A 115,343-nucleotide genomic window follows, 5' to 3' on the forward strand; every position below is an offset into this window, starting at 1 on the left:
ACCACCGGCATTTCTGGCGACCATGGAATGTCGTGACGACTATGTGCTGCAATGTCTGATTGTGGCGGGTGAAGCGTGTGAGCAGGAGCTGATGGATTTATGGTCTGCACGTTATGGTTTCTATAATGCGTATGGTCCGTCAGAGGCATCGGTCTGTGCCACGGTGTGCCAGCTGTTGCCGGGCAATGCGATCCGCATCGGTAAGGCGCTCGACAATGTGTCTTTGTTTGTCCTGGATGAATATCAAAAAATGTTGCCGATTGGCTCTATTGGTGAGTTGTACATCGGTGGTGCCGGGCTGGCACAGGGCTATCTGAACCGTCCTGAGTTGAGCCGGGATAAGTTTGTCGCCAACCCTTATTACCAACAAAACCCACAGACGGGAGCGCGTTTGTATCGCAGTGGCGATCTGGTGCGTTACTTACCAAATGGAGAGCTGGAGTTTGTTGGTCGCGCCGATGATCAGGTAAAGGTGCGAGGTTTCCGTGTCGAGCTGGGTGAGATTGAGCATGGCCTGAATAAATTGCCGGAGGTACATTCTTGTGTGGTTCTGGCGAAGCGTCAGGGCGGCACCAATCAGCTGCTGGCCTGTGTGATCCCGGAGCAGCCAGTGACAGATTCGGATGAGGCTGAGTTTGTTTTTGCCCTGCAACGAGCGCTTGAGCAGGAGTTGCCTGCACACATGGTGCCAGGGCATTTCACGTTACTGACCCAGTGGCCACTGACTCCGAACGGAAAAATTGATAAGAAAGCCCTGCTGGCCAGCACAACCATTGCTTTGCAGGGAGAATATCTCGCACCGCAAACCGACACGGAAGTTGCGCTGGCTGCTTTGTGGTCTGAGTTACTCAAAGTGGAAGAGGTGAGCGCGACTGCCAACTTCTTCCAGCTTGGGGGTCATTCACTGTTGCTGATGCAGCTGGCCAGTCAGCTTCAGGGCCTGGGCTGGCAGGCACGGGTACACGATTTGTTTGCCACTGTGTCGCTTCGGGAGATGGCGGAGCTGCTCGATAAGCAAGGCAAACAGTCACAAACCTTTAGTGTGCCTGTCAATGGTATCCCGGCAGGCTGTGCACGGGTGACACCTGAGATGCTCAATCTGGTCGAGTTGAGTCAGCAGGAAATTGACGAAATTGCGGCAAAGCTCCCGGGCGAGCATAACAATATTGCTGACATTTATCCTTTAGCGCCCCTGCAGGAAGGGGTGTTATTTGTGCATACCCTGAATACCAATGCAGACCCTTATGTTACGACTGCGGCGTTTGAGTTTCAGGGGGCCGCGCAGTTAGCGAATTTCCAGCAGGCATTGCAACATATGGTTGCGACTCACGATGTGCTGCGCACGGCGGTGATGTGGCGCGAGCGCGAAACGGCGCTGCAGGTGGTGCTGCGTGAGGCACAGTTAAGTGTGTCACATTTGGTGTTTGATACTGAGCAACCAGTTAAAGCGGCTTTTGAAGCCTACGTGACGGAGCATCCGCACACCTTGGATCTGGAAGCGGCGCCTTTGATCAAGCTGGCAATCACGGAGGCCGACGAGCAGGGCAAGCACTATGCATTGCTGATCTTCCACCATTTGACGACCGACCACGTATCGCTGGATATTTTAGTCTCCCAGTTACGGCAATTATGTGATGAGCCTGATAGTGCACTGCCTGCGCCTTTGCCTTATCGCGCCTTTATTGCCCACACCCTGGAGCACAACCGCAATCTGGACGTTGCCGGATTTTTCTCGGCGCAACTGGGTGATATTGAAACCCCCACGTTACCCTTTGATTTGAGTGAAGTGACGGGTAGTGGTGAGACTATCGTTGATCATCATGACACATTACCGGCTGAACTGAGTGAGGCCATTCGTGCCCTGGCGCGGCGTGAAAGGCTGAGCCCGGCAGCGCTGTTCCATCTGGCCTGGGCACAGGTGATAGCGGCCTGTTGTGGCGCGCAAGATGTGGTGTTTGGCAGTGTTATGTCAGGTCGAATGAATGGCATGGCGGGCATTGAGAGCATGATGGGGATGATGATCAACACCCTGCCATTGCGTGTTTCTCTGGATGATGCTCCGGTGCTGACGCAACTTAAGCGGGTTGATAAAAGCCTCAAAGCATTGTTGCCCTATGAGCAGGTATCGCTGGCCGAAGCACAAAAATACAGTGGTCTTGCCAGCGGCGCAACGCTGTTCAGCGCCATGCTGAACTACCGTCACTCTGCCACGCAGGATGATGTTACTGCGGTACTGCAGGACAATGCTGCGTGGACTTTGCTAAGTGCCAAAGAGCGCACTAACTATCCGTTCGGCTTGTCAGTAAACGACCTGGGACAAGGTTTCTCGCTTGAATATCAAATCGATCAGCAGGTCGATGTACAGCAGGTTGCAGCTTATCTGACTAACGCGCTGACGCAGCTGGTGACTGCATTAGCAGAAACACCGGATCAGCCAGTCTCTTACAGTGTGCTGCCTGAGCAAGCGCAACAACATCAGCTGGAGCAATGGCAGGCGAATGCGCCCTGGTATCGCAGCAACATGCAGATCCAACAGTTGTTTGAAGCACAAGCCGCAGCAACGCCGGACGCCATTGCGTTGCAACTCAACGAGCAGGCACTTAGCTATGGCGAGCTGAATGCACAGGCAAACCAGCTGGCACATTACTTACGAGAGCAATATAGTGTGACTGATGGCACTTTAGTGGGCTTGTGTATTGGTCGCTCAGTTCACATGGTTGTTGCGACTTTGGCTATTCTCAAAGCAGGTGGTGCTTACCTGCCTCTGGAGCCAAATTACCCGCAAAACCGTCTCGAATATATGCTGGCAGACAGTGGCGCTCAGATAGTAATGACTGAATCGGCACTCTGTGAGCGACTTGCTTTCAGCAATGCCCATTTGTTGGCCGTAGATAATGACAGTGCCCGGTTTGCGAACTATGGGACGGACAATCCTGTGGCTGCGGGTACTCAGTCACCTGAGTCGCTTGCTTATATTATTTATACCTCAGGCTCAACGGGTAACCCTAAAGGGGTTATGACGCCACACCGTGCGGTGGTGCGCTTGGTGGATAATCCTGACTTTATCCAGCTTGGTGATGAGACTGCTTTCTTACAGTGTGCCAACATCGCATTTGATGCAGCGACCATAGAAATATGGGGACCACTGCTCAATGGCGGTCGTTGTGTACTGTTCCCCGACGAGTTTTTAACTGTGTCTCGTTTGGACGAAGTGATCGGCGAGCAACAGATCACGGATATGTTCCTGACTACCGGGCTGTTTGATGAATGGAGTCGCTCGCAGGTTGAGCAACCATCGTTAAGATGCGTGATCTCTGGTGGTGAGGCGGCCCGACTGAATGGTCTTAAACGCGCCATGGCGACCAACCCTCATTGTACTTTTGTTAATGGCTATGGACCGACTGAAAACACCACGTTCACAGCCTGCCACTCGTTTACCAGAGAAGATCTGGCGAGTGGAGTATTACCGATAGGAACCGGCATCTGTGGCGATCAGTGCTTTATTCTCTCGCAGCAACAGCAGCTTTTGCCCGTTGGTGCCGTAGGTGAATTGTATGTCGGTGGTGCCGGGTTGGCATTGGGTTATCTGAATCGTCCAGATTTGACGACTGAGAAATTCATTCCTAACCCATTTTCCACTGAACCAGACCAGTCTTCGATGTTGTATCGAACTGGCGATTTGGTGCGATATGACGAACAAGGCCGGATTGTGTATGTCGGACGAGTGGATGACCAGATAAAGATCCGTGGTTTCCGGGTAGAGCTTGGTGAAATCGAGCACAAACTTAATGCGCTGGAACAGGTTGAGCAGGCGCTGGTCGTTGCCCGCAAAGACCTCAGTAATAATGCCATGATAGTGGCGTATGTTGAGTCTGCGGTTCAGGTGCCTGAAGGTCAGACGCTGAGCTACTGGTTAAGTGAAGCGCTGGGTGACAGTTTACCGCCGTACATGGTCCCCGGCGCATTTGTGGCAATGACGCAGTGGCCTTTGAATGCGAATGGTAAAATTGATAAGCGTGCGCTGCCTGAGCCTGATTTGGCCGCTGGACAGGGTCAGTACGAGGCGCCAAAGGGCGATATTGAATGCCTGCTGAGTGAGATTTGGTCACAGCTACTCGGTGTCGAAATGAGCAAAGTGAGCCGTACCGCGAATTTCTTTGAGCTGGGCGGCCACTCCTTGTTGGTGATGAAGATCCATGCCCGCCTTAAACAAGCCGGCTATACGGCAGAAGCGGCGGCTATCTTTAAAGCCCAGACGCTGGCCGAGATGGCCTCAACGGTGAGCAAGCTTGACGCACAGCACAGCTGGCAAGTGCCCGCAAATGGTATACCGGCTGAAACGACATCCATTACTCCAGAGATGTTACCTCTGATCAGCCTGAGCCAAAGCGATATCGATACCTTGTCTGAGCAGGTGCCGGGTGGCATGGCAAACATTCAGGATATGTATCCGCTGGCACCGTTACAGGAAGGCATTTTATTTGCGCACTCCTTGCAGCAGGAGTTTGACCCGTACGTGATTTCTGCGGCACTGACCTTTGCAGATGAGGTTAAGTTTGGGACTTTCGTTGCGGCCCTGGAGCAGGTCGTTGCCCGTCATGATATTTTGCGCAGCGTGATCCTCTGGCGCGGCCGTGAACAGGCGGTGCAGGTGGTTCAGCGCGAGGTGGGTAGCCTGGTTGAGTGGCTGGACTTTGGTGCTGAACAAGATGTGCTGGCTGCATTTAATGAGTTTGTTGAGCATGGTAATCACAAAATCGATGTAGAGCAGGCACCGCTGGTGCGCATGCAGGTTGTTCGGGATGAGACGAGTGGCAAAGTGCATGCTTTGTTTAAGCATCATCACCTGATCACTGACCATGTGTCGGTTGAATTGATCCTCGAAGAGCTGGCTATGTGTGTGGCGGGCGAGCAGGCTAGTTTGCCGCCTCAGGTACCGTATCGTGAGTTCGTTGCCAAATCACAACACATTGCCAACACCCTTGACAGCGCAGCATTTTTCTCGGCGCGTCTGGGAGATGTTGATACGCCAACTCTACCTTTTGGCCTGGCAGATACGCTGGGTGATGGGTCGAACTCGCAGGAGCTCAGCTATGCGCTGGCACCAGAGCAGGGTGAACGTATTCGTCAGCTGTCGCGGCAGTTACAAATGGGTCCGGCGGTGTTGTTCCATGCTGCCTGGGCGCAGGTATTGAGTCACTGTTGTAATATGCAGGATGTGGTATTTGGCACTGTATTGTCCGGGCGTATGAGCGGTGAAGCAGGTGTAGAACGCATGCTGGGTATGCTCATCAACACCTTGCCGGTGCGTGTCCAGCTGGCCAATCTAGATGCCAGGGCCTTGCTGACCCAGGTACATGATCAGCTGCAGGGTTTGATCCCTTACGAGCAGGTGGCTCTGGCCGAAGCGCAGCGTCATTCGCAGGTTGATGCCAGCTCGCCTTTGTTCAGCACCACGCTGAATTTCCGCCACTCTGAAAACCTTGATGAGCAGCAAAGCAGCCTTTATGACATTGCTGCGGTACGTGAACGCAGCAACTATCCGCTGGATCTGTCGGTCAATGACTTTGGTGACGAGTTCACCCTCGACTTCCAGGCTGATGCGCGCGTCCCCCTGGCGCTGGTGGCTGACTTGATGAATACTGCCATCGATAACTTATTGCACCACGCAATGCGCGATTCCGAGGAATCACCGGCGCAGTGGACTACCTACTCTGCCGAGCAGCGCCAGGCGTTACTGAGTGTACAACAGGGGTCGATTGTGGCCTTACCACAAGCTTCGGTACATCAGCTGTTTGAGCAACAGGCTGCTAAAACCATGGGTCGTGTTGCCGTCAGTTATGACGATGAATTCCTGACCTATCACCTGCTCAACGAACGCGCTAATCAGCTGGCACATTACTTACGCGCCGAGCATCAGGTGGGCCCGAATACCCTGGTGGGTCTGTGTGTGGGCCGCTCGCTGGAAATGATGGTGGCGGTGCTTGCTATCCTTAAAGCAGGCGGGGCCTATGTGCCGCTGGACCCGGATTATCCGCAGGAGCGTTTAGCGTATATGGTCGAAGACACCGGCTTGTCTGTGGTGCTGACTCAGCAAAAAGTCGCCGGGATCCTGAATGACTTTAACGTCACGGCTGTGCCGCTGGATAACGCCAGCCAGTTTGCAAACTATCCAGTCAGTAACCCGGATGTGGCGCTGACCCCGGATAATCTGGCCTATGTGATGTACACCTCGGGCTCAACCGGTAACCCTAAGGGCGTGATGATAAGCCATCATAACCTGATCAACTTTGCCGCTAACTGTGAGCAGCGTTACGAAATCACCGAAGCCGACAACGTGTTGCAGTTCTCAACTATGAACTTCGATATTTTCGTCGAGGAATGGCTGGCGACTTTGACGCAGGGCGCTACCCTGGTGCTGCGCGATGAAGAGGTGTCGCTGAGCCGCGAGGCCTTTATCGCCTTCTGCGACAGCCATGCCATCAGTGTGGCCAGCCTGCCAACGGCGTTCTGGCATATGCTGGCGCTGAGCGAAGCAGAGCTTGAATCTCTGGCATTGCGACTGGTGATTGTCGGCGGTGAAGCACTGGACAAACACTCGGTGGCTTCCCTTAAACCGGGCTTTGTGCTGCTCAATACCTATGGTCCGACTGAGACCACAGTCACCGCATCTGGCTATGCCATCAGCGGCGGTTACGATGACCCGCGTGCGGTGCCTATTGGCCGCGCCAACGTCAATACTGCGACTCTGGTGCTCAGCGAGCAGCTGACGTTATGTCCGCCGGGCGTGGTGGGCGAGCTGTATGTCAGTGGTCAGTGTCTGGCCAGTGGTTATCTGCATCAAAGCGAACTCACCGCCGAGCGCTTTATTGATAACCCGTATTTTGATCCGGCCAACCCGGCGCTGAGCGCTCGGTTGTATAAAACAGGTGATTTAGTGCGGAACGGCGCAGACGGTGAAATCGAGTTTGTCGGACGCAGCGATGATCAGGTCAAGATCCGTGGTTTCCGGGTCGAACTGGGTGAGATAGAAACCCAGCTGATGAGTCATGAACGGGTTGAATCAGCGGTGGTACTGGCCGAGGCCGCTACTCTTGATGGTACGAACAGGGGTGGTAAGGTGCTGCGTGCTTTCATTCAAAGTGAGCAGGACAGCAGCCTGATTGACGCACTGCAACAGCACCTGAGCGGCAACTTGCCGGATTACATGGTGCCGTCGGCTTACAGCTTTGTGGACCAGTGGCCACTGACAGCCAATGGCAAGCTGGACAAGCGAGCACTGCTGGCTCTGCCGGCTAAAACGGTGGAGCAGCCTTATCAGGCACCACAAACCGACGCTGAAAAAATGGTGGTCGACATCGTCGCGTCGTTGTTGTCGCTGGACGTCGATACGGTGGGTGTCCATGCTAATTTCTTTGCGCTGGGGGGCCACTCATTGTTGATTATGCAGCTGGTCAGTCAGCTGCGCGCACGTCAGTATCAGGCTGACGTGCAGGCCTTGTTCAGGGCACACACGCTACAGGACATGGCACGCCAGGTTCGGGCACTTGGGAGTGAGGAATCAAGTCGTGTGCCCGCCAATTTAATTCCGGCGGACTGTAGCAAAATCACCCCGCAGATGGTGACACTCACTGAGCTGGATGAGCAACAGCTTACTGATATTGCACAGACTATCCCCGGTGGCATGGCCAACATTCAGGACATCTACCCGCTGGCACCGCTGCAAGAAGGTGTGTTGTTTGTGCACACCATGAGTGAAGGGCAGGACCCGTATGTTACCAGCACCACGTTTGAGTTCGACAGCCGCGAGTCCCTTGAGCGCTTTAAGTGGGCATTGAATACGCTGATTGCCCGCCACGATGTGCTGCGCACCGCCATCTTATGGCGCAACCGCACCACGGCACTTCAGGTGGTACAGCGTGAGGTAGAGCTGCCCGTAACTGAGCTGGACTTTAGCGGGGAAGGCGATGTCCGGGCCGCGTTCAGTGCGCATGTGGCTGAGCAGCCGCTGTGGATTGAGCTGGAAAATGCGCCGCTGCTGCAACTGAGCGTGTGTGAAGACGCCGCGCAGGGCAAGCATTATGCGCTGTTATGTGAGCACCACCTGATCTCAGATCACGTGTCGCTGGAAATTCTGGTGCACGAGCTGACGGCACTGCTGCGGGGCAATGAAGCGAGCCTGGCAGAGCCGGTGCCCTATCGGGAGTTTGTCGGTCGCACACTGGCACGCACCGCGAGTCTGGATACTGAGGCCTTTTTCACTCAGATGCTTGGGGATGTCAGCGAACCCACCCTGCCTTATGGTCTGACAGACGTATTAAACGACGGCTCGGGTATTGAGACGGTGCATGTCACGCTGGATGACGCACAGGCGCAGCGCATTCGCCGTCTGACTCGTCAGTACCACAGCAGTCCGGCGGCGCTGTTCCATCTGGTCTGGGCCAAAGTGCTGGGGGTGTGTAGCGGTCAGTCGGAGGTGGTGTTCGGTACTGTCTTATCCGGTCGTATGAGCGATGATGGCCTGAGCAGCCAGCTGATGGGGATGATGATCAACACCCTGCCATTGCGGGTGTCGCTGAGTGAGCAGGATGCGATGAGCCTGCTGGCACACATTAATGATGACCTGCGTGCATTGATGCCGTACGAGCAGGTGTCGCTGGCCGAGGCGCAGCGTTGCAGCGGCGTGAGTGGTCAGCTGCCCCTGTTCAGCGCGATGCTGAACTATCGTCACTCGGCGGTAGCGGAGTCACAGCTGGAGCAGGATGCCGGGTTCAAAGTGCTGGCTACCGAGGAGCGAACCAACTATCCGTTTAACCTGTCAGTGGATGATTTCGGCGATGGCTTTGGGTTTGAGCTTCAGGTAGATAAACGCGCCCCGGCGGCGCGCATTGCACAGTACCTGCAAGTGACCCTGACTCAGGTGCTGGATTTACTGGACAGCCAGAGCAGCACTGCGGTACAGAGTTTGTGTGTGCTGGATGAGACGGAGCGCACACAACAACTGCATAACTGGAACGACACCGCGCTGGATTATCCGCGAGAGCTGTGTATTCACGAATTATTTGAGCAGCAGGCAGCTGCCACGCCGGAGCAGGTTGCGCTGCGCTTTGGTGAGCAGACTCTGAGTTATGGCGAGCTGAACGCCAGAGCGAACCAGTTGGCCCATTATCTGCGCGCCGAGCACAATATCGGACCGGATTCGTTAGTGGGCTTATGTGTTGAGCGCTCGCTGGACATGGTGATCGGGATTTGGGGTATCCTCAAAGCCGGTGGTGCCTATGTCCCGCTGGATCCCAACTACCCGCAATCGCGCCTGGCTTACCTGGTTGAGGATGCACGTTTAGATGTGGTGTTAAGTCAACAGAATGTTGCAGAAGGGATAACACTGGGGTATGCTAACGTCGTTTTACTGGACACACCAGAGTCACATAATCACGACATATTTTCAGCTTATCCTGCGCACAATTTAACGCGGGCAGAAACCGGCGTGTCGGCCCAGAGTCTGGCTTACCTGATTTACACCTCAGGGTCGACCGGCAAGCCGAAGGGCGTGATGATTGAACATGGCAATACCGTGGCAATGTTGCAGTGGGCGAAACAAGCCTATAGCGACGCTGAACTGAGCAAAGTGCTGGCCTCGACGTCACTGAACTTTGACTTGTCGATTTACGAGTTGTTCTTGCCGCTGTGTTTTGGCCATCAGAGTGTGATTGTACAAAATGCCATGGCGCTCGCAGAGCAGCAGTTAGATATCAGCATGATCAATACCGTGCCATCGGCGATGAAGGCATTGCTGGAAGTGGGCGCGGTACCTGACGGGGTGAAAGTCATTAACCTCGCAGGTGAGCCGCTGACTGCACAGCAGGTGAATCAGATTTTAGAGGCCTGTCCGGGTGTGGCGGTATGTAACTTATATGGTCCGTCGGAAGACACCACTTATTCAACTGCGGCACGTTTTACTACCGCATTGAATCAGGTGCCGGATATTGGCCGGGTCATCGCCAACAGCCAGGCATATGTACTGGGGAGTGCTCAGGAGTTGTTACCGACCGGCAGTGTGGGTGAGCTTTATCTGGGTGGTGCAGGTGTTGCACGGGGTTATTTAAATCGCCCTGAGCTGACGGCCGAACGTTTTATTGATAACCCTTACTATGAAGCTGATGGGGTCAATAACAGCAAGCGTTTGTATCGCACCGGCGATTTAGTGCGTTATCGCGAAGATGGTCATTTTGAATTTATTGGACGAATAGATGACCAGGTTAAGATCCGGGGCTTCAGGATTGAGCTGGGTGAAATTGAGCATCGCCTCAATACCCACCCGGATGTTGCGACATCTCTAGTGATGGCACGCGAACACAGCGATGGGGGGCACTATCTGGTGGCCTACCTACAGCCTTGTCTCACATGTGAGACAAGAGAGGAAATCGATAATGTGACACGGCAACAAGCCTGGTTAAGCGACGTGAAAAGCGCGCTGGAAGGCGATTTGCCGGCGCACATGATCCCTGGCCAGTTCGTGTTGATAGACGAGTGGCCGCTGACGCCAAACGGAAAAATAGATAAAAAAGCCCTGCCAGCACCGCAAGGTATGTTGGCAGGTCAGGAATACATTGCACCGCAAAGTGAGACAGAACATGCCCTGGTGGCAATTTGGGCGGAACTACTCGACCTCAACAGCGAGCAGATCAGTACCAGTGCCAACTTCTTCGAGTTGGGCGGTCATTCGCTTTATCTGATCAAACTGGCGGGCGCAATTAAAACCCAGTTCGAAATCGAGCTGACATTACGGGAAATTTACGACGCTGCAGAATTAGCGGTCCTTTCGAAGGTAATTGAGAGCAAGCAGGCACAAAAATATCTCGAAGACAAAAAAGCCAATGAATCGGTAATGATGAGTGGAACACTATAATGATTGCACAATTAGTTAAATCGGCAGCAGATCAAGGGGTTTATCTGTATGCCAAAGAGGGCGCGCTACATTTTGACCTGACGGTGAGCGAGTTTCCGGCCACACTGAAGCAGGACATCATCGCAAATAAGGCAGAGATCATTGCATTTCTGTCACATGCAGAAGGGACGTCTGGTAATGCGCAGGGGCCGCGACCCGGACAGTATCCGGATGGCTGTGTGCTCTCTTATACTCAGCAGCGTTTCTGGTTGCTGGAGCAAATGCAATCCGGGCAGAGTCAGTACAACATGCCGGTTGCGCTGAATGTAGAAGGCGCACTGGAACTGACTTTGGTTGAAAAGGTGCTGAGCACCATAGTGTCGCGTCATCAGATTTTGCGTACTGTCTATCGCGAACAGAACGATGAAGTACGCCAGCATGTTTTGCCTGAGTACGACTTTTCACTGGGTTTTGTCGACCTTAGTGACAGTGAGGGTGAACAGCAGCAGGCGCAATTGTCTCAGTGCCTGCTTGAAGAAGCACAACGCCCATTTGATCTGACTCAGCAGCTGTCCATCCGAGGACAGTACCTGAAGCTGCAAGGAACCGGTCATGATCAGCGCGGCGTACTATTGCTGACGCTGCATCACATTGCTTCTGATGGATGGTCAATGGACGTGCTGGTCAATGAGTTTGTGACCTTGTACCGGGCTTTTGCTGCCGATCAGGTCAACCCGTTGCCTGAGCTGGAGCTACAGTACGCTGACTTTGCTGTCTGGCAGAAAGACAGAATGCAGGGCGGCGAGTTTGAGAAACAGCTGACATTCTGGCAGCAGACACTGGAGGATGCACCGCTGACACACAGCCTGCCAACCCAACATCATCGCCCGGAAGTAAAACAGACCCAGGGGGCACATGTCACGGCAACGTTGCCTGCGTACGTGGCCCGGCAATTAGGCGAGGTGGCCAGACAGGCCCAGCTAAGCCCGTTTATGTTGATGCACGCTGTCCTGGGTGTGGTACTTAGCCGTCATAGTAACCAGTCAGATATTGTCATTGGCACGCCGGTGGCAAACCGTGCCGATGAGGGGCTCAGCCCGCTCATTGGATGTTTCGTCAATACGCTGGCTTTGCGCCTGAATACCCGCCATGGCACATGGGAGGGCTATCTTAATCATGTTCGTCAGGTGCATATGAACGCGCAGGTGAATCAGGATGTGCCTTTTGAGCAGTTAATTGATGCACTGAACTTGCCACGCACTTCATCATACACACCATTGGTGCAGATCATGCTGACCACCAATGATAAGTTTACTGACGGCAACGATGAGTCGGCCCTGATGGCACTACCTGACCTGAGCCTGTCGCCGCTGGAAGGCAGCCATCCGGCGATTAAATTTGATCTGGAAATTGCGCTGAATATCAGTGACAACCAGATTGAGACTATCTGGAACTATGATGTGGCTCTGTTCGATGCTGAGTTTGTTGAGCAGCTCAGTGAGCACTTTAATAACGCTTTGATCGCGCTGGCGGATATGTCGCCGCAGGCGCGTCGTACTTTACCATTAAATCGACTGTCTATTCTGGGTGACAAGCTGGAATCCTATTTGATCAACGGCCTGAATAACAATACGGCTGATTATCCGGTCGATAAATGCATTCATCAGGTGTTTGAAGAACAGGCGCTGCAAACTCCAGATCAGCTTGCCATTAAATTCGGTAACAAACAGCTGACTTATCGCGAACTGAATGAGCGTGCCAACCAGCTGGCACATTTCCTGATCCGTGAATATCAGGTAACGCCGGATACCTTTATTGGCTTATGTGTTGAGCGCTCGCTGGAAATGATCATCGGTACACTGGCCATTCTTAAAGCCGGTGCAGCCTATGTGCCGTTGGATCCGGCTTACCCGCGTCAGCGCGTAACCTACATGATGGAAAACTCCGGCGTTAAAATTATCCTCTCTACACATTTTATTATTGAGCAGCTGGACTTAACCGATTACCACAGTATCTGCATTGATGGCCTGGGTAATGAGCAAGTGGTGCAGACATTTGTCGATTATGCTACCCACAATCCAGGTGAGCTGGTAGCAGGCCTGACATCTTCGAACCTGGCCTATGCTATTTACACCTCGGGATCAACCGGCAAGCCAAAGGGCGTGCTGCTTGAACACAAAGGGATAGTGAATATCGCGTTTAACCACCGCCATTACCTGAAAGTGGACGGACAAAGCAAAGTACTGCACTTTGCATCTATGAGTTTTGATGCTGGCACCTGGGAGTACGTAATGGCACTGCTGAGCGGCGCTACGTTGGTGATAGCCGACAGTGTTCAGCGTCTGTCTCCGGAGAGCATAGGTCAGCTGTTGCACAGCGAAGCCATTACCCATGTGTTATTGCCACCGGCTTTTCTGGCCATGATGGAGTTTCGTAACGATTTGGCGCTTAAAGCGCTGGCAGTAGGAGGAGAGGCCTGCGATCAGGAAGTGGTTGAACAGTGGGGCGGCGCGTATCGGATGGTCAACGCCTACGGCCCGACTGAGATCTCTATCTGTGCTACCTGGGCAGAGTTACGCCCCGGACAGAAAGTCACCATAGGTAAACCGTTGAAAAACACCAGTGCCTTTGTGCTGGATAGTAACCTTGCCCTGTTATCACCGGGCGTAGTAGGTGAGCTCTACATCAGTGGTGTGGGGCTGGCACGTGGTTATCACCAGTTAGCGGAGCAAACCGCAGAGCGATTTGTCTCTAACCCTTATTTCGATGGGCACAATAAATGTGTAACCGAAACCTTGTATAAAACAGGTGACCTGGTTCGCTATCTGCCGGATGGCGAGCTGGAATATCTGGGTCGGATCGACCAACAAGTGAAGATCCGCGGCTTCAGGATTGAGATCAGTGAAATTGAAGGCTTGCTGAGTGAGTGTCTTGATGTCGATGCGGCAGTGGTGACTGTTGCGACCAGTGCAACGGGTGCCAAACACTTAGTGGCGTATGTTCAGTTGAACAACAAAAATGCCAAAAATAGTGTCTCTGGTCATGAAAATATTAATGATGATAAAGCGGTTATCCAGCGGATCAAGACGGAACTGGCCGATAAACTGCCGGATTATATGGTACCCGGAATGTTTGTTCCGGTATCTCAATGGCCACTGACCAGTAACGGTAAAATTGATAAGCGTGCACTGCCGGAGCCAGATTTAGCCGCCGTTGAAGGTGAATATATTGCGCCTGAAACACACAGCGAACAACGCTTGGTTAACATCTGGGCGCAATTACTGCATTTGCAGGAAAGCGAAATAAGCACCTCAGCCAACTTTTTTGCGCTGGGTGGTCACTCTCTGCTGGTCAGTAAACTGGTCAGAGCGATCACATCGGACCCGGAATTACAGCTACAACAGATAGACATGCAGGACATTTTTACGGCGCAGTCACTGGCCCAGCTGGCCCAGCACATCGATCTGCTGCGAATGCAACAGCTCAATGCACAGGCGGCAGACAGTATCTGCGATCAGGATTTAGTTGAGGATGGTGAGATTTAATGAATGTACATCAGGCTTTCGAGTTAGCGATATCACAGGGCGTTCATCTGTATGTCGAGCAGGGCAAACTCAAGTTTAAAGCAGCAAAAGGCAGTATGACTGATGAGCTGAGAAGCGCACTCAAGGAAAACAAAACTCAGCTTATTGAGCTGTTGAGCCAGCAGGCGATAAAAGCAGATGCGTTAACCCAATCGACAGGCAGTATTCCTGCCCTGGGGTTAACACAAAGCGTTTTATCTTTCTCACAGACGCGATTGTGGTTTTTAGAGCAACTACGAGGGCCTTCGGCCGAGTACAATATCCCGCTTGCACTGGATGTGCAGGGTCGTTTGGATTTGGCGGCCGTAGAAGATGCATTCAACGATATTTTGGTGCGCCATACTATTTTGCGCTCCGGATACTATGATTCTGAGGATGGACCAAGACAGACTATCCGAGATGATGCGGCGCTTAATATTCGCCGCATCGACCTGTGTGACAGTGACGATCTGGCGGCAGACGTGGCTGCACACATTGAGCGCGATACTCTGACACCGTTTGATCTGACGGCTGATGTGTTGTTCAGAGTGACCTATTTGTGTACGCATAAACACAGTGATGGCACACAGCAGGGCGTATTACTACTGAATATGCATCACATAGTGTCAGATGGCTGGTCTATGGAAATTATGACCCGCGAGTTTGTTCAGGCCTATCAGGCAAGAGTCACCGGACAGGTTGCGAACCTGGCGCCATTGCCATTGCAATATAACGATTATGCACACTGGCAGCGTGAGCACCTGACTAAAGAGGCGCTTGCCGAGCAGCTCACCTACTGGCAAAAAACGCTGGCTGATGCGCCGGCTGTCCACGGTATTACTCCGGACTTTGAGCGTCCTGCGACTAAGCAGTTGTATGGTGCACTGGTACGCAGCGAGTTATCAGCGAGTCAGGCGCAGGCTTTACAAAACTTAGCCCGCCAGCAGCAATTGACTCCCTTTATGCTGATCCACAGCGCACTGGCTTATGTGCTATCACGTCATAGCAACAGCTATGACATTGTGATTGGTACGCCCATCGCCAACCGGGGCCACGCAGAATTAGAAGGCTTGATTGGCTATTTCGCCAATACGCTGGTGCTGCGGCTGAATACAGAGCAGCCCAGCCTGACAGACTACTTTGCCCATGTAAAATCCGTACACCTGGGCGCTCAGGCCAATCAGGATGTGCCCTTTGAGCAGCTGGTCGAAAAGCTCAATGTACCTCGCAGCAGTGCTCATGCACCGCTGTTTCAGATCATGCTGACCACTAACACGGATTATGGTGTCAGGGAGCAACAACTGGCGCTGGATGGTCTGCAAATCGCGCAGCGTCCGGCCAGCAGTGTTACCACTAAGTTTGATTTAGAAATTGAAGTGGCATTGAACGAGCAGGGCGTGGCGATAGAGATCACTTACGATACCGCTTTGTTCAGTGCGCAGCGTGTCAGCGCCATTGCTAACCACTTAAATACCGTACTTTCGCAACTGGCAGCATTGACCCCAGCTGAATTGTCAGCCAAACCCAATACGTTGAAACTGCTGTCCGACACTGAGCGTCAACAACAACTGCTGGATTGGAACGACACAGCGTTGGATTACTCACGCGAGCGCTGTGTGCACGAACTGTTTGAGCAGCAAGCCAAAGCCACGCCAGATGCCATTGCGTTGCGCTTTGACGGGCGTATCATGAATTATGACACGCTCAACACTAAGGCCAACCAATTGGCCCACTATCTGCGCACTGAGCATGCGATTGGCCCGGACGCATTAGTTGGCTTATGCACAGAGCGATCATTTGAAATGGTGATTGGTATCTGGGGCATTCTCAAGGCCGGCGGCGCTTATGTGCCACTGGATCCGGAATTGCCATCAGGTCGGTTGAACTATTTGGTGGAGGATGCCAGCGCCAGAGTGGTGCTGAGCACACAAGGGATCATTGAACAAGTATCGCTGGGCGATGCGGCGGTCATTGCACTGGACAACTTCGACTTCGACGCCTATTCGGGCTCGAATATTCCGGTTAACGACATTGGCCTGACGGCACAGCATTTGGCGTACACTATTTACACCTCGGGCTCGACGGGTAAACCCAAAGGCGTGTTACTCGAACATCAGGCGTTGCATAACCGCATCGACTGGATGGACAATGAGTACGGATGTAAGCCGCAGGATAAAATCTTACAAAAAACCCCCTACAGCTTTGATGTCTCGGTATGGGAGTTTGTCTGGCCCATGCTTAAAGGGGCCGAGCTGGTGATTGCCAAACCGGGCGGACACAAAGATCCGGCTTACCTTAATGAGCTGATTGTCGCAACCGGTGTGACCAAACTGCACTTTGTGCCTTCCATGCTGGGCGTGATGCTGGAACATGGCGACCTGGCCACATGCAGTTCAATTGAGCAGGTATTTTGTAGTGGTGAAGCCTTACAAATCAGTCATGTTGAGCAATTTAAGGCGCTATTACCTACCGCGCAGTTGCATAATCTCTATGGCCCGACAGAAGCGGCCATCGACGTTAGCTACTGGGATTGCGCGATGCCCCACGGCAGCAGCATCCCCATTGGCAAACCTATCCAGAATATTCAGTTATACATACTGGACGATACGCTTGATTTGTTGCCACAGGGCGCGTGCGGTGAGTTACACATTGGCGGTGAGGGCCTGGCAAGAGGTTACCACAATCGCACTGAGCTGACCGAAGAGCGCTTTATTGACAACCCGTTCTATCCGCAAAGCGCCAGTAAACGCCTGTATAAAACCGGTGATTTGGTGCGTTTTCGTGAAGACGGTAACATCGAATACATGGGTCGCCTGGACCATCAGGTCAAGATCCGGGGGCAGCGTATTGAGCTGGGTGAAATCGAATATCACATTGGTGAACACGAACAGGTTGATTCAGCGCTGGTGATGGCACTAAGTGATGACAAAGGCAATCAGCGACTGGTGGCCTATGTTAAGCCCAGCTGTGAGTTGACGGATGAAGCACAGCAAACCCTGATCGCCTCGGTGCAAAATCAGCTGAGTGAGTCGCTGGCCGATTACATGGTGCCATCGAGTTTCGTGGTACTTAACGAATGGCCACAAACGCCAAACGGCAAAATTGACCGTAAAGCACTGCCGGTACCGCAAAGTTTGGGCTATGAAGTTGAATACCTCGCCCCGGTTACTGAGCAGGAACACGCCCTGGCAGCGCTATGTGCTGAGCTGTTAAATCTTGAACCGACTGAAGTCAGCATGGCGGCCAACTTCTTCGAATTGGGCGGTCACTCTCTGATGGTGATGGAGCTGGTTAGCCGGTTGAAAAAGCAAGGACTGAGTACGTCGGTACAGGCACTGTTTAACGCTCGAGGGCTGGGTGAGATGGCTAAAACCATCACAGACGCCACCCATCATAGCGAGCCTGAGTTACCGCAAAATGGCATCCCTGCACAATGTACCCAGATCACGCCAGATATGGTGACGCTAACCGCTTTGACTCAGAGCGAGCTGGATACACTAAGTGAGCGTGTTCCGGGTGGGGCCGCTAATATTGCGGATATCTATCCGCTGGCACCTTTACAGGAAAGCATATTCCTGGTTCACAGTGCGACGGAAAAATCCGACCCCTATGTCACCACCATCACGCTGGAGTTTGACAGCGAAGCTCAGATCGACAGTTTCGTTGCGCGCTTTAATCAAATCATTGCACGTTACGACGTGCTGCGCACTATGGTGGCCTGGCGCGAGTGTCAAGCCCCTTTACAGGTGGTACTGCGTCATTGTGAGCTGTTACCAATCTGGTTGTCGTTCTCTGGTCAGACGGATGCCCGGGCAAAACTCGATGCCTATGTTGCCGAGGGCGTACATCGAATGGATCTGGAGCTGGCACCTTTGGTGCAGCTGGAATTGGCTCATGATCCGGCCACGGATACCTACTGTGGGGTGCTCAAAGAGCATCATATTTTGCTCGATCACATCTCCGTTGAAATGATTATGGGTGAGCTCACCATGGATGAGCAAACTTTCGCACAGCTGCCTGATGCCTTGCCTTATCGACAGTTTATTGCCCAGACGCTACATAATGCGGAGCAACTGGATAGTCGTAAATACTTTACCGAACAGCTGGGGGATATTGAGACACCGTGCCATCCGTTTGGGCTGGACAGCACCCGCGCTGATGATTTGCACTGCAATGAGTTACACCGTGAACTGAGCCAGCAACTATCTTCGCAGATCCGCACCCAGATGCAGCAACGTGGTATGAGTCCGGCGGCATTTTTCCATCTGGCCTGGGCCATGGTGGTGTCGGCCTGTAGTCAGAGCCGGGATGTGGTATTTGGTACTGTGTTGTCGGGCAGAATGAGTGGCCAGCAGGGCATAGAGCAGATGATGGGGATGATGATTAATACCCTGCCTCTGCGTGTAAATCTGGCAGATGAAGCGGCGGATACTTTATTACAGCAGGTCGATCAGGCCCTGCTCGGGTTGATGCCGTATGAGCAGGCGTCGCTAACCGAAGCGCAGGCATGCAGTGGTGTCAGTGCACAAACGCCTTTATTTAGCGCCATTTTCAATTATCGTCATTCCCGCCTGGCAGAAGCGCCAGCGCAAGGGGGCGCACAGGCCACCGCTGCTAAAGAGCGTACTAACTATCCATTTAATTTATGTGTGGATGACTGGGGCAAGGCGTTTTCCTTCAACCTGCAAGTTGACCGCTCAGTCGACATAAACGCAATAGGCGAGTATGTAACGTGCGCCATTGAACAGTTGCTGCGTGCGTTGCTTGATGAGTCTGACACTCCGGTGGCAAAACTCAGTGTCCTGAACGAAGCACAACAAGATGCGCTGATGCGCGCGAATGTATCACACGCCGTCGACACAGACCCAACAAGCAGCATTCAGGCTCGGTTTGAAAGTCAGGCAGCCAAATTTGGCGAGCGCACCGCGCTGGTGTATCAGCAAGAGTCGCTGACTTATCGCGAACTGAACGCGCGGGCCAATGCGCTGGCACACTATCTTATCGAAGCACACGATATCCGCCCGGATACACTGGTAGGTCTTTGCGTGGGGCGTGGGGTCAACATGATTGTGGGCATATTGGCTATTCTCAAAGCCGGTGGTGCGTACGTTCCGCTTGATCCTAACTATCCACAAGAACGCCTCGACTTTATCTGTCAGGATGCGGGCGTTGCGCTGGTGCTGAGCGAAGATCAGGTGGCTGATGCGCTGGCACTTCAAGACACGCCCATTATCGACCTGAATAAGCTGGTATTAGCGGGTTACAGCACGGATAACGTGCAGTTAACGACGCATACATCGGACAATCTGGCCTATGTGATTTACACCTCGGGCTCTACGGGTAGACCAAAGGGGGTGTTACAAACGCACCGCAATGTCGGTCGCCTGTTTGATGTGACTCAGCCCGATTTTAACTTTAGTGAAGACGACTGCTGGTGTGTGTTCCACTCCTTTGCCTTCGATTTCAGTGTCTGGGAGATCTGGGGCGCCCTGCTGTTTGGTGGCAAACTGCTGATGCCAAGCCTGGATGAAGTTAAGGACAGTCAATTGTTTGTGGCTTTGTGTCAGCGCAACGCCCTGACTATTCTCAACCAGACGCCGAGTGCCTTTAAACAACTCACCGAATATCTGGTGACGGCACAACAGGCCTTACCTTCGTTGCGCAGCATCGTATTTGGTGGTGAAGGACTCACGCCAAGTCATGTTAGCCAGTGGTGGACGCACTTTGCACAGCAGCCGACTGAGCTCATTAACATGTATGGGATCACAGAAACCACGGTGCATGTGACCTATAAACGTATAGAACCCAATGCGCCGATCAACATTGGCAGACCGCTGCGCGACCAGCACATCGTACTGCTCGATGATGCACTAAAGCTGGTACCTGATGGGTGTGCGGGCGAAATCTATGTCGGTGGTGCAGGTCTCGCCCTCGGCTATCTTAACCGCGAAGCACTCAGTGCTGAGCGATTTATTGACAATCCATTCGACACCCATCGTTACCCCTGGCTTGGGGAGCGTTTGTATCGTGCGGGCGATTTGGCCCGTTATGACGAAAACGGCGAGCTACATTATCTGGGTCGTCAGGACGATCAGGTTAAAATTCGCGGTCACCGTATTGAGCTGGGCGAAGTGGAAAATCGCATTGCTGAGCTGGCAATGGTTGACTCTGCTTTGGTACGGGCTATGCCACTGGCAGATGACACGCTGCAACTGGTCGCGTATGTGAAAGGTGCAGAAGCCAGTACAGATGAGACCTGGCTAAGCCAATTAAAAGCAGCGCTTGGTGAGCAATTACCTGCTTATATGTTGCCGGGCGCCATTGTTACCGTGACTCAGTGGCCACTGACTGCCAATGGTAAAGTCGACAGACGTGCGCTGCCTGCGCCGGACGCTGGACTGGGTGAGCAGACGTACGTTGCGCCGCGCAATGACACTGAATACACCCTGGTTGGGATCTGGGCGGACTTGCTTAAACTGGAGCATGGTCAGGTCAGTGTAGAGGCCAACTTCTTCGAGTTGGGCGGACATTCTCTGTTGCTGATGAAACTGCTGGCCGGGATCCGAACTCAGCTGGAATGCGAGCTGAGTGTTAAGGATATCTTTGCTGCAACGACAATCGCACAGCAGGCTGAACGTGTTGCACAGCAAACTGATGTTGTGGTGCAGCCACCCATTGTGGCGCAGCCGCGTGAAGACAATGCACACCTGCCACTGTCGTTTGCTCAGCAACGTTTGTGGTTTATCGACAAGCTCAATGGCAGAAGTGCTGAGTACAACATGCCGGTGGCCTTTGATGTGGATGGCGTATTAGATTTGGATGCCGCCCAGGCTGCGTTGAATAGCCTGGTGGCGCGCCATGAAGCGTTGCGCACGGTCTATCTGGAGCAGGACGCCGAGCCGGTTCAGCTGATCCGCAGCCATGGCGAGCTGACCCTGACTTTGCAGGATTTAAGTGAGCTGAGCGAACGCGCCAAAACAGATCGGCTTAACCAGCTGCTGAGCGAAGATGCGCTGACGCCGTTTAAACTGGACAGCGATTTGATGCTCCGCGCTCAGTATGTCTTGCTTAATTATGCCGAACATAACCAACCTCAGCGTGGCGTACTGGCATTTAATATGCACCACATTGCTTCGGATGGTTGGTCGGTGGAGTTGCTGTCTAACGAGTTTATGGCACTCTACGAAGCGGCCGTCTCTGGCACTGAGGCTGCATTACCACCGTTGGCTATCCAATATGCCGACTATGCAATCTGGCAGCGCGACTGGCTGAGTAACGCGCAAGGCGGTGCCAAAGCACTGGAAACGCAACTCAATTACTGGCGCGAAACTCTGAGCGATGCACCGGCCGTGCATGGTCTGCAACTGGATAAGCCGCGTCCGGAAGAAAAAGCATTCAGTGCCAAAGGTTTCACCAGCTTGTTACCAGGTACGCTGAGTCAGGGAATTAGGAGCTTTGCAGAAGCGGCCCGGATCACGCCATTTATGCTGGTGCACAGCGCGCTGGCTTATGTGTTGTCGCGCCACAGCAATCAGCACGATATTGTGATTGGTACACCAGTGGCGAATCGTGCGCAACCAGAAGTGGCTGGCCTCATCGGTTATTTTGCCAATACGCTGGTGCTGAGAGTCAATACTCGTCATCATAATTTGGGCGATTACCTTGAGCACGTCAAAGAGGCTCATATTGGTGCCCAGTCACATCAGGATGTGCCGTTTGAACAGTTGGTAGATGCCTTACAAATTCCACGCTCTACAGCCTATAGCCCGGTGTTTCAGATCATGCTGACTACCAATTCGGAATTTGCGCTGGCAGACAGGCCTGGGCATGAGCTGGCAGGGCTGGAGTTCACCCCCAGGCTGCCACAGGCCTGTACCACCAAGTTTGATATCGAAATTAACATAGACCTGGACGATGCCGGGCTGACCGTTAATTGGTTGTACGATACTGCTCTATTTAGCGAGCAGCACATTGTAGCGCTGGATAAACACCTCCAGGGCGTACTCAGGTATCTGGCGCGCCTTACTCAGGCGCAGCTGGCCAATCCGCTGGATACGCTGCCACTGCTGTCAGAGCAGGAGCGTTATGAGCAATTACAGCAGTGGAATGACACGGCCCGGGATTATACCCGTGAGGTGTGTGTTCATGAGCTGTTTGAGCAGCAAGTTGCTCGCGCACCTCAGGCGACGGCGCTGCGTTTTGGCACACAGACAATGAGCTATGAAACGCTCAACAGCAAAGCCAATCAGCTGGCCCACTATCTGCGCAGCGAACACGGCGTGGGTGCGGATTCACTGGTCGGGCTGTGTGTGGAACGCTCATTTGAAATGGTCATCGGGATCTGGGGTATTCTCAAAGCCGGCGGTGCGTATGTGCCACTGGATCCGGAGCTGCCCAGTGCCAGACTGGCATATCTGGTGGAAGATGCCCAAGCCAGCGTCGTGCTGAGTACCCAAGAGGTCGCTGCACGTGTCGCTTTGGGCGAAGCGCAGGTTGTTGAGCTTGATGGCTTTGACTACGGTGCCCACAGTGATACAAACATCGCGGTGAGCGATATGGGTCTCAGTGCAAGTAATCTGGCATATACCATTTATACCTCAGGCTCCACTGGCATGCCAAAAGGCGTATTGCTTGAACATCAGGCGCTGCATAACCGCATCGACTGGATGGACAAAGAGTACGGCTGTGGACCCCACGACAAGATATTACAAAAAACGCCTTACAGCTTTGATGTGTCGGTATGGGAATTTGTCTGGCCCATGCTCAAAGGGGCTGAATTGGTGATTGCCAAGCCAGGTGGCCACAAAGACCCGGATTACCTGAGTGACCTAATCGTCGAAACAGGGATCACTAAGCTGCACTTTGTACCCTCTATGCTGGGCGTGATGCTGGAGCATGGTGACCTGAGTCGTTGTACTTCAATTAAACAGGTATTCTGCAGTGGTGAAGCATTGCAGATAAGCCATGTCGAGCAGTTCCGGACCGTGTTACCTTCTGCGCAGCTGCACAATCTTTATGGTCCAACTGAAGCGGCCATCGACGTCAGCTACTGGGATTGTTCACAGCCTTATGGCAGCAGTGTGCCCATTGGCAAGCCAATTCAGAATATCCGGCTCTATGTGCTGGATGACGCACTCAACCTGTTACCACAGGGCGCATGCGGCGAATTACATATTGGCGGGGATGGTCTGGCGCGTGGCTATCACAATCGCGCAGATCTGACCGAAGAGCGCTTTATTGCTAACCCATTCTATGATGACAGCGAAGCGGGTAGCAGCCAGCGACTCTACAAAACAGGTGATCTGGTGCGTTATCGCAATGACGGCGTCATCGAGTATATGGGCCGTATAGACCATCAGGTGAAGATCCGCGGGTTGCGTATCGAACTGGGCGAAATTGAGTATCACATCGGTGAGCACAGTGAAGTGGACTCAGCCTTGGTGATGGCGCTCGATGACACGCAAGGCAATCAGCACCTGGTGGCCTATGTGAAGCCGCATACACTGGGCGATGAAGCGTCTCAGCAGGTACTGATCGACGCTATCAAGTCACAACTTGGTGACGCCCTGGTTGAGTATATGATCCCAACCAGCTTTGTATTGCTGGATGAATGGCCACAAACCCCGAACGGCAAAATTGATCGCAAAGCGTTACCTGCCCCGGAGCATGCCGGATTGGGCGGCGAGTACATTGCGCCACAAACCGATACGGAGTTGGCTTTGGTGGCTATCTGGTCTCAGGTGCTGGGTCTGGATGAAGGGCAAATCAGTACCCAGGCGAGCTTCTTCTCTCTGGGCGGTCAGTCTCTACTGGTGATTAAGTTGATGAAAGACATTGAAAGCCGGTTTGACTGCACACTGACTATCAAACAGTTATTTAAGTACACCTCGGTGGCTGAGCAAGCCGTGCAGCTCGATGAACTGCTGGCCGCTAAAGCACTAAAAGCTAAGTTAGAACAATCAGATAATGTAGAAAGGATTGTGTTTTAATGAAACCGCAACAGTTAGTAAGTCTGCTTCAGGACAAGTTGATTTTGGTGAGTGTCTCTGACGGGTCGCTCGTAGTCGAAGCTGAAAAGGGCGCAGTCACCGCAGAGATAGCGCAGCTGATCAGAGATAATAAAACACAATTGCTGGCTTATTTGAGTGACAGCGAAGCACAACCTAAGCGCGAGGCCGTTACGCCGCGCGCTGAACAATATCAGACCTTAGCACCGCTGTCGTTTTCACAGCGCCGCTTATGGTTTATCGACCAGCTGCAACAGGGCTCGGCACAATATAATATGCCAGCCCTGATGACAGTCACTGGGGAGCTGGATCTGGCCGTGGCTGAGCGTGCCTGTCAGGCCATTATCCGCCGTCATGAAATACTTCGCACTGTGGTGGTTGATGGTGAAAACGGAGCCCGGCAGCATATTCGTGATGAGGTGACGTTTGCTATCGCCCACAGTGATTTGACCACGCTAGAGGCAAGTGCTCGTGTGGCGCAGCTCGAAGCCCTGATTGATGAGGAGCTGAATACCCCGTTTGATCTGACTCAGGATGTGATGATGCGGGCACGTTATATTTTGCTTGCGGATCCGGGGAGCGCGCAGCAAGACGGGGTGTTGCTGTTCAATATGCATCATATTGCGTCTGATGGCTGGTCAATTGAATTGCTCAGTCAGGAGTTTCTGACTTTATACCGTGCGTTTGCACAAGGGGCAGAGGATCCTTTGCCTGAACTGGCGATTCAGTACGCTGATTATGCGCTGTGGCAGCAAACCTGGTTGCAGGAAAACGTACTGGAATCACAATTATCATACTGGCAGGAAACATTGGCCGATGCGCCCTCGGTCCATAGCCTGCCGCTGAAACAAGCGCGCCCGGAAGAAAAGCAAAGTGCTGCCGGGTGTCAGAGTTTCAGTCTTAACAGTACGCTAAGTCAGCAGCTCACAACCGTGGCACAGCGTAATGAGATGTCGCCCTTTATGCTGGTACACAGTGCGTTGAGCTGGGTGCTGGCACAACACAGTAATCAGCAGGATATTCTGATCGGCACACCGGTTGCCAACCGATTGCAAAGCGAACTGGAGCCGCTGATCGGCTTTTTCGTTAATAATCTGGTACTCAGAACTCAGACGCAACATGCTACGCTTGGTGACTATTTTGCTCATGTGCGTGAAGTGCATCGGGACGCGCAGGACAATCAGGATGTACCATTTGAGCAGTTAGTCGAGCGTTTGAATGTCGAGCGCAGCCTGTCGCACGATCCGCTGTTTCAGATCATGTTGTCCATGGACAGTGACTTTGGGGTGAGCGATCAGTCTGATGTTGGGCTGGACGGACTGCGCTTTGGGCAGTACGAGCGCGAGATTGTGTCGCTGAAGTACGACATAGATATCGACATTACCCCACAGGACGGAGGCTATGTACTGCGCTGGACTTATGATCTGGCGTTGTTTGATGCCGACTATATTGCAACTCTGAACCGTCATCTGATCCGGGCAATACATCTGTTCAGTAACAGCTTTGCCAGTACAGCCCTGGCTCAATTGAGTTTGATGGACACACAAGAGCAACAGGCCTATCTGGCAGATTTATGTGGGCCGAGCGTGGCATTGTCTGCGATGCCGGTGCACCAGCTCATTGAAACACGCGCCGTACAAAGCGACGCGCGTATTGTCGTCAAGAGCCATGAGGGCACACTGACTTATCAGCAGTTGAACGAACGCGCCAATCAGCTGGCACATTACTTACGCGCCGAGCATCAGGTGGGCCCGAATACCCTGGTGGGTCTGTGTGTGGGCCGCTCGCTGGAAATGATGGTGGCGGTGCTTGCTATCCTTAAAGCAGGCGGGGCCTATGTGCCGCTGGACCCGGATTATCCGCAGGAGCGTTTAGCGTATATGGTCGAAGACACCGGCTTGTCTGTGGTGCTGACTCAGCAAAAAGTCGCCGGGATCCTGAATGACTTTAACGTCACGGCTGTGCCGCTGGATAACGCCAGCCAGTTTGCAAACTATCCAGTCAGTAACCCGGATGTGGCGCTGACCCCGGATAATCTGGCCTATGTGATGTACACCTCGGGCTCAACCGGTAACCCCAAAGGCGTGATGATAAGCCATCATAACCTGATCAACTTTGCCGCTAACTGTGAGCAGCGCTACGAAATCACCGAAGCCGACAACGTGTTGCAGTTCTCAACTATGAACTTCGATATTTTCGTCGAGGAATGGCTGGCGACTTTGACGCAGGGCGCTACCCTGGTGCTGCGCGATGAAGAGGTGTCGCTGAGCCGCGAGGCCTTTATCGCCTTCTGTGACAACCATGCCATCAGTGTGGCCAGCCTGCCAACGGCGTTCTGGCATATGCTGGCGCTGAGCGAAGCAGAGCTTGAATCTCTGGCATTGCGACTGGTGATTGTCGGCGGTGAAGCACTGGACAAACACTCGGTGGCTTCCCTTAAACCGGGCTTTGTGCTGCTCAATACCTATGGTCCGACTGAGACCACAGTCACCACATCTGGCTATGCCATCAGCGGCGGTTACGATGACCCGCGTGCGGTGCCTATTGGCCGCGCCAACGTCAATACTGCGACTCTGGTGCTCAGCGAGCAGCTGACGTTATGTCCGCCGGGCGTGGTGGGCGAGCTGTATGTCAGTGGTCAGTGTCTGGCCAGTGGTTATCTGCATCAAAGCGAACTCACCGCCGAGCGCTTTATTGATAACCCGTATTTTGATCCGGCCAACCCCGCGCTGAGCGCTCGGTTGTATAAAACAGGTGATTTAGTGCGGATCGGCGCAGACGGTGAAATCGAGTTTGTCGGACGCAGCGATGATCAGGTCAAGATCCGTGGTTTCCGGGTCGAACTGGGTGAGATAGAAACCCAGCTGATGAGTCATGAACGGATTGAATCTGCGGTGGTACTAGCCGAGGCCGCTACTCTTGATGGTACGAACAGGGGTGGTAAGGTGCTGCGTGCTTTCATTCAAAGTGAGCAAGACAGCAGCCTGATTGACGCACTGCAACAGCACCTGAGCGGCAACCTGCCGGATTACATGGTGCCGTCGGCTTACAGCTTTGTCAGTCAGTGGCCGCTGACGGCCAATGGCAAGCTGGACAAGCGAGCACTGCTGGCTCTGCCGGCTAAAACGGTGGAGCAGCCTTATCAGGCACCACAAACCGACGCTGAAAAAATGGTGGTCGACATCGTCGCGTCGCTGTTGTCGCTGGACGTCGATACGGTGGGTGTCCATGCTAATTTCTTTGCGCTGGGGGGCCACTCATTGTTGATTATGCAGCTGGTCAGTCAGCTGCGCGCACGTCAGTATCAGGCTGACGTGCAGGCCTTGTTCAGGGCACACACGCTACAGGACATGGCACGCCAGGTTCGGGCACTTGGGAGTGAGGAATCAAGTCGTGTGCCCGCCAATTTAATTCCGGCGGACTGTAGCAAAATCACCCCGCAGATGGTGACGCTCGTTGAGCTGGATGAGCAACAGCTCACGGATATTGCACAGACTATCCCCGGTGGCATGGCCAACATTCAGGACATCTACCCGCTGGCACCGCTGCAAGAAGGTGTGCTGTTTGTGCACACCATGAGTGAAGGGCAGGACCCGTATGTTACCAGCACCACATTTGAGTTCGACAGCCGCGAGTCCCTTGAGCGCTTTAAGTGGGCATTGAATACGCTGATTGCCCGCCACGATGTGCTGCGCACCGCCATCTTATGGCGCAACCGCACCACGGCACTTCAGGTGGTACAGCGTGAGGTGGAGCTGCCCGTAACTGAGCTGGACTTTAGCGGGGAAAGCGATGTCCGGGCCGCGTTCAGTGCGCATGTGGCTGAGCAGCCGCTGTGGATTGAGCTGGAAAATGCGCCGTTGTTGCAACTGAGCGTGTGTGAAGACGCCGCGCAGGGCAAGCATTATGCGCTGTTATGTGAGCATCACCTGATCTCAGATCACGTGTCGCTGGAAATTCTGGTGCACGAGCTGACGGCACTGCTGCGGGGCAATGAAGCGAGCCTGGCAGAGCCGGTGCCCTATCGGGAGTTTGTCGGTCGCACGCTGGCACGCACCGCGAGTCTGGATACCGAGGCCTTTTTCACTCAGATGCTGGGAGATGTCAGCGAACCCACCCTGCCTTATGGTCTGACGGATGTGCTCAACGATGGCTCGGGCATTGAGACGGTGCATGTCACGCTGGATGACGCACAGGCGCAGCGCATTCGCCGCCTGACTCGTCAGTACCACAGCAGTCCGGCGGCGCTGTTCCACCTGGTCTGGGCTAAAGTGTTGGGTGTGTGTAGTGGTCAGTCAGAGGTGGTGTTCGGTACTGTCTTATCCGGTCGTATGAGCGATGATGGCCTGAGCAGCCAGCTGATGGGGATGATGATCAACACCCTGCCGCTGCGGGTGTCGCTGAGTGAGCAGGATGCAATGAGCCTGCTGGCACACATTAACGATGACCTGCGTGCATTGATGCCGTACGAGCAGGTGTCACTGGCCGAGGCGCAGCGTTGCAGTGGCGTGAGTGGTCAGCTGCCCCTGTTCAGCGCGATGCTGAACTACCGCCATTCGGCGACAGAGGAGTCGCAGCTGGAGCAGGATGCCGGATTTAGAGTCATCAGTAGTGAGGAGCGGACCAACTATCCGTTTAACCTGTCAGTGGATGATTTCGGCGATGGCTTTGGGTTTGAGCTTCAGGTAGACAAACGCGCCCCGGCGGCGCGCATTGCACAATATCTGCAAGTGACCCTGACTCAGGTGCTGGATTTACTGGACAGCCAGAGCAGCACTGCGGTGCAGAGTTTGTGTGTGCTGGATGGTGCAGAGCGCCAACAGCAGCTGCACAGCTGGAATGACACCGCGCTGGATTATCCGCGAGAGCTGTGTATTCACGAATTGTTTGAGCAACAGGCCGCAGCGACCCCGGAGCAGATTGCACTGCGCTTTGGTGAGCAGACTCTGAGTTATGGCGAGCTGAACGCCAGAGCGAACCAGTTGGCCCATTATCTGCGCGCGGAGCACAATATCGGACCGGATTCGTTAGTGGGCTTATGTGTTGAGCGCTCACTGGACATGGTGATCGGGATTTGGGGTATCCTCAAAGCCGGTGGTGCCTATGTCCCGCTGGACCCTGAGCTGCCTCCGGCACGCCTTAGCTATCTGGTTGAAGATGCTAATGCGGCTGTGGTACTTAGCACAGCAGTGGTTGCCGGGCGAGTGAATCTTGGCGAAGCTAGCGTTACGCGACTGGATGAGTTCGATTTTAGCGCTTATCCGGATATCAATATTGCAGTGAGTGATATTGGTCTGAACGCCCGCAATCTTGCCTATACCATTTACACGTCAGGTTCCACCGGGCTACCTAAAGGTGTGCTGGTTGAGCATCAGGCGCTGCACAACCGCATCGACTGGATGGATAACGAATACGGCTGTGGCCCGGACGACAGAATTTTGCAAAAGACCCCTTACAGTTTCGATGTATCTGTATGGGAATTCGTCTGGCCAATGCTCAAAGGCGCGCAGCTGGTGATTGCTAAACCGGGTGGCCATAAAGAGCCTGAATACCTCAGCGAGCTGATCGTGGCTGCGGGGATCACCAAACTACACTTTGTCCCCTCTATGCTGGGTGTGATGCTGGAGCATGGCGATCTGGCTCGTTGTACGTCCATTAATCAGGTGTTCTGTAGTGGTGAAGCGCTGCAGATCAGCCATGTTGAACAGTTCAGAGCGAGTTTACCTTCGGCACAACTGCACAACTTATATGGTCCGACTGAAGCGGCCATTGATGTCAGCTACTGGGATTGCAGCCAGCCGCACGGCAGCAGCGTGCCGATCGGGAAACCAATCCAGAATATTCAGCTGGTGATCCTGGATGAGGCCCTTAACCTGCTGCCACAAGGTGCCTGTGGTGAGCTGCACATCGGTGGTGAAGGTCTGGCGCGCGGCTATCATAACCGCCCTGAGCTGACAGCCGAACGGTTTATTGATAATCCGTTTGAGGATACATTGCCAAGCTCGCGACTCTATAAAACTGGCGATCTGGTGCGTTTTCGTGATGATGGCACCATAGAATATATGGGCCGGATGGACCATCAGGTAAAAATTCGCGGATTGCGCATTGAGCTGGGTGAAATTGAATATCATATCGGTGAGCATCACGAAGTTGATTCCGCACTGGTCATGGCGTTGTCAGATACGCAGGGTAACCAGCGCCTGGTGGCATACGTTAAACCGCTTGCAGAGCAGGTGCAAGCGGCGCAGCAGACGCTGATAGCGTCGATTGTTGAGACATTGGGTCAGTCATTAGCTGAGTACATGATCCCGGCCAGTTTCGTGTTGATTGACGAATGGCCACAAACTCCTAACGGTAAGATTGACCGCAAGGCGCTACCAGCGCCTGAACAGGCGGATTTAAGCAGTGATTATGTGGCACCACAGGGCGATACCGAGCGCACGTTGGCAGCAATCTGGGCTGATGTTCTGAATCTGCCGGTAGAGCAAATTAGCCGTGATGCTAACTTTTTTGCTCTGGGTGGCCATTCTTTATTGGTTATGCAGCTGCTGTCCCGGGTTAAACAGCTGGGCTATCAGTGCCAGGCGCAGGCCTTGTTTAAGGCGGGTAGCCTGAGTGTGATGGCTGCGCATCTGGACGCACAACCCCAGGTTGAATTTGAATTCAGCGTGCCTCAAAACCTGATCCCCGAGCAGGCGAGCACCATTACCCCGGATATGTTGCCTTTGATTGAACTGACACAGGACAGCATAGACAGCTTGATTGCGCAGGTGCCTGGTGGCGCTGCAAACGTGCAGGATATGTATCCACTGGCACCGTTGCAAGAAGGGGTGCTGTTTGTGCACACGCTGAACCAGCAGCACGACCCTTATGTCAGTACCATGGCGTTTGAACTGGCGGATGAGTCGCAACTGGCACAACTCAAAGCTGAGCTGAACTTTGTGATCCAGCGCCACGATGTGTTGCGTACCGCGATTTTCTGGCGTGGTCGTGCGCAGGCTGTGCAAGTTGTACTGCGCGAGGCACAACTGCCGGTCTCTGAGTTGCCGTTCGAGCGCGCGCAGATAAAAGCGCAGTTTGAAGACTATGTGGCCAATGCCGCGCATGGCTTTGAGCTGGAGTCAGCACCGCTGATCCAACTGATGGTGTCACCACAGGACGAGCAGGGCAGAATTTATGCATTGCTGAAGTTCCATCACCTGATCACCGATCATGTCTCTTTGGAAATTTTGCTCTCAGAGCTGGGTGCACAAAACAAGGCTGAATTACCCGCACCACTGCCTTATCGTGAGTTTATCGCCCGTTCAATGGCGCAAAGCACTAAGCTGGATACGGCGGCGTTTTTCACCGAGCAGCTCGGCGACATTGATACCCCGACTTTGCCATTTGGCTTGTCCCAGGTGACCGGAGACGGCAATGCCGTAGCGGAATATAGCACTACGCTTGATATGGCGTTGTCGCAGCAGATCCGGGCATTATCGAGACACCTGCAATGCAGCCCGGCTGCGCTATTCCACCTTGCCTGGGCACAGGTATTGAGCACCAGCACAGGCCGTGATGAGGTGATATTTGGCACAGTAATGTCAGGGCGCATGAATGGTATGCCTGGTATAGAAAACATGATGGGCATGTTGATCAATACTTTGCCGCTGCGCGTTTCGCTGGGACAGCAAAGTGCTCAGGTTGCTCTGAGAGAAGTTAACGACGCACTACAGGCATTGCTGCCTTACGAGCAGGTGTCGCTGGCTGAAGCGCAAAGCCACAGTGCCATCAGCGGTAATACGCCGCTGTTCAGCGCAATCCTCAACTACCGTCATACCGGGCATGATGCCGCGCAGGAGCAGGCTGCGTCTCACCGTGATGTGGGGGCCCCGAGTTTGCTGAGTACCCGTGAGCGTACCAATTACCCATTTGATCTGTCTGTTAACGATCTGGGCGAGCAAGCCAGCTTTACGCTGGACTTCCAGATTGAGCAAACGGTTGAGGCTGCGCGCATTGCTGACTGGATGGAAACAGCACTGCATGGGTTGGTGAATGCACTGCAAGATAATAGCAATCAGCCTGTGTCGACGCTGACGGTCTTACCGCCTGCTGAGATAGCGCTACAAGACACGTGGCAGAGTGAGCGAGCTAACTATCCGCGGCTGTCTTGTATTCATGAGTTGTTTGAGTTGCAGGCTGCGGCGACACCGAATGAGGTGGCGGTGCAGCTGGATGACCAGATGCTCAGTTATGGTGAGCTGAATGCGCGTGCCAACCAATTAGCATCGTATCTGCGAGAAACACATCAGATTGGTGCCGGTGCTTTAGTGGGCTTATGTCTGGGCCGCTCTGTAGAATTGCTGGTTGCAACCCTGGCGATTCTGAAAGCCGGTGGCGCTTATGTCCCGCTGGATCCCACTTATCCGGAATCTCGCCTGGCCTATATGCTTGAAGATACTCAGCTAACTGTGGTCCTGACTGAGCAAGCGCAGCATGAAGTGCTGGCCTTCAGCTCGGTGGCAAAAATCACGTTAGACACCTTAGATGCGCCCTGGTCTGCACTGAGTGTATTAGATCTGCCCAGGGCTGAAGGGCTAACGGCGCAGTCGATTGCTTATGTGATTTACACGTCAGGCTCTACGGGCACGCCCAAGGGCGTGATGACACCGCACCGGGCAGTCAATCGTCTGGTTTACGACCCTAACTTTATGGCCCTGAACAACCAGACCGTATTCCTGCAAAGCGCCAATATCGCCTTTGATGCAGCCACCCTGGAAATTTGGGGGCCACTGCTGAATGGCGGACGCTGTGTGTTGTACCCCGAGACTTATCTGTCACTGGATGGGATCAACAAGGTGTTGAGCTCGCAGGGGATTACTGCAATGTGGCTGACCTCGGGTTTGTTCACGGAATGGAGTAAGGTGTGTGGCGAATTAGAGTCACACACATTGGCATTACAAACTGTGCTGGCCGGGGGCGATGTGCTTAATCCACAAGCCGTCACCGCTGTGCAAACAGGGCTGCCCAAGGTCACCGTAATCAATGGATATGGCCCCACCGAAAATACCACCTTTACCTGTTGCTATCCGGTCCCGGCTGATCAGGATATCAGCGCCGGTGTACCCATTGGTCGAGGTGTGCAGGGGGATCATATTCTGGTTCTAAGCCCGCAAGGACGTCAATTGCCTCAAGGTGTAGTCGGTGAGCTGTGTGTCGGAGGAGACGGTCTGGCATTGGGTTATTTGAATCAGCCGCAGTTGAGTAAAGCGCGGTTTATTACAAACCCCTATTTTTCTGAGCCGGGACAAGCGGCTGAGTTGTATCGTACCGGTGATTTGGTGCGGTTTAAGCCCGATGGTTTAGTGGAATATGTGGGCCGTATTGACGACCAGATTAAGATCCGGGGTTTCCGGGTGGAACTGGGCGAGATAGAGGCTGCACTGAATGCGGATGAGCGGGTTGCGCAGTCTCTGGTTGTGGTAAATAAAGCGCGCGGCCTGATCGTTGCGTATGTTGAGCCAAACCCTCTGCAACAAACCGATGACCTAACCGAACAGCTCATGGCCAGTATGTCTGCCTGTTTACCACCTTATATGGTGCCTTCGGCCTGGCAATTAATTACATCCTGGCCATTGACCACCAATGGCAAAATAGACAGAAAGGCATTGCCGGACGTTGCGCTAACAGCCATGACTGAAGAATATGTTGCACCGCAAACCGCGCTGGAGCAGCAACTGGTTGATGTGGTGGCACGGCTGCTGGAGGTGGAGTCCGATACCATCAGTATGTCGGCGAATTTCTTTGACCTGGGCGGGCACTCGCTATTGATGATGCGATTACTCAGTGAGATTAAAGCGCACTGGCAAATTGAGTTGAGTGTGGCTGAGGTCTTTGAATGCCAGTACCTTGGCGAGGTTGCTGAGCTGATCCACAGCGAAGTGGCTTTAAGCTCGGCCTTTGATGATAGCGATATCGATGAGGACGAAGAGGTGCTGGAAATCTGAGCCCTGTAAAGCAGCCCGGGGGACAGCCCCTGGGTTGCTTTTATTTTGTTGTGAATTTTTTGTGTTTTAAGTTGTGGTTAACTTTCTGGTTCTAATTAAACATATCGGCTTGTTTGGACACCTGTGTCACGCACCTTTCATAAATTTAATTTATGTTCTCTCTCAAGGTTCTACTTATTTAATGCTTGATTAATATTGAATTTTTATCTCTTCTTGCGAGTGATAGAGTATTTGTGACAAGGCTGTCACCTAGCTTACAGAATTAAACAATTGTGCACATTTATCAACCTTGGAGAAAGTAATTAACATGTTAATATCTCCTCCATGAAAATGAGCAAACACAAATAAACAACACCGTTTGCTAGCGCTGTGGGTAATCAGCCTGGATGGTGTTTAAGACTTAACTCAGGCAAAGCATTGCCTGGCAGTATTATTCTTTATTGGATGGATTTACGGAGATGATTATGAACAACGTCAACAAAGGATTAGGGCTTGCAGTTTTGCTGGGTTTATCAGCAGCCCTGACTGGATGTGGTGAAGGTAGTGACGAGCTGGACGAGCAGCTGAGCCATGATGCGAAAATGTCTTTTGTTAACTCTCTGGACTATATGGCCGATTTTCACGCGAAAAGAAGGTCTATCAGTTCGGGTTATAGTGGTCTATTTGACAGCGGCAGTGTGGTGTCAGCGGATGTACCTGCAAAAGAAGTGGGCAAGACATACAGCTACAGCTACAAAGCCATCAATAACATGATCAACCTGGGTGTTAAAGACAGCAACAGTGGTGAAAAGCAAGAGCGTATGAATACTACGTTGAAAGATGGTGCCAACCTGTGGGTGATTGCCTGGGAATCAGACGGCGAACGCAGTTTGTCTGTGGTTGGCAAAAAGCAGGAAAATAAAGCGGATGTTTTTAACGTGCGTTTGTTTGCCAATGGCAGCTATGACGTGATGGTTGGAGGCGAAAAAGTCACCACCACCGAAAAAGGCCAGGTGACCGCTTATTATGAAGTCAGCAGTTGTGCTGACGGGCTTGAGGTTGCTGGTAACGCGATTGATTTGTGTAATGGTGATTTTGGTCAGTCATATCTGTTGGTGGTTGATGCCAATGGTAAGCGTGTTATGGCGTCAGAATAAATACAAACACGCGCGGTGTGCTGAGCCACCGCGCGTGTTCGTGATTTTTACTTCAGGTATTAAGCCAGTTTGCCAGTTACAATTGGCTGAGAGGCCAGTATTTTTTGGTCGATACTGAATTTACCTGCACCATAGGCGGCCAGCGCCAGGAAACCACCCGCCATCGCAACATTTTTGAAGAACATAATAAACTGCATTTGATCTGCCAGATCAAAGTGGAACAACAGTGCGCTAACCAGACTAAACCCAGCGAATGCAATGGCTGTCAGACGAGTGAGCAGGCCACCCAGTATCATCAGACCACCGATTAACTCAAAGGCAATAACCAGTGGCAGTAACTCGCCAGGCAGACCGCTTGATGCCATATACTGTGCGTTACCCTCAAAATACTGGATCTTGTTCATCGCTGCGAGAATAAAGATGGCCGACAAGCCAATGCGTGCAAGCAGTGCAGCAATATGAGACAGCGTTGTGTTTTGGTCGAATAGTTGAATTAATTTAGTCATTACCGTTTCCTCAAGTGCGTAATATTTAAGCCAGGGCTTGCGGGAAACGTGCTTCATTGTTTTCCCCTCAGCCGATATGAAACAGTATAAATTCGTTTTTAGTTTTTAAAATTTCTAAAAATCGCACTAATTGTTCTTTTAAATAGAATTTAAAGTTGAAACAGCGACTCCGAGAGTAAAAAGTCAATGACGGCCCGGGTACGTTGCGGCACCTGACGGCGAGACGGATAAACCAAAGAAAACACCAGCGGTTCGCTGTGCAACGACTCACAGAGTGTGACTAACTTGCCATCGCTGATCTCCTGTTGCACGGTAGAAGGCAGCAAGGTTGCTACACCAAGCCCGCTCACGACCATTTTCTGCAACAGGTAAGGCGAATTACAACTGTGATGCCGAAGGGGTTGGATCATCACAGGCTCGCCATTATCAAACAGCATTTGTGCGCCCTGCTCGGCGGTTTGTTTGAGCATTAGCCAGGGCATGGCCTCCAGCTCAGCCACTGTGTTGGGCATGCCATACTGTGCCAGCAATGTGGGGCTGGCAAACAGGGCAAAGCGCTCCTGATGGAGAATGCGTGCAACCAAGGATTCATCACGAATAAAGCCAATCCGAATAGCCAGGTCAATTTGCTGTTCAATCAGGTCAAGTGGGTCATCATCGACAATCAAATCCAGGCTGATCTGCGGATAACGTTGTGCCAGTTTGTCGAGTTTGGGCAGAATAAACTTATGCGCAATGTCGTGATTCATGGTCAGCGTGACCCGGCCACTGGGCTCAGTATCCGTCAGTTCCGCTTCTATATGTTGTAATATTCCGTCTAACTGGCGGGCGTGTTGCAGTATTTTTTCTCCTTCCTGGGTCAGCTTTAGCTGGCGTGTACTGCGTTGCAACAAGCGCACATTTAATTGCGATTCTAACTGAGACACTTGTTCACTTACTCGTGAGCGACTGGAGTGTAAACTTCGTGCGGCGGCCGCAAAACTGCCACTGTCGATCACCGTTGCAAAGATAGCCAGTAATTTCAGCGAGCCATGATTGATTGTAATCATTTTCAGAACACTTCATTTTGTAATGACCACCTTATGATAACAGCCATTTTGCCAGACAATAAGCCCATCAACATAAAACACAAACCGTGGAGAGATAATATGATTGCAGTAACAGGTGCAAATGGTCAGTTGGGTCGGCTGGTAATCGCGGCTTTACTAAAGCGTGCGCCAGCATCGCAGGTCGTGGCACTGGTACGCGACCCTGAGCAAGCTGAGGAGTTAAATCATCTTGGAATAGCACTCAGAACAGCAGATTACGATCAGCCACAAACCTTGACTAATGCCTTTAAAGGGATAAGTAAGTTGTTACTTATCTCGGGTAATATGATTGGCCAGCGGGTACGTCAGCACAGCGCGGTTATTCACGCAGCGAAACAAGCGGGTGTGACGCTGCTGGCTTATACGAGTATTTTGCATGCCGACAAGTCACCCATGCAACTCAGTGATGAGCATCGGGAAACTGAGCAGTTGATTAAGGCGTCGGATGTGCCTTATGTGTTGTTGCGCAACGGCTGGTATAACGAAAACTACAGCGCAGGGATTGCTGGCAGTATTGCAGCGGGTGCCATTGTTGGTGCAATGCATGAAGGGCGAATTGCCAGTGCTGCGAGGCGGGATTATGCTGAGGCAGCAGCGGTGGTACTGACCGAGCCGGACCATGCTGGCAAAACCTATGAGCTGGCGGGCGATCAGAGCTTTAACTTGCAGGCACTGGCTGACTTGGCCACTGAGCTCAGTGGCAAAACCGTGCTGACAAACTATGTGTCTGAACAACATTATGCAGATTTTTTGACTCAGCTCGGTTTACCGGCCGGATTTGCGGCATTGCTGGCCGATGCTGAAGTTCAGGCGAATGGGGGCTGGCTGTATGAGAATAGCGGTACATTGAGCCGCCTGATAGGTCGGCCAACGACACCTATGCTTGAAAGCCTGACCCATCAGCTGAGTGATTAACGGGAGATCAGGGCGTTTCTTCGAGCTGGCTTAGTGTCATGCTGGCCACCTTCACGCAGTTTCGCCCGGCATGTTTGGCATCGTACAGGGCGCTGTCTGCCTGGTTTTGGGTGGTCTCGAAGCCTTGTTGACTAATATCGCGGCTATTGGCAATACCAATACTGATGGTCAAAGGGGTATCACCTAACCCCAGTTGCAGACTTTGTTGCGCAAAGGCATTTTGTAGTGTGTTTGCACAGCTTGCTGCCATGTCGGATTGCATGTCAAACAGTACCAGACAAAATTCTTCTCCGCCCCAGCGTGCCAGTAGATCGGCACTACGAAAGTACGTTTTGAGTACCTCGGCAATGCAGACAATAGCCCGGTCACCGCTTTGGTGACCGTACAAATCATTGACGCGCTTAAAATGGTCGAGATCTATCATCATGACGGTGAGTGAGTCACACTTTCTTTTGCTTAGCGGCAGCAGTTCGGTGAGTTGTCTGGCCAGCCCGCGGCGATTGAGCAACCCGGTCAGCAGATCGTGGTTAGCGGCAAATTCCAGCGCTTTCACAAAGCGTCCGGCACTGAGTAGCAATAGAATCGGGGCACCGGCGAGGATCCCCAGCAAGGCGGCAACCCAGGTATAGCCAGCTACCCAGTTAAAGGCTTCTCCGATTTGTGGCAGGTTGCCCAGCGCGCCTTGCAGGGTATACATAATCGAGAAAAAGACCTCCAGACACACGATCCCGATAGTGATCCTGGCTGCCATAAATTCGTTTTTGTCCTGACGTGCATGTTTGTATAGCACCCAGGCATAATGGCAGCGTACTGCTATCAGCCAAATGCCGATCAGCGTGATACGCAGCTCCCGCTCGGGAAAGACGGTGGCTGTCAGCCAGGAGATGAACAATACAGGCACGATCAGCCAGGCGACTTTTTGTTTTGACGGGGTGCGTTCGACAAATTGCCAGGTGCCGATCAGCCAGGCTGAATGCCCCAGTATCAGGAAGGTATTAAAAGTTAAAACGCGCCACTGAACATCCAGACTTTGCATGCTCAGTTGTGATAAATAGGCAAAGGAAAGCAACAACATAGCCAGGGACCAAACACGGGTGCCGGTGATGGTCTGGGTCATTTTCGAGATCACAAACAGCAGAGTCGCACCAGTAAGAGATGCAATCCACAACGACAGCATCAGTGTAAGATCATGAACCTGCATTAAATCGACCTATGTGTGCTCCGGTTGCTGCCTGCACTCTGGTAAGTATGTTCAGGCGTATTATCAGACTTTCTTAAGCGTCAAGCATAGCAGCAGCGGGCTCAGATGCGCACCATCTGGGTAAAATTTAGCCCTTTTAGTAAAAAATTCAGTGTATTGGCAGTTTGGTCAATGTAAACAAAGGTAAATAGTGTTTCTCTTTTAACATATTGATATTAGTTTATTTATGTACAGAGGCGGCGCTGGCAGCCGGTACTGTTATTAATCTCACTTGATAAATACTGGCAGAGCAATTAATGTTCCCATTAGTACTTCATTTGTTAATTTATTGATATGTTGAAAGTGTTCACTTACATATTAATGGGCGTCATTGGGTTAGTGTCATGCGTTTTGTTGCTGTTTTATGGCAACGAGCAGACTTCCCCTGACGGTCTGGACACGTCGGGCGAGCAGGTGAGCGCGCCGCTGAACGTGACCGAATTGCAACTGGCCATCACGCATGAGCCAGCAGTGATGACGGCTGCCCAGCATAATAGTGGCGTGAGACTGCCACAACATGAATTACAAAGTACCTACTACACCATCAACAAAGAGTCACAGCACGCCAGAGCTTTCTTTAAATCGGGCACCACAGTCCCTTATGAGTTGTATGACGAAGCCTACGTGGAGCTGGACGTAAAGAGCATTCGTACTCTTGAGGTGGGTGACAGCTTTGAGTTTTTGATCCCGCAAACCCAGGAAAAAATCTGTTCTGAAATCATAGATATCACCGAAACAGGGCAGGAAAAGCGACTCACAGGTCAGGTGGGCAAACAGCCTGATGAGCGTTCTTATGTTTATCTGACCCTGACTGATGACGTGATCTATGGCCAGATCCAACTTCCGAGTGGTAACTACATTTTTGAATCTTATGGGCAGTATGCCTGGGTAGCCGAAAAACATAATATTCACTCCACCCCGTTAAAAAGCCTGTCTGCGCATAGTCAGACACCCAGAAAATCCCAGCCAGAGCGCACCGCAGAGCCAGCAAAGCCCAAAGTCATCTTTACCCGATGACAACGGAAATACGCCTTTTTGTTAAAATGTTTGTTAATGTGAAAAGTTTGCGTTAATAGAAATGTAATCTAGAGTATATATTCTTGCCTCGAATTAAACGACGGGAGTATGTATGAAGTTATCAAGGTTGACTCATATCACAGCTAAAGCGGTTGCTATTGCGGCCGTTGCATGCACATTTGGCGCACAAGCACTGCCAAAGTGTCCGGATCCGAGCTGGATTGAACAAAATTATGCTAAACCTGATGTGCCCAGCGCGGGCTATCGCAACGGTCTTAACCGTTTTATTACCTGGTTGCCCAGTTTTCATATGATCCACGATGAAGTGGTGGCCGAAGGCAACAGTGTTACCGTAACAGCAAAGTTCGATTATGGCGCGATTGCCCACAAAGATCTCGAGTTTGAAACTGTGCGTTTTTATTTGCGTGCTCAGCAGGACAGTGACTGGCGCTATCTGGGTGACGCTGTGACCAACAGTGACGGCAAAGCCAGTGTCACACTGCCAGCAATGAATGCCGGGCAGTATCGCATTTACGCTGCGGTGCCTGCGGATGGCAGTGGTACTGAAGGTTTTGTGACCGTCATTCAGCCAAATACGCAGGCGGTTTTGTTCGATATTGATGGTACTCTGACGGAATCCGACGCGGAGCAAATTGGCGACTATACAGGGATTGACCGGGCCGATGAAAAAGAAGGCGCGTATAGCCTGGTGCGCCGATACCTGGACCTGGGTTACCAGCCTGTTTACCTGACTGCCCGTGTATACTGGTATGCCAAAGGCACCCGTGACTGGTTGAACTGGATGGGCTTGCCGCGTGGTTTTTTACGTACGTCTTTGAGCAATGAAACCAGTTTGTTCAGAACGGCGGAGTATAAGATTGAGCAGATCCAACAATTACAATCGCAAGGCCTGAACATAGTGCGTGCGTATGGTAACGCAAAAACCGACGCTGAAGCCTTTATCCGCGCAGGGTTGGGGGCGCAAAATAGCTATACAATAGGTCCTGACGCGGGTCATTACGGCACCACTGCGATTACCAATAATAGTTACACTGCACACATTACCGATGAGGTTGATACCTTTCCTGCGGCGCAGTGTGAGTAATCATGAACACTAGGCCTGCATTGTAGCAGGCCCATATCCCGCCTGAAGAAGAGTAACTTTATTCCTTTTCTGACTACTTATCACGAGATTAATGCGTATACCCTGTACATTTTAGGTCAAATATTTATAATGCGCGCAACTATATTTGGACCAAAATAGGTCCGATAGGCGGTATGTTTTGAGATAGAGTAATAGGGAAACAATGAAGCAGTTAACTCTTGTGGCTGGATTAGCCACGCTTTTGGCAGGTGCGCCTGCGGCGGCTCACACGATTAATCTTGATAAAGTAGAAGTGGGCTACAAACGTTTTGAAATTGATGACAAAGATCTTGCGCCACTTGATGGTTTGATAGGTATCAATCTGGCAGTGAGCAAGCGCTTTGATAACCTGTATATAGAAGGTCGTTACTACAATGTGAGTGATGATCTTCGCGTAAGCCAAAGCGATCCGTTTTTGCGGTCTACAAATCCAAAGTTCTTGAACTTGGATACTGAATTTGAAATTCAACAATATACAGTGGGTGCGGGCTATATCCACACTCTCGACGAAACGTCTATTTTTGATGTGAGCCTGCATATTGGTCGAGTTGATCTGTCGCTGGATAGTACGCTGACGGTTGCTTACCAGGACGGAAGCGTGTCGGTCAGACCATCGGGCGCGTCTGCTGAGGACGATGCCACTATCTATCGTTTGCGTGGTCAATATCAGACACGAGTGCTGGAAAATATTGAATTAAAAGCAGGGGTAGGCTACGAAAAAACAACAGGTGAAGATGGCGATAGCAGTCCACTTTTCTTTGTGGGTGCAGGCTATCACTTTAACAGCATGTTCTCGGTAAATACAGAATATCGCAACGTTGACGACTACAATACGCTGGACGTTAATTTTAGATACAGCTTCTAATTGCATACTCGAGTGTAAGTAAAAGGCCAGCCATGTGACTGGCCTTTTTCGATTCGAAACAATGAAGGAGTTGTGCATTGTTTTGTTTGCACCCCTTTCCTTATTCCACTAATATTGGAGGAAATCCGGAAACTTTTTGGAGTAAATATGGCAGATAGTAAAAAAACTGAAGTACGCTTTTCCGTCGACGCAGACTATTTGGCGCAGCTACAACAACGCTTAGGATTAAAAAAATCCAGCGATCTGACCAAAGTTGCACTCACGCTGCTGGACTGGGCATCTGACGAAGTGGTGCATGACAGAGCCATTTTATCGGCAGACAAACAAGGCAAAGACGTACATCGTTTGGTCATGCCTGAACTCAATAACATCAACAAATCAAAGCCGAGCGCACAACACTAGGTACACAGGATGACAGGGAACGCACAGGACAGCGACCAAAACCACACACCATCGCCATGGCAAAACCTGGATTTAAGCTCCGCCCAGGACTCGTCGCCCATGGAAGCCCCGGTATCCGATCCGGAGCCATTGACCGGCAAAGAAAAAGCCGGTGTGAACCTCACCTGGGGGATCATTGCAGTATTAATTGGCTTTCTGCTTATTATTCTCAGCATTTTTGTGTGGGGCGAAATCCGCTTTTTTAATGCCATCACCAGCAACCCAGACAACACACTCAGCGCCGAACAAATGCAGGCCAAACTAGAGCTACTCGCCAGCCAGCGCGCCACCTTCCGTGCATTCTGGTTCGACACGCTACAGCTGATCATACTCAATGTGCTCTTCCCAACCCTCACCGCATTACTGGGCTATGTGTTTGGCACCAGCAGGAATAATGGGGCGTAAAGAAGGTCTCTGTTTCTGGGTTAATATGTTTACCAAAGTCTATATTTAATCGTTTAAAAAACCTGAAACATGAAAAGAAGCGCTAACCCTTAGTTCTCATGAAAACCCCAGGAGGTTAGCGCTCTTATATGTTCTTCAAAAATAAGGATATTTTTTCAGCTGCTTAGATTTGATCTGGATTGGCTTGCTTGTTGTAGCGAGGTTAGCGCAAAACCTGCAATTTTGCTAAGCTGGCTGTGCCTTATAGCTAAGGCTGTCGCGTCCTGCACGGGCGCGTGGATTGAAACGTTGATAGAGCAGAATGTAGTTTACGTCACGTAGTCGCGTCCTGCACGGGCGCGTGGATTGAAACCGAGCAGTCGATGCGCAAACGCATGTCCTGAATTGTCGCGTCCTGCACGGGCGCGTGGATTGAAACCGCTTCCCAGGGCGACCCCTCAGCCTCTACTAACGTCGCGTCCTGCACGGGCGCGTGGATTGAAACTACGAACATCACGATTTATGGGCCAAAACAGGCGTCGCGTCCTGCACGGGCGCGTGGATTGAAACTCAAAAAGTAACTACCAAAAACTAAATCAAGGTAGTCGCGTCCTGCACGGGCGCGTGGATTGAAACGGCTCAGGGTATTGTCTGGCGATTACGACCTATGTCGCGTCCTGCACGGGCGCGTGGATTGAAACTTTTTGAATCGTTCATATTTACACACGAGCAGTGTCGCGTCCTGCACGGGCGCGTGGATTGAAACATGGTAGAGCCTAAACGTGGCTTGTATTCATTAGTCGCGTCCTGCACGGGCGCGTGGATTGAAACCAACCATCAGCTGATTGACCGATTTGACCGTGAGTCGCGTCCTGCACGGGCGCGTGGATTGAAACAGCATGACTTGTTGTTTGCTCGTTTCGCGCTAAGTCGCGTCCTGCACGGGCGCGTGGATTGAAACGTCGCATGTGTGGTAAGGCGCTGTCTGAAATTCGTCGCGTCCTGCACGGGCGCGTGGATTGAAACGACCTCAGTGTAATTAGTCAGGATGAGGCGCTAAGTCGCGTCCTGCACAGGCGCGTGGATTGAAACCGCATGATGAAGCATGAAGGCTGGGATGAAGTTGTCGCGTCCTGCACGGGCGCGTGGATTGAAACTTTTTGGACTCGACCAAACTGGATCACAACTACGTCGCGTCCTGCACGGGCGCGTGGATTGAAACCCTGCCACAGGGGCAGACCAAGCAGGTCCCCGATGTCGCGTCCTGCACGGGCGCGTGGATTGAAACGCCATTGATTGATAGTTCTCAATCATGAAATGAGTCGCGTCCTGCACGGGCGCGTGGATTGAAACTGCATCGCGATGGAGGGCGTCTAAAACCCTCAAGTCGCGTCCTGCACGGGCGCGTGGATTGAAACCACCGCAAAACTCATGAGGCGGCGCATGGTCTTATGTCGCGTCCTGCACGGGCGCGTGGATTGAAACAACCGTGAAAATATACATCGGCAGTACAGTGATGTCGCGTCCTGCACGGGCGCGTGGATTGAAACACCGGACAATCCAGTTGCAACATTGCCATTAACCGTCGCGTCCTGCACGGGCGCGTGGATTGAAACATTGTTCGGCTGCGGGGCATGCGCTTGCTCTCCAGTCGCGTCCTGCACGGGCGCGTGGATTGAAACAGCTCAGTCGTTCCGATTTAGGTACGGTGTGGAGGTCGCGTCCTGCACGGGCGCGTGGATTGAAACAATACCTACGATAAAAAGAAACAAAAAGTCACTAAGTCGCGTCCTGCACGGGCCCGTGGATTGAAACATATAGTTGAAAGAGAGCGGGGGATTTATTCACAAAGCCAGGCCTTTCGGTGAGCCTCGACCTTAGCTCAGCAAGTTACGAAGCGATGTTTCGACCTTGCCCTTTTAATTATGGTAATCGAGATTTCGCTATGGGTTTGTTTGGACATAGTAGCTGTTCAGCTAATGACCACACAGTGCCAAGTGTTATAAACATTAGGCCAGTAATAAGAATAGCAAAGCTTATTAGCAGAGTAAAAATAGCCGCTAAAACTGGGGCACCCAACATGGCACTGAGCCACTCATATTGTGCCGCCAGGTAAACCCAACAGAATAAAAGGCACCAAGGGAATAAAGTGCCGGGCTCCAACAAGCTTGTGACCCAGCTATCCAGTGTGTTTAGAAGCTTTTCAGGTGTTGCCGTCATTGTTTTAGATCACATTTTAATTTAAAAATTTATTCATTTAATTTACATTCTTAGCTGTATAGGCAAAATAAACAATAAATTAAGCGCTAAAAAGGAGTTTTATGCCATTTATTGCCCACCCCGCAGCAACAGGAAGCGAACATCAAAGTGTCCTTACTCATTTGCGCTCAGTAAAAGTACTGGCTGAAGCCCTTGCCGAAAAATTTGGTTATGCACAAGCCGGTGCCTTGATTGGCCTGTTACACGACTTTGGTAAGTATAGCGCTGCTTTTCAGGGTTATATGGACGATATTATTACCTTAAAGCAGGCTCATGCTAACCCCGATCTGGATGAGGATATTGAATCCCTGGCAAGAACAGTTAAGGGACAAAAAGGAACGATCAATCACTCCACCGCGGGTGCGCAATGGTTGGTTAACCACCTTATGCAGATTACCCCTGTGATTTTTAAAGAAGACAGCTCACTGAGCCAGTACTGCATGGTCGTTGTGCAGGGGCTGGCTTTATGTATTGTGTCTCACCACAGTGGGTTGATCAATTGCCTGGCCGAACCAAGTGGCGGTTTATTGAAAAGGCTGAAGCTAGGTGAAGAAGACTCACACCTTAACGAATGTATTCAAAATGCCGACCCTGAAGTACTGAACGAAGCCAGTAAGATGGCCGGTTATGACTTTTTAAAATCGGCCGCGCAGGCGCTTAAAACCAGTCTTAGTCCTTATCGCTCAAACAAAATAGAACATGACTTTTATCTGGGTATGTTCGTTAAACTCTGGTTTAGCTGCTTAATTGATGCTGACAGAGCAAACAGCGCCGACTTTGAAACACCCGGCAATGAACCCGCACGCAATACACAAGCAGACTGGCACATGGCTTGTGCACTTTTGGAGTCAAAAATTGCCGGGTTTGATACAGAGGGTATTAACCAGATCCGCGCGGCTATCTCAGCTAATTGCCAACAAAAGGCGTTAGGTCAGCAGGGCATATACAGCCTTACCGTGCCGACGGGGGGAGGAAAAAACCTCGCCAGTCTGAGATTTGCCTTACACCATGCTAAACAACACCAGCTCGACCGTATAATCTATGTGATCCCTTACACCTCAATTATTGAGCAAAATGCCCAAGCCGTCAGGGACGTTTTTGGTGATGAGCTGGGTGAGCAATGGGTGCTTGAACATCATTCAAATCTGGAGCCCGAAGTGCAAACCTGGCGCACCAAACTGGCCTGCGAGAACTGGGATAAACCCATTGTGTTTACCACTATGGTGCAGTTTCTTGAGAGCCTGTTTGGTGGTGGCACACGTGGTGTAAGACGTTTACATCAGCTGAGCAAGGCGGTGCTGATCTTCGATGAGATCCAAACCTTACCGATTAATTGTGTTCACCTGTTTAATAACGCCGTGAACTTTTTGACCCGGCATTGCCATACCACAGCCGTGATGTGCACCGCGACACAGCCACTACTGAACAATCTGCCCGAGCGGGTAAAGCCACGGGGTGAGCTGGCACTTACAGGTGGCAATGAGCTGACTCCGGATATTTCAAAGCTCTATCAGGCACTGGAGCGTGTTACGGTTCGCAATCTTGTGCGGCCTCGGGGCTGGGATGAAAGTGAACTCACAGCGCTTATCACACAGCAGCTTGAATCTAATACCAGTTGTCTGGTTATTGTGAATACCAAACACTGGGCTCAAGCCTTGTATCACGCACTCAATGAACACTTAGCCTGGCCTGATGGAATTTTTCATCTCAGCACAGATATGTGTGCGGCGCATCGCAAAGCAAAGTTAGACGAAATAAGGTCGCGCCTGGATGACGGCTTGCCTACCTTGTGCCTGTCAACGGCGTTAATTGAAGCAGGCGTTGATGTCGACTTTAATGCCGTAGTGCGATTTTTGGCGGGCCTGGATTCCATTGCACAGGCAGCCGGGCGTTGTAACCGCCATGGCAGACAACAAGGCATGGGCGAAGTTTTGGTGGTTAATCCGCACAAAGAAAATCTCAATATGCTGGCGGATATCAAACAGGGCGTTGCAGCAACTAAGTACATCCTGGATGCGGATGACTTTGATGAGGCCAAGCTGTTGTCGCCCGAATATACCACACGTTACTTCGATAAATACTTTTATGAGCGTTGCGATGAAATGGGTTACCCGACAGGCACGCATGGATTTACTAAAAGCCAAAACCAACTAGTTGACCTGCTCAGCAGCAACGAAAAGAACATTGACAAGTCGCCTATTGCGATCAGGCAGGCATTTATGGCTGCGAGTAAAGCGTTTAAGGCAATCAACGCGCCCACGCAGGGTGTGATAGTCCCGTATGACGATACAGCCAAAGCGCTGATCAGCGCGCTGCTGGCGCTCGATAAACGCTTTGATGCGGCGCGGTACCGCACACTTTTACAACAGGCACAAAAGTACAGCGTGAATGTGTTTACCCACAAGTTAAAGCAGTTGCTTGATAGTGAGGCGGCCTACCCGATAGCAGAGGGAGAGCCGGTGTACTACCTGCGAGATGAGCATTACAGCAGCGAGTTTGGATTGAGTTTAGAAATCTGTGGTGAGCAGGAAGGTTTAGTCCTCTAGCGCAACATGGAAAAACGGAACAAGGAGATAGAATGAAAAACAGTATCAGTTTTCGCTTATGGGGGCGGCACGCGTTGTTTTCCGATCCCATTACCCGGGTGGGTGGCGAAAAGTGTTCTTACCATATCCCCACCTACGAGGCCATTAAGGGCGTACTAAAGTCCATTTACTGGAAGCCCACGCTGGTCTGGCATGTTGATAAGGTGCGGGTAATTAAGCCCCTGAGAACACAAACCCGAGGCACCAAGCCACTGAACTGGGGTGGTGGTAACAGTCTGGCCTATTACACTTTTTTGCATGACGTTGAATACCAGGTTCAGGCGCACTTTGAATGGAATGAACACCGTCCTGAGCTGGCTCAGGATCGTGTTGATGGTAAGCACTTTGCCATTGCTAAGCGGATGCTGAACAAAGGCGGACGCCAAGATATCTTTCTGGGAACTCGTGACTGCCAGGGCTATGTGGAGCCTTGCGAGTTTGGCGAAGGGAAAGGCGCATTTGACGACACAGACGAACTGGGCTTTGGTCTGATGTTTCATGGCTTCGACTATCCGGATGAAACCGGCAAAGATGAATTACGAACCCGTTTTTGGCATGCAGTGATGAAAAACGGTGTGATCGATTACCCTACGCCCGCACAATGCCCGGTAAATCGTTACGTGCGTGACATGAAGGCTAAAGTGTTTGAGCTGGATAGCAATATGCAACCGGTGGCGAGTACGGAGGAAAGCCTATGAGCTGGCTTGCAAAACTATATGCCACCTACGAGCAGGCACAGCAAAGGTTTGCCGATGCACCGCTGGGTGAGCAGATCATGCCCATCAGTCATACACCCCAGACAGCACATATTCATGTGCGCCTGAACGGAGACGGAGTGTTTTTGGGAGCCGAAGTCCTGCCGGAAAAAACACAAATAGTGTTGCCTGCAACGGAGAAATCAGCGGGTAGAAGCAGTGGTTTATGTGCTCACCCGTTGGCAGATAAGATCCAATACACTGCCGGTGACTATGAAGAGTTTGGCGGTATTAAAAAACCCGGATTTGATTTATACCTGACCCAGCTTAAAGCCTGGGCAGACTCGGAATTTTGTAAACCCCCCTTACAAGCGATTTTGCGTTATGTAGAAAAAAAAACACTGGTTGCCGATTTAGTTGAGCAGGGTGTATTACACGCACAAGATGACGTGCTCCTGACTGAGTGGTCAGGAGAGGGCGACACTCCTGCATTGCTCAAACTGCTGCCAAAGCAGCAGGGTAAAATTGATCAGGGCGCTGCGCTGGTTTGCTGGAGTGTAGAGCAACTGGGCGAGCTGCAAAGTAAAACCTGGCTGGATCCTGAATTGCAACAAAGCTGGATTGCGTTTGATGCACAAAATGGGGGCAATGCAGCACTGTGTATGGTGACTGGCGAGGTGCTACCTGTGTCTGATAATCATCCCGCCAAGCTTAGGCACAGCGGCGACAAAGCTAAACTGATCTCTTCAAATGATGGTAGCGGCTATACCTACAGAGGACGCTTTAGCAGCGGACAGGAAGCCAGCTCGGTCAGTTTTGAAGCAACCCAAAAAGCGCACAATGCGCTGCGCTGGTTACTGGCAAGGCAGGGTCACAGAACTGGCGATCAGGTTTATCTTGCCTGGGCTATATCAGGTAAAGCTGTGCCGGACCCGGCTGAGCAGGACTGGCTGAACTGGATGACAGCCAAGCCTGAAGTAGATCACACCGTGGACCTGGGTGAGCGCTATGCCAACAATCTGAACCATTACTTTAATGGTTTGACAGGGCCAGAGCAGCTCGAGAAAAACGAGCAAATCGCCATGATAGGCATTGATTCAGCAACCCCTGGGCGCATGGGGATCTTGTACTATCGAGAAACGGTAGCGGAAGATTTTCTTATCCGGCTGAAACAATGGCAGCTGGACTTAGGCTGGTGGCAGCGGGTTAAGCTGGATGACAAAAACAGCGGCTGGCGGATCTGTGCCCCGTCGTTATACAGGACACTCGATGCCACTTATGGGGATGTGCTGAAATCCTCTGAAAGCCTGAAGAAAAACCTGGTGGCCCGACTCTACCCCTGCATCGTCGAAGGGAACCCAATCCCCAGAGACATTATGAACAATGCATTCCATCGCGCAGTTAATCGGGTGGCTTATAAGAGCGACCAAAACTGGCTGTGGTCGCAAAACCTGGGGGTCGCCTGTGCGCTGATCCGGGGTTACTACAAGCGTACAAAAATCAAATCTGAACAAAAGGATTACGAGATGGCACTTCAAGAAGACTATAAATCACGCGATTACTTATTTGGTCGCTTGCTGGCAGTGGCCAACAAGATTGAACAAATTGCATTGTCGATAGGCGACAGCAAGCGAATGACCACAGCAGAGCGCTATATGAACCGCTTTGTAAATAAACCCAGTTCAACTTGGCTGACCATAGTATCGGCTTTGGTGCCCTATCAGCAGCGTATTTTTGCTCATTATGGTGAATCGTTCGAACGGGCATACACACTAAAGCTGGCACAAATTACAGATTTATTTGCTGAGGTTGAGCAGTACAACTCGGACAAAAAGCTATCGCCGGAATTCTTGCTTGGTTTTCATAGTCAGATGATGTGGCTGGAGCAGCACTCGCCTGTGAAAGGTCAGTGGCAGCCCAAAGCAACCAACAAAACCGAACCATCCTCACCACAAACCGAATCAGTTTAATTTTAAAAGGAATGAACCATGAGCTTAACGAACAAAATTGACTTTGCCCTGATCTTTACCGTTAAAAATGCTAATCCCAACGGCGATCCGCTGAATGGCAACCGCCCAAGAACGGACTACGATGGTTTTGGTGAGATCACCGATGTGTGCCTTAAACGCAAAATTCGTGACCGTTTACAAGAAGCGGGTGAGAGTATCTTTGTTCAGTCGGACGAAAAGAAATCCGACGGCATGCCTAGCCTGAGAAGCCGCGCTGAATCAGACGAATTTGGCGTAGGCAAAGACACCTTCAACAGTAAAAAAACGCCCGTCGATACGGCGGCTAAAATTTGCTGCGAAAAGTGGCTGGACGTGCGCGCATTTGGGCAGGTTTTTGCTTACAAAGGCAGTGGCAGCGATGGTGTATCTATCCCGGTACGTGGTCCGGTGACTATACAAAGTGCATTCAGCCTGGAACCGGTGAGTATTTCCAGCACCCAGATCACCAAAAGTGTGAGCGGTGAAGGCGATGGTAAAAAGAAAAGCTCAGATACCATGGGCATGAAGCACCGGGTTGATAACGCAACGTATGTTACCTTTGGCGCTATGACGCCTCAGTTAGCTGAAAAAACCGGCTTCAGTGATGCCGATGCCGACAAGCTAAAGGCTGTGTTACCTAGCCTGTTTGAAGGCGATGCCTCTTCGGCACGCCCGGAAGGTTCTATGGCCGTTTCTCACCTTATCTGGTGGCAGCATAACAGTAAGTCTGGCCAGTATTCCTCTGCCAAAGTACACCAGACACTGCGCAGCCATATTGAAAATGGTGAATCGCTTGATACATCGGCACTGAACGACGCTTTGCTCAGTGCACTGGAAGGGTTAGAGCCGCAAGTGATCGAAGGGTTTTGATCATGCACTCGGACGTAGCTGATCGTCGCTCCGTGGCGATCTCTGCGTTGCAGCACTATCTATTTTGCCCCCGGCAATGTGCATTGATCCATCTGGAACAGGTATGGCAGGAAAACTTTTTGACGGCTCATGGTCGTCAGTTACATGAGCGAGTAGATAGTGGTGCGCCGGAGTCGCGCAAAGGTGTGCGTTTTGAGCGGGGTATTACTGTAAATGCGCCCAAGCTTGGCTTGCATGGTCAGCTCGACTTGTTGGAGTATCACACCACAAGTAGTACCTACTTGCCGGTTGAATACAAGCGGGGCAAACCCAAAGCTACCAATGTGGATAAAGTGCAGTTGTGTGCACAGGCACTTTGCCTGGAAGAAATGATGGCGACTCAGGTAGAAGTGGGCGCGTTGTGGTACTGGCAAACGCGTAAACGTTTAGAAGTTGAAATTGATGCCGCATTGCGTACTCAGACCCTGGCATTGCTCGAGCAAATCCAAAGCCTGTTCAGGCAAGGCCGAACACCCCAACCCGAGTATGGCAAACACTGCAAGGCCTGCTCTTTGTATGAGTTATGTCAGCCAAAGCTGATGCAAGGGGACAGATCGGGCGCTTATGTGTCGGCTATGTTCAACCTGGATGAAAAATGAAGAAACTCCATAACAGTCTTTATATCACCAAAGAGGGTGTTTATCTGCATAAACAGCGAGAAACCCTGCTGATTGAACAGCGCATCGAGGGAGTCAAAGAAAAGCTGATGCAGCTCCCCATTCATTCTATTGGCAGTATTTTTTGCTTTGGTAATATTATGGTTTCTCCCCAGCTGTTGGGATTTTGTGGTGAAAGCGGCACGCATCTGAGCTTTTTTGATATGCAGGGACGGTTTCTGGCAAATGTGGTGGGTAAACAAACCGGCAATGTGCTGCTGCGTCGTCAGCAATATCGGGCGGTTGATCAGGCATCGACCGAGGTTGCCTGGTTGATAGTCAGCGCGAAAGTGCGTTCAAGCAGAACTTTTTTACAGCGTCATCGTCGCAATCATGGTGACAGTGGCAAACTCAATAAGGCCATCAACCGGCTCAAACAAATCCTGGAACAGTTGGAGGTACAGCTCGATTATGAGCAAGTATTGGGCTTGGAAGGGGAAGCCGCTGCACATTACTTTGCTGCTTTTGCTGATGTGATTAAAGCGAATCAAAATCGCGATTTATTCAATGGCCGCAGCCGAAGGCCACCCAAAGATCCCGTTAATGCCGTGCTCTCGTTGCTTTATTCTGTGCTTGGGCAGGAAATAAGTGGCGCATTGCAAGGTGTTGGCCTAGACCCGCAAGTGGGGTTCTTACATAAGGAGCGGCCGGGGCGCAATAGTCTGGCACTTGATCTGCTTGAAGAATTTCGGGCACCGCTGATTGATACTCTGGTGGTGACCTTATTCAATCGTGGACAGCTTTCAGATTCTGACTTCACAACTGATAGCGTAGGCGGTGTAACGCTAAAAGATGAAGCCAGAAAGCGAGTTTTTCAGGCTTATCAGAGTAAAAAGCAAGAAGAGATCCGGCATGAATTTTTACAGGAAAAAATTCAGTTGGGTTTGTTGCCGCATGTGCAGGCGATGCTGCTTGCTCGACATATTCGGGGCGACCTTGAGTGCTACCCGCCTTTTTACCTGAAAAAGTAAGGATATACACTATGATGGTATTGGTGACTTATGATGTTTCTTTTGAGAGCGAAGACGGACAAAAACGCTTACGTAACCTTGCCAAGGTCTGCCTGGATCATGGAGTGCGCGTACAGTACTCAGTATTTGAGTGCGAAGTAGACCCGGCGCAGTGGGTGAGCTTTAAGGCCAAGCTGTTAAAAATTTATGATCCACAAGTCGACAGTTTGAGGTTCTATAAATTAGGCAAAAACTGGCACAATAAAGTGGAACATCACGGCGCTAAAGCGGCCATTGATATTTTTCGTGATCCACTCATTCTTTGATCCCCAATTTGAATCCCTCAGCGCTAACCCCTGGTTCTCATAAAAACCCCGGGAGGTTAGCGCTTATGTATGTTCTTTAAAAATAAGGCTATTTTAAGTTACCGCTGGCTTGGCAGTGTGTTTGACCATGATTTTTATTGAGGTTAGCGCAAACCAAGCATTTTTGCTAAGCTGGCTGGGCCTTGGCAACAAGGCTGTCGCGTCCTGCACGGGCGCGTGGATTGAAACAGTTTGGTCCTCGCACCAGTTAAATACCGTTTGAGGTCGCGTCCTGCACGGGCGCGTGGATTGAAACTGAAAATGATCACCATCATGCCAGTGGACCAAAGTCGCGTCCTGCACGGGCGCGTGGATTGAAACGTAAGTGGGAGTCTGATGTTGAATGGTACATACAGTCGCGTCCTGCACGGGCGCGTGGATTGAAACTAGGTACCTAGCAAATACAAACGCACAAATTAAGTCGCGTCCTGCACGGGCGCGTGGATTGAAACACAGGTAGGCTATTAAGCCAAGATTGGGAATGAAGTCGCGTCCTGCACGGGCGCGTGGATTGAAACGCCCTTATTCCACAAAATGTTGTTCGGCATATCGTCGCGTCCTGCACGGGCGCGTGGATTGAAACAATGCGTCTCCGGCGACTCAAGAAGGTCACAAGGTCGCGTCCTGCACGGGCGCGTGGATTGAAACAAAAACAGGGGGTTGCGTATGATGATAACAATCAGGTCGCGTCCTGCACGGGCGCGTGGATTGAAACCCCAGCCGAGCAAAACATAGTTATCATTGAAAGGTCGCGTCCTGCACGGGCGCGTGGATTGAAACCCTATCCCGACATTCAAAACCCGTGACTCTGAACGTCGCGTCCTGCACGGGCGCGTGGATTGAAACATGTATGTATGTCTGCCCAGTCATCGCATTTTAGTCGCGTCCTGCACGGGCGCGTGGATTGAAACCTCACCCTCCTGCGGGTTGTGTGTCGTAAATTTGTCGCGTCCTGCACGGGCGCGTGGATTGAAACAGTTAGCTCAAACCAGGGGCTTAACTGACGAAGACGTCGCGTCCTGCACGGGCGCGTGGATTGAAACTCATCAAACGCCGCTTTAAATTCAGGGTCGTCCAAGTCGCGTCCTGCACGGGCGCGTGGATTGAAACAACGAGCTGGCATTATTATGGCGAGAGATAGAGTGTCGCGTCCTGCACGGGCGCGTGGATTGAAACAAAAAGTCATTTATACAAGAGCTGCCTGTCTCAGTCGCGTCCTGCACGGGCGCGTGGATTGAAACCCACATACCAGGCATCGTATAAAACTCAATTACGTCGCGTCCTGCACGGGCGCGTGGATTGAAACCACTATACGGAACCGGCTTGCATTCCCATCATCAGGTTGGGTTCTCCAAGCTTATTGGTGCCTTCTCTACACGCCAGGCTGCATAGTGGTGTTACAGTATGGTTATCGGTTAGCCTTGTTCCCAAACACTACCCCTAAATCACTGATTGAAGTCGCTTTCCATTTCTTTTTTGTAACATTTTCTCTCCCTTTTTATTTCAACTATCTGATAATGTTATAAAAAAATATATAGGCGTACGAATGGGTACATGTAGTAACATCTTTAGTTTGTCTATTTTTTGAAGCTGGTGATACTTTCTGTGCACTAACACACAATAATAAGAGGGAAACGCATGAAAAAAACAGCATTGGTTATGGCCATTACAGCAGCGCTAGCCGTTCTGGGTGGTTGTTCATCACAAGGTGAGCGCGGTACTCAGGCTTCGGCATCACACATGACGCCGGCACTGAAGTCGGGTATTGAGCAAAGCCATTTTGATACGAGTGTCAGACCACAGGATGATTTTTTTCAGTACGTAAATGGCGGCTGGCTGGCGCACACGGATATTCCGGCGGATAAGGCGTCTTGGGGTAGTTTCGACCGTTTGCGTTATGAGTCGGATGAGGCGGTAAAAACGCTGATCCATGAAGCGCAGCAACAGTCGGGTAAAGTGGGCAGTAGCGAGCAGAAAATTGGTGACTTGTATGCAAGCTTTATGGATGAACAGGCGCTGGAGCAGCTTGGGCATAAACCGTTGCAGCCGTTGCTTGCAGAAATTGCTGCGATTGATTCGTACGATCAGTTAAGTACGCTGATGGGTAAACTGCAAAGGCACCAGGTGACCACGCCTTTGGGCGTATTTGTAGTGCCAGATGGCAAAGATGCACGATTCAATGCCTTGTATACAGCGCAGGATGGCATAGGCATGCCAGACAAAGACTATTACAGCAAAGATGATGAAAAATCAGTTCAGCTAAGGGCCGACTATCAGAACATGGTTGTGACTATGTTGCGTTTGATTGGAGAGCCAAACCCCGAAGCGCAGGCGAAGGCCGTGCTTGGTGTTGAAACCAAGTTGGCTGATATCATGTGGAGCCGCACCAAAAGCCGTGAAATAAGCCTGATCTATAACCCGCATGGCGCCGCTGAGTTTGATTCAAAACTGGGCAAGCTTAACTGGCACAATGTATCAGACGGGCTGGGTCTGCCAGCGCAAGACAAAATCATTGTTATGCAGCCAAGTTATTTCGAAGAACTAGGCACTTTATTTGACCAAATTTCTCTTGAGGATTGGCAAACCTATCTTAAGTTCCACACCGTCAACAGCTTTGCAGAGGTGCTGAGTGCGCCCTTTGCCGATGCCCGATTCGCCTTTTACAGCGAAGCATTGCGAGGCGTGACCGAGCAGCAACCAAGGTGGCAACGTGGTGTGGTTATGACTAACGAAATGTTGGGCGAAGAAGTCGGTAAGTTGTATGTGGCGAGGCACTTTTCTCCTGCGGCAAAGGCACGCATGGAAACTCTGGTACAAAATTTGATTGCTGCGTACCGAACGAGTATCGACAATCTGGGTTGGATGACTGACGCAACCAAAGCCGCAGCGCAGGAAAAGCTCACCAAAGTTAGCTATAAAATAGGCTACCCTGATCACTGGCGTTCCTATGATTTTGAGGTCAAAGCTGACGATCTGGTTGGCAATGTGATCCGCGCCAGACAACACGAGGTAGACTACCATCTGGGGCAGGTTGGTCAGCCTGTTGATCAGACTAAGTGGGAAATGACACCGCAAACAGTGAATGCCTATTATCATCCGCTGAAGAATGAGATTGTGTTTCCTGCCGCGATATTGCAGCCACCATTTTTTGATATGAGTGTGGATGATGCCGTTAATTACGGAGCCATCGGTGCAGTGATTGGGCATGAGCTGGGGCACGGGTTTGATGATCAGGGGGCGCAGTTTGATGGTGATGGCAATATTCGTAACTGGTGGCAAGACGCTGATCTGAGCCAGTTTAAACAACGTACAGACGCACTGGTAGCACAGTACGATAGCTATAAACCATTTAAAGATGCCGCAGTAAATGGCCGCATGACGCTGGGCGAGAACATTGGTGACTTAGGGGGCCTCACGGTGGCGTATAAAGCTTACCTGCTGTCACTATCGGGCAAAAATAAAGAAATTATTGACGGGTATACCCCTGAACAACGCTTTTTTATTGGCTTTGCGCAAAGCTGGAGAACCAAAAAGCGTGAAGCGGCGGCGCGTCAGCGTTTGATCACGGATGTGCATGCTCCGGCGCAGTATCGTGCCAATGGCCCTTTATCTAATTTCACGCCTTTCTACGAGGCATTTGCAGTGAAAGAAGGCGATAAGCTTTTCCGAGCACAAAGCGAACGCGTTAAAATCTGGTAGTCAAATAGTCTGGTTCAGGCTACTCCCTCAGGCGGTACAATCGAGACCGCCTGAGAAATATCACTTTCCTCACACCGGTTAACATCTTCGCCGGCAGAGTCGGGTTTTAATGAAACTAAGCGTGTATGCTTATTACCGTGTGATGGTTAATTGTAAAGAGCTCAGCTGTTCCATAATAAAGACCAAACAAATGGTCCAGGCAGTGAGAGTTACAAATAGCAGATTGAGTTGTTCTGCTATCTGTTGCTACGACGACAGGTACAATTAATCCTACTTTAATTGCCATCCACACATCGGCGTATTTGCAGTCATGCTTTTTGCTACACATCAGTTCAGTGTCCCGGCATGATCTACCCATGTCATAGGCCCCCGCCTTGAATAAAATAACTGGCTCTTTACCGAAAAATCAATACAATGTCGCGCTCATTTTTAGGTACATATTTAGGATTGATATGAAGCAGTTACCTTCTTTGGCCGGTTTGACTTTGTTGTTGTGCGGTACGAGTGCTATGGCGGAGCAAGTTCAGGCGGTAAATTATGATTATGTTGAAGTGGGTTATAAGCGTCACGGTGATCAATCCGACTTTTCTACTGGCGGTATGCAATTAACGGTCAGTAAACGTGTCGACGAGTTTTACTTTGAATTGAATGCTGAGCAGTTCGAGAGAAATGTCAACCAAGTTAATACTGTTGAAGGCTTTGATACTTTCCATACAAATCATGGTGTTGAACTGACCAGGTATCGTGTGGGTGGCGGTTTTATCTTTGATTTGGACAGCGCTTCATCGGTAGATGTTGGCTTACTGCACGGTAAAATGGAGATCGATTACCAAATTGAATATTTGGCTGTTCGCGATGATGGCGTGGGCTCGATAAAGCACCACTCCAGTGGCAGTTTAGATACAGATTTATGGGACCTGCGTGTTCAATATCAGAATGTCTTTTCAAATAATCTGGCCCTTAAAGCAGCAATTGGTTATGAGTATCTGTCAGGTTACGCGCCTAATAACCTTTACGGCTTAGTGGCAGTGGGTTATCACTTCAATAAAGCCTGGTCAGTGAATACGGAATATCGTTATGCAGATGAGTTTCGTAACTGGGGTGTAAACCTGCAGTACGCGTTTTAATCGCTTATCAAATGAGGTCAGCCAGACCAGGCTGGCCTGCTAGTCGTATTCGTTTACCTTATGATTCAGTGATTATCTGGCCGTTTTCATTCAGCTTTTCTTCTTTTAGCCCTGTTAACTTTTCCATATATTTTTGTCGCGTTCAAGAAAATGGGTCTGATGAATTTAAGCTCATGGTGATGACTTAGTTTGTGTTGAATGGCATATAGGCTCAGGTCCGATGTGGAGTACTAGGGTGTAAATTAAAATAAGATAGCAGGGTGATACCCCGCTATCTTATTATGACAATACTTGTGTTAAGCCATTGCGTTACTTCAGTTCTACCTGCACTTCAATCCATGCGTCGGGCGTGCCCACAGTCCCGCCTTTTCTGGTTGGTGTGATAGTAAATCCGCCCCAGTGATCGGTATAGCTCTGGCCTATGATCAACTCAGAGTCGGTTTGGTCATCGCCCCACCAGCCGGGTGTTTTGGAGCCTGGGGTCATATCCAGCAGATAGGAAGTGGTTTTCCAGAATCGCTCATCGGTTTCATTTTCAAAATAGCCTTGTAAGTTGATCAGCACACCGTTTTGCGTATCGGTATATCGGTCGTGCGAGGTGCGGTATTCCAGCCAATAAGTGTATTTGCCATTGCCAGACTTTAAGCGCAGGCCAATGTATCCCTGGTTATTAGCGGCCTGGTCAAAAGCATAAATACGGTAGGTACCCGAGGCATTAATCACCGGTACTTCACTGTCGGTTAGCCAGCCAAAAAAGTGTTTGTACAGCAAGTTGTAGGCCTGTAAAGAGTGAGCGCCCATGCCCATCATGCTGTAAACATTGCCATAGTTCAGGCTCTCTGTGTCGTAATCACCTACGCCGATGACTTTACCCGGGCCTGCTTCCAGTGCTTTGGCGTGGCGCAGCCCCAGTGCGTGTCCCAGCTCGTGTGCAATCACACCTGTGGTGTGGTGGTAAAGCGAAATACTCGGTGGTGCAGCGCTGGAGTTAAAGTTGCCTACCTGGGGTGCCACCATCATCACTACCTGGGCATTGCCCGGGGCATCCGGATCAACACCCAGTGCACTGATCTTGCTTTTCCACAGGGCGGTCCAGCCATGGAAGTCGTTGTCATAGGTGCTCTTAGGCTGATTGATGTGAATGACGGGCGTACTGGTGTCGTAAGTGACATTAAAGCGGCCATAAGACTGCTGATCGTAGTAGGTGGTGACACCCTGTAAGTCACTTTCCATGGTCGGCCATGTCAGTGGGGTGTCACTAAACTGAAAGCGATACACCTGAATATTGACATGATCGTATGGGTACCCGTCGTTGCCACCCGGGGGCTCTGTTGGTGGCTCTGTGGTATCTGTGGTTCGACAGGTCGTAGCACCCAGATCGACCACAATAGAGCTGCCGCTGTGGTTGCCATCCAGTGTGATATAGCCCCAATACGAAGCGGGGCGTTTCAGCACAATACATTCTTGATTGCCCGGTGTGGAAGAGCTGCGATCGCTGCCGTCCAGCCTGGGCCAGCCACCACTGCGGGCATACAGGCTGAGGTCGCCAGTGCCGTAAGCGGTACTGATGGCAACGTTGTCATAGTTGTCCAAATTCGCCACGCTCAGATAGGTACGCGAGCTGGCTGGCAGACAGACGGTTTCTCCATCTTGTAACGTCCTGCCGGTGAAGGGAGCAGAAGTGGCGCATTTATCTTCCAGTTGGGCTGCGCTAGCCGGGCCATTGAGTAAAACAAGCAGTGGTATGCACCACGTGTGTTTAACCAGATTCATCGTTCTTTCCTTTACAGTTGTTGTATTAACCGCATGTATGCGGTTTAGAGTGGCCCGGATATGCTGTGCTCGAATTTACTTTTAATCCTTAATAAACAATTGGATAAATAAATACTTTGACACGTGTGCGGATCCAAGCCTATGTCTTCTGTATGTAAAATAAACAGAAGCGAACTAAATATATTATATTTTATACAATATTCAAGTGCTCATTGATGTTTATCGGCACTGCCGTGGCCTGAGAAAAATAAAATCAAAAAAACGCTTTACCACAACTTAACTTGAGGTTTTATCTTGGCTGCACATCAATAAAGGAGTCAGGACATGAAACAGGTCACTATTAATCATTCATCGTTTAGCGCGCAGTTACTGCGTTTGTTCAATGGCACAATGCAAAATAAATAAGGAGGCATGCTATGTATCTGGAACATGTAAATTTAGTTGTTAACAACATTGGGCAGGCCCTTAACTTCTACCAGGCAGCTTTTCCGCACTGGCGTGTACGTAGCGAAGGAAGTGGAAGCTGGCACGGCAAACCCAGAAACTGGTTACATTTTGGAGATGACCACCACTATATTGCCTTTAGCGATCACGGCGAGGGCAGTAATCGTGAGCTGAGTGGTCATTCGGTGGGGCTGGCGCACTTTGCCTATGTGGTGCAGTCGGTTGACAGGGTTGTTGCACGCCTGACGCAGGCCGGATACCCCGTAGATAAACAGGGTGTACAGCATCCGCATCGCAAAAATGTGTACTTTATTGACCCGGCAGGATTTGAAGTGGAATTTGTTGAATATCTGAGTGATATACCCGCTGAGCGTAACAGTGATTAATATTTCGATAAATCGGTACGAGACTTTACAAAAAATTTACTTTATTATCGGTGGTCAGAAAGGGTTCTATCAGAGGCTGCCGGGATGGCGACGGTCAACATCATTCCAAAACCAGATTGGGTGCTCAACCACCAGCATCAGCAGTTGCATAGTGGTCAGCGTGTTATCTCGCTGGATGACAAGCAGTATGCGCTGCTGACATTGCTCATGACACATGCCAGTCAGGATGTGACGAAAGAGCAGATCTTTAACACTTTATGGCCGGGCCGGGTGGTGAGTGAAGACGCCATTTATGTCACTGTGAATGGCCTGCGTAAGTTATTGGGCGACAGCGTTAAACAGCCCATTTATATTAAAACGGTGTCAGGGGTTGGTTATCGCTGGGTGGGCCCAAAAATAGGCGAAGACAAACCCTTGTTCTCAGGGGCTATGATGATCCTTGTCGCCATTTTCTTGTTGGGTGTGGTGCTGTTGGGCAGTCAGTTTCGCGAATTGTCGGCACCTGAGCCCATGTCGCCCGAACAGGCTGAGCAATTTAAAAAAGCACGTTATTTACTTAATCACGACCCCGCTGCCATTGATCAGAGTATCGCTTTGTTACAGCAACTGACACTCAGGCGCACCGATCTGACAGAGCCGCAAGTGTGGCTGGCTGATGCCTATTTACGTCAGTTACTGGACGACCCGCAACGTCATGCCCGTAACCGCAATCGTGCCAAGGCTTTGCTCCAATCGGTGCTGGCCAAATCACCCGAGCATCTGAAAGCCAATTTGCTGATGGCCCAGCTGATCATGTTAATCGACTTTGATCCGCACGCTGCAAGGCGTTACTTCAGGGCTGCTTTACCCCATGCCGAAGGGCATCACTGGTACGGGCAATACCTGCTGGCGAGGGGGGATTTTCAGGGCGCGCTGGAACACATTGAGCAGTATCGGTTGCTGGAGCCCAACGGGTATTCCAGCGAAAGTGTGGCCTGGGTCTATACCATGAGCCAGCGTCATGAAGCCGCGCTGGATGCACTGCTGAAATTGCAGCCTTACAGCGACAGCAATCGCTTTTATCACACGTGTTTACGCACAGTGTACGAACAACTCGGAGAGCATGATAATGCTTTTGCGCAGATGAAATGGGTTATGCAGGACGCAGGTTACAGCCCACAGCTTATATCGCAGGTTGAGTCGGTATTCGGGGGGGAGGGCCTGCCCGGCGTGTATCGTTGGTTGTTAACCGAAGATCCCTTACGTGCAGAGATTGGTCATTACACCCCGCCTATTTCCCTAGCGCGTTACGCGGTTATGGCGGGTGAGCCCGACATTGCAGTAACGTACCTGAATCAGGCTTTTGAGGCGCGCCAGCACGCGGTGCTGTGGGCGGCAGTGGATCCGGTATTTACACCATTGCACGAGTACCCGCCGTATCAGCAGTTCGTTCAGCGACTGGGGATCATGGCCCATTAAGCACATAATACCAATTTCACTTAATACCTGGTCTATTTGAAGGAGCAAATAGGACGCTAACAGCGTTTAAAATTTCTCATTTAGAGCCTTATACCTTAGACATAGGTTCACAAATTTTTGCCTCGCCTACATGGACGTAGGTGCCTCAGCGATAGCAGGACGCGAGAGCGGTGTTATCGACCCTATTTTCTCGCCTCAAAATAGACCACTTAATTAAGCAAATTGGTATAAAAAAGGCGTCCGTTGGCGCCTTTTTTACTTAATCAGAGCGGTTCATCGCATTGTTCTGGAGCGGCTGCGAGCAGGCAATAGCAGGGCCATCGCCATCAGTAACCAGGCCATACTACCACCTGAGCTACCCTCGCTTTTTGCGGCACTGGCGGTGTTGCTTGTACTGCTGGAATTGCCCGTGTTTGACGTTGTATTTCCGTCGGTTTTTGTCTCCGTTTCTCCACCGTCACTGTCACCACTATCTTGTTCCCCATCGTCGGGATTTTTTTCAGCATCTGAGTCGTCGCCCTGATCAGCTCAACGTCATCAATATTTGAGATATCAGCGACAGTAAGGCCCCTGCCAGGCATCAGCAGTTTGTTGCCATCCGCGCTGATATCACGGATATCGTAGATCGCTGGATTGCACTCTAATTCTGTGGCGGTATAGGTATTGGTATCGCTCAAGTTTAACGTGTGTAAGCAGCCCAGAGTGTGAGCAATTAACTGATCTTCGGTTGGGTGCAAATCATGCACTGCGATGTTAAGTCCAAACAAAGACTCATGGGGGAGCGTTGTGACCGCTGTCACTTTATTGTTTGCGCCCAGCTCTAGCGTTATGGTTTCTTTCCAGTAATGTACCAGCAAGCGGTTATTGATGGTGTCCAGCTTGGTTACAATGCGGTTATGGCTTACAAACTCAAAGTCCTGTTCCAGCTTAAGTTCAAATCCTTGTGCACTTTCCTGATATAGATAGAGCTTTTCTGGAGAGATTGCGACCATCAGCCCCTGCTCTGGGTAGCTGTGAAATGTAATTTCGTGAGTTGGGGTTGGATTGTTGAGTGTTAAGCGGCTTTGTTGCGAAAAGCGGTCATTGGCTTGATCCCAGTAAAATATGGTGCGAACAAAGGTGTTTTCCTCTGTCTGACCATACAAAATATAATGGCCATTCTGAAAATCAAGTTCGACAAATGTCATTGCCTCGGGTGGCGTATTGAAATTGATCTCTGATACGAGCGTAAGTGAAAAGTCGGTGTTGATCTGCCAGATCTTTGCAATTTCGTTATGTTTGTCAATCGAGAGCAGTTTTTTACCATCGTCAGATAGCTCATAGTCAACAACAATGTTTGTCTGTTCAACGAAATGTGATTTGGGGTATTGGCGTTTAAAGGGAATGCCCTGGTTATCGACGTGGTACAGCGAAATGCCGTCAGTACCTTCATCAAACAGGGTTGTGCCTGCAAGCTTTGAGACACCATTAGAACCCTCATAAGTAACGTATTCATGTTCAGCTACTTTGTAGGCACTGAGCTGACTAATATCTACTTTTGCGTGGGTTGTTCCTATCATATCCAGCATGCTTAGCATGCCAACCGCAGAAATACTGCATTTTATTTCTCCATCAAAAATTCCACGCCATATTACAGTACGAAAAGACGACATCCAACGAAAAAGGTACAAAAAAAGATCGCCCGCGGACTGTCCGCTGTCCGTCCGGGATTGGAATGTTTTTTTTAAACTATTGATTTTATTGTTGTTAATTTTGGTATGTAAACTGCAATCAGTATCCATGACGACAAAACAACAAATACAATACAAAGGATACCGATATGTACACTAATACCGCGCCCGTTTCTACCCAGGCTACTGAACAGCACAGTAAGGGCGTAGCCGCCTGGTTCAGACGTAAGTTAAGTTCTTCACTGGTTAAAGCCGTGGTGCTGATGCTTGGTACCCAGGTAGTTCAGGCACAAGAGTCGCTGGGGCACTTCTCTGAGCGATACAGTGCAGAGCAAATTCAGGCGGATATTGATCAATGGACGCACTGGGTGCATGCCACGCACCCGAACCTGACGCACAGTATACGTGATATTGATGCATTTTATGCCCGGCTGGACGCATTGCGTGACACGCTGGACAAACCGATGACAGGTGAACAGGTATGGCGTGAGTTTGCCAGCCTTAACGGTATGATGGCGGATGGCCATCTGAGCATTGGAGATGGTACCAATGCGCAGTGGCGAAAGTGGGTCGCGCAGGGGATAACATTATTTCCGTTTGAGGTATTGGTGAGTGAGCACGGGCTGAGTATTGTCAGCGAGCTGGGTGGTGCCCCATCGGCTCATGATGGACAATACATCAGTGAAATTAATGGCGTACCGGCGGCTGAGGTGGTGGCAACATTGCTGGAGCGGATTGAGGGCGACAACCTGGCGTTTTGCAGAGCTTTACTGACTCGCCGGTTTGCTATGACCTATCGGCTGATGTACGGCGCCACAGACGCATTTACGGTGAAGCTAAGCACAGGCCAGGCAGTGCAGGTTACTGCACTGAATAAGGCACCCAAAAGTATCAAGCAACGCACTTTTGACGAAAACTTCAACCTCAAACTGCTCGACAACCAGCAGGCTGTTTTAACCATTAAGCAGTTTGGCTGGGACGATCCAGATGCCTATTTTCGCTTTATGGCGGATACGTTTGCTCAGCTGAACAAAGCGCAGATCCAGCATCTGATGATAGATATTTCTGACAATACCGGTGGAGATGACATTTTCTGGAAACGGGGCATACTGAAATATATCGCCACTCAACCATACCGCCATGGCTCGACCTATCAGGTGCGAATTCTGCAGAAGTATCGTGATCCGGGTGAGGTTGTCGGCTCCGTCGTGTCAGGGGAGTTGACTAAGATGACGCAGCCAGAAGCAGATAAAAGTGTGCGTTTTAACGGAAAGGTCAGTGTGTTGACCGGACCTTTGACCTACTCATCATCCGTACTGTTTGCAAATACCATTCAGGACTATGGATTGGCGACTTTGGTTGGCACCCCAACCGGTGGGCGCAGCTCGCAAAGTGGTGGGATCCAGTTTCTGACGCTTAAGCATACCGGGATACGTGCCGTTGCACCGCGCTTTATTCTGGACCGTCCGTCTGGCAAGCAACCAATGACGCCAGTACAGCCGGATACTGAGATAACTCAACAGGGCCTGAGTAAAGCCCAGTGGGTGGCCAAAGCGCTAAGTGCATCCCGTTCTCTTTAAGAGGGGTTACCCCGTCATTGAGGTGTCCTGTGACGCGGCCAAAACGGCCGCATTTTTGTTCTCAGACTCTGATAACAAGTGTTTTTATTATTGTTTGCACAATCTTGCGTGATGATATGATGAAAATAGTAAAAAAGACTAAATTGAGTTTGACCTAAACTTAACTTGAGGTATTAGTCTGGCCACAATAAAAATAACGATACTAGGAAAGAATATGGATATAAGTAGTTTACCAATGCAGTTGTCGCGATTTACGCCTCTGGTCTGGGTGATGTTGATTGGCAATTTCTTTGTTCGCGCAAGTTACTATATGGTGTGGCCGTTTCTCGCAGTGATGTTGTATGAAAGTTATGGTTTGAGTGCCACTGAGGTCGGGCTGTTGTTAACGGGTTCAGCCACGCTGGCTGTGTTTTTAGGATTTTATACTGGCAATCTGGCAGACCGTTTTGGCCGTACCAAAATGCTCTATGTGGCAGTGCTGGTTGGGGTGGGGTCTTTTGCCCTGTTGGCACTGGCCAATGCGTTGTGGCTGTTTGCCGTCGCGGTGTTTCTGGCTTGTATGCCTCGCACATTATGGGAGGCACCAAGCAAAGCCTTGCTGACGGAGGAGCTGGCCAACCCCAAAGATCGGGAGCTGGCGCTTCACTTACTGTACTTTCTGGTCAATGTGGGGGCTGCGCTGGGTCCGTTGTATGGCCTGTGGGCGGGCCTCAATGGTGAGCAATTCAGTTTTATTTATACAGCGGTGTCTTATCTGGGGTTGCTGGTGGCTTTGGTATACTTCCGGCCTAAGGGTGGAAGTTCCGCACAGACTATTCAGTCTGCACCTAAGTTCTCTCAATGGCTAAAAATACTCAATAAAGACAGCACCTTTTTGGTGGTATTAGTTGCAACGACGCTGGTGTACTTTGTGTATGCGCAGTGTGATACTAGCCTGGTGCAATACCTTACCCGTGCTGAAGTCCCCGAGCTTGCCTGGCTGATCTCGGCGGTGATCATTACCAACTCTACCGTGATCATTGTCTGCCAGTTTCCGCTGTTACATCTGATGCGCAACTGGCGCATCGAGCACCGGCTGTATCTGGGCGGCGCTATCTTAGTAGTCTCGCAAGTGATGATGGCCCTGAATGATGTGCACAATACCTGGGGCTGGATAACGGCGATGATTGTGCTGAGCCTGAGCGAAGCAATTATGTTCAGCAATATCAATGTGTACGTTGACAGGCTGGCGCCTGATAACCTTAAGGCGAGCTATTTTGGCGCGGCAGGGTTGTGTTCGTTAGGGTATGCCTTTGCGCCCATTTTAGGCGGCCTGGTGCTGGATTTATCGAGCGGGGTAATGTTATTTGTGCTGACAACGCTTACCTCTTTCGCGGCCCTGGCGTTTTACAAAGTGGCCGAGCTTAAACTAAAAGCTACCCCTCGCACCGTGTCTGAAGTGTAAATAGCCAGAGCGGCTGCAATGTGCAGTCGCTCTGTTAATACCAATTTCACTTAATGCCTGTTCTATATTGAAGGAGCAAATATGGCGCTAACGGCGTTAAAAATTTCCCATTTATATAGACATAGGTTCACAAATTTTTGCCTTGCCTATAGTGATGTAGGTGCCTCAGCGATAGCAGGACGCGGGAGCGGTGTTATCGGCCCTATCTCCTCGCCTCAAAATAGAACACTTAATTAAGTAAGCTGGTATAAGTCTAATGGGATGGGGGATACCGAGTTGGAGAAAATGAGTTAATGCCGGTTTAATAATTAAAAGTAATTAAATCATTTGCTTGCTGTTTTATACGAAGAGTTGTGTGATGAGGGATTAAGGATCTTTAAGAAGGTTTCAGAGTGTTTTCAGGATCTATGAGTGCGAATTGCGCCACTGTGATGACAAATCACATAAGGAGAACACCATGAACTCAACTAAAACACTCAAACAGTTTGGACTGATCAGCATGTTGGCAGTCGGGCTCAGCTATGATGCCGCTCAGACAGCCTTAGCTGCCAGTGGGGATTATCTGTTTAGTTATCAGGTTAAAGGAGAAAACTGGGGAGGCATAACACTGCGCGATCATATCGCGTATTTTGGCAGTGATGATGGCCACCTGTATGCGCTGAATGTGGATCAGCCTAAGCTGGCCTGGTCGTATAAAACCGACGGTTTGGTCCGATCTAAACCCACAATAAAGCATCATCAAATCTTTGTTAGCAGCGATGATGGCTATCTGTACGCGCTTAACCGTTGGCAGGGTAAATTATTATGGCGTACCAGTCTGAATGATGCGGATGTACAGCGTATTCTGCCTGCTAATCATGCACCGTGGGAGTTTGACTACAGTAAATCCAGTGCTTTGGTTCAGGGTAACAAAGTCTTTATTGGCAGTGGTGATGGCCACCTCTATGCCATCGCCAGGTCCTCCGGTAAGGTGCTGTGGCGCTTTAAAACGGAAGGTAAAATTCGTGCCACACCTGCGCATTACCAGGGCCTTGTATTTATCAGCAGCTGGGATGGATCTGTGTATGCGCTGGATGCGAAGACAGGTCAACGGGTCTGGCAATATGATACGCAGGGGGCATTGACATCCAGCCCAACTATTGTTGATGACGTACTGGTGATTGGCTCCCGTGACACCCATTTATATGGGCTTGATCCGCTCAGCGGTGAATTACTGTGGAAACAGGCTTATCCGGGTGGCTCCTGGGTGGAGTCTTCGGCAACAGCGGCTGCCGATGGTGAACATTTTTATATCGGCAGTTCAGATTCCAATTTACTCAATAAATATCACGCCCAGAGCGGTGAGCTGATCTGGCAATTCGAAACTGGGGGCTGGAGCTGGGGCCAACCAGTTGCCAAAAATGGCACAGTGTACATCGGCGCAACAGGTCATGATGAACCCGGCTGGTTTGCAACCCAAAGAGGCTTTTTTGCGGTTGATAGCCGCACTGGTGAACAGCAATGGCAGTATCAGCCTAAGATGATTGATGGCTTTGTTCATGGTGGTGTTTACGGTGCGCCGGCGGTTGGATATGGCAAAGTGATCGTGCCGGATTTGGATGGCTACATTCATATTTTTGAAGAGTAAAAAGTCGTTATGAGAATCAATTTAGGGCTCTGAGTATTTGTCTCAGGGCCCTTTTTAATACACTTAAAATGAGCGCCAGGCAGGCCAGACGCTCTGTTGCACTGAGGCGCATAGCAGACAACGTATTGTGAGCCAGCTCTATCTACCTTTGACAGCAGTTGTTCCACATTGCTGCACTTGTGTACTACTAATGTCTATTTTCGAGAAAAGTAACTTTAAGTGTAATGAATTTTCATTTCATTTTACTTTCAATTGCTTGTGTTGAATTTGGCGCGATTTTCAGTGTTTCTATAGTGGTACTCCAGCTCATACTTTAGTAAGATTTTTGATATTTTGTTATTCAATATATTGCATACAATATACATAAAGAATAGCGTATGTATGGTACTGGGGACAATTTATAGAACAGATAATGGCTCCATCAGGAAAAATAATAATTGAAACACGTAGGAGTACAGTGATGTGTCACAATGGGAATGCTAGTCGAATTTTTGTCATGAATATGATTGCTTTGGCGGTCGCGTCTGCCAGTGGGCAAGCGTTCGCCGCAGCAAATGATGACAGTGGAGCGAATGAACCAGAGCGGATAGAGGTTACGGGTTCGCGGATCCAAAGAACAGATATGGAAACGGCAAAGCCCGTTTCTGTCATAACAAAAGCCGACATAGAGGCAACGGGGTTGAACGATGTAGCCAGTGTTCTTGCTGAAAGTATTTTTAACTCAGCAGGTACTTCTATTGCTCACTCAAACAACTCGGCGGGCAACTTTGCCTCCTCTAACCTGAGAGGGTTGGGTTCCAATCGTACCTTGACGCTGGTAAATGGCCGCCGTGTTGCGACATCTGCTTCAAACTATGGTTCGAGTACAAATGTTAACCTAATACCTATTGAAGTGGTTGAACGTATTGAGATCCTGCGAGACGGCGCATCATCAATCTATGGCTCTGATGCAATGGGTGGTGTAATCAATATTATCACTAAGAAAGACTATGATGGTATGCAGCTTTCAGTGAATGCATCGCATGCAACCCGTGGCGGAGCAGGGCAACAAGGTGGAGCCCTGACATATGGCACCAGCAGTGATAAAAGCTCAATACTTGTGGTTCTGGAGCACCAGACAAACGACAGTCTGCGCGGCGGCGACCGTCCTCATTTGGATGCTGAGCACAATGAAAGACGTTGGAGCTCACGTTACTCTCCGTGGGGGTCTTATAGCTATGAAAATGAAGACGGTGAGCGGATTTATAGTCCGGGACCTGATTGCCCGGCAGAAAATATTCGCGACCGTGACGGGAATATGGGTAAGCAATGTGGGTACGATGTCTTCGATGGAAAGTACTACCTGCCCAAGGTCGAGAAGACATCAATTTTCACTAACTTTACCTATGCTATCAACGACGATGTAGAATTTTACAATACTATTTTGCACACACGCGATAAGAACTTTACATCGGCTACACCTATGTGGGCAAGTGGTACGCTCGCAGCAGATCATGTAAATAACCCGACAGCTGGCACTGCAGACGCACGTGATATTACATATTATCACTACATGGAAGGCGCATTACCCAGAGAATTCACTTTCAAAACGGATTTACTAGATATCAACACCGGTATTAACTGGGACATTGATGAAGGCCGCTTGTCCATTAACCTGGCACACAGTAAAGATAGCTTTGTGCAGGAGTCAAACTACTACTATTTCGTAGATAAGTTTGATGAAGCGGTTGAAGAGGGCCTTTATAACCCCCTTGCGTATGGCGGGGGTGATAAAGCGACAGAAGAGGTGCTGGACAGTTTCCGTCATAGTCAACACAGACTGGGTAAAAGCACAACCAAGGCTGTGACGGTAGACTGGTCAAGTACGCTGCCGTTTGAACTCGATGGTGGTGCGATTGGTTATGCCATTGGGGCCGAATACCGTTCTCTGGAATTGTCCGATGAGCAAGATGCGCAGTCGAACTCTGGAAACGTCAAAGGGGCCTACGGTGGTGATGTTGTGGGCAGCCGAAACTATCGGGCGGCTTATCTTGAAGTTGAAGCGCCGATCCTCGATACATTGACGGTCTCAGCTGCAACGCGTTACGACTCATATAGCTTGCCTGATCAGGGGCAGTTGTCGAGTAGCCTGTCTGCCAGATATGAGGTGACAGAAGACTTGGTTGTTCGAGGCTCTTTTAGTCAGGGCTTTCGTGTGGCAGACCTGAATGAAGCCATTGGTGAGGAAAGCATTGGTTACTATGGGTTATGGGATCCTAAGTATTGCAACCCAGTTCCCAAAGCGCAACGCGCTACGTCAGAGTTATGTGACAATCAAAGCGTGCCAGTCCGTTCGTTTTCAAACCCTGATCTGGAGCCAGAAGAATCAGAGCAAGTGTCTTTTGGTTTTGCCTATAATCTAACAGAAGATTTTGATATGACATTAGATTATTGGAATATTGAGATCACCAATGAAATCAAAGACATTAGCGGACGTACAGTACTTGATGAAGAGTATTTAGGTAACTTAGGCAATTACAGTGGCCTGTATGTAAAGCGTGACACATCATTGCCTCGTGAAGATGAAATGGTCGAGATTGGTTCTACCGTGACCAACTATCTGGGCCTGGATACATCGGGCATAGATGCGTCATTCGCCGCCCGAGTTGATCTTGAAGACATGGGGGATTTGAAATTTAACCTAGAGCTGAGCAAAGTACTTAAGTATGAGTTTCAGAAGACTAATTCAGACCCTGTTTATGAGCATGTTGGCTTCATTAACCGACCTGAGTATAGAGCAAGCTTTAAAACCAATTATCGCTATGGGGATTTCGAAGGTTTCGCAACCGTTCGATACATAGGTTCGTTCGATGGTGAATCGCCGGAAGACATTGAAATTGGTAAAGAATGGCAGGACTTCCCTTCAATGACCACAGTGAATCTGGGTGCGGGTTACAACTTTGATGAGTATGGCCTGGTGAAGCTGATTGTAACCAATGCGTTTGACAAGCTGCCGCCGGTCAATGACGAATACTATCGAGGATACACTACGCGCGTTCACAATATTATTGGTAGAACTATCCAGCTTAAATACACCTATTCGTTCTAAATGAAAGCTACGCTGGGCATGTGCTGATGTATATGCCCAGTTGTAAAAGCCGGTTATTTCATATAACAGGCAAATGCCGCCTCTTCAGGCCGGTATCTAAGTATTTCTCCCGCCTGCCCGAATCACTTTAGTACGGTGGGCTTTTTTGGTTTAGGAGACCGTTTTATGTTGCAGCGCACACTGGCACTATTAGTTAGCTCAAGCCTGATATTGACAGCCTGTCAGGGCCTTCCCGTCAGGGAATCACAGGCAGAGCAACCAAGAGATAGTCAGAAGCTCTATTTACGGGCTGAACAATTTTTGCCGCAAAATCTCGCCCCTTTAGTCAAAAACGATAAATTGACTGCAAACTGGCTGGATGAGGGGAGTCGTTTTTGGTTTGTTCAGCAGCACGGCCATGGTCACCGCTTTGTGCTGGTTGACCCGAGCAAGAACACACAGTCTGCGGCGTTTGATCATCAGAAAATTGCGAATGTGTTGCGCGCAGAGGGTCTGACCGAGGCGTCAGCAGCGCGATTACCGTTCAAGCAAATTACGCTCAGTGGATCCCGGTTGGCGTTTACGATTGAACAGACGCAATGGTCCTGTACCCTGCCTGCATATACCTGTGACCATCAGGTGCAAGCACAGGCCGATGAACCACAACAAGGCACCTCTGATGATGGGCGGTGGCAAGTGGTGGTTGAAAACCATAATCTGATATTGGTCAATAAGCATTCGGGGGAGCGCACTGCACTCACCGGGGACGGCACTGAGATGCGCCCTTATGCTGCAACGCACCCGAATCCGGCGCGCAGCTTCAATGCAGATACAGACTATCAGCGTGAAGGCGTCTCACTGACGTGGTCCAAAGACAGCCGCTATCTGATCACTTATCAGCTGGATCGCAGTGGCACTGATTTATACACTCTGGTTCAGTCTGATCATGAGGCGAGCCAGAGACCGAAAGCGGTTCGTTATTACTATCCTTCAGCTGGGCAGGAAACATTACCACAAGCCAGTCTGGTGCTGGTGGACACCGATAAGAAAAAGGCCATTAAGCTGGATGCTCCGCCTGTAATGCAGACTTACTATGGCAGCGCACTGTGGGGCTGGTGGCAGGACAATGGTCGTTATGTATATCATGATCGTCGACGGGGCAATCGTCAGTACTTTATGCGCGAAGTGGATCCGCACACGGCTCAGGTGCGGGCTTTGGTTGAAGAGCGTGACGACAAATATATCGACCCCTGGGTACAAACGTATTGGGCATTGCCGGAGCTGGATGCTTTTATCTGGAGCTCGCAACGCAGTGGTTATCAGCACCTGTACTTGTACCAGGCCAGCAATGGCGCATTACTGAATCCGATCACGCAAGGTGAGATGACGATAAGGGTGATCCGGGGCGTAGATACTGAGCGCAAGCAGCTGTATTTTGAGGCGTCCGGAAGAGAGCCTGACAGGGATCCCTATTTCCGACATTTATACCGGGTTAACCTGGATGGCAGCGATCTGACTCTGCTCACGCCAGAGCCTGCTGAACATGATACGCGATTATCTCCCGATTTTAAGTATGTGATAGACACCTATTCGACGGCGTCACTGGCACCTGTGACTGTGCTGCGAGATAGCCGCACGGGAAAAGTGGTGAGAGAAATTCAACGGGCTGATATCAGTGCTTTACAGGCGACTGGCTGGCGTCCTCCGCAATCATTTGAGGTGCTGGCTGCGGATGGCAAAACGTCGCTGTATGGCTTGATGTACTTGCCATCCAACTTTGATCCCAACAAGCGCTATCCAGTCATTGATGACATTTATACCGGGCCGCATAACTTCTTTACGCCTAAGTCTTTTAACACCTATTCACGCCAGGCCAATGCGCTGGCTGAGCTGGGGTTTGTGGTGATCAAAATGGATGGGAGGGGCACCAATAAACGCGGCCGGACATTCCATGAGTATTCATTTAAGAACCTCGGTGGGGGCGCGGACGATCATGTGGCGGCCATTCGTCAGCTGGCGCAGCGACATGCTTTCATAGACAGTGAGCGGGTCGGGATTTTTGGTTTCAGCGCCGGTGGTTATGATACTGCGCATGCGTTGTTTAAATATCCGGATTTCTTTAAGGTCGGAGTAGCTGCTTCGGGAAATCATGACTTTCGGGTTGATAAAGCGGGCTGGAACGAAATCTGGATGGGTTATCCAGTGACGCCGGAGTGGGATGAGCAGTCTAACCTGACCTGGGCAAAGCACCTGAAAGGGAAGCTGTTATTGGCTCACGGCGAGTTGGACACCAATGTGCATCCTGCTGCGACCATGCAGCTGGTCTCTGCGCTGATCAAAGCGGATAAGCAGTTTGACCTGATGATTTATCCCAATATGGGTCATGTACTCGACGAGCATCCGCATTTTGTGCGTCTGCGTTGGGATTATTTCCTGCGTCATCTGAAGTAATTGAGACCAGGTTGCAGCCGGGCAGTGTTCAATACTTGATTCTCTGCGTGCCCGGCGAATCAAATTGTTGATTAAATCCACACTGGACCTGTTTTGGGTTTTCTTTATAATTTACTTCATTGTAGAAAATAGAATACGCAGAGGATGCAATATGAGTGTGAGTTTTTTCAGGACGATAGTACTAATGAGTTGGTTGACCTTGGTTATTACCCTCCTTCACGCAATTTTGAGTCCGCCAGATTTACCTCCATTGCTAGCCGAATATGAGGCGCAAACGCAGCAAACAGCATTGACTGCACTGGACTGGGTTATCGGTTTTCTATCCATTGCAGGATTAGCTGCTAGTGTGTCTTTACTTACCTTTTCTAATATTGGACGTTGGGTCTATGCTGTCAGTATGCCCACAGTCTACTTACTCGGGTTCTTTGGTACAGATTTTTTTGTGTCCTCCAGTGCTCAGGATGCACTATTTGCGGTTGAAGGCATGCTGACAGGCATTATCCTGAGTCTATGTTTTTTCTCTGATGTAAGTCAAAATTTTACCCGCAGTGCTTAAACTATGTTAATAAGTAAACGGGTGAGGTGAGTACAGAAGGCAGCAATATGGATATTTTAATTGCACAGGAAATAGCATTACACCAGTATGAAACAAGGCAAAACCGCACTGCCATAGAACGCCTGCTACATGTCGATTTTTCTGAGGTGGGTATGTCGGGCACCTGCTACAACTTTGATTCTATTGTTGCCATGATGGGCAGTGAAGCGCCGTCAAAGTTGAGCGTGTATTCGCAAAATTATCACTGCAATGAATTGGCTCCGGGCGTACATTTATTACACTACCAATCTGCACTGGTCGATAAAGAGGGTAAGGCGTCTGAGTTTGCGCAGCGTTGCTCGGTCTGGGTATTAGAGGGTGATAAATGGCAACTGAAATATCATCAGGGCACGGCCTGCGCGCCCTTTGAATTGACGTAACTGAATCTTGGTAAAATGCCGCCTGTTAGCTCACAGGCAGCACTATTCGACTATCTACCTTCACTGATCCAGCCTTTGACCCAGGTGCCGGCCTCCTTGAGCTGGCTGTCGACAAAGTTCTGAGTGTTACAGGTACCGCGTTGCCAGACTGCTCCGCTGCGGAAGTCGTCGGAATAATTCCAGTTGGTCCAGCTGATCTTTTTGCGTTTCATCAGGTCGATATACTTCTGAGAACTGACTGGATCATTTGGGCCATCGCCATCGTAGTTTTGCGTGCCCCACTCACTGACAAACACGGGCAGTACATCAGAGGCCTGATCGAGTACTGAGCGGTGATAGTCTTTGTGTGATGCCGCGTAAAAGTGGAAGGTGTACATGATGTTGTCGAACGGTACCGGATCGTTCAGCACCTCCTGTACGCTGCCACCAGTCGATGCGCCAAACGTAGACCAGCCATGGGTGCCGATCAGGATCAATGCGTCAGGCTGGATAGCCCGGATAACCGGAATGATTTGCTCGCTGTAGTGGCGCACTTCAGGCCAGCTGACATTATTTGGTTCATTGGCAATGTCGTAAATCACGTTGTTACGGTTTTTGTTGGCAGTGACTACGTCGGTAAAAAACTGCTTAGCCAGGTCCAGGTTATAGTTTGGGTCGCCCGGGTTAAGCTGATGCCAGTCCACCAGGACATATAATCCACGCTGACTGGCCATGTCGATCAGGGTGTTCATCTGTTGGGTAAACCCGGCTGGATCGGTTTCATAACCGCCTTCTTGCACGTACAGGCTGAGGCGGACAATATCGGCTTGCCAGTCCTGAGCCAGCACATCCAGTGATGCACCGGTTAAGCATTTGTTCAGTCCATACCATTGCAGACCATGGCTGCTCATGCCACGTAGCTGGATTTGCTGTTGTTGCTCATTACACAGCCCGGTGCCGCATACGCTGAGTTTACCATAACGTTCAACCGGTGTGATTTGATTGCCGGTATCGCAGCGGCCAAGGTACTGCCAGGCTGAACTGCTACCAGGCTCTGAGCGGGTCCACCAGTTTGCGCGATAAAGTTTGCCCTGATGCTGCATTTTGTCATTGGTATTGGCGTGGCTGGGATTGCCCTGCCAGTCTGTTTGTGTCCAGTCGGGGTAAGTATTAACTCCCTGACAGCTTGCTGCATAAGCCTGGCTGACTCCCAGTCCGGCGGTGAGTGAAATAGCGACTAAGTGCTTAAAGTTCATAATATTGCTCCTTTACATGTGTTGGCTCTGTTGGCGTTCTTTTTGAGAAATAATCCGTAAAGTTGTCAACAGGCTCTATCCAACATAATGGAAAAACGGGAGGAGCAGCTTAGACTTTAGTCTAACTTTGATCGTTAAGTATTGTAATTGGATGGAATGGTGTCATGCCTGCTGTGCAGCAGGCATAAATCATTTTATAAACCTGCTCAAATCACTTGGGGGGCTCTGTGCCCTCTATGTCAACAGGGGTGCTGCGATGCAAGAATACGCCACTTTCCAGCTGGTCGCCCTCGACGATGTAGACATACGCTTCAGCAACCGATATTTGCACCACGCCGCCCCGGTTAAACTGGCGCGCAATGGCAATATCTCGAGTATATTCAACCCAGGGAGTAAACTTAGTTATATCAATGGCTTTGTCTTTGGGGATGGGCGCGCATTCACCCGATGTGCCTTTTTGATGCTCTACTTGCTCTGAGGTAGGCAGTGAGTTGCTGCTTGTACCGGCTGGCCAGCCGCCTGCTGTTTGTTGTGCTGTAATGGCATCAAACTCAGCCGTGCAGTTTGTGCCCCGGTAAAGTATGATTTCTTTCTTTGCTGTACTGCTGTGTGAACTACCCATATTAAAGACCTCTAAAAGTTAGAATGGAAGGGAATGAGTCAGTACTGCGATTATTGGGCAAAACGAATAGACAGACGCGGGTAAACCAAGACAAAAACCGGTCAAAATAATGTACTGCCATGTTAGGTAAGCAAGCGATGATATTGCGCTCGTTTTTGATGAATATAGACCAATCCTCTTGATACCAATTAGAATGGATAAGTTAAAGGTAAGTTTTATGTCGACTCTCAGGCGCAGTATTTTTCGATATTCAGGCCTGGCTATCATTACGATGCTCTTGGGCTTGCTCAGCCGTTCTTCGTTTATTGAACTACCAGAGATACTGGCGCTTTATGCCGGTGATACCCTTTGGGCGATGGTGGTATTCTGGTTGTTTTGCTGTGTGCAGCGTGGAATGCCCACCGCTGGTATCGCTTTGCTGGCCTTAGGGTTTACTTTTGCGATTGAATTTTCGCAGTTGTATCAGGCTCAGTGGCTCAATGATATACGACATACCCGTCTGGGTGCGCTGGTACTGGGCTTTGGTTTTAAAGGCAGTGATCTGGTGTGTTATACCTTTGGTATCCTGGTGGCTGCGGGTTTAGACAAGCTGATAGCAGGTTGTCAAAAACCAGGTCCACAGCCGGTAAACTAAGTCGGTTTTGTATTCTTGTAACCCTTATACGCAGGCTTGCTCTGTATTGAGGCACCCTGTTTTTGGTCGAATGGCGTACGTTTATTCGGCAATTCAATAACAAAATTTTACGTGTTTTGTCTTGCTAATTCGAAGGAGTTTTGAAGGTGAAAAAATTCCTGCTAATTTAGGGACTATTTTGTCTTTTCCTCAGCGATGAATAATCATTTCTTCACTTTTTCTGATATAGTTTTGCGCTTACGATAGAGCCATGAACGATTCACAAAGGCAAATTTCAATGAATGAAGCTCAATACGATTATCTGATTGTCGGTGCAGGCCTGTTTGGTGCTGTATTCGCCAGAGAAGCAACCGATCAGGGTAAGAAAGTCCTGGTGATAGATAAGCGCGACCATACTGGTGGTAACATCTACTGTGAACAGGTTGAAGGGATTAACGTACATAAGTACGGCGCACATATTTTTCATACCAGCAACCAGCAGGTGTGGGATTACGTAAATCGTTACGTGACATTCAATCACTATGTCAACTCGCCGGTTGCCAGACACGAAGACAAGCTTTATAACCTGCCTTTTAATATGAATACCTTTTATCAGCTGTGGGGCGTGACCACACCAAAAGAGGCAAAAGAGAAAATCGCTGAAGCGCGTGCGCCGTATGCTGACCTGACACCGCAAAACCTCGAAGAACAGGCATTGTACTTGGGTGGTCGCGATCTCTACGAAAAGCTCATCAAAGGGTATACCGAAAAGCAATGGGGTCGACCGGCCACTGAAATCCCAGCATTTATTATCAAACGTCTGCCATTTAGGTTTACCTTCGACAACAACTACTTTAACGACCGTTATCAGGGGATCCCGATCGGCGGTTACAATGCCCTGACTGATGCCCTGTTTGAAGGTGTGGAAGTCAGAACGGGTGTGAACTACTTTGAAGATGCTGAAAACCTCAACAAGTTGGCAGATAAAGTACTGTACACAGGTAAAATTGATGAGTTCTTTGACTGTCAGTTTGGCAAGCTAGAATATCGCAGCCTGCATTTTGAAACGCAAGTGCTGGATGAGGAAAACTATCAGGGTAATGCGGTGGTGAACTACACCGAGCGCGATGTGCCGTATACGCGTATTCTGGAGCATAAGCATTTTGAATTTGGTACGCAGGAAAAAACCGTTGTCACCAAAGAATATCCTCATGAGTTTAGTAAAGACAACGAGCCTTACTACCCGATTAACGACGAAACCAATAATGCGCTGTTAGCACGTTATCAGGAGCTGGCAAAAACAGCCCCTTATGCTGATAAGTTTATTTTTGGTGGCCGTCTTGCCGACTATAAATACTATGATATGGACGACACCATAGAAGCGGCACTGGCATTAACCAGCAAGGAATTGGCATAACATCATGAGTCGTAAAGTTTATATCGCAAGAAATTACCGCTCTAAGTTTGATGCAGCCGGTAAGGCAAAGATGGACTGTGAGACCATTTTGCAGAACAACGGCTGGCAAAATATCGGCTTTAAGCAGACCTGGATAGCAAACTCTATACTGGGTACGCTGATCAGTGCGTTGGGCGTAAGCTGGGCGCTGTTGAGACTGAAGTCGGGCAGTACGGTGTGTTTGCAGTATCCGTTTAACAAGTTTTACGGTTACTGTTTGTGGGGCGCAAAACTGAAAAACAGTAAAGTGCTGACACTGGTGCACGACGTGCGCAGCCTCAAAGGTAAGTACGGTCACTCAGAAAAAGAAATCAACATGCTGAATAAATCAGATCAGTTGATTGTGCATAACGACAAAATGCGCGCCTGGTTTGAAGAGCAGAATATCCAAGCTGAGATTACCAACATCGAAGTGTTCGACTATCTGCATACCGATAACCCAAATGCTCAGCGTACGCCAACCGACTACGATCAAATTCGGGTGGTGTTTGCCGGTAACATGGGTCCATTTGTGTACGAGCTGGATGGACTGGAGCGCGGTAACTTTAAGTTTGATCTGTATGGTGTTGGTTATGATGAGAAGAAAGTCAAAAACATCAACAATACGATTCTCGACTATAAAGGGTGTTTCCCGTCGGATAAGGTGATCGATCATATTGACGGAGACTTTGGTCTGGTTTGGTATGGCAACACTCTGGATACCTGTGATGGCGTGACGGGTCAGTACCTTAAGTACAACAACCCACATAAACTGTCTTTATACTTGTTGTGTGATATGCCTATCATCATCTGGGACAAGGCAGCTATGGCTGACTTTGTTGAGGAGCAGGGAATTGGCTTTAAAGTAAGCTCGTTGCGCGATATCAAAACGCGCCTTGCGGAGCTGACACCTGAACAAATCGATCAGATGAAGCAGAATGTGCAAAGAGTTAAAGCGGATGTGCAATCGGGTCAGTATCTGACTCGTGCTTTGGACAGACTGGTTTAACGAACGCTCGGGCTCATAACCATGGCCAGGTGGCAGGCTTGATACGTCGACCCCTGGCCTGATTGCTTAGGTGCGTCGTCTGCGTAGCAACAAACACAATCCACTCAGTATTGCCCAAGGGCCGAACGAGCCTGAGTTGTTGTCGTCTTTATCATTATTGTCTCCATCGTCGGGGTTGGGATTGGCTTTTACCGTCACCGTCACCGTCACGGTTGCGTAGTCGCTGCCCCCTTGTCCGTCTTCGATATCATAACGAAAGACTTCAGTGCCGGAAAAGTCATCTTGCGGTGTATACACTAACTGATTGTCGCTGATGGTCACCTGACCTGCACCACGATAATCCACGCTACTTATCTTCAGCGTATCACCATCTACATCCCGGTCATTATCGATTACAGCGAGCGCATTGTTTTTTGACGCAAAGTCAACGCTGTATGTATCCTTGTTCGCCTCAGGGGCATCATTGACAGATTTTACAGTGACGGTGAGTGTGTAAGGCGCGCTGGTGAGTGTGCCGCTGGTTACTGTTACCGGCACACTGAGTTCGCCATGAAAGTGTGTAGCAGGTGTGAGTGTTGTACCCGTGATCTGGTAGTGTGCGCCCTCGGCTAAAGTGATTGCATCTATGGTCATTGTTTGTGCCAGGATCAGATCATCCGGTTTTATCTGCAAGCTGCCATCTTCGTCGAGGCTAAGCGGCTTTTGTCCCTTGATCTCAGGCGTTGTGTCAGCGGCGGACTCGCTATTGATACTAAAGTTACCCTGGTTGATTGCGAAGAAGATGTTGTCATGACATTTGATCTGAATACGGGCCTGCTCAGTGCGGATATTACCGAGCTGCACTTCATACTGGCCGGAATTTGGCACTTGCTTTGCCAGCTCCGTCGCAAATGTCTGACCGCCGTCTTCGGACAGTAAAATATCGACGTTTGCGCAGGAAACCGGGGCGTTTTCTGTGTCGGCAGTGTGCCATTTCACTAACTGTGTGTTGCCACGCCATTGGCTTGAGCCGTCTGGTAGGGTCACGGAAAAGCCCTGATCATTGCCAATGACGGCGATTTTCACCGCATCATCACTCACGCCACCCTGACCATCCCTGACAACCAGACGAAAGTTAAGCGCTCTGGTCGTGGTGGCATAGGCTTCGCCAAAACTTGGTTGACCGGACAAGATATCTGCCATTTTTGGTAATGTGCGTTGTGGTGTGTTGTTTGGATTAAAGGTCCGGAACAGCGGTCTTTTACCATCATCAACGCTATCCTGGACTTTGTCCGCAGACGCCTCGCCCAGATCAAACTGTTGCCAACTGTAGCTGATCGTGTCTTGCTCTTTGTCTGTGGCAGTCCCGCTTAAAGTAAAAGGCGTGCGTGCTGGAATGGTGCGATCTGTGCCAGCATTCACTTGTGGTTTGGCATTGCCGCGTTCAGTATGAACCCCACAGCTTTTACCCGATGATAGCCGCGCGTAGCGGTTCATTTGGTCCAGAGAATGAATGTGGAAGTAAGGATCGGAATTGGCTTGCAGATCCTGCTCATCGCAAATGCCAGTGTAACCCATGATGGTTGACCCACTTGCCGGTTCGTAGGCACTGTCTGGAGCGCGGTTACCACCACAAGCACCTGCCTCACCATTAAAGGTGTGATCGGCACCCAGTTGGTGGCCTATTTCGTGCGCAACATAGTCGATATGAAAGGCGTCATTGGTGGGCTCCTCGCTACCGGTTATCCCTTCCGCTTTGAGTTCGGTGCAAACAACTTCAAATCCGGCAAGGCCGCCGCCACCGGTGCCAACCAAGTGGCCAATGTCATAGCCATCAGCACCAATCAGGGTATTGATTTGCGAACTTATTTTATCTATATCTTCATCCGTATTGTCGAAAGGATCTGTATTCGGGTCGATAAAGAGCAACTTGTCATTGTCGCCAACCAGTTCAAATTTTATTGCCAGGTCGCGTTCATAAACGTCGTTGATCCGGTTGACCATAGTCACAATGGCTGCCAGTGTTGTTTCTTTGCTGCCGCCATGAAAGCGGGCGTATTCACCTGTGGTGGCAATCGCAATACGATACGTGATCTGCGTGTTCGGCAGCGTATCGGCTTCATTGTTCTGCTCGGGCTGTGCCAGACGATCAACCATCTGCGCATGTCGGTGATGTTTACGAGGTGCGTGTTGTTTCAGTGTTTTTTTGTCTGTGGGCTGACTGTTGCCAGTGTAACTGCGGTAGTGGTGTTTGCCTGAGCGTGGTTGTGGATCCAGGTAGATACGCTGCCCCTGATAGTTAAAGACACCAAAAAAGCCGTTTGGCCCCAGATCAAATCGTCCGTAGTGCATTGGATTGTCTTTTTGGTGGCCGCTGAATGTTTTGATCTGCGGGAATTTGCTTGCCAGTGCTGGCGCCATGACCTGGTTCGGCTTGAGCACAAATTCAACCAGCTTGCCATCAGGCAGAGGGAGCATCAGAGAGGTTGTTTGCGTGTCACTCAGTGAACTGAGCTGCGCGTGCAGCGCACTTTGGTCCAACAGATATTGACTGTGATGGTTTTGTGGCTTGGCATGATGTTGTTCCACACTTTGCCAAAGCGGTGAAGCGGCGATTGCGCAGGTGCAGGCGACGTGTGACAGGGCCAGCGCAATTAGGTGTTTTTTCATAATCGTATCCCATTGATGAATTCCAATAGGACTGTAGCGTTTTGTTGTTGGTAGCTGGGTATCTGATTGTCTGTCTTTTGTATCCTGGCAGATACATAGTGCTTGGTACGAAAACGAAAAAGGCCGCACGTCTGCGGCCTGAGGTCAGAATCATGATCCCGCTGTCCTTGCCGGATTACTGATTGAAAGCGTAACGCTGTTTGGTCTTTATACCTTAGTATACAGTGACATAATTGACGTTGACTGTTCCTTCGTGAAAGAGCTGGTTGAACTGGTGGTAGTCTACGTCAATCTTGACCATGGCATAGTCTGTTTCCAGTGAGTAATCCCCGCCTACAGAGCGAGAGTAAGTGCATTCAGCTTGGGCGTACAGATACACGGCGGACGCAGGCTGTACAAAGTAGTTCAGTACATGCTGGTTGCATGACTGAAGTTCGTATCCTGCATCCAGAAGCTGACCTTTTATTTCCTGATACTGACGGCCATATTCAATTACTTCGTCGACACTGGCATATCCCGCTCTGACAGGCGCGTGCTCCGCTGGTGCGACCGCGGCAATTGCTGTTGTGCTTGCAAGTGAGAGTAAAGAAACAAGTAACGCATTTTTCATAAATAAACTTCCTTTTTGCTATAAAGCGCTGAGATCAGACGTAATAAATCAAGGGTAACCCTTTGCCCAGAATCACAGCAGATGACAATGACGCGGTGCGTGTCACCGCGCCTTTGAACTCATGGTGGTACATTATCATGAAACTTATGTTTCGATAAATAGACGAAATAAAGAAAGTTTTATTTATATATTTTTATTTTTGTGCAAATTCCATTCAATTTAACCTCGATTGTTGACTTTCCTAAACTGTAAGTTTGTACTTACTTTCTTTCTCACTTAATGCGTATGAATATTTTCATATCGCTGGTTCTTTTTTCTTATTCAGATAACTTAAATATCCGATGTTTGGATAACAATTTGTTTATATTTCTTTGCCTAAGCGTGTTGCTTAACTAAGCTTAAGATCTGTATAACCGCAAAATTAAACGTCTACTTATATGCTTATTTCTGAACCTTCGGGTTTGCTTGTTTGAGCACGTTATTATGCGTGAAAAATCTCTAAAGCTTGTGCACTGTGTGTTAGTGGTGCTGGTCTTATTGTCGGCAAGTGTCCAGGCTGAGCGTTTCTCCGTTCTGGTCTATCATGGTGCCAATCCACCTTACAATTATCTTGAAAAGGGAAAGCAGGCAGGTATTTTCAGGGATATCTTCGACCTCATTGCGGCGCAGACCGGACACGAGTTCGAGTTTATTGCACTGTCTGTGGCACGTGGCCAGAGGCTATTTGAGGCTGGAGAAATTGACATTGAACCAGGCGTTAACCCCAGTTGGCGACAACACTCCAAAGTCCCGGGTATTTATAGCGTTCATTACGCATTTTCTCGTGAAATCGTGTTAGGGCGTGAAGGTGCCCGACCTCATACGAGCCCCAGATCTTTTTATCATCAGCTGATAGGAGTGGTCAGAGGCTATAGCTATGGTGCGTTTGAACGGCATTTCGGGCCGGACAAAATCGTCGTTTATGACAATATATCTGAAAAAAAATTGCTGGCACAGCTGGCTTACGCTCGTCTTGACTATATTCTGATAGGCGATGTAGTCGCAGCTTACTATATTGCTAAATACCCTGAATACAGGGGGTTTACTGAAATTTACGAGGTCAGTAAGCTGCCAGTTTCAATGCGCATGCAACCCAAACATACTAAGCTAAAGGCGGAGATAAATCGGGCTCTCAGGTATCTTGTGGAGCAAGGCAAGATTGCCCAAGTTTACAGCAAGTATGGCATTATAATGCCATTAGTCACTTATGACATGCCAGTACCGCTGATTGATGGCTCAGTCCCCTGATATTCTGATGACAGATTCAAGACAATCTTACCTGAGGTACAGTTTTAAAGCACTGAAATTTAAAACGTTCCAATGTGTTTGTTGTCATCCTCATTGAAAAAATGTGAAATAAAGCTCACATACTACTGTAAGGTTTTCGTTACATTTAAGTGATTAAATTTAAAACTAATGAGGGGGGGAAATACTAAATTTAAATGTGGTCGTACCAGTTGTTTTTTTCATCACGCCCATTGCTTCTGTGTGTATCTCAGATTATTTCTAGATTGCTTTTTGAGCAATAACCTAACAAGGATACAACATGAAAGTTACAATTTTGGCCGCTGCTGTGATGTCACTGTCAGTCGGCTCTGTCTCTGCAAATACATTGGAACCGGCACTAACAGATGTCACCCCTAGCGTTGTTGGTGGAATTGAAACCCCAGCTTATTCAAGGCCATATCAGGTTGCTTTATTGATGAATGGTCGTCAGGGGTGTGGTGGTACATTGTTGAGTGAAAACTGGGTGCTTACAGCTGCACACTGTTTGGATAATGCCTCTACAGCCAGCCTGACGGTACGTGTTGGTGCCCATTCAATCAGTCGTGGAGATGGCGATACCCTGAGAGTATCTCAGATTATTATGCATGAGAACTGGCGCGGTGCGAACGGTATCCGTTCCGGCTATGATATTGCCGTACTGCGCCTGGCAACGCCTGCTGCAAGCAAATACACCCCGGCTAAGTTACCAACACAGTCCATTGCGGATCAGCATGCCGGTGTTGGCACTTACCCGACGGTATCAGGTTGGGGATTAACCTCTAACCGCGGTCGTCCTAGCGATGTGCTGCGCGAAGCTCAGCTACCTGTGATCTCCAATGCAAGTTGTAGCAGTCAGCTTAACTTTAACATTCCCGGTTCTGTCATTTGTGGTGGCGGCGAAGGTGGTCGTTCAGCCTGTAATGGTGACAGCGGTGGTCCTTATGCGGTCCGTGTTGGTAACGATTTCTACAGCATTGGTACTGTGAGCTGGGGTATTGCCTGCTCTGGCGCGACGGCATTTACTCGTACAACCAGCTACCTGGACTGGATTGAGCGTAAAACGGGTCTGAGCCCGGATAACCCGACGGATGAAGAACCGGTTGCGGATTTCAGTGCGTCGGTTTCTGGTATGACAGTGAGCTTTGAGAATCGGGCGACTGATGACTACGGCATCACAGCTTATGACTGGAACTTTGGTGATGGTAACCGCTCAAGCGCAGCAAACCCACGTCATACCTATGCCGCTGATGGTAGTTACAATGTGACACTTACCGTGACAGATACTGCACAGCAGACATCCAGCGTGTCTCAGGTTGTGTCGATTGGCGAGCCGCCTGTTTGTGATGTATCACCCTGGGATCGTGCCACTTCTTATGCATTAGGTGACAAAGTGTCTTATCAGGGCAATATCTATGAGGCCATCTGGTGGTCTTCTGGTGCTCAGCCTGATCTATACCCGAATGTCTGGAAGAAACTGGATAGTTGTGGTGGTACCGGCGATCCGGCACCGGTTGCGGGCTTTACCGTGGCTAAGTCAGGCCTGAGTGTTACTTTGACTAATACCAGTACAGATAATGGTCAAATCGTGTCAAACCAGTGGCAGTTTGGCGATGGTCAGAGCGCATCACAATCTTCTGTGACGCATACCTATGCGGCAGCGGGAACCTACACAATCCGCCTGACTGTGACAGATGATCAGGGCCAAAGCAGCACCCTTTCAAAACAGGTGACGGTTGGCGGTGACAACAACTGTCAGGGTATTCCTAGCTGGAGCCCTAGCACAGTGTACAACACAGGTGATCTGGTAGCTAAAGGTGGTCAGGTATATGAAGCCCAGTGGTGGGTGCAGGGTGAAGATCCAGCCCAGTCAGGTCCTTGGGGTCCATGGAAATCTGTAGGCACCTGTAACTAGTCGCTTTTTTGCTCAGTCCCGGGTAATCTATCAGAAAGTAAACGGTATTAAAGAAGATCATGGGACTGAGTCATCAGGCGCACAGTGAATTACGCAGACTGGGTGAGCGTGTTAAGAAAGTACTTACGGCAATAATGCGGGCGGTGCCCGCACAAGCACAAACCATAGGCGGGTTTGCCCGCCATATTGGGTGTCATCGCTCAACCAGTCAGCGTTTATTTAATGCATACAAGGCCAAGTCTGGCGAACAGGTACTCTACCATTTACCCGGGCAACAGGCGCTGAGCGTGCTGGGTGAGCAGCTGACAGGGCATATCCCCTGTGATTTGATAGTGCAGTGGCGCCAGGTGAGTGAGCGCTTTTCTGCGACCATTCCTCAATATGCAAGAAGTCATGCAGAGCTAAAGCGATTACTGGACAACCGGCAAGAGGACAAAGTGAAAGCACGGGATGTAAATCTCTCTGGTCAGGATAAGCGGGCTCAGTTGTATTATGCGGCCAAGTCGCTGCTTGGTATGAGTATGGAAGAGATTTTCTGTGCTTATGTGCTAACCCGGGGCAAAGGCCGAGATGGTTTTTTGCAGGAAGTGGCCATGATCAGCAAATCGCAGATCAAGCGTGAGACGGGCGCCGCACCTTTCGTGCAGTTTTACACGCATCCTCACAATGATGATTTCATCGCCCCTTTGAACATAGATGCCAATTGTCGTGTTGAATCAAAGCGTTTTAGTATCGGCATTGCGCAAGAACTATCAACACCTGGGCTGCATCAGGCCTTTGCCAGTTATTCACCTGGTAACAGCGGGTTGGTCTTTGACCCCATCACGAACTATGATCGTTTTGATGCAACCTTTATTTTTAATAATCCAGATGAGCTGGTTGACCCGTTAAGTCACGACAGTCAGTGTAGCTCTACCAGTATTTCGATTAAAAACCCGGCCAAAAAGTTGCGCTTACTGGTGCTGATAGAAAAGCAGCTGGATCGCCACAGTTGCGTGAATGTCGGTTGTTATCATAGCAACCAAAAAGTGGAAGAAGGGAAGCTCAGTTTAGAGGATATGTGGACCGAGCGCCTGCCTGAATTTCCAGAACTGCGTTTGATTGATTTAAATGCCGGAGCGCAGGCATTGCACTGGGATACTGTACAACAGCAAAAGCTTGACTATTTGTTCCGCTACGCCAGCCTGGACCCTGCTAACTACCGCTGTTATCTGATGGAAGTGGATTATCCAATCTGGTCCAGCACTTATCGCATATACTTCGAACATCAGTGAGTGACTTTGAACAATTGCTGCGTGCATTCTATAGTTTCAGGAGATAGGCGAAAGCGGAACGGGTGATGTTACGAGCGATGATTGGCCTGTGGATGATGCTGTTCCCGATGACATTATGGGCTGCAACACCCAGTGAGGTGATCGATAAACTTCAGGAAGCTGAGGATTACCTGACGGTTGACCCGGCAACGACCTTAGTGTTGCTGGAGCAGCTTGATAATGTTCAGCAGCTGCCGACCTCTTTGTTTTTACGCTGGCACTTCATTCGCATGCGGGCTGCCGTGCCTACCCATCAATTGGCACAGATGGAATATTCTCTGGAAGCCGTTTTTTCCCACCATAGCCATCCCTATTTTATCGAAAAACTCCCCACCGCATTGAGTGCGCTGGGGATCTGGTTGCGGCGTCATGATTACTTTAACGATGCCAGGCTGAGCTTAGAATGTGCCTATAAGTATGCTCAGTCGGAGCAGCAGAAGTTGGTACTGACGAATAGTTTGGCCCTTGTATCACGACAACTTGGTGATTATGCCAAAGCCAGACGCTTGTATGGCAGGGCGATGAGTATTGCTGATAAGGCTGGTATTACAGCAAAAAATGGCATTATTAATAATAATTTAGGGATCATAGCATTAGAGTTGGGTGAAGTTGCAGAGGCTGAGCTGCAGTTTCGAAATGCGCTTGCCAGTTATCAGGAAATAGATAAACGATCTGGGCAGATCTCTGCGGGGGTGAATCTGTTATTTGCTTTTATTATCCAGGAGCAACTGTTGAATTATCAGCGTTTGTACGGACCAACCTCCAGGCTGACCGCGGCATTCCCTAACGAAACTAAGCAGGCTATGTTACTTTGGATTAATGCCCGATTTATGCAACTTGAAGGGCACCCGGTCAGCCAGCAGAGCAAAAACAGTCTTAAACTGGCATACACCCAGCTTCAGGATGATAATATTCGTCGCTTGGTATTTCAGCACCTGGCAAAGCCACTGGGTGTTGAAGTTAATTTGCCAAAGCCAGTGATAGTCAGATCGTTTGAGCGCAGCTGGTATAAGGTAGTTAAAGCCTGTAACTGGTAAGTATATCGCTGCCATTACCCGGCCAATTTGTACCATAGGACACAGCGGATTCAAAATACAGGTCGCGATTTGATTATGTGCTCAAAATGCCCTGACAACAGGTCGATAAAGTGCCGTACTTTGGGTGACAGGTGGCGGCGACTTGGATAAACAACATAAACGTTGACATCTGGCTGCGGGTAGTCAGGAAACAAGGTAATAAGTTGCTGTTGCGTGATAAATTTATCGACATAAAATGCAGGCAGACGCGCAATGCCTATCCCATCACGGGCCATGGCAGTTTGCATATGACCGTTATTGCACAAGATCCGTTGTCGCACATCTACATAAAAGGGGTTGCCCTGTTTATCTTTGAACTCCCAGCGATCCGGGGTTTTATGATTGCTGTAACAAATACTGTGATGCTTTTCTAACTCTTTGGGATGATGTGGTTGTCCAAACCGGCTGATATAGTCCGGGCTGGCAACAACGTAGGTCTTGCATTGATAAACACGTTTGCAGATCAGGCTGGATTCTTCCAGTTGCGGGGTTGCCCGTACGGCCAGATCATAGCCATCACCAACCACGTCAACGGCTTTATCTTCAAGATCCCATTTCAGTGAAACATTTGGATAGCGGTTCAGGTACTCAGCCAACACGGGTTGCAGGTAGTCGGTACTGAACGCCACCGGACAGGTGATTTTAAGTGTGCCTCTGGGGATGTCATCAGTCACATTTAGCTGTTGTGCTGCGGCCTGAGCATCCTGGATCAGCTGAGTGCAATTTTGATAGTAAGACTCACCTTCGGGCGTCAGGGCCAATGTGCGCGTGGTGCGGTTTAACAGTCGCACACCCAGCCTTTCTTCAAGTCTGGCGACCACTTTGCTGACATGCGAAGGAGAGTGACCCAGTTTTTGTGCTGCGGCAATAAAACTCTTACTCTCGACGACTTCAGTGAAGATCTCAATACCTTCAAAAAGATTGTTATTCATATGGAAATAGTAACTTTATTTTTGCCCTATTAATCATTATTAAAACCTAATATACACTGGTTGTCATCAGCTTGAGGTGAACGCTTATCGAAGTGAACACCTGCACAAACCTAAATTTGTCTTATTTTGAGAGGGTAATCCCATGAAAGTTTTAGTATTCGCAGCCAGCAACAGCCGTCAATCTATTAACCAGCAACTGGCAAGCTATGCTGCCTCGTTGATCCCCAATGCCGAGGTCGAAGTACTGGACCTGAATGATTATGAAATGCCAATTTACAGCATTGAGCGTGAAACAGACGGTGGCATTCCGGACGAAGCGCAGCGTTTCTTTGCCAAAATTGGTGCTGCGGATGCGATTATCGTTTCCTTTGCTGAGCACAACGGCAGCTATTCAGCGGCTTACAAAAACTTGTTTGACTGGACATCACGCATCGATATGAAGGTATATCAGAATACGCCTATGCTGATGATGGCCACGTCTCCGGGTCCAGGCGGTGCAAAAAGTGTATTGGCATCGGCTGTGGGCTCTGCACCTTATTTTGCTGCGGATGTTAAAGCCAGTCTGTCAGTTCCTAGCTTCTTTGACAATTTTGATTCAGAGACCGGTGAGCTGAAAAATGCTGAGATTAAACAAGAGCTTGAGGCTGTTCTTAAGTTACTGCACTAAACAAACTTGAGCGTTTGAACACCTTGATAACACAGGCCGGGCGATATAAAATATTGCCCGGCCTGTTTGATTTTTATTCTAACAGCCTAATTACTTTAAAAAAGTTACCTTTGGGGGTTTTCAAAGACAAAAAAATCTTCTAGTATCTTTGTCGTCGATTTGGGGCTATAGCTCAGCTGGGAGAGCGCTTGCATGGCATGCAAGAGGTCGGCGGTTCGATCCCGCCTAGCTCCACCAAATCTCTTATCCTTCCCATGTTGTTTTTATTCCGCCTTAGTTACAATGCAGTTTTCGCAATCAATATCAGTTTTCCGGGTCATGAATGAACAATTTATTTGCTAACTTACCAGCTGATCTCAGCGATGAAGTCTTTCAGACACTTTTGTTTCATGAGCAGCTTAAAATTGAGCGGATCGTCTCTAAAGGGCATACTTCACCGTCTCAGGGATGGTACGACCAAAATGAGCATGAGTGGGTGCTGGTGCTGCAGGGCGAAGGTGAGCTCACATTTGAAGATGGCCGGGTTGAGCGTCTGGCTGCGGGCGATTACATCAACATTCCAGCCCATTGTAAGCATAAAGTCAGCTGGACCGACCCCGAGCAGGAGACAGTCTGGTTAGCCATTTTTTATCGATAGCCATTTGTCGAGTGCGGTCTGGAGCTTGTCCAGTGCAATGGGTTTGCTGATGTAATCATCCATACCCGCGGCAAAACAGGTTTCAATATCTTTGATCAATACATTGGCTGTCAGGGCGATGATCGTGAGTTGCATGTGCTGAGGCATTCTACGAATTGCTTTTGTCGCTTCTATGCCGTCCATATTGGGCATGTGCATATCCATTAGCACCAGATCATAGTGTTCTTTTTCCAGTTGCTGCAAGGCTTGCTGGCCGTCGGTAACAATGGTGACGCTGAGACCCAGTTTTTCTAAAATAGCCTTAGTGACAATCTGATTGACCGCATTATCTTCCGCTAACAAAATATGGCCGTGTAATTCTCCCAGCGTCACTTGATCGCTGTCTTCTGAATAAATCAGGCAGCACGTGGTTACTGGCCAGTTAAAGTCAAACTGAGATCCCTCTCCTTGCACTGATTGACAGTTGAGGTGACCACCGCACAAGTCAATAATATGCTGACAGATGCACAGGCCAAGCCCGGATCCTCCATAGCGCCGGGTAGTACTTTCATCTTCCTGATAAAATGGGTTAAAAATTTGTGGGAGCTTGTCCTCTGCGATACCTATGCCGCTATCTGACACGGTAAACCTGAGCATTACCTGCTCCATGTTGCCGATGTTTTCTACTTCCAGGCGGATAAACCCTTCGTGGGTAAACTTGATGGCATTATTGAGCAGGTTGAGCAAAACCTGTTGCAAACGGTGCTTATCACTGACCACCTCTTTGGGCACCGTATCGCCAATTACCAGCTGAAATCTTAGCCGTTTTTCAAGGACTTTTTCACTGAATATTTGCTCCAAATGGTGCAATACCGCATATAAGTCAAAGGGCTCGAAGTACAGTGATACTTCGCCCTGATCTAGCTTAGAAATATCCAGAATGTCATTAATCAGGGTCAGCAGGCTCTGCCCTGACTCATTGGCAACCCGGATCAGGGTGGTTTGCTCTGCATTAAAGCTATTTTGTTGGTTGAGTAACTGGAGGGTGCCCAGAATGCCATTCATGGGTGTACGGATCTCATGGCTCATGTTAGCCAGAAAGCGGCTTTTGGCATTGGCCGCTTCTTCCGCGGCGAGTTTCGCCAGTTCGAGTGCCTGAGTTCGCTCTTCCACTCTGTGTTCCAGCTCAGATTCGCGCTGGAATACTTTGTCGCGCATCTGTGCAAACGCACGGCTGAGCTTGGCCAGTTCATCTTTGCCCCGGGTAGACAAAGATACATTAAAGTTGCCTTGAGTCAGCGCCTGTGCAGCCTTGGTGAGTTTGGCAATGGGCTGATATATGCTGTTTGAAAAGCGCCAGGCAACCAGCAAGGAAATGGCAATGGCAAATGCCAGAATAATCAACAACTGCTGACGTAGTTCATACACCGGGGCGAACACCACATGTTCGGGTAAAGTTAAGGCGATGCTGTACCCTGAGGACTTGACGGGTGCATAAAAAATATAAGATTTGGGTCGGGTGGGGGTTTTATCCAGCTGCGCATAGCCATTAAAGCCCGCAATCATCTTCAGGCCGATTTCTTTAAGTTGCGGGTCTGTTTCTTCCGTAACTTTTAAGCGTATCGCGATTTTTTCACCAATGTCATTAACAACAAATTTCCCCTGTTCGCGTTTGAGCTGAATGACTTTGTCCGGCTGCCAGTGATACATATAAATCCCTTGCTGAGATACCAGCATAAACCGGGCATTGTCGTAAAACTGATGGACAACCTGCTTGGAAACGGCCTGTACCAGCCTGTCTATCTCGCGCCAGGGAATGCTGCCCCCCAGTAAACCAGCTACTTTACCATCATTGGCCAGTATGGTTGCTGCGACCACAATTTGCTTAACGCCCGTTGTGTAGGAGATCATCGGCTCAGATACATAAACTTCAGCGTTTTGTTCTACATTTCGGCCAATGCTTTGCTGCCAATAATCGCGGCGCGAAATGGTTCTTTTACGTGCCTGTGGTGACTCATCATCGAAGGTACGGAGCATATTTTGAAAGGGATTACCGCCTTCGGTATTGTGAAAGCTGCCGTCGGGGCGCCCAATAATGAACTTTTCGTAAGTCTGATCATGGGCGGCTTTTTCTGCTTGCAAAATGGGTGAGATGTCCGCAAAGTCCATGGTTTTTATGGTTGGTTGACGTGCCAGGGTCGCCACTTCGCTTTTGCGCTTAGCGAAATAGCGGTCGAAAATAGCAGCTGCATTATAAACTTTGGCCTGAGCAGCTGAAATGCTCAGACGTTTTGCCTGCTCTGTACTGTGTAACATTGCCAGTAAGAAAATCACCAGCATCGGGGCCAGTGCTGTTAATCCCAGGATCACCGTCAGGCGCGTTTTTAATTGCATATATCAGATTAAAAAGCTTCTTATCTCACAAGTTTAGACAATATTTTGGCTTGCACCTCTCGTTATCGCAATTTTTCTCCCCGGCCCGCTGATATAAGAGGAGGGTTACCGGCGAAGCTGGCTTTTGCAGAATAGTGCTTTGTGAGATCGTCGATTCTTTATTCCATATCAAGTCAGCCAGGACTAAGGACTGCTACATTAGTAAGGTGTTTAGCCCCTATGAGTGGTACTAAAGCGTGATTCTGAAATTTCTGATTTGGGCATTGTTGTTCGGTTCGGTATGGGTCGCAGCTGAGCCCATTTTACCATTGCACAGTGTCGCAACGGATGCGCGCAAGGTTGCATTGGGTCGGCAATTGTTTTTTGACACCCGGCTGTCTCGTAATAACGAAGTAAGCTGTGCTTCGTGCCATCAGTTGGCAACCCATGGCGCTGACAACACAGCCCGCTCCAAAGGAGTCGCAGGGCGGCTTGGTGACGTGAGAGCACCTACCGTCTATAACTCAGTATTCAATATTCGTCAGGCCTGGGATGGCAAAGCCATTGATTTAAAAGCTCAGGTCACGCTTCCAGTAGAAAACCCCAAAGAATTTGCCACCACCTGGCCTATGTTGATCGCCACCCTCAATGAGGATAAAACCTTCGTAAGCGCCTTTACACAGGTTTATAAAGGTGGGTTGTCGAGTGATGCCATCAGTGATGCCATTGCTCACTATGAACGCAGTTTAGTTACCCTTAATGCGCCTTTTGATCTGTGGCTGCAAGGCAAGGGGATTTTGTCTGAGCAAGCGCAGGAGGGATATCTCTTATTTAAATACTACGGCTGTATAAATTGTCATCAGGGTAAAAATGTGGGTGGCAATATGTTCGCTAAAATGGGCACGTTTGGTGACTACTTTGGTGATCGTGGTACTCCTATAGAACCTGCAGATTACGGTCGATATAACGTGACGGGTCGTGAGGCCGATAAGTTTACTTTTAAAGTGCCGGGTCTGCGTTTGGCCGCGAGACAAACTTACTTTTTTCATGATGGTAGTGAGCAAAGCCTGACAGGCGCTATCAATACCATGGCCCGATATCAGCTTGGCCGCTCACTCAGCCAGGCAGAGCTAGAGGCCATTGCCGCTTTTCTGGAAAGCCTGGTTGGTCAGCATCAGGAAATGACACAATGAAGCGTTCAATGAAACTCAATTTCCCTGTTATTGGCCAGTGTCTGTTGGTGATGGTGCTGACGGCTTTGATGGTGTACTTCTTTCGCGCCCATATCGCTACTGGTGAGCGCCAACATGAGCAGGTATCTCATTTGTTTGATGCCAAATCCATCGATGCCAAACTTGATAAGTTTGCACTTGAACTCAGTGTGGGTAGCTTACGCCATTTTGACGAGCTACAGCAACTGGACAGGGCATTACAGCAGCTGACAAATAAGCAGCAAAATCGGCACGTTAGCATCGAATTTCTTGCTTACCTCAGGTTGCTCAGACACAAGATGGCACTGATGGAGCAATTGAAAACCCAGGCCGTGGGGATGCGCAATGGCCTGACCTATTTGCCTGTGGTACTGGATGAAATGATTGCCACGCAGCATCCACAGGCATTACTTGGCAGTACCATACTCGCCAGCCTGGTAACCTCAGGCCAGCCACTGGATGAACTGTTGCTGGATACCCGTATTCGGACTTTGGCAGACGCGACCGTCATATCACAAAGCCATGCTTTACTCAGTCGTCGTTTTGTCAATCATATCCAGGTTGCCGTTGAATACTACCGTCAGGTCCATGCGACGCGCCAGGACTATCTGGCCATCAATAGTAAGCAGGCCTTTGCTCGCCTTTATGGGGCACAAATGGACTTACACGGTTCGCAGTTGAGGCAGACCCGGACTTTGAGTGAACAGTTGTTTGGCCTGGCGGTGGTGCTGTTGCTGACCTTGTTGTTTATCTTACAGCGGTTAAACAAAGCCAAAAATCATGCATTGCAAGCCAGCCAGTTGTTGCATGATGCCATAGAACGGTTGCAGGAAGGCTTTGCGCTCTATGACAGCGAGGGAACACTGATGCTGACAAATCAGTGCTGGCTGCGACACTACGGGGTAGCCTCCAGGTCTGAGTTTCCGCAAACGCTGAGTGAGTGGCAACAACGCCAGTCGGAGTTTGTTCATGAACAAAGCGACACACCACAACGATTACAAAGGACAACACATGGACGTTGGTTGCAAATTCGTCATGCGCGTACTGCTGAGGGGGGATATGTCTACATCAGTGTGGATGTAACTGATTTTAAAGAAGTTGAAGCGGAGCTCAAAACCGCGGCAGCGGTTTATCAGGCGACTCAGGAAGGGATCATGACCACCAATGCAGAGCTGGAGATAATGGCGGTGAATCCGGCTTTCACACGCATTACCGGATATCAGGAGCAGGAAGTCCTGGGAAAAAAGCCGAACCTGCTTAGCTCGGGCCGTCACGATAAACGTTTTTATGAGCATATGTGGCAAACCCTGCAAACCAAAGGTGAGTGGGCGGCTGAGATCTGGAATCGCCGTAAAGATGGTACGGTTTACCCCGAATGGCTCGCCATCAGTGCCGTCCAGAATGAACAAGGGCAGGTTCAGCAATATATTGCGGTGTTATCCGATATGACAGAACGCAAGGAACAGGAAGCCAAAATAGCCTATCAAGCGATGTATGATGCGCTTACCGGGCTGCCAAATCGGCGTCTGTTGCTGGACAGGATCTGTCAGGACCTGAAACAAATTGAGCGTCAACCTCATCTGAGTGCGTTATTGTTTATCGACCTGGATCGCTTTAAGCGCATTAACGATGCAATGGGGCATGACGCGGGTGATAATTTACTGCTGGAAGTGGCCAATCGGCTGAACCATCTGGTGCGACGTACCGACACCCTGGCCCGCTTCGGTGGCGATGAATTTGTGTTGTTGCTTAGTCAGATCAGTGAGGTTGAGGATGCCGCAAAAGTGGCAGAAAAGATCCTTGCTTGTTTGGCTCAGCCTTTCACCATCAAAGGGTTTGAGGTGATCAGTGGCGCCAGTATTGGCATTGCCATTATGCCTGATGATGCTCGCGAGCAACAGGAGATCCTGCGCCGGGCCGACCTGGCTATGTATAAAGCAAAAGAAAGCGGTCGTAATCAGTATCATTATTTTGCCCCTTCAATGCAGCAACAGGTTAACCGACGCGTAGAGTTGGAACAATTGCTTCGCAGAGCCATAACAAGTAATGAACTGGAGGTGTTCTATCAACCCATCATCGAGCTTAAAACAGGCCAGCTACATGGCTTTGAAGCCCTGACTCGCTGGTCACATCAGGGGCAATACATTGCACCGGATGAATTTATTCCGGTTGCGGAAGAAAGTGGCTTGATCTCTGAACTAGGGGAGTGGATGCTGATGCGCGCCACATCAGACATTGCAGCTTTAAATCGTACGCTCGAGCTGGATTGCTGTTTGTCGGCGAATATTTCCAGTCAGCAATACCGGCTGGGCTTCAATGCTACAACCTTACGGCATATTTTGGTTCAGACCGGGTTCAAGCCGGCCAATCTGGCTCTTGAGATCACGGAGAGTATTCTGCTCGATGATGATGAAGCCATCCTCGCCTGGCTAGAAGGGCTCAGAGCAACGGGGGCACATTTATCGATTGATGATTTTGGTACAGGTTACTCCTCGCTAAGCTATTTGCGCCGTTTTCCCATCAACACCATCAAGATTGATAAGAGCTTTATCCATGAGTTCGCACATGCTCCGGACTCACAAAATCTGGTGCGTGCCATATTATCAATGGCGGCTAGCCTTGGGTTGTCTGTCATTGCAGAGGGCGTGGAGCATGTCGCACAGCTTGAAGGTCTCAAGGAAATGGAGTGTGATCTGGTGCAGGGCTATGTGTATGCTAAACCTATGTCACTCAGTGAACTTGAGGTCTGGTGTAAGACCTTTTCTCAAAATCACCTCCAGGATCTTGCCTAGACGCACAAGGGTTACTGGCTCAGGTCCTGAATGGCTGCATTATGTGCAGGGAGTGCGTCATAAGTTATGCGGGTTTGAAATGACGCGCTAAGTTGCACTCGCTGCTGAGAGTGATGGGTGTTGTGTAAGCAAACCTGGTCTTGTTGCACGAAATAATACGCTTTTTGATAACACAGCGCCGCCAGTCGGGCGGCTGCTCGCTCTGAACATACGATCAATACGCTGAATTCCCGATAATCAAGGCTGGCATTGGCCCCCCAAAGCGGGTGCATTTTATAGCCTATGCGCTTCAATGCCGGATAGAGCAGGTGTTGAAACCGTCGGTTTTCGGCAAGTGTTCGCTTTATGCCCAGTGGATTCCATAAACTGATGATTGCGCCTTTCGGGGCTGCCGGTAGCGCAGAACATGGTCTGAACCAAACGTCCTGGTAGAGCTGCCACAATTCATTTTCAATTTGACGGTGCATGTATTTTCACGAGTTACTTCACAGTGGCTTCACAGTATCAGCGTTACGGTGAATCTGTCCAAACAAAGGAGACTCGATAATGAAAAGACAATTAATGGTTGCATCTTTATGGTCGTTGGTGAGCATTAATGCTATCAGCACGGCCACCGCCGCGGAGGAGCCGCACGTACTGATGGTGTTGAGTAGTTATGGTAAACAGGTTGATGGAGAAACAATCCAACCGGGTTTTGAATTTGACGAGCTCAGCAAGGCCTATCAGGTATTCAGCGACAATGGCATTCAGATCACTCTGGCTTCACCTGCGGGTGGACAACCTCTGGCAGATGAATATAACCGGGATAAATCCTACAACAAGGCGTTTTTGAGTGATCCGCAGGCGATGAGTGCTTTGTCTGATACTGTTAAGCTTGCTAGTCTCAATGGGCAAGCGTTTGACGGCGTATTTATCGTTGGTGGCAAAGGACCCATGTTCGATCTGCACCAGGATAGCGAGTTACAGCGCCTGATCCGGGAAATCTACGAGCAGCAGGGCATAGTGGGGGCTGTGTGTCACGGTCCGGCAGCCCTGGTTGATGTGAAGCTGAGCAGTGGCGCATACCTGGTCGACGGTAAAAGAGTAAATGGCTTTACAAACTTAGAAGAAACGGCTTTTGGTAAAAAGTGGCGTCCCCAGTTTGAGTTTTTACTGGAAGACAAGCTTAAAGAGCGCGGTGGCTTGTTTGAGCAAGACGGACTGATGCTGAATCAGGTCACGATAGACGGTCGTCTGATCACAGGTCAGAACCCTTTCTCTACTGCTGATACAGCGGTGGCCATGGTGCGAGCCATGGGGGTTGAAGAGGTTAATGCGCCTGCTTATAAGGATGACCGGAGTGTTAAGCTGGCTGAGCTGCTGTTCAGAGACAAAGCTGCTGCTATGGCACAATTTCAGAAATCGCCGGAGCAATATGATGTGCAGATGTTAGCTATGATAGGAGTCTATCAGGCCCGGTATGCCAAAACTCAATTACAATTACACAATGCAATTGAACTGATGACTTTTGCGCAATCAAAATTTAACCACCCTATGATTGAGCTGACCATTGCACAAGCGTACGTCAGGCAAAATGACCTGATTGAGGCAAAGTCTAGCCTTCAACGAGCGCAAAAAACGTACCCTAATAATGAAAAAATAAAGGCCATGCTGGCCAGGCTGTAATGTGTTTTCGGACTAAAAAACTGCGGCAAAGAGGTGAGCTTTGCCCCTGCCGCATTAACTATGAAATTTACTAATAGCTGAATGGCTGGTTGTTTTATGTTCATTGTCACTAATAACGGTATAAAGAGTGGGAAAAAATTTGCCCAGAGCAATCAGAAACTACCGTATGTATAATATTTGTTTTATATTTGTTTTTTACTTGTGTAATGTGAATAAATCTTTGCACCTGTGCTGGTTCAACTTATTATTTGTTCTATTAACAAAAGTCATGTACTTTCATCGCAATTCGGATTTTAAAAAGTCCTGTCAGACGCTACACTAAGCTTGCTTGATAACTCAAAACGTCAAAGGAAGTGTGTCTATCATCATGAAGTTAAATGATAAATATGATGCTGACTTTAGCCGTGCAGTATTTGGGCCCTATGAGCTACACAAAAGGAAAAGGTTGTTAACATATTGTGGTGAAAGCGTGCGCCTTGAACCTCTTATCTATGACTTATTAGAATATTTTATCTGTCATAGAGATAGGGTGATTGGCCGGGATGAATTGTGCCGGGAGATCTGGCAACAGGAGTATGTCGACAACAATGCTATAAATCGGGCTGTTTCCGAATTACGGCGCTGTGTTTCCAAACATAAACTTGGGGTTGACGTGATCAGAACGCATTACCGCAAAGGCTACAGTTTTAACCTAATGGTTGAACTGGACCCCAGACCAAACCCGTTCCGTTGGATAGCTAAATGGTTTCATCAGGCTGTACCATGCAAAGAACAGTGATCAGTAAAAACCTGGCTTTTTATTGTAAAAAGTCTTGTGAGTCTGTGTCGCTCACACTGGTCGTGCTTAATAACTAGATGCATTGGGTTAGTAGCCTCATTACTAAACCAATGTGAAATCAACTATGCGTGCTGGTGGCGGGTTAATTTTGTCGATTTTCCTGCCCATATTAAGCTGCTTAGTATGTTATTACTTTTCCTCTCTTCGCCTCTGATTTACCTGAGTATGCAGCAGGTTTTCCTCTTCTAAAGTAACAATACTGTTTTACTATTTATCTGACTAGATCCTTCGGTGACAAGCTTGTCATTAGCTGTTTGATGGTTTAAAACAAGGCGGTTAATGCAATAGGAACCAATCCAATGTTTAATATGTCAGGTACATCATATGCCTGTCGCGAAGCCAGGCAACAAGATATCGCCAGGATGAGTGAAATCCGTTTATTGGTTACGGAGAATAAACTGACCGACCCCGGTAAGATCACACCGCAAATGTACCTGGAGCATATAGCTGGTAAAGGTAAGAGCTGGGTATGTGAATTGAATGGCCAGATAGTTGGGTTTTCATCAGCGGCCAGTGAGGACGGGTCTATCTGGGCGTTGTTTATTTTGCCTCAGTTTGAGGGGCTTGGTATGGGTAAAGCATTGTTATCACTTGCTTGTGACTGGTTGTTTAGTCGCACACATGAAGAAATCAGTTTGTATACGCAGGTCAATACACGTGCCGATGGCTTTTATCAGGCACTGGGTTGGTCACGGGGAGCTGAAGATGACCTGGGCGATGTGTCTTTTACACTGCAAAGTCACATTTTTTACGATAAAACCAGGGTGTGATAAGCTGGGAAAAATCAAAGGACTACTCAGGTAACGCTATGGCACCGCCACTGCAACAATTCACTCGCTGGTTTTGTGCATTGCCTCAGGGCCAAAAACAGGTGCTGACTGAATCTCTCTGCCCTGTTTTTGTTGAGCTCAATGAGGTGCCCCCTGCCTGCAAAGAGCAAACTTTGCTGAGGATACTTGTCAACCAGCCTGCTAATGTCAGTCTGATTGCCTTAGTGCTTAATCTGAGAACACACATTGAGTATACGATGACGCTACAGGCCGATGCACTGCCAAGGCTGGCTAACGCCGGTGATCTGCTTTTTTATAGCCGTGCACAGGATGGTGACTCACTCAGGAAAATTGCAGATGAACAGTGGCAATGGCAGCAATCACGTGAGTCCTGGCTAGAGCTAAAACGCAATTACCTATCGTTAGAGTATGTACGCCGCTGGTTGCAGGCCAGTTGAGATAAATTTCACACGGCTTTCACGAAAGTCGCGGTAGTGTGATTACATGACTGTTAGTTTGGTGACCAGGATGGCGCAAGTAAAAGTACTTTTAATTGAAGATAATCAGGATCTGAGCCGCAATATCGGCGAATATATTGAATCACAGGGTGCTGTGGTGGACTTTGCACACACCGGAGAGCTGGGTGTGCAGCTCGCACTGGAACAATTTTATGATTGTGTGGTCTTAGATGTGATGCTACCCAAAATGGATGGATTGGCTGTCTGTAAGCTACTGCGCACAGAGGCCAATCGCCATATTCCTATCATTATGCTGACTGCCCGCGATACGCTGGATGATAAGCTCAGTGGTTTTTCTCTTGGTGTAGATGACTACCTGACTAAACCGTTTGCGCTTGAAGAGTTGTGGGTTCGCTGTAATGCCCTTGCCAGGCGCCATTTACTCAATAGTGAACACACACTGCGCCTGGGGGAAGGTGACAAAGCCTTGTCTCTGAACAATCAAACTCAGCATATTGAGCGCGCCGGATCTCCGTTAACGCTGCAACCGATCCCGTTTAAAATTCTGCGTTTGCTCATGGAGCACCACCCCAGGGCGCTGAGTCGCAGCGAGCTGTGCGACAGAATTTGGGGTGACGAGCCGACGGATTCAGATGCGCTGCGCTCTCATATCTACCAGTTGCGCAAGGCCATAGATAAGCCATTTCCCAGCCCGATCATCAAAACCATTCACGGTATTGGTTTTGCACTTGATATAGAAGGATAAATTGCCTGTGAGAGCGACTCAGCTGCGCAATCGTATTGTCGTTTTTTTTGTTGGTATTGCGCTGTTTATCAGTGCACTGTTTGGCGCTGCGAGTTTTTTGTTTGCTTACAACATTGAAGACCGGTTTTTTGTCTCTTTGCTGGATGACGAAGCTCAGACTATCGCTATTCAACTTGAGGCAGGTCAGCAGCCGAGGCCGCGACTGGATTTTATTCGTTACTACCCGGCCCATGCGGATTTACCTGGGGTTGTGCGCGAAGTGCTTGAAGAAGAGCCACACCGTGTCGAATTTAGCGGTGAGGATGTTGCCCACTACCACCTCAAAAAATTGCCTACCGGGTACTTACTGGCGGAGGTCAGTGAGCAGCTGGTGGTGCGTAAAATCAAAGGCGGGATGCTGAAATTTATTCTGGTGTTGTCAGGGGGCGTGCTGGTGCTTGCTTTGGTGCTGGCCTTTGCTTCACTGATAATGGCAAAGCGTCTGGTTAAACCCTTGGATACCTTAGTTAAAATAGTCGAAGATGCACCGGTTGAGCGTTTACCACAGAATTTCTCGGGGCAGTTTGTGAATGACGAAATTGGTGTATTTGCCAGGACGCTGGAACAGGCTTTGGCAAGAATACGGCGCTTTATCCATCGTGAGCAGGCGTTCACCCGCGATGTCTCACATGAATTAAGAACGCCGGTTGCCATCACACAAAGCTCTCTGACCTTGCTCAGACAGACGCCACTGAGCGACAAACAGACTGAGCTGGTTGGCCGAATTGCAGATGCACAGCATCAAATCACGCAAAGTCTTGAGGTATTACTGGCATTGGCCCGGGAAGAAACTCTGGCGCACGACAGTGTACGTGTTTTACCTGTGGTTGAGCAGGTCATCTTAGCTCAGGCTGAGAAAATAGCGGGTAAAGAGATTGAAGTAGAGGTAGAAATACCCGCAAAGCTTGCGTTACCTATTGCCCCAAGTGCGTTACAACTGCTGCTGAATAACCTGATCGGTAATGCGTTTACCCATATTCACAGCGGTGTGGTGACGATCAGTGCCAGCACGCATTCCATTACTGTTGCAGATACCGGCGGGGGAATAGCCCCAGAGCAGTTAAAGACACTGTTTGAAGCGGGCGTGAAAGGTCCGGATAGCAATGGCATGGGTATGGGCCTGTCTATGGTCAAGCGCTTGTGTGAAAAGCTGGATATTGAATTGAGTGTTTCCAGCTCAGAAGCGGGTAGTGTGTTTTGTCTGAAGTTTCCTGATGGAGACAACCAGATTAACCAATAGCTGAGTCTTTATTCACTCACAAGGTTACAAAGGGTATCTGGCAAACCTCTCCGCCACCTCCAGACAACTCCGTCACCTCGGACGCTTGAGAGTCGGGTTCTACCTAAGGACCACACGGTACTGTCCTGTTATGGACGAACCTCACAAACAACCCCGTCACCACCAAACGGCTCCGTCATCCCGGACGCTTGTTGCGAGCCGGGATCTACTTAAACACTATGCAGCTGTGCCTAATTGCATAAGAGCCCACAAACCACTTCGTGATTCGGTAAGCGGAGTCATGAGGTGTTTACCCAGGGTTATCTGTCACATGTTGTAGTGGTTGAATAGATCCGGACACATTGATAAGAGACAATAAAGGAGGTCTGTCGGCAAACCATTCAGAAGAAAGATATTGGCCACAATATAGATCTGTGAATTTATGATTGGATGTCTATAAAAACCCGCTCTATAAAAACCCGTCTGTCAATACAACAGGTAACTTACGAGGACGTTGGTTTTTGGTAAAGTTTAGTCGTAAAGACAGTGGCTTTTTGAGTACCTCTTTATACAAAAAACATAAGGCGTGTAAAGCCTGCGCTTGTGTACCTTGAGCAACATTTTGTTCATTTACCAGGTGATTAAGAGATAGTTCAACTTCTCTATCCCCCATAGTTGTAGGGTGTTGCATATAGTTAAAGCGAATAAACGCAGCAGTCCATTTTAGGTACGCTTCAATGGTGCGTTTGGCATAACGTCGTAGGTACATCTGCTCTTGAAGCATGAGTAGAAAAGGTGATTTCATGAATGTTCCATTTGGCAAGGTTGGTACTGGATATATAAACAGTATTTTGGCGATTGTCCAATAACATTATTACGTGCCGTTTTGTCCGATTTTCACACAAGTGTGTTTTTGCAGGTTGCAACCGATTGTTTACTTTGAGTTTGTGCCGTGGGACTATGAGGGTATGTAATACAGCCCGTTTTGTCGGTTTATGTACCGACATTTTGGGGTAGAATAAATTGTTAGGCTAAGAATCTAGCAGAGAGGTAGAATGTTGGTTATTTCGGATGTTTCATTAGTTTTCTCTACATTGATGTGTTCGCTAGTCGCTGGACTCCTTTTTTCCTATGCGATAGTGGTAATGCCAGGTTTAAAAGGGCTAGATGACAAGAGTTTTATCAAGGCCTTTCAAGTCACAGATCGTATTATTCAGGATAATCACCCCCTGTTTCTTCTAGTTTGGCTCGGTTCAGCAGTTTCTATTATTATTTTCGCTGTCAGTAGTTTTGGAAAATTAGATGGTATCGATTTTTTCCTGATGTTATTGGCTTTAGCTACATATATTTTAGGTGTTCAGATGCCTACAATTATTATACATCTGCCACTGAACAATAAATTGCAGAAAGTAGACGTCGATAATTCCAGCGAAGAGGAGCTTAAAGCAGTTCGCATTGAATTTGAGCCTCGCTGGAATAAATCAAATGAGATTAGAACCTTTATGGCATGCAGTGCTTCTCTCATTTTGATAGTTTTGAGCTTAAAACTATAGAGTGATTATTATTAGCCTAACAAGTCAATTCAAAGGACAAAAAACAGCTGGCTTTTGCTCCTTCGTCGCTAATTTTAGCCAGCTATTTTATTGCCTCTGATTGAGGCGTTATTTGGGCGTTAGGCAACAAGGAAAGATTAGGGTAAATTTTGAACCAAAATGTAAAAAACATAGCCATCTCAGCTATCACTATTTTGTCATTACATTTGTTAGGTTTTAGTGCTATTTTGTTCTGGGTAGGTGGCCTCTTAGTTTTTCCTGCTATTAGTGTAATAATTCAAGCTAAATATGCTACAGGTAACCTCTTAACTCGCTTGATTATCGCAATTTCTCCATGGCTTTTATTATGTTCTATAGGTCTTCTATGGGCGAGTCAAACAAGCCATGAAGGACAGCGAGATATGAATTTAAGTTTCTTTCAAATGCCTTTATATTCAGCAATGTTTGGTTGTTTTCTTATTGCTCTTTGGACGTTGTTTAATAAAATAAAAGCACGGTATTAATTGCAGCCTAACAAGGCAATAAAGTTGGGACTGCTAAAGCTTGGCTCAGTTCCGCTTCGCTACACGGCCTTGTTGATCAAATCCAGATAACTTAGGTAACACCGAGATTTCAACTGCTTCCCTGATATTCAGGCATACCTAGCCTAGTCATTCTATTGAGTACTTTCACTTTGATCATCGCTTCAGTGTGTTGCTGATTGAATCCACGACTGACCAGCTTGTCACCCATTAGCTGTTTGTATCGGTACATTGCCGTTTCCGCCAGTGAACGTTGATGGTAGTTCACACATTTTTTCCACTCACTGCTGCCTATATGCTTTGTTAAAATGACCGCGCTGTTGCGAGCATGTCCATCCTCCCACAACTGTGCGTTACTCCTTGGTGGGATCACTGCTTCGGCCTTTTTAGCTGCTACTTCGGCATAACAGCCTCTGGTATCATAAGCACCATCTGCTTTAACTGAGCTGATCTTCCTGCGCAATGGTCTGAGTAGGTCACCCAAAACTTCTGAATCAGCTACAGACACTGTGGACAACTCAGCGCCTACGATTTGGTGTGTATCTGGATCAACTGCCAGGTGTAGCTTTCGCCATGTTCGGCGCTTGTTTGCACCATGTTTTCTTGCGTGCCACTCACCATTTCCGTACACCTTCAAACCAGTGCTATCAACCACAATATCAATGCCTCCGGATGCACTGGAGTGTGGCCTATAGCGAACTGCCAGCTCTGCACTACGCTTGCACAAACAGCTATAAGTTGGCGTATCCAAATCAAGCTTCATCATTGATATTAATGAGGAAACAAAACCCTGTGCAGCTCGAAGAGACAAGCGAAATACAGCCCGTAAAGTCAGGCAGGTCTCAATCGCCAGCTCTGAGAAATGATTAGCCCGGCCTTTACCGCCGTGATGTTGCGTGTTGTTCCACTGTTCAATCGCATCCTCGGAAAACCAAAGTTGGATGTTGCCTCTGGCGATAAGGGCTTTGTTGTATTCGCGCCAGTTGGTGATACGCTTTTCTTTCAAAGTTCAGCCTCTGTGTTTGCTTTCGAGATCTGATCACATAAGGCTAAATTAGTTCAATGATTTAGGAAACAACGCCTCGCTACACAAGTTTAGCCAAGCATTATCAGCCCCTTATTGGGGCGCTGGGGGATCCCCTCATAATTGAGGCCTCCCGAGCAGATGTATCAAGCGCACATATTCGCGTATAGCCCAGCGCAGCTGCTTCCCCGTCATAACATAATCGCTTCGTCGCCTAACCTCTTTGCCAAGTCTGACAGTCGACAGAACAGCACGGTCTTTTATTGTATTTGCCTGGAACTTTCGTTGCCAGTTTGAGTGTTGGGCATACAGGCCTATCCACCAGAGAATAATGGTCGCCAGCAAAGAGAGTAATAACAATATATCGAGCCGGTTGGGGCATCGACTTTTACTATGCCGCAGACCCATCCCGTATTGGGGGCTTTTCAGGTCTCGAAAGCTTTCTTCGATTTGCATACGTTTGGCGTAAAGTGAGACGACACGTTTGGGTTTGAACAATTCTGCGGGCAGGTTAGTGGCTAATAGCCAAGGCTCCTTACTGCCAGTTCGATAACTTTTTTGGGCGGTATGATGCCTGCCTGCTTTTGATGAGCGCCTGTCAGTACGGCCTTTTTGTTTGGCTTTATATAAATGAAGATGGCAGCTAATTGGGCTTTTTCGGCCAAGCTTTACTTCTCCAATATAACGACCACGGGGAGTAGCTGATGGATAAAGAGCCTGATTTACATGCCAATCTTCACTGTTTTTATGCTGATAAGTGACTTTGCCACGCACCCGTCCGAGCCAGAACCAACCTTTTTTATCGACCTGTCTAAACCAGGTATTTCGATAGCCAGCATCGGTCACGATGAGTGGAACACATTTATCAGGCAGGCCCTCTATGGAAGGGTAATGGCAAGTTCATCAAGGAACAACTGATGAGACTTAGGTGAGTTGTATTGAGCAAACGTGAAGGTACGTTCATACACTATCATTGAGCGTCCCTGAATGCTGACGGAAGCACGTAACGTCATCAGCCGCAGTTGCTCACGCACATCGGCCCAGTCGACCAGCAAAATAGGCATGGGATTAGCGCCACACGTCAGGCGCGCATGGAAGCGGTAAATAGCAAGTCGGTCGTTATGCATGGTAGTGTTGCCAAGCAGTCGGTCCATACGTTTAATGTTGTGCTTGGCAGCGACAGAGCCCTTCATATTTCGACCCAGCTCTGTAAGTGAGAGTTGATTGCTATCGAGTAAAGTCTCAGTTGCCAGCATTAATGAATCAAGGCGCCGGGCATGAATCTGGGGGCAGTTTTTTCTGAGCATATCGTGTAGGATGGTGATATCACGCATGGTGTTGTTATCTGGTTAGTTTTTGGCGAAACAAATTAGATCAAACAATGCCGTGCGTGTCCATCACATTGATTTTAAATATGATTATCTGGGGATTCCTTAGACTGAGGCGTTATGTGCCCGTCTGTTTTGTTCAATTGGATAAAAGAAATATGAAAAAGAAAATATTAATACTGTTTACCTGTATGCTAGCTAGTGCAAATGCATCTGCAAAATATATTACACATTTAAACTCTGATGGTGTTGAAATTACAAGATTCTTCACACATAAAAATGGTGCTGTCAGCCTGTATATATCGGGTTCTGTAGATAACGTTGATAAATGTACGTCAACATTCAGAGTTTATATTCCCCATGATCTTCCAGGAAAAGATGTAATGGTTTCAAGCGCTTTAACCGCGTTTGCATCCGGTAAGAAAGTTGGCTTCCATGGCTCAGGATGTAGCACAACAACCTTCTGGGGGGGAGCAACTGATGTGCCAGTAGTTGATAATATGTGGATTATAAAATGAGCACATAATAAGTGCCTAAACCAAGGACGCAAAACAGCAGGCTTGCGCTCCTTCGTCGCTAATTTTAGCCTGCTATTTTGCGCCGGTTAAGCGAGGCGTTATGGCTTACTATAAAAAATTGCAAGGATGGCGAAATGGTAAGGTTTTATCTAGTTCTTACTTTATTAGGTATATTGCTACCGTATGGAGCGCTAGTTCCTTGGGTAGTAACCAATGGCTTAGATATTAGCCTTTTACTTAGTCAAGCAGTAGCGAACCCCATTAGTATAATGGCTTGGCTCGATGTCTTGGTTGGTGCTATTGCTTTGATAGGCTTTATCTTAGTGGACGGGCAAAGATATAAAGTGAAGTATCGGTACTTTGCTGTTTTGGGAACTTTGTCAGTTGGTGTGTCGTTTGGCCTCCCAATGTATCTTTACTTCAAAGAAAAACAGTCCCTTCAGCCACAGCCCTAGGGTGAATGGGGTGAATGGATATCCACCCTAAACTGGCGTGCGGAATGTAGGCATTCCGTCAGAGTTTTTGGGTGGGTGTCGCTTAAAGCGTTATTAAGCTGTTGCGCAGAGCCGCCGAGCTATGCCCAGGGTCATTTGAGCTGACAGACTACACAATGAAACAGGGCTTTGTGATTCACGCAAAAAGAGTTCACTGCCCATACATAACAGCACATTTGATTTGTACAGAACTGCCAATAGATAAGTCCGTATTGTTTTCAGGCGGCATATAATAAACGCCTCATAATCGGCGCTTTGGAGAGCTTTGCTGTGTAAAAACTTAGTGGTGCGGTGCACATAACGAACGATATGCCCAGCCTGACTATTAAAGTACGTGACAGCAGCTGAACCATTATAAGCCCGAAGCCTATCCAGGCTTCGGGCTTTTTACTATCAGCTAGTACTGAAGCTGCCCACCGTTTTGAATAAACTGCACATAATCCTGCCAGGCTTGCTCTACGCCTATGCCCAGTATATCGGTGAAGACACGGTCGAATGACCAGGTGTAGTTGGTGTAATCTACCGCCGACTGATTAAACTTGCGGATAAACAACGGGTCTTTTTCCTGTTTGATGTAATGCAGGAAGAAGCCAGTGGTGGTGTATCCGCCCAGCCACTTTTTGCTATTGATGATGTCGGGCTGCCTGGTTTTATGAAAACCAGCACCAATGCGCACAGCATCTGCCAGGCCTTCGGTATAAGCCCAGTAAGGACCGCCGTCCCCATAGCCATCGTGTGTTATCGGCGAGTTGTTATAGCCGTGCGTCACCTCATGGAATAAGATGCCGTCAATCTCATCGCGGATCGCGTTGTCGTCGTTATTGCCTTCCCGGTAGACTTTTTCCAGGTGTTTTGTGCTAACGGCAATGGTCATTTCGCCGGATCCATCCTGGCCGAGCTTATAGGCCACAAAGTCGTTGCCCCAGGCGTCTTTTTCTCTGAGTTCAAAGCGCAGATGCCTGAAGCGTTGAGATTCTTTCGGATCGGTATAGAGCACCTGAGCCACGTCTACACAACGGTTTGCCATATGGGCGGCCGGGTCTCCGAGAATACGCTTAACCAGTTGAGAGCCCGCCGTTTCTGGATTCATATCTACAAAATCAACGACCGGTTTGTCCCAGCTACCGCCGCCACTGTCACTTTCTTCTTTGATATTGATGGTGTAACTGGTGGCAGACCAGCCATAGACAGAGACATACAGGTTATTGCCTTGTGCCTGACAAGATTCCGCTGCTGTGGGCGAGGTGCTGGCACACTGATAATTGCTAGTGGTTGGCTGGCTACCCAGGCCGATATACAGATCAGCATCGCCGCTACCTGAGGTGGTTGCTAAGACCTTTCCCGCGACATTGAATGGCCCATAATGCTGCCAGCTTCCTTTACTGAGCGATTTACTGTCTGTCAGCGGTAAGGCATCATTCGGTGGCGGTGTCACGCCACCCAGCAATTCGATTTCTGCCAGCTGTAAAATCCCGGCACCCTGGTTGGCTGTGACATTCAGCTTGTAGTGGCGATAGGCCTGAATGTTAGTGACATTATACTCGCGAGTCTGATAGCGTGCAGAAAAGGTCTGATTGGTTTGTGTATCAAGTTCGTACCAGGTATTGCCATCGTTTGAGCCCAGTAATTGCCAGTCTTGCGGATCGCGGCTGGCCGCATCGTTGGCGGAAGTCAATGTGTAACCCGACACAACCTGAGGGGTGTTGAACTGATAGGCTATCCAGCCTGTAGGCGCGAAAGTCAGCCATTTGCTGTACTGAGAATCGTCAAACGCTTTAGTCCGTCCTTCGGCGGTGCCGTTTTCCCCACTTGCGGTAATGACACCTCTGTCAGGCTGAGTCAGATCCGCACTGGCAAAGCTGGTAGGTGCGAGCAGAGCGCTGCTCAGGCACAATGCGAGTGTACTTTTACTGTAGTTGTGGTGCTTTTTCATCCTGTTGCTCTCTTTTATATGTTGTATCTTAGTTGTGTTTTATCTTTTGTATCGTTCCAATTTTAAATATTGAAATAACCTAAAGCTCTCAATCTTGAGTCATAAATGTTGGCATAAAATTGATTTGGAACGGTCTAAATATTGATCTTGTAAGATTGATTGTCAAATTTATGTAAATACCAAATTGTTTTAAACTTGTACAATTTGGTTATAAGGCAGACAAGTCTTGCCGTGCAGCAGTTGCCGCCGACAGAGAGGAAACATTCTGGACACTCCTGCCAGGTGAAGCTTATTGCTATGGATATGTTATGTACCCAAGTTGGTGGTGAAGGAGAAGTTTATGTTATTATTCGCTTTTAAATGGAACACTGCGGAATCTATATCGCTGTAGAGCGCTATTTTTCGTAGTGAATGATAAATAAAACGAATGATTAAAGGAGTTACAATGAAATACTTACTTGGCTCGGCGTTGATTCTGACATCAACTTTGGCAAATGCGGCAGCAGATCAGTGGACAGCTAAGGTTAAAGTTGTTGAGATTTATACCGGCTACAAAGGTGGCCACTTTTTATTTAAAACTTCGGGTACGCATATTAACCCGGCAAACTGTGGTCAAACAAGTTTGTACGCGGTGGAGGCTGTAAATGCAGATGTTGAATCGATTTATTCAGCTTTATTGGCCGCTAAAATGTCTAATCAAGATGTTAAGATTGCCATTTCGGGTAGTCGTTGTGGTACGTCTTCACTTGCTCATGTGGGAGATAAGCCGTCCGTTTCTCGTATTGGTCTTTTCTAAATTAGAAATAGAGGTGAGCGCTGATAGCGCCTTTGACTATGCAAATTGCCTAAACTGGGCAGGTTGTTTTCCTTGTGCCCCAACCGAGCGGAAGCGTTGAAGTGACCATAGCCCAAATGCCAGTATCAGCGGCAGAGTCATTTGTTTGGCGGTGTGGCGTGCTGCTTTAAATAAAAGGCCTACAAAGTGTGTAGGCCTTTTTGATTGCCAGCCTTTTTTAAGCAATGCTAATGGGTGTTTGCCAGTGCTTTGCTGTAAATATAGTTTACATAGTTATGGCCATTGCTGCGGAGCCCTTCAGAAAGGTAGATAGCCCAGGAATGGTTAAATAAACTAATGACACGTTCCACTTCATCAGCACTGTTGTATGGTGTAATGAGTTTAGGAGAGGTGAAGCCATCATAGATGGTGCCTTGTGTGCTGTTTAGTACACCATTTACTTCTTGCCCATAATAGATCTTGTTTGTGACTTGACTAAAGTGACTGAGCATTTCTTGTTTGCCGTCATCGTTTAAATCCGCTGCAACTAACATGTCACTTGTTGCGGAACCATTATAAAAATAACTACCTGCTCCAAATGCTGGGAGTGATCCTGAACTGGCCGGCCTGCTTTCATAAATGGTATTACTGGAAAAACGCTGATACATGCGTTGCTTAGACTCTGTGCTTCTGAGACGCCCAGGTTCCATGAGTGACAGTGTTTGTGTACCAGAATAGACCGTTTGATTTTTCCAGCTGGACGTTTGTGCATCCCAGTATATGCCGATGACTTTCTTATCATTAAGCGCCACATACAATTCCTGGTTGGCACTATACATTTCTCCAACACCAGACAAGTCAGCTGCCTGTAGCTTATTTACGGAGATATTGTGTGCGCCATGATAGATTGCGTTACCGGAAACTGGGTTGCCGAGCCCATCAAAAGCGGAGCCAAGTAGTGCGCTACTTCCCGCCCAATTTGTAATGAGTTGATCTGGCTCTGCACCTTTTAGTGATGCGACTTGACTGGCAACTAAGTCGTCCTGATTCGCATTATGAAAGGTCCAGCGTGTGCTTGCTATGTCGTTCAGTTGCCTGTTTTTTACTTCAGATCCAGTGAGAAACAGTCTTGCACCAGATAAACCCGTGCTGTTGTCTTGAAAGTAAATTTCATCTATGCCATCACCATCCAAATCAGCGACTGCTTTGATATCCAACGTTTGATTTTCTGCGTTGATCCTTTCGTGGATCCCTGACTCGCCAATCAGAAATACATCCTCTTCTGTGTTATCTAGCTTAACCAGCAGATGAGGGACATCACTACCATTTGAATCTTCCATGGTCATTGCTTTAGCCCATAACGGCTCCAAATTGCTGCGATATCCTTGTGCAACGGGGTTGCCAATACAGTCTATGCAATCAGGTTTTCCACCTGTATACAGGGTTGTACCCGAAGAGACTGAAATCAGAGGTGCATAACGTGAATCCTTACGAGCGTGAAAATACACTTTCTGGCCAGGACCTTTGATGACATTCATACCTATACTGCGATCTCGGTGTCCCATACGTTGGCTTATAAAGACAGAGAGCTCTTCACTGCCTTTGGTATTGTAAGCAACAGTGTTGTACGCAAAGTGATTAGTCCAGTAGTTGTGCCCCTGACTGTCTTTTTGAGTTTGGCCCCCTGAGGTCGAAAAGAAAAAGTCTGGGTAGACATTCGTTGGGTCTTTAGCTGGGTTGTAAAAATTACCGGTACTGGTGTCATCTGCTGGGTTGTATGGAACAATAGTATTGTTCGCTATTGTATTAAAAGTACCTGATAACAATACTGATGTTCTGGGTATCAATTTAAAGGTGTTAAATTGGACTCGTGTTTTGTATGCTCCAGCCCGGGTTTGTTCTGCGAGTGGATCGGTTGCAAGCATACACTGAGTAGCGGAATCGAGACATGTCCTTCCACCAAGCTTAATGGCTGCACTTAAAATCATTTCAATTTTATTGTGCTCAATGATCGAAGGTTTCATGTTGCTTAGAATATAGATTGCATGATCTGCAATTTCTTTTATGGTGTTATCGGTGATCACCCATTCTTGTCCATTGCCGTTAACCCCTTCAACAAAGTTTTGTATGGTGTTGTTTTTGACATGTATTGGTCCGTAACTAAACTGTTGGGCAATGCCTGAATGAAAACCCATACCCGCAGAGTTGATATTGAGATGTGCGGACAGCGCGCCAGAAGCACTAACTAGCTCAGACAGCATGTTCTCGGTATGGGCTAGTGGAATACTACCTTTGATTACTGAGTTTTGGATTGTGGCATTACCCACAATAGCAATACCAGAGCGTGCTGGATTATGTATTGACACATTATCGACTGTGACATCATTACTTCCGCCAGCCAGGCCAATCATGATCATGCCTGACCAAAGCCGGCGATCTCTGCCATTAAAGTAAAGATTGTCATTGTTTTCATGTAACGTATAAGCTGGGTTTTGGATATGGTTCCAGTGGTGATCTCCTTCAAATGACAAGTTTTTGATGGTAATACCCTGCGCCTTACTTGGCACCATCAATACCACTCTTCCGTGATGTTGACCATCAAAGCCTTTACCTGAATAGTAAAGTCTCGGAGTCGGCTGACTTGACACCCCTTCAATGGTGATATTGTCCCCTTTAATATACAGCTTAGGTAAAAATGCGTTGTGGATACCATCAACAGGTGCATCTGGGTGGGCTTCGTATAATTCACTGAAGTTGTAATCGCAGGAGGCAACCATAATCTTAGTGCGTGCAGGTCTTGGTGCTATGTTATTGGCGACTCGCACGGCCCAGCGCAGCTGCTCGGCTCGATTTTTGTCGCTCATATCAACATTGTTTTTTAGTTCTGCTGGCATACTAGCAACAATGGCACTAACACTATCACTATAACCACCCAGGTTTTGCGTTTCCCAAAAAGAGTTGCTGTGCAATATCAGAGTATTATTGCTGTCGACGTTGCTTGGTAGTGGTGACTCGCAATGATTACTCGCTTGAGCCTGATTAATACTTGATAAAAATACTAAGCAGGAAGCGAAAAACAGGAGCTTCGCTATTTTTTGTATCATGGTTTTAAGGTCCTTCCATTTAAGTTTGATGTGTTCAAAAGAGCTGATAAAGCCGCAATATTCAACAACTTTGACTGTTGCAGCTGTTCACCAGTCCGTAGAAAACATGGCCCATGTCTGGCTGATAGGCTGTGTATTTTATACCTGAGTAACAGAAGCGGGTAAATATTTTATCTTGTTTATGGGGATAATTAACGAGCAGTGCCAGGCGAGTCTATTTTTAATTGTTATGTGGAGGTGGCTGTAGTCGTGCTCAGTTCCCACCTAGTGGATTAAGCAACATTCAGGAAAACCAAGTTTGGGGCTTAACCCGTTTGGTTTGTTATATGTGCAGAGGCTGAAGTAAGGTTTTCGCAGCTGGCCTGGTGAAGTAGAATACCCTGATGGGAAGTTACTACTTTGATAAATAGAAATTGTCAATAAAATTTTTTTCTTGCGTTTATTTTGTTGTCAATTTATAGAGTGGATTTTATCTTGTGGGTATTTAAATAGTGCTCTAATTTTTATTGATGTGTTTTTATATTTGTTGTGGTTTTGATTTTTATATTGGTTAAAAATAGGCTACTACTTAATGCCTGCGAAAGTGACGGATATTACCAGTCAGATACCGAACTACAGAAAGACACGGCGTTGTTTCCTAAATCATTGAACTAATTTAGCCTTATGTGATCAGATCTCAA

At 49.3% G+C, this 115,343-nt stretch carries 67 protein-coding genes, 1 tRNA gene, 1 pseudogene and 2 CRISPR repeat arrays (1 of these 71 only partly in view); of the genes and pseudogenes, 52 read left to right on the plus strand and 17 right to left on the minus strand.

Annotated elements, in window-relative coordinates:
- The 5 genes from AT705_RS23465 to AT705_RS23485 all read left to right on the plus strand — a co-directional run.
- Nucleotides 1-10,909, plus strand: the 3' portion of a protein-coding gene (locus AT705_RS23465; protein WP_167552020.1) for a non-ribosomal peptide synthetase. The gene continues 2,123 nt to the left of window position 1, outside the view; 10,909 of the gene's 13,032 nt are visible here — the last part of the coding sequence; the start codon falls outside the window, past its left edge; it ends in the stop codon at nt 10,907-10,909.
- On the plus strand, nt 10,909-14,433 hold the full coding sequence (locus AT705_RS23470) for a non-ribosomal peptide synthetase (RefSeq protein WP_058798737.1): 3,525 nt from the start codon (nt 10,909-10,911) through the stop codon (nt 14,431-14,433). Before AT705_RS23465 ends, AT705_RS23470 begins: the two co-directional genes overlap by 1 nt.
- Entirely contained in the window at nt 14,433-24,440 is a 10,008-nt protein-coding gene (locus AT705_RS23475) for a non-ribosomal peptide synthetase (RefSeq protein WP_058798738.1), read from the plus strand. The genes AT705_RS23470 and AT705_RS23475 overlap by 1 nt, the downstream gene beginning before the upstream one ends.
- A complete protein-coding gene (locus tag AT705_RS23480) occupies nt 24,440-34,444 on the plus strand; it encodes a non-ribosomal peptide synthetase (RefSeq protein ID WP_058798739.1) in 10,005 nt (3,334 codons plus the stop codon). The genes AT705_RS23475 and AT705_RS23480 overlap by 1 nt, the downstream gene beginning before the upstream one ends.
- Nucleotides 34,445-34,908: 464 nt before the next feature.
- On the plus strand, nt 34,909-35,580 hold the full coding sequence (locus AT705_RS23485; protein ID WP_058798740.1) for a hypothetical protein: 672 nt from the start codon (nt 34,909-34,911) through the stop codon (nt 35,578-35,580).
- A gap of 59 nt (nt 35,581-35,639) precedes the next feature.
- On the opposite strand, the gene AT705_RS23490 is transcribed toward AT705_RS23485, so the two are convergent.
- On the minus strand, nt 35,640-36,086 hold the full coding sequence (locus AT705_RS23490; protein ID WP_058798741.1) for a DoxX family protein: 447 nt from the start codon (nt 36,084-36,086) through the stop codon (nt 35,640-35,642).
- A 149-nt stretch (nt 36,087-36,235) separates the two neighbouring features.
- Entirely contained in the window at nt 36,236-37,135 is a 900-nt protein-coding gene (locus tag AT705_RS23495) for a LysR family transcriptional regulator (RefSeq protein WP_058798742.1), read from the minus strand.
- 99 nt (nt 37,136-37,234) lie between these two features.
- Here AT705_RS23495 and AT705_RS23500 point away from each other — a divergent pair, with 99 nt between their 5' ends.
- On the plus strand, nt 37,235-38,089 hold the full coding sequence (locus tag AT705_RS23500; RefSeq protein WP_058798743.1) for an SDR family oxidoreductase: 855 nt from the start codon (nt 37,235-37,237) through the stop codon (nt 38,087-38,089).
- A gap of 7 nt (nt 38,090-38,096) precedes the next feature.
- On the opposite strand, the gene AT705_RS23505 is transcribed toward AT705_RS23500, so the two are convergent.
- Nucleotides 38,097-39,290: a GGDEF domain-containing protein gene (locus tag AT705_RS23505; protein WP_058798744.1), complete on the minus strand. Its 1,194-nt coding sequence runs from the start codon at nt 39,288-39,290 to the stop codon at nt 38,097-38,099.
- Nucleotides 39,291-39,623: 333 nt separating this feature from the next.
- Here AT705_RS23505 and AT705_RS23510 point away from each other — a divergent pair, with 333 nt between their 5' ends.
- From AT705_RS23510 to AT705_RS23575, 14 genes are all read left to right on the plus strand, one after another.
- Nucleotides 39,624-40,346 carry a hypothetical protein gene (locus AT705_RS23510; protein WP_157576968.1) on the plus strand — a complete coding sequence of 241 codons (723 nt, stop codon included), beginning with the start codon at nt 39,624-39,626 and terminating at the stop codon, nt 40,344-40,346.
- A 112-nt stretch (nt 40,347-40,458) separates the two neighbouring features.
- Nucleotides 40,459-41,451: an LNS2 domain-containing protein gene (locus AT705_RS23515; protein ID WP_058798746.1), complete on the plus strand. Its 993-nt coding sequence runs from the start codon at nt 40,459-40,461 to the stop codon at nt 41,449-41,451.
- 202 nt (nt 41,452-41,653) lie between these two features.
- Nucleotides 41,654-42,355, plus strand: a complete 702-nt coding sequence (locus AT705_RS23520) for a porin (RefSeq protein ID WP_058798747.1) — start codon at nt 41,654-41,656, stop codon at nt 42,353-42,355.
- A 147-nt stretch (nt 42,356-42,502) separates the two neighbouring features.
- Entirely contained in the window at nt 42,503-42,757 is a 255-nt protein-coding gene (locus tag AT705_RS23525) for a hypothetical protein (RefSeq protein ID WP_010379919.1), read from the plus strand.
- Between the two features lie 9 nt (nt 42,758-42,766).
- Nucleotides 42,767-43,201, plus strand: a complete 435-nt coding sequence (locus AT705_RS23530) for a hypothetical protein (protein ID WP_049865391.1) — start codon at nt 42,767-42,769, stop codon at nt 43,199-43,201.
- Nucleotides 43,202-43,456: 255 nt separating this feature from the next.
- A CRISPR array of direct repeats spans nt 43,457-44,995; the repeat unit is 32 nt; unit sequence GTCGCGTCCTGCACGGGCGCGTGGATTGAAAC.
- A gap of 506 nt (nt 44,996-45,501) precedes the next feature.
- Nucleotides 45,502-47,985 carry a CRISPR-associated helicase/endonuclease Cas3 gene (locus tag AT705_RS23535; RefSeq protein WP_058798748.1) on the plus strand — a complete coding sequence of 828 codons (2,484 nt, stop codon included), beginning with the start codon at nt 45,502-45,504 and terminating at the stop codon, nt 47,983-47,985.
- 32 nt (nt 47,986-48,017) lie between these two features.
- On the plus strand, nt 48,018-48,722 hold the full coding sequence (gene cas5c / locus AT705_RS23540; protein WP_058798749.1) for a type I-C CRISPR-associated protein Cas5c: 705 nt from the start codon (nt 48,018-48,020) through the stop codon (nt 48,720-48,722).
- Nucleotides 48,719-50,689, plus strand: coding sequence for a type I-C CRISPR-associated protein Cas8c/Csd1 (gene cas8c, locus AT705_RS23545; RefSeq protein WP_058798750.1), 1,971 nt, complete (start codon nt 48,719-48,721; stop codon nt 50,687-50,689). Before cas5c ends, cas8c begins: the two co-directional genes overlap by 4 nt.
- Before the next feature lie 18 nt (nt 50,690-50,707).
- A complete protein-coding gene (cas7c, locus tag AT705_RS23550) occupies nt 50,708-51,577 on the plus strand; it encodes a type I-C CRISPR-associated protein Cas7/Csd2 (RefSeq protein ID WP_058798751.1) in 870 nt (289 codons plus the stop codon).
- A 2-nt stretch (nt 51,578-51,579) separates the two neighbouring features.
- The gene (cas4, locus tag AT705_RS23555) at nt 51,580-52,215 is read left to right on the plus strand and encodes a CRISPR-associated protein Cas4 (protein WP_058798752.1); all 636 of its coding nucleotides are present in this window, start codon (nt 51,580-51,582) and stop codon (nt 52,213-52,215) included.
- Complete coding sequence (gene cas1c, locus AT705_RS23560) at nt 52,212-53,243, plus strand: type I-C CRISPR-associated endonuclease Cas1c (protein WP_058798753.1); 1,032 nt, start codon at nt 52,212-52,214, stop codon at nt 53,241-53,243. Before cas4 ends, cas1c begins: the two co-directional genes overlap by 4 nt.
- Nucleotides 53,244-53,254: 11 nt before the next feature.
- The gene (gene cas2 / locus AT705_RS23565) at nt 53,255-53,548 is read left to right on the plus strand and encodes a CRISPR-associated endonuclease Cas2 (protein ID WP_046007370.1); all 294 of its coding nucleotides are present in this window, start codon (nt 53,255-53,257) and stop codon (nt 53,546-53,548) included.
- A 196-nt stretch (nt 53,549-53,744) separates the two neighbouring features.
- A CRISPR array of direct repeats spans nt 53,745-54,893; the repeat unit is 32 nt; unit sequence GTCGCGTCCTGCACGGGCGCGTGGATTGAAAC.
- Nucleotides 54,894-55,225: 332 nt separating this feature from the next.
- Entirely contained in the window at nt 55,226-57,286 is a 2,061-nt protein-coding gene (locus AT705_RS23570) for a M13 family metallopeptidase (protein ID WP_058798754.1), read from the plus strand.
- A 452-nt stretch (nt 57,287-57,738) separates the two neighbouring features.
- Complete coding sequence (locus AT705_RS23575) at nt 57,739-58,413, plus strand: hypothetical protein (RefSeq protein ID WP_058798755.1); 675 nt, start codon at nt 57,739-57,741, stop codon at nt 58,411-58,413.
- Nucleotides 58,414-58,722: 309 nt separating this feature from the next.
- Here the strand turns inward: AT705_RS23575 and AT705_RS23580 are convergent, their stop codons facing one another.
- The gene (locus tag AT705_RS23580) at nt 58,723-60,186 is read right to left on the minus strand and encodes a hypothetical protein (protein WP_058798756.1); all 1,464 of its coding nucleotides are present in this window, start codon (nt 60,184-60,186) and stop codon (nt 58,723-58,725) included.
- Nucleotides 60,187-60,602: 416 nt separating this feature from the next.
- Here AT705_RS23580 and AT705_RS23585 point away from each other — a divergent pair, with 416 nt between their 5' ends.
- Nucleotides 60,603-61,016 (plus strand): VOC family protein, encoded by a 414-nt coding sequence (locus tag AT705_RS23585; protein ID WP_058798757.1) that lies wholly within the window; start codon nt 60,603-60,605, stop codon nt 61,014-61,016.
- Between the two features lie 84 nt (nt 61,017-61,100).
- Nucleotides 61,101-62,474 (plus strand): winged helix-turn-helix domain-containing protein, encoded by a 1,374-nt coding sequence (locus tag AT705_RS23590; RefSeq protein ID WP_058798758.1) that lies wholly within the window; start codon nt 61,101-61,103, stop codon nt 62,472-62,474.
- Between the two features lie 326 nt (nt 62,475-62,800).
- Here the strand turns inward: AT705_RS23590 and AT705_RS23595 are convergent, their stop codons facing one another.
- Entirely contained in the window at nt 62,801-64,033 is a 1,233-nt protein-coding gene (locus tag AT705_RS23595) for a hypothetical protein (RefSeq protein WP_157576969.1), read from the minus strand.
- A gap of 260 nt (nt 64,034-64,293) precedes the next feature.
- Between AT705_RS23595 and AT705_RS23600 the strand changes: the two genes are divergently transcribed.
- From AT705_RS23600 to AT705_RS23630, 7 genes are all read left to right on the plus strand, one after another.
- Nucleotides 64,294-65,724 carry a S41 family peptidase gene (locus tag AT705_RS23600; RefSeq protein ID WP_058798760.1) on the plus strand — a complete coding sequence of 477 codons (1,431 nt, stop codon included), beginning with the start codon at nt 64,294-64,296 and terminating at the stop codon, nt 65,722-65,724.
- Between the two features lie 214 nt (nt 65,725-65,938).
- Complete coding sequence (locus AT705_RS23605) at nt 65,939-67,168, plus strand: MFS transporter (RefSeq protein ID WP_058798761.1); 1,230 nt, start codon at nt 65,939-65,941, stop codon at nt 67,166-67,168.
- Nucleotides 67,169-67,625: 457 nt separating this feature from the next.
- A complete protein-coding gene (locus AT705_RS23610; protein ID WP_058798762.1) occupies nt 67,626-68,795 on the plus strand; it encodes an outer membrane protein assembly factor BamB family protein in 1,170 nt (389 codons plus the stop codon).
- Nucleotides 68,796-69,291: 496 nt separating this feature from the next.
- Nucleotides 69,292-71,883 carry a TonB-dependent receptor plug domain-containing protein gene (locus tag AT705_RS23615; protein WP_167552021.1) on the plus strand — a complete coding sequence of 864 codons (2,592 nt, stop codon included), beginning with the start codon at nt 69,292-69,294 and terminating at the stop codon, nt 71,881-71,883.
- A 165-nt stretch (nt 71,884-72,048) separates the two neighbouring features.
- The gene (locus AT705_RS23620) at nt 72,049-74,313 is read left to right on the plus strand and encodes a S9 family peptidase (RefSeq protein ID WP_058798764.1); all 2,265 of its coding nucleotides are present in this window, start codon (nt 72,049-72,051) and stop codon (nt 74,311-74,313) included.
- 184 nt (nt 74,314-74,497) lie between these two features.
- Nucleotides 74,498-74,869, plus strand: coding sequence for a hypothetical protein (locus tag AT705_RS23625; RefSeq protein WP_058798765.1), 372 nt, complete (start codon nt 74,498-74,500; stop codon nt 74,867-74,869).
- Between the two features lie 47 nt (nt 74,870-74,916).
- Nucleotides 74,917-75,288 carry a nuclear transport factor 2 family protein gene (locus tag AT705_RS23630; RefSeq protein ID WP_058798766.1) on the plus strand — a complete coding sequence of 124 codons (372 nt, stop codon included), beginning with the start codon at nt 74,917-74,919 and terminating at the stop codon, nt 75,286-75,288.
- Between the two features lie 50 nt (nt 75,289-75,338).
- On the opposite strand, the gene AT705_RS23635 is transcribed toward AT705_RS23630, so the two are convergent.
- A complete protein-coding gene (locus AT705_RS23635; protein ID WP_058798767.1) occupies nt 75,339-76,523 on the minus strand; it encodes a cellulase family glycosylhydrolase in 1,185 nt (394 codons plus the stop codon).
- A gap of 211 nt (nt 76,524-76,734) precedes the next feature.
- Nucleotides 76,735-77,145, minus strand: a complete 411-nt coding sequence (locus AT705_RS23640) for a hypothetical protein (protein ID WP_058798768.1) — start codon at nt 77,143-77,145, stop codon at nt 76,735-76,737.
- Nucleotides 77,146-77,362: 217 nt separating this feature from the next.
- Between AT705_RS23640 and AT705_RS23645 the strand changes: the two genes are divergently transcribed.
- The 3 genes from AT705_RS23645 (at nt 77,363) to AT705_RS23655 (ending at nt 80,202) form a co-directional block, all read left to right on the plus strand.
- On the plus strand, nt 77,363-77,779 hold the full coding sequence (locus tag AT705_RS23645; protein ID WP_058798769.1) for a ribosomal maturation YjgA family protein: 417 nt from the start codon (nt 77,363-77,365) through the stop codon (nt 77,777-77,779).
- Between the two features lie 277 nt (nt 77,780-78,056).
- Nucleotides 78,057-79,175, plus strand: a complete 1,119-nt coding sequence (glf, locus tag AT705_RS23650) for a UDP-galactopyranose mutase (RefSeq protein ID WP_058798770.1) — start codon at nt 78,057-78,059, stop codon at nt 79,173-79,175.
- A 4-nt stretch (nt 79,176-79,179) separates the two neighbouring features.
- Nucleotides 79,180-80,202, plus strand: coding sequence for a hypothetical protein (locus AT705_RS23655; RefSeq protein WP_058798771.1), 1,023 nt, complete (start codon nt 79,180-79,182; stop codon nt 80,200-80,202).
- Between the two features lie 66 nt (nt 80,203-80,268).
- Here AT705_RS23655 and AT705_RS23660 read toward each other — a convergent pair whose 3' ends face one another.
- Nucleotides 80,269-82,851, minus strand: coding sequence for a reprolysin-like metallopeptidase (locus AT705_RS23660; RefSeq protein WP_058798772.1), 2,583 nt, complete (start codon nt 82,849-82,851; stop codon nt 80,269-80,271).
- 214 nt (nt 82,852-83,065) lie between these two features.
- Nucleotides 83,066-83,461, minus strand: a complete 396-nt coding sequence (locus AT705_RS23665; protein ID WP_058798773.1) for a hypothetical protein — start codon at nt 83,459-83,461, stop codon at nt 83,066-83,068.
- A gap of 483 nt (nt 83,462-83,944) precedes the next feature.
- Here AT705_RS23665 and AT705_RS23670 point away from each other — a divergent pair, with 483 nt between their 5' ends.
- The 4 genes from AT705_RS23670 (at nt 83,945) to AT705_RS23685 (ending at nt 89,028) form a co-directional block, all read left to right on the plus strand.
- Nucleotides 83,945-84,748, plus strand: coding sequence for a substrate-binding periplasmic protein (locus AT705_RS23670; RefSeq protein ID WP_058798774.1), 804 nt, complete (start codon nt 83,945-83,947; stop codon nt 84,746-84,748).
- A gap of 298 nt (nt 84,749-85,046) precedes the next feature.
- Complete coding sequence (locus AT705_RS23675) at nt 85,047-86,678, plus strand: trypsin-like serine protease (RefSeq protein ID WP_058798775.1); 1,632 nt, start codon at nt 85,047-85,049, stop codon at nt 86,676-86,678.
- A 59-nt stretch (nt 86,679-86,737) separates the two neighbouring features.
- Nucleotides 86,738-87,952 (plus strand): hypothetical protein, encoded by a 1,215-nt coding sequence (locus tag AT705_RS23680; RefSeq protein ID WP_058798776.1) that lies wholly within the window; start codon nt 86,738-86,740, stop codon nt 87,950-87,952.
- Nucleotides 87,953-88,017: 65 nt separating this feature from the next.
- Complete coding sequence (locus tag AT705_RS23685; RefSeq protein WP_058798777.1) at nt 88,018-89,028, plus strand: tetratricopeptide repeat protein; 1,011 nt, start codon at nt 88,018-88,020, stop codon at nt 89,026-89,028.
- 50 nt (nt 89,029-89,078) lie between these two features.
- Here the strand turns inward: AT705_RS23685 and AT705_RS23690 are convergent, their stop codons facing one another.
- The gene (locus AT705_RS23690; protein WP_058798778.1) at nt 89,079-89,999 is read right to left on the minus strand and encodes a LysR family transcriptional regulator; all 921 of its coding nucleotides are present in this window, start codon (nt 89,997-89,999) and stop codon (nt 89,079-89,081) included.
- Between the two features lie 142 nt (nt 90,000-90,141).
- Here AT705_RS23690 and AT705_RS23695 point away from each other — a divergent pair, with 142 nt between their 5' ends.
- The 3 genes from AT705_RS23695 (at nt 90,142) to AT705_RS23705 (ending at nt 91,303) form a co-directional block, all read left to right on the plus strand.
- On the plus strand, nt 90,142-90,666 hold the full coding sequence (locus AT705_RS23695) for an NADPH-dependent FMN reductase (protein WP_058798779.1): 525 nt from the start codon (nt 90,142-90,144) through the stop codon (nt 90,664-90,666).
- 161 nt (nt 90,667-90,827) lie between these two features.
- Nucleotides 90,828-90,903, plus strand: a tRNA-Ala gene (locus AT705_RS23700).
- Nucleotides 90,904-90,988: 85 nt separating this feature from the next.
- On the plus strand, nt 90,989-91,303 hold the full coding sequence (locus tag AT705_RS23705) for a cupin domain-containing protein (RefSeq protein WP_058798780.1): 315 nt from the start codon (nt 90,989-90,991) through the stop codon (nt 91,301-91,303).
- Here AT705_RS23705 and AT705_RS23710 read toward each other — a convergent pair.
- Entirely contained in the window at nt 91,283-93,676 is a 2,394-nt protein-coding gene (locus AT705_RS23710) for a response regulator (RefSeq protein ID WP_058798781.1), read from the minus strand. The two genes, AT705_RS23705 and AT705_RS23710, sit on opposite strands and share 21 nt — an antisense overlap.
- A 236-nt stretch (nt 93,677-93,912) precedes the next feature.
- Between AT705_RS23710 and AT705_RS23715 the strand changes: the two genes are divergently transcribed.
- Nucleotides 93,913-94,848: a cytochrome-c peroxidase gene (locus tag AT705_RS23715; RefSeq protein WP_058798782.1), complete on the plus strand. Its 936-nt coding sequence runs from the start codon at nt 93,913-93,915 to the stop codon at nt 94,846-94,848.
- Nucleotides 94,845-97,658 carry an EAL domain-containing protein gene (locus AT705_RS23720; RefSeq protein ID WP_058798783.1) on the plus strand — a complete coding sequence of 938 codons (2,814 nt, stop codon included), beginning with the start codon at nt 94,845-94,847 and terminating at the stop codon, nt 97,656-97,658. Before AT705_RS23715 ends, AT705_RS23720 begins: the two co-directional genes overlap by 4 nt.
- 11 nt (nt 97,659-97,669) lie before the next feature.
- Here AT705_RS23720 and AT705_RS23725 read toward each other — a convergent pair whose 3' ends face one another.
- On the minus strand, nt 97,670-98,125 hold the full coding sequence (locus AT705_RS23725) for a DUF3293 domain-containing protein (protein WP_058798784.1): 456 nt from the start codon (nt 98,123-98,125) through the stop codon (nt 97,670-97,672).
- Nucleotides 98,126-98,204: 79 nt separating this feature from the next.
- Here AT705_RS23725 and AT705_RS23730 point away from each other — a divergent pair, with 79 nt between their 5' ends.
- The 6 genes from AT705_RS23730 to AT705_RS23755 all read left to right on the plus strand — a co-directional run bounded on the left by AT705_RS23730 (nt 98,205) and on the right by AT705_RS23755 (nt 103,434).
- On the plus strand, nt 98,205-99,323 hold the full coding sequence (locus AT705_RS23730) for a type 1 glutamine amidotransferase domain-containing protein (protein WP_058798785.1): 1,119 nt from the start codon (nt 98,205-98,207) through the stop codon (nt 99,321-99,323).
- A gap of 367 nt (nt 99,324-99,690) precedes the next feature.
- On the plus strand, nt 99,691-100,101 hold the full coding sequence (locus tag AT705_RS23735) for a winged helix-turn-helix domain-containing protein (RefSeq protein WP_058798786.1): 411 nt from the start codon (nt 99,691-99,693) through the stop codon (nt 100,099-100,101).
- 359 nt (nt 100,102-100,460) lie between these two features.
- Nucleotides 100,461-100,931, plus strand: coding sequence for a GNAT family N-acetyltransferase (locus AT705_RS23740; RefSeq protein ID WP_058798787.1), 471 nt, complete (start codon nt 100,461-100,463; stop codon nt 100,929-100,931).
- A gap of 38 nt (nt 100,932-100,969) precedes the next feature.
- The gene (locus AT705_RS23745) at nt 100,970-101,389 is read left to right on the plus strand and encodes a hypothetical protein (protein WP_058798788.1); all 420 of its coding nucleotides are present in this window, start codon (nt 100,970-100,972) and stop codon (nt 101,387-101,389) included.
- Between the two features lie 70 nt (nt 101,390-101,459).
- Nucleotides 101,460-102,155, plus strand: coding sequence for a response regulator transcription factor (locus tag AT705_RS23750; protein WP_058798789.1), 696 nt, complete (start codon nt 101,460-101,462; stop codon nt 102,153-102,155).
- Nucleotides 102,156-102,162: 7 nt separating this feature from the next.
- The gene (locus AT705_RS23755; RefSeq protein ID WP_058798938.1) at nt 102,163-103,434 is read left to right on the plus strand and encodes a sensor histidine kinase; all 1,272 of its coding nucleotides are present in this window, start codon (nt 102,163-102,165) and stop codon (nt 103,432-103,434) included.
- 448 nt (nt 103,435-103,882) lie between these two features.
- Here AT705_RS23755 and AT705_RS23760 read toward each other — a convergent pair whose 3' ends face one another.
- Nucleotides 103,883-104,218: a site-specific integrase gene (locus tag AT705_RS23760; protein ID WP_058798790.1), complete on the minus strand. Its 336-nt coding sequence runs from the start codon at nt 104,216-104,218 to the stop codon at nt 103,883-103,885.
- A gap of 250 nt (nt 104,219-104,468) precedes the next feature.
- Between AT705_RS23760 and AT705_RS23765 the strand changes: the two genes are divergently transcribed.
- Nucleotides 104,469-104,966 carry an anthrone oxygenase family protein gene (locus AT705_RS23765; RefSeq protein WP_058795601.1) on the plus strand — a complete coding sequence of 166 codons (498 nt, stop codon included), beginning with the start codon at nt 104,469-104,471 and terminating at the stop codon, nt 104,964-104,966.
- A gap of 149 nt (nt 104,967-105,115) precedes the next feature.
- Complete coding sequence (locus AT705_RS25455; RefSeq protein ID WP_157576970.1) at nt 105,116-105,469, plus strand: hypothetical protein; 354 nt, start codon at nt 105,116-105,118, stop codon at nt 105,467-105,469.
- Nucleotides 105,470-105,578: 109 nt separating this feature from the next.
- Here AT705_RS25455 and AT705_RS23770 read toward each other — a convergent pair whose 3' ends face one another.
- Nucleotides 105,579-106,493, minus strand: a complete 915-nt coding sequence (locus AT705_RS23770; protein WP_058795072.1) for an IS5 family transposase — start codon at nt 106,491-106,493, stop codon at nt 105,579-105,581.
- 135 nt (nt 106,494-106,628) lie between these two features.
- A pseudogene (locus AT705_RS23775) lies at nt 106,629-107,845 on the minus strand (IS4 family transposase).
- A 152-nt stretch (nt 107,846-107,997) separates the two neighbouring features.
- Here AT705_RS23775 and AT705_RS23780 point away from each other — a divergent pair.
- Both AT705_RS23780 and AT705_RS23785 read left to right on the plus strand, forming a co-directional pair.
- Complete coding sequence (locus AT705_RS23780) at nt 107,998-108,357, plus strand: hypothetical protein (protein WP_058798791.1); 360 nt, start codon at nt 107,998-108,000, stop codon at nt 108,355-108,357.
- A 134-nt stretch (nt 108,358-108,491) separates the two neighbouring features.
- The gene (locus tag AT705_RS23785; RefSeq protein WP_058798792.1) at nt 108,492-108,812 is read left to right on the plus strand and encodes a DUF2834 domain-containing protein; all 321 of its coding nucleotides are present in this window, start codon (nt 108,492-108,494) and stop codon (nt 108,810-108,812) included.
- Nucleotides 108,813-109,248: 436 nt separating this feature from the next.
- Here AT705_RS23785 and AT705_RS23790 read toward each other — a convergent pair whose 3' ends face one another.
- Nucleotides 109,249-110,784, minus strand: a complete 1,536-nt coding sequence (locus AT705_RS23790) for a basic secretory protein-like protein (RefSeq protein ID WP_058798793.1) — start codon at nt 110,782-110,784, stop codon at nt 109,249-109,251.
- Between the two features lie 445 nt (nt 110,785-111,229).
- Here AT705_RS23790 and AT705_RS23795 point away from each other — a divergent pair, with 445 nt between their 5' ends.
- Complete coding sequence (locus tag AT705_RS23795) at nt 111,230-111,580, plus strand: hypothetical protein (protein WP_058798794.1); 351 nt, start codon at nt 111,230-111,232, stop codon at nt 111,578-111,580.
- A 227-nt stretch (nt 111,581-111,807) separates the two neighbouring features.
- Here the strand turns inward: AT705_RS23795 and AT705_RS23805 are convergent, their stop codons facing one another.
- On the minus strand, nt 111,808-114,663 hold the full coding sequence (locus tag AT705_RS23805) for a right-handed parallel beta-helix repeat-containing protein (protein ID WP_058798796.1): 2,856 nt from the start codon (nt 114,661-114,663) through the stop codon (nt 111,808-111,810).
- Between the last annotated feature and the right edge of the window lie 680 nt (nt 114,664-115,343).

Origin of the sequence: Pseudoalteromonas rubra (genome assembly GCF_001482385.1) — a bacterium.
In the GTDB taxonomy this organism is placed as follows: domain Bacteria; phylum Pseudomonadota; class Gammaproteobacteria; order Enterobacterales; family Alteromonadaceae; genus Pseudoalteromonas; species Pseudoalteromonas ardens.

Bases quoted from the DNA above. Each gene is read 5' to 3' on its own strand.
- AT705_RS23470 (WP_058798737.1), top strand. From the start codon at position 10,909: ATGATTGCACAATTAGTTAAATCGGCAGCAGATCAAGGGGTTTATCTG.
- AT705_RS23475 (WP_058798738.1), top strand. From the start codon at position 14,433: ATGAATGTACATCAGGCTTTCGAGTTAGCGATATCACAGGGCGTTCAT.
- AT705_RS23480 (WP_058798739.1), top strand. From the start codon at position 24,440: ATGAAACCGCAACAGTTAGTAAGTCTGCTTCAGGACAAGTTGATTTTG.
- AT705_RS23485 (WP_058798740.1), top strand. From the start codon at position 34,909: ATGAACAACGTCAACAAAGGATTAGGGCTTGCAGTTTTGCTGGGTTTA.
- AT705_RS23490 (WP_058798741.1), bottom strand. From the start codon at position 36,086: ATGACTAAATTAATTCAACTATTCGACCAAAACACAACGCTGTCTCAT.
- AT705_RS23495 (WP_058798742.1), bottom strand. From the start codon at position 37,135: ATGATTACAATCAATCATGGCTCGCTGAAATTACTGGCTATCTTTGCA.
- AT705_RS23500 (WP_058798743.1), top strand. From the start codon at position 37,235: ATGATTGCAGTAACAGGTGCAAATGGTCAGTTGGGTCGGCTGGTAATC.
- AT705_RS23505 (WP_058798744.1), bottom strand. From the start codon at position 39,290: ATGCAGGTTCATGATCTTACACTGATGCTGTCGTTGTGGATTGCATCT.
- AT705_RS23510 (WP_157576968.1), top strand. From the start codon at position 39,624: ATGTTGAAAGTGTTCACTTACATATTAATGGGCGTCATTGGGTTAGTG.
- AT705_RS23515 (WP_058798746.1), top strand. From the start codon at position 40,459: ATGAAGTTATCAAGGTTGACTCATATCACAGCTAAAGCGGTTGCTATT.
- AT705_RS23520 (WP_058798747.1), top strand. From the start codon at position 41,654: ATGAAGCAGTTAACTCTTGTGGCTGGATTAGCCACGCTTTTGGCAGGT.
- AT705_RS23525 (WP_010379919.1), top strand. From the start codon at position 42,503: ATGGCAGATAGTAAAAAAACTGAAGTACGCTTTTCCGTCGACGCAGAC.
- AT705_RS23530 (WP_049865391.1), top strand. From the start codon at position 42,767: ATGACAGGGAACGCACAGGACAGCGACCAAAACCACACACCATCGCCA.
- AT705_RS23535 (WP_058798748.1), top strand. From the start codon at position 45,502: ATGCCATTTATTGCCCACCCCGCAGCAACAGGAAGCGAACATCAAAGT.
- cas5c (WP_058798749.1), top strand. From the start codon at position 48,018: ATGAAAAACAGTATCAGTTTTCGCTTATGGGGGCGGCACGCGTTGTTT.
- cas8c (WP_058798750.1), top strand. From the start codon at position 48,719: ATGAGCTGGCTTGCAAAACTATATGCCACCTACGAGCAGGCACAGCAA.
- cas7c (WP_058798751.1), top strand. From the start codon at position 50,708: ATGAGCTTAACGAACAAAATTGACTTTGCCCTGATCTTTACCGTTAAA.
- cas4 (WP_058798752.1), top strand. From the start codon at position 51,580: ATGCACTCGGACGTAGCTGATCGTCGCTCCGTGGCGATCTCTGCGTTG.
- cas1c (WP_058798753.1), top strand. From the start codon at position 52,212: ATGAAGAAACTCCATAACAGTCTTTATATCACCAAAGAGGGTGTTTAT.
- cas2 (WP_046007370.1), top strand. From the start codon at position 53,255: ATGATGGTATTGGTGACTTATGATGTTTCTTTTGAGAGCGAAGACGGA.
- AT705_RS23570 (WP_058798754.1), top strand. From the start codon at position 55,226: ATGAAAAAAACAGCATTGGTTATGGCCATTACAGCAGCGCTAGCCGTT.
- AT705_RS23575 (WP_058798755.1), top strand. From the start codon at position 57,739: ATGAAGCAGTTACCTTCTTTGGCCGGTTTGACTTTGTTGTTGTGCGGT.
- AT705_RS23580 (WP_058798756.1), bottom strand. From the start codon at position 60,186: ATGAATCTGGTTAAACACACGTGGTGCATACCACTGCTTGTTTTACTC.
- AT705_RS23585 (WP_058798757.1), top strand. From the start codon at position 60,603: ATGTATCTGGAACATGTAAATTTAGTTGTTAACAACATTGGGCAGGCC.
- AT705_RS23590 (WP_058798758.1), top strand. From the start codon at position 61,101: ATGGCGACGGTCAACATCATTCCAAAACCAGATTGGGTGCTCAACCAC.
- AT705_RS23595 (WP_157576969.1), bottom strand. From the start codon at position 64,033: ATGATAGGAACAACCCACGCAAAAGTAGATATTAGTCAGCTCAGTGCC.
- AT705_RS23600 (WP_058798760.1), top strand. From the start codon at position 64,294: ATGTACACTAATACCGCGCCCGTTTCTACCCAGGCTACTGAACAGCAC.
- AT705_RS23605 (WP_058798761.1), top strand. From the start codon at position 65,939: ATGGATATAAGTAGTTTACCAATGCAGTTGTCGCGATTTACGCCTCTG.
- AT705_RS23610 (WP_058798762.1), top strand. From the start codon at position 67,626: ATGAACTCAACTAAAACACTCAAACAGTTTGGACTGATCAGCATGTTG.
- AT705_RS23615 (WP_167552021.1), top strand. From the start codon at position 69,292: ATGAATATGATTGCTTTGGCGGTCGCGTCTGCCAGTGGGCAAGCGTTC.
- AT705_RS23620 (WP_058798764.1), top strand. From the start codon at position 72,049: ATGTTGCAGCGCACACTGGCACTATTAGTTAGCTCAAGCCTGATATTG.
- AT705_RS23625 (WP_058798765.1), top strand. From the start codon at position 74,498: ATGAGTTGGTTGACCTTGGTTATTACCCTCCTTCACGCAATTTTGAGT.
- AT705_RS23630 (WP_058798766.1), top strand. From the start codon at position 74,917: ATGGATATTTTAATTGCACAGGAAATAGCATTACACCAGTATGAAACA.
- AT705_RS23635 (WP_058798767.1), bottom strand. From the start codon at position 76,523: ATGAACTTTAAGCACTTAGTCGCTATTTCACTCACCGCCGGACTGGGA.
- AT705_RS23640 (WP_058798768.1), bottom strand. From the start codon at position 77,145: ATGGGTAGTTCACACAGCAGTACAGCAAAGAAAGAAATCATACTTTAC.
- AT705_RS23645 (WP_058798769.1), top strand. From the start codon at position 77,363: ATGTCGACTCTCAGGCGCAGTATTTTTCGATATTCAGGCCTGGCTATC.
- glf (WP_058798770.1), top strand. From the start codon at position 78,057: ATGAATGAAGCTCAATACGATTATCTGATTGTCGGTGCAGGCCTGTTT.
- AT705_RS23655 (WP_058798771.1), top strand. From the start codon at position 79,180: ATGAGTCGTAAAGTTTATATCGCAAGAAATTACCGCTCTAAGTTTGAT.
- AT705_RS23660 (WP_058798772.1), bottom strand. From the start codon at position 82,851: ATGAAAAAACACCTAATTGCGCTGGCCCTGTCACACGTCGCCTGCACC.
- AT705_RS23665 (WP_058798773.1), bottom strand. From the start codon at position 83,461: ATGAAAAATGCGTTACTTGTTTCTTTACTCTCACTTGCAAGCACAACA.
- AT705_RS23670 (WP_058798774.1), top strand. From the start codon at position 83,945: ATGCGTGAAAAATCTCTAAAGCTTGTGCACTGTGTGTTAGTGGTGCTG.
- AT705_RS23675 (WP_058798775.1), top strand. From the start codon at position 85,047: ATGAAAGTTACAATTTTGGCCGCTGCTGTGATGTCACTGTCAGTCGGC.
- AT705_RS23680 (WP_058798776.1), top strand. From the start codon at position 86,738: ATGGGACTGAGTCATCAGGCGCACAGTGAATTACGCAGACTGGGTGAG.
- AT705_RS23685 (WP_058798777.1), top strand. From the start codon at position 88,018: ATGTTACGAGCGATGATTGGCCTGTGGATGATGCTGTTCCCGATGACA.
- AT705_RS23690 (WP_058798778.1), bottom strand. From the start codon at position 89,999: ATGAATAACAATCTTTTTGAAGGTATTGAGATCTTCACTGAAGTCGTC.
- AT705_RS23695 (WP_058798779.1), top strand. From the start codon at position 90,142: ATGAAAGTTTTAGTATTCGCAGCCAGCAACAGCCGTCAATCTATTAAC.
- AT705_RS23705 (WP_058798780.1), top strand. From the start codon at position 90,989: ATGAACAATTTATTTGCTAACTTACCAGCTGATCTCAGCGATGAAGTC.
- AT705_RS23710 (WP_058798781.1), bottom strand. From the start codon at position 93,676: ATGCAATTAAAAACGCGCCTGACGGTGATCCTGGGATTAACAGCACTG.
- AT705_RS23720 (WP_058798783.1), top strand. From the start codon at position 94,845: ATGAAGCGTTCAATGAAACTCAATTTCCCTGTTATTGGCCAGTGTCTG.
- AT705_RS23725 (WP_058798784.1), bottom strand. From the start codon at position 98,125: ATGCACCGTCAAATTGAAAATGAATTGTGGCAGCTCTACCAGGACGTT.
- AT705_RS23730 (WP_058798785.1), top strand. From the start codon at position 98,205: ATGAAAAGACAATTAATGGTTGCATCTTTATGGTCGTTGGTGAGCATT.
- AT705_RS23735 (WP_058798786.1), top strand. From the start codon at position 99,691: ATGAAGTTAAATGATAAATATGATGCTGACTTTAGCCGTGCAGTATTT.
- AT705_RS23740 (WP_058798787.1), top strand. From the start codon at position 100,461: ATGTTTAATATGTCAGGTACATCATATGCCTGTCGCGAAGCCAGGCAA.
- AT705_RS23745 (WP_058798788.1), top strand. From the start codon at position 100,970: ATGGCACCGCCACTGCAACAATTCACTCGCTGGTTTTGTGCATTGCCT.
- AT705_RS23750 (WP_058798789.1), top strand. From the start codon at position 101,460: ATGGCGCAAGTAAAAGTACTTTTAATTGAAGATAATCAGGATCTGAGC.
- AT705_RS23760 (WP_058798790.1), bottom strand. From the start codon at position 104,218: ATGAAATCACCTTTTCTACTCATGCTTCAAGAGCAGATGTACCTACGA.
- AT705_RS23765 (WP_058795601.1), top strand. From the start codon at position 104,469: ATGTTGGTTATTTCGGATGTTTCATTAGTTTTCTCTACATTGATGTGT.
- AT705_RS23780 (WP_058798791.1), top strand. From the start codon at position 107,998: ATGAAAAAGAAAATATTAATACTGTTTACCTGTATGCTAGCTAGTGCA.
- AT705_RS23785 (WP_058798792.1), top strand. From the start codon at position 108,492: ATGGTAAGGTTTTATCTAGTTCTTACTTTATTAGGTATATTGCTACCG.
- AT705_RS23790 (WP_058798793.1), bottom strand. From the start codon at position 110,784: ATGAAAAAGCACCACAACTACAGTAAAAGTACACTCGCATTGTGCCTG.
- AT705_RS23795 (WP_058798794.1), top strand. From the start codon at position 111,230: ATGAAATACTTACTTGGCTCGGCGTTGATTCTGACATCAACTTTGGCA.
- AT705_RS23805 (WP_058798796.1), bottom strand. From the start codon at position 114,663: ATGATACAAAAAATAGCGAAGCTCCTGTTTTTCGCTTCCTGCTTAGTA.